This window comes from Roseovarius aestuarii, assembly GCF_019966515.1.
Lineage (GTDB): Bacteria > Pseudomonadota > Alphaproteobacteria > Rhodobacterales > Rhodobacteraceae > Roseovarius > Roseovarius aestuarii.
The window spans coordinates 1-114,245 of the sequence record NZ_JAIMIB010000007.1 but is presented as its reverse complement, the minus strand read 5'-3'; the positions used below and the strand labels follow the sequence as shown (position 1 = coordinate 114,245).

The following is a 114,245-nucleotide window of genomic DNA, read 5'->3' as shown; positions in this document are numbered from 1 at the left end:
CGCCTCGTACATCGGCAGGCCCAGGAAGCGGAAAGTGGCTTTGCCGCGTATTTCCGCCCCCGGCAAAAGCGATGGGATCGGACTGGCCGCAACCGGGCCGGGCAGTGACAGCAGACTGATGACCAGCACGACCCTAAGCATGGGCCAATTCGACCTGTACGACGTTGGTATGGCCGATGGCGAACGAGGCGGCGCAAATTTCCAGATAATATTGCCAGTTCCGGATGAAGGCTTCGCCATAGCCCATCTCGGAAATACGGCGTTTCTGAGTGTTAAAACGTTCCGTCCAGATACGACAGGTTTTGGCGTAATCCTGACCGAAAGCAAAATTGTCACGAACCTCGAGACCAGCACCGCGCGCCTGCGTCGCGATCACATTGTCAGACAGCAACATACCCCCGGGAAAGACGTATTGGCGGATGAAGTCCGAAGAATTCCGATACCGCTCAAAGAAGCTGTCCTTCACGGTAATTGCCTGAAGCAGGATGTGCCCGCCCTCTGCGAGGTTTTGCTTGAGCGCGGTGAAGTAATCCGGCCAATAGCGGGCGCCGACGGCTTCGACCATCTCGATGGATACGATGTTGTCATACCGCCCGTTGATATCGCGGTAATCTTTTAGCTGGATATCCGCGCTGCCATCGAGGCGGCATTCGGCATAGCTGTGTTGGTTGCGCGATATCGTGACACCGGTCACATCGCGCCCGGCATCGGCGGCGTGCTGGGCAAACCCGCCCCAGCCACAGCCGATTTCCAGAACACGTTCGCCCTGACCCAGCCGCGACAGCGCACGGGCATTCTTGCGATCCTGAGCCCGCGCCAGATCGTCGCCGTCCTGGTCAAACAGCGCCGATGAATAGGTCATGCCTTCGTCCAGCCAGAGCTGGTAAAATTCATTGCCAACATCATAGTGCGCGCGGATGTTCTTGCGTGAGCCCCGTCGCGAATTTGCCCGTAGAATGGTATCCACAATCCGGAACTTGGCACGGTTGAAGGCACTGGCCTTGTCGTAGGCCCCAAGGTGATCACGATTGATCATTGCGAGCGTCACCAGGCCCTCGACTGAGGGTGTGTCCCACAATCCCTGAACATAGGCCTCGCCCAGACCGACCTGACCATGCGCAGCCAGGGCAGAGACAGCCGACCAGTCCCGAATGAACATTTCGGCCTCGGGGCCGCTGTCGCCGAATGAATATCTGTCCCCCTCGGGGGTGCGCAATGTCAGCTGCCCTTCCTGAAGCCTCTCGCACACGGACAGGAATTCCGATCTCAACGCCTTATCAGTGAACCGCAACTTCCGCTCCTTTCAGACTGTTAATTTCGTTCAGCTTGCGAACCACCCGCATCGCGCTGGCGATCCCGTCCTCGTGGAACCCGTGCCGGTTCCAGGCGCCCGCGAACCAGGTACTGTTTTCGCCCTGCATCCGGCGAATGCTTTCCTGCGCGCGCAGCGCTGCAGCGTCGAAAATCGGGTGGGAAAACTCGACCTTGTCGTAGATCTTGTCGGCTGCGATTGCGCACGACGGGTTCAGGCTGACGAATAACGGATCGTCTTCGGGAATGGCCTGCAACTTGTTCATCCAGTAGGTCACGCCAATCGCGCCTTCCTGCGAACGATAGCTCCAGCTTGACCAGCAGGCGCGGCGCAATGGCATCTGGGTCGGATCGCAATGCAACACCGCCTTGTTGGGCTGGTAGCGGACGCTGCTAAGCGCTTCGGTCTCGACCGTTGTTGCATCCTGCCCTAGGATGCGCAGGGCCTGATCCGAATGGCAGGCAAAGATAACATCGTCGAAATTCTGCTTGGCCGCACCTTTGGCCAGAAGGGAGACACCAAACGGACCGCGCTGCACGGTCGTGACCGCTGTGTCAGTGCGGATTTTACATCCGCGGGATACGAGGGCCGTCTGAAGGCGACGCACATATTCTATACTGCCGCCTTTAACCGTCCACCACTGATGCTTGCCGCTGCCTGCTAGTAATGCATGGTTGCGGAAAAATCGCACAAGTGTCTTGGCCGGAAACTGATCGATTTCGCCAGTCGGTGTTGACCAGATCGCGCCACACATCGGCAGCAAGTAATAGTCGCGAAACCAACGACCCAGGCCGAGTTCGTCGACAAGCTCTCCGATACTGATGTCGTCCTGTGCAATCCCTTCGGCATGTTTGCCAAACCGGATGATGTCGGCGATCATCTTGTAATAGGGCGGGCGAACGAAGTTGCGCCTCTGGGCGGTGATGCACCGAAGGGAGTTCAGACCATATTCGATCCGGCCAGCATCAATGCTGGCACCAAAACTCATCTCACTCTTAATAACCGGCACGTCCAGTTCACGGAAAAGGCGTGTCAAGTAAGGGTAGGTGACATAGTTGAAAACGATGAAGCCCGTATCGACGGGCTGATCACCGGCCTTGCCAGCCATTACCGTGCGGGCGTGCCCGCCAAGGCGCGGTGCAGCCTCGAATAACGTGACGTCGTGATCCGGTGCAAGATAATAAGCCGCAGACAGGCCGGAAATGCCCCCGCCTACCACCGCAATTTTCCTCCGGAGCCGCGGTGTTTGATCAAGCATTTAATCCTCGTGAGTTCGGGCGTTTAGTTGCGATACGTCCTGTTCACGGAGATGGATCAAAAAAGGCAACAAAAAGCGGCGGGCTGAATGATCCGATGCGAGCCGGCAACCGTAGTATGATCAACATGATGGAACACATTCAGGGTCAGACATTTCACGCCCGGCGCGGGGAACTGAAAAACGCCTTCAAGTATGGCGTTGATTTCGTGCTATACGATCCGCTGACAGCGACGCCGCCCATGCTTCTGTCCCAAAACCGATTTAATCTTTGGTCGATGTCGGATAGCAGACATGGCGGCACGCGTGGTCGGGGCGACGGGGTGCGTTGGTTTCGCGACGTGCTCGAAGATCGCGGATTTCCGATGGAAGATACGCGCCTGGTTTTGCTGGCTCAACCCAGCTTCCTTTGGTTTCATTTCAATCCCGTAAGCTTCTGGATCGCCCTGCGTGACGGGAAACCTTGCGCGTATGTGGCTGAGGTGAACAACACGTTCGGGCACCGGCATTGCTATTTCTGCGCGCATGAGGACTTTCGCCCGATCGGCAAAGACGACACGATCACGGCAGACAAGCTGATGCATGTCTCGCCTTTTCAGAAAGTTGCCGGGCTGTATAAATTCAATTTCGATATGTCCGACGATGCGATAAATATCCGCATTCTCTATGAAAATGACGGTGAAGGTGTGCTGGCGACGCTGACTGGTTCACGGCGGCCTGCGACAAACGCCTCACTTCTCTGGGCGGCGCTGCGTCGGCCCTTTGGCGCGGTCAGAGTTGTCGCCCTGATCTACATGCAGGCGCTCATCTTGTGGATCAAACGCGCGCCCTTCATGCGCAAGCCGCCGCCACCGCAACCACTCATCTCGGACAGTCACACATTCCGGGGCAAACGGACGTAATGAACCTGGCCGGAAAAACATATTGGTTGGTCGGCGCAAGCGAAGGGCTTGGCCGTGCGCTGGCCAAAGAGTTAAGCGATGCCGGAGCGCATCTGGTTTTGTCGGCGCGCAACAAAGAGCGGCTTGAAGGTCTGGCAACGGAGATTGGTAATGCGCGTAGCGTTCCGCTGGATGTGACCGATCTGAATTTGGTGCGCAGCGCCGCCGCCGCAACTGGTTCGGTTGACGGCGTCATCTACAATGCCGGGGCGTATGAGCCCATGCCCAGCTCTGAATGGGAGACCGAGGCCGTGCTTGTCATGAACGACGTCAATTACGCTGGGGCCGTTCGGGTGGTCGGCGAGATACTTCCTCAATTCCTCAAGGAAGGTCGGGGGGATATAACGCTGATCGGTTCACTCGCAGGGTATAGCGGGTTGCCTGCCGCTATTGGATACGGCGCCGGTAAGGCTGCGTTGATCAGCCTTGCCGAGACCATGCGGCATGATCTGAAAGACACCGGTGTGGTGGTGCGTATTGTCAATCCGGGTTTCATCAAGACCCGCCTGACCCACAAAAACACGTTCAAGATGCCCATGCTCATGTCACCGGAAAAAGCCGCAAAGCGGGTGGTGAAGGCGATGCAATCGCGCCGTTTCCGGACGGACTTTCCTGCACCGTTTTCGTGGTTCATACGTTTCTTGTCGTATCTGCCAGATGTCATTGTTTACCGCGGCAAATAGGTGCTGTGATCACCAGCGAGCTTTCTGCCTCACTGATATCCGCGAAACGCAGCAGCTCAGGGCTTAGATACGGAACAAAGGCTGCAAGAGGCGTGGTAGGATGGAATTGAAACGCAGCGGCGCATCTGTGGCTGCCAAGCAAATACAGGCCACACCATCATCCGCAACAGGCGTGTGTTCCAGGTCTTCGTCGGCAACTTCGACATCCCCCGCACAAAACTGTCCGGTCGCGTCGCTGAAACTGCCCTGAAGGACCAGGGTCAGTTCCATCCCGTTATGGCTATGGTCCGGCACGGCACGGCCGGGTGGAATATAGAGTAACCGGACTGATCCGTCGCTGTCCGATGAAAGTATGTCCTGCCGTACTCCCATACCCAATGATTTCCAGCGCGGCGGCTTACCCTTCAGGGCCTCCATGACAGGACCTGGGAAGACCCCCGACCGTTTATGGGTGGGCGCCGGTGTCACCGGGGCATCCAATTGCGCCAGAATGTTATCCTTCACGTTGTCAGAAAGCGCCACGGCGCCGGAATTTTCCAGAACGATTCCACCAACAACCTGATGAGCCTCGACTGCCGCGCGGCAATCTGGGCACAAGGAGACATGGCTGGCCACGACAACGGAAAAGGCGTGGGGCAGGCTCCCGGCCGCATAGGCCGCCAGTAGGGCGTCGGGGATATGATGGGTGATTGCGGTCATCTAACGCAGTCCCTTTAATTCGTGTCTCAATCTTTCCAGACCTAGCCGGATACGTGATTTCACCGTCCCCATCGGCAAGCCTGTCTGTGTACTGATCTCCTGATGAGTCATTTCACCCAGATAGGCCTTTTCTATCATTTCAAGCTGTTCTCGGTTGAGCCGCGACAGCGCATTCTTCAGTTTTCCCGCTTCTTGTTCGATGGCCAGTATCTGGGGCGCGTCCGGCTCGGCGCCTGGGTCTTCTGCCAGTTCTTCGGGCACCGGACGGTTTTCTTTGCGTACGACGTCAATTTGGCGGTTGCGGGCAATCTGATAAATCCACGAGGAAACCTGCGCGCGATGCGGGTCGAACATTTCGGCTTTGCGCCAGATTGTCAGCATGACGTCCTGCACAATTTCCTCGGCCTGCTGCGCGGATGTTCCCGAGCGCATGACAAACCCTTTCAGGCGCGGCGCGAAGTAATCGAACAGCGCGGCAAAGGCGGCGCGATCTCGTTGATCCCGCACCGCGATCATCCAGGCAGATTGCTGTGAGATTTCGGTCTTCTTCTTGACGGACACCTGATCTTTTCCCTGCCGCGGCATTGGGCGCACAGATTTCGTGATGCGCGGGATATCTAGTTCAAGGGCCAACATAACTTGAATACGCAGGCGATTGTAAACCGGATCACTGGTGGCGCCTTTTTTTTGAGCGTTGGGGCGATCTTGCTATCACCCTAACGTAGCAGGATGACATTCCGCCGCGCACTGCCGGATTTGGTGTCGGCGATGGCCTCGTTGATCTGGTCAAGGCTCCAGCGATTGGAAATCAATTCGTCCAGTTTCAGACGGCCTTGGCTGTAGAGGTCGATCATCCACGGGATATCGCGCCGGATAACCGTATCCCCCATTTTCGAGCCGATCATGCCCTGACCGGAGGCAGCGAAATTGACCGGTTCATAGGACGACGTTGCGCCCGAATGCGGCATGCCTACCATGACAACCCGTCCGCCGCCCGCCAGATAACGCGGCGCTTGATCATAGGCTGGGATCGCCCCCACGGTCACGATCACCGCATCTGCACCACGTCCCATCGCCTTTTTTGCGCTGCGCCAGGGGTGTTCGCCCGTCGCCAGCACACCGTCGGTTGCGCCGAATTCAATCGCGGTATCAAGCTTCTCTTCGCTCATGTCGACAGCCACGATACGCCGCGCGCCAGCGATGCGTGCGCCCTGAATGGCATTGAGACCGACGCCGCCCGCACCGATCACCACAACGTCCTGCCCGGCGCGCAATCCGGCGGCGTTGACGACGGCGCCGACGCCGGTGATCACCCCGCAACTCAGCAGGCTGGCCGTGTCCATTCCCATGCCCTCGGGGATTTTCACGACTTGGCTCTGGTCGACCACGACTTTCTCGGCAAAGGCGCCGCAGGCCATCGCCTGATGCAGCTTGCCGCCATCACTGGTGCTGAGCGGGCCGGTATCGCCGTCATAGGGTGTTTCGCACGTGGTGGGATTGCCCGCACCGCAGCTGGGACAGTGACCGCAGGCGCGGATCAGCGTTACGACAACCGGATCGCCGGTTACGATGCCTGACACGCCCGGCCCAACGGCGCTGACGTGGCCTGCTGCTTCGTGGCCATAGACGGCGGGCAGGGAGCCGCCCCAGCCGCCTTCGGCATAGATGATGTCTGAATGGCAGATCGCCACGGCCTCAAGATCAACCTGGACCTCACCTTGGTCGGGCGCCCGCAGGCGGACCTCTTCGATGACAAGCGGTTCGCCAAATGCGTGGCAGACGGCAGCCTTGATGGTTTGCATATGCTCCCTCCCGGCAGGTGTTAGATGTAGACTGCCTTGAATTTGCAAGCGCCCGCAAGACGTAAAGCGACACCGATCTATCGGGCTTGGCCAAAAGAAAAAGGGCCGGAAGAACCGGCCCTTTGCTGCGATACTGTTTTGAGTTTATGCGAAAGACCAGCGCTCGGCCCAGCGTTCGCCATCCATATCCCAGTTTGATGCCAGCCCGTCCGAGGTTTTCACCTTGGTCGATGTGGCGAAAACGTAGTTGGCGAACATCGGGATGATGACGCCACCCTGGTTCGAGACGATGTCCTGCATTTCCCAGTACATGTCCTTGCGTTTCGCTTCATCCAGCTCGGCGCGTGCTTCGACCATGAGCGCCTCAAACTTCTCGTGACACCAGAAACTGTCGTTCCAGGCTGCGCCACAGGAATAGGCGGTTGCAAACATCTGATCCTGAACCGGACGGCCTGACCAGTAAACGGCCGAGAATGGTTTTTGCATCCAGACATCCGACCAGTAGCCATCGTTCGGCTCGCGCGTGACCTGAAGGTCGATACCCGCATCTTTAGCAGACGCTTGGAACAGCACGCCCGCATCGACCGCACCGGCAAAGGCGGCGTCGGCGGCAGAGAGGTTGACTGACAGGCTGTCCATGCCGGCTTCGTTCAGGTACCATTTGGCCTTGTCGGGGTCATAGGTCTTTTGTTCGAGTTCGGTATTGTAGAACTGCTGGCCCTGGCCGATCGGAATGTCGTTGCCAACTGAACCGTAGCCGAACAGGATCTTCTCGACCAGCTCTTCGCGGTTGATGGCGTATTTCAGCGCCTGACGCACGTTGTTGTCGTCAAACGGTGCCTGATTGGTCGACATCGCGAAGGTGAAGTGCTGCGTACCGGCAACCGAATTGATCTGGATGTTCTGGTTACGCTCCAGAAGACCCACGGTTTTCAGGTCGAGACGGTCGATAACGTCCACATCGCCCGAAACAAGCGCAGTTGTCCGCGCGTTCTGGTCAACCAGTGCCAGCATTTCGATGCTGTCGAAGAAACCCACATCGTCGCGCCAGTGGTTCGGGTTCCGTTCCATCGTGCAGGACACACCGAAGTTCTTGTTCTTGAGGATATAGCTGCCGCAGCCATCGCCGGATTCCCAGTCGATGGTGTCATCTTTGGCGGGGTGGATCGTCAAGTGATAGTCGCTGAGGATGAATGGGAAGTCGGCATTGCCGCCGGACAGTTCGAATACAACCGTGTCGCCGTCGATGCTCATGTTCTCGATAGGGGCCACAAGGGGGCCGGCGGCCGAAGTGGAATCTTCGCCGCGGTGGAACGCGATCGAGGCCATCACGTCTTCGGGGGTCAGGTCCTTGCCCGAATGGAACTTCACGCCTTGACGGACCTTGAAGCGCCAGGTTTTGGCATCTGGCGTTGCTTCCCAGCTTTCGGCGAGTTCGGGCGCCAGCGAGCCGTCGGCTTTCACTTCGGTCAGGCGGCCATGAATGGCAAAGGCCATGCCGATGGTAAAGCCGTTTTCCCAGGTGCCCGGGTTCATCGTATCGGTGGTCTGGCCGTGCGCCTTACCGACACGCAGGTGGCCGCCTCGCTTTGGGGCCGCCATCGCGCCGCCCAAGGGCAGCGTTGCGGCCATGGCCGTCGCTGCGGTGGTTTGCAGAAAGCGGCGTCTGTTCAGGCCGCTATTGGATAGGATCGTCATTCTTGTATCTCCCTGATAGTTTTAAGTTCATGGGGTAACGCCACTGCAGGGCAGCGGGAACCTGATTCCATTTTGTCGATCGCACGGCAGTGTCTGCGGCAACATTCGTCACATAAACGGCTGTTTTCGTCATCTTCACGCATTTACCCGTCGCACACCGACAATAACTGAACGGCCAGAGACTAGGCCGACGCCAACTCGATGTGCAAGTTCAATGTGACAGAAGGGTGGTTTCTGGCCGGTCAAGTGGCACCGTGTTTATATTGATTGACGAGTCAATTAATCATGATTACCACGATTTGGCAATCCGAAATGAAAGGGAGATTCAGTGCCGAAGGTGGGGATGGAGCCGATACGCCGCTCGGCACTGGTGGAGGCGACGATCTACGAGATCGGTGCGCAGGGGACGCTGGATGTCACCGTTAGTCAGATTGCAAAACGCGCAGGCATGTCGAGCGCGCTGGCGCATCATTATTTCGGATCGAAAGAACAGATATTCGCCGCAGCGATGCGCCACATCCTGACGCTCTACGGGGCCGAGGTGCGCGGCGCGATGCTGATGGCGAAGACGCCACGTGACCGGATCGAAGCGATCATCCGTGCCAGTTTTGCCCCAGCACAGTTCCGGCCTGAATTCGTCTCAGCCTGGCTGAATTTCTACGTGCAGGCGCAGAAATCGGATGACGCGCGGCGGCTTCTTCACATCTACCAGCGGCGTGTGCGATCAAACCTGCACCACGCTTTCCGGCAGATCGCCGGGGCGGATGCCCGCATGCTGACCCGCGGATTGGCGGCAATGATCGACGGGCTTTATATCCGTCAAGCGCTGCGCGGTGATCCGATGTCACCCGCCGCCGCGATTGACGTTTTACTGCATTACCTGGACACCAGCCTGGCTGAAGGATCACTTGAATGAGCGCGCCCAACATCCTGATTTTCATGGTCGACCAACTGAATGGCACCCTGTTTCCCGACGGCCCTGCCGACTGGCTGCACGCGCCAAACCTGAAAAAGCTGGCGGCGCGTTCGACCCGTTTTGCCAATGCCTATACCGCCTCGCCCCTCTGCGCGCCGGGACGGGCGAGTTTCATGTCGGGGCTTTTGCCCTCGCGCAGTCGAGTTTATGACAACGCAGCGGAATTTGCCGCTGATATTCCCACTTATGCGCATCACCTTCGCCGCGCGGGCTATCAGACCTGCCTGAGCGGCAAGATGCACTTTGTCGGCCCCGACCAGATGCACGGGTTCGAGGATCGGTTGACCACCGATATCTACCCGGCCGATTTCGGCTGGACGCCGGATTATCGCAAACCCGGCGAACGGATCGACTGGTGGTATCACAACATGGGTTCGGTCACCGGGGCAGGCGTGGCGGAAATCTCTAACCAGATGGAATATGACGACGAGGTGGCCTATCACGCCACCCGCAAGGTCTACGATCTGGCGCGCGGTCACGATGATCGCCCCTGGTGTCTGACTGTCAGTTTCACCCACCCGCATGATCCTTACGTGGCGCGTAAAAAATACTGGGACCTCTACGAGGATTGCGAGCATCTTCTGCCGGAAGTTCCTGCAATGGAGTACGAAGACCACGATCCGCACGCGCAGAGGATATTCGATGCCAATGACTGGCGGTCCTTTGACATCACCGAAGATGATATCCGCAAGTCGCGCCGCGCCTATTTTGCCAATATCTCGTATCTTGATGATAAAATCGGCGAGGTGATGGAGGCGCTGGAAACGACCCGGCAAGAAGCGGTGATCCTGTTTGTCAGCGATCACGGCGATATGTTGGGCGAGCGCGGCCTGTGGTTCAAGATGTGCTTCTATGACGGTTCAGCCCGCGTGCCGTTGATGATTGCGGCGCCGGGGATGGAAGCGGGGCGTATTGATGCCCCCGTCAGCACCCTAGATGTCTGCCCGACACTCTGTGATCTGGCGGGGGTCAGCATGGATGAGGTGGCCCCCTGGGTGGAAGGCCAAAGTCTTGTGCCGTTGGGGCAGGGGGCGGAGCGGGATGCCCCCGTGGCGATGGAATATGCCGCCGAGGCGTCTTATGCGCCGCTGGTGTCGCTGCGCTATGGCAAGTGGAAATACAACCGCTGTGCACTGGATCCAGATCAGCTTTTTGACATGGACGCCGATCCCCATGAACTGACCAATCTGGCCTCGGCACCCGAACATGCGGGGACGCTGGCGCAGCTGCAGGCCAAGGCCGCGGCGCGGTGGGATCTGGATGCCTTCGATGCTCAGGTGCGCGAAAGTCAGGCCCGGCGGTGGGTGGTGTACGAAGCGCTGCGCAAGGGCGGTTACTATCCTTGGGATTATCAGCCACTGCAGAAAGCATCCGAGCGCTATATGCGCAACCATATGGATCTGAACGTCGTTGAGGAAAACCAGCGGTTCCCGCGAGGTGAATAACGGGTTATCCGCAGCATCGGGGCGAGGTCATCCAACCACGAAAGGCAGGACACCACGTTCGTCAGGTGGGATTGACAGGCGGCGCTCCAACGGCGGCACCGAGCGTTGGTGGCAATCGGGGCGTTCGCAGATGCGGCATGAAATGCCGATAGGTTCGAACGCGCGGGCATTGGTCAGGTCCATGTCATCCGCATAAATCAGCGTTTCCGCGTGTTTGACCTCGCAGCCAAGTGCGATCGCAAAGCGTCGTACCGGCGCACCGTATGAGCCGCCGGATTTAGATACGTCGCGCGCCAGGCTGATATAGCGCACCCCGTCGGGCGTCTCGGCCAACTGGCGAAGAAAGCGACCGGGGGTTTCGAACGCGCGGTGAACGTTCCAAAGCGGGCAGGCACCCCCGAAACGGGCGAATTGCAACCGTGTGGCCGAATGCCGTTTGGTAATGGTGCCCGCCTGATCGACACGCACGAAGAAAAACGGCACACCCTTGGCGTCTGGCCGCTGCAGGGTCGATAGCCGATGCGCCACCTGTTCAATCGACGCGCCAAAACGGTTGGCCAGCAGTTCGAGGTCGTGGCGCGTGGTGCGGGCAGCGTCCAGAAACTTGGTGTAGGGCATCAGGGCGGCACCGGCGAAATAGTTCGCAAGGCCGATTTTTGCGATGGACCGGGCCGCGTCTGATTGGAAATTGGCGAAGTTCAAGGTGGCTTCCAGCAGCTTGTTTTGGGTCAGGAGGGCGACTTGCAGCAGAAGTTGAAAGGTTCGTGTCTCAGGCGCCACGCGTGACGAGATATAAAGTGTACCGTTCGCGCGGTCGAAGGCGCGCAGCTTGTCCGTATCGGCGTCTGTCACCGTGATGCCAAGCTCGCCCAGGCGGTCAACGGCGATGTCACGGATGGTTCGTTGTGCGCCAGTGGGTTGGGCAAAGCGTTCAGCGGCGCGATCGACCGCGTCGACGTAATTATCGCAATAGTGAAAGAAGTCACGTACCTCGTCCCAGGGGCTGGACTGTGTTCTGGAATCGTCACGTCCAAGTGCTTCGTCCAGTGAAGCAAGGCGTTCATGGGTTTGTCGATAGGCGCTATGCAGTTCCAGAAAGGCGCGTGCTAAGGCAGGGGCGTTAGAGGCGGTAAGTCGTAAATCTGCAAGTGGTGGCGGGTTGTCGCCAAAGATCGGGTCTGCCAGCGCCTCGCGCATATCGCTGACCATACGCTCGGCATCACCGGTGGACAGCTCGGTCACGTCAAAGCCGAACTCCTGTGCCAGCGCCAGCACGACCGTGGTGCTGACGGGACGGTTATTGTTCTCCATCTGGTTAAGATAGGGCAGGGAAACGCCTAGTTTTGCGGCGAAATCCTTCTGGGTGAGACCAAGCCGTTGACGGGTTTCGCGCAGCTTGGCGCCAGCATAGAGTTTCTGGGTGGCCATATCGAGATCCGGAGTTTGCAGGTTTGCTTGATTGTTAGATTAGTTTTGCAAAGGCCGGTACGCAAGGGCGGCCGACATCCGGAAAACAGCGGAAAGCCGATGTGGGCAGCGCATAGCTTCGCGGGCAACTCGGAAATCCCGTCGTCAATACACCCGCGGCTGAACGGACAAGTCTTGCGGGGTGACCCTTCGAATTATTTCACCGAATCCGGGTCTGCAACGTTACCGATGCAAACCCGGAAAGTGCCGTATCTTAACTGACGACGTTGAATTCGGGTCCGTAGGGATAGCCGGTGATGTTCTCGTTGCCATCCTCGGTGATCACCAGAACGTCATGCTCACGGTAGCCGCCCGCACCCGGTTGCCCGTCGGCGACGGTCAGCATGGGTTCCATCGAGATCACCATGTCGGGCTCCAGCACCGTGTCGATATCCTCGCGCAGTTCCAGCCCCGCCTCACGGCCATAGTAGTGGCTCAGCACCCCGAAGGAGTGGCCATAGCCGAAAGTGCGATACTGCAGCAGGTCACGCTCGGCAAAGAAATCGTTGATCTTATGCGTGACCTCGGCGCAGCTCACCCCCGGTTTCAGCAGGGACATGCCATATTCATGCGCCGCCACGTTGGCTTCCCAGATTTTCAGCGAGGCATCGTCCACCTCACCCACAAACATGGTGCGTTCCAGCGCCACGTAATAGGCACTGACCATCGGGAAAGTGTTGAGGCTCAGGATATCGCCACGCTGCAGATGCCGCCCGGTGACCGGGTTATGCGCGCCATCGGTGTTGATGCCCGACTGGAACCAGACCCAAGTGTCGCGGTATTCCGCATCCGGGAACACGCGGGCGATCTCGGCCTCCATCGCGTCGCGACCGGCCATTGCCACGTCAATCTCGCGGGTACCGATCCGCACGGCATCCTTGATCGCGTAACCGCCCACGTCTGCAATCGCCGTACACTGACGGATCAGCGCGATTTCAGCCGCCGATTTGTGCATCCGCTGCATCATGGTGTGACCGGCGATATCCACGGTTTTCGACGGTTTCAGGAACGCCAGTAACTTCCCTTGCTGCATCAGCGTTAGGTGGTCGCCCTCATAGCCCACGACTTTGCCTTCGCCCGAAACCGACAGAATCGCCCGCCAGTAATTATCGCGCTGCCAGTCGGTATAGGTGATGTTGTCGCAGAAGCACCGTCGCCACGGCTGACCGGCGTCGATCCCGGCGCTGATGGTCACGCAGTCCTGCGCGGTCACGACCAGCCCGTAGGGGCGGCCAAAGGCGCAATAAAGAAAGCCCGAGTAATAGGCGATATTATGCATAGAGGTGAAGACGGCGGCGTCGACCCCAGCTTCGACCATGATCCGGCGCAGGCCGGCGATACGCGCCTCGTATTCGGCAACTTCGAAAGCCAGCGGAGCTTTTTCACCATTGTGAAAACGGTACATTTCGGGGCGCGAAGTGCCGCTGAATTGGTTGGATTCTGGATGTGCAGTCATAGTGACCCTCCTGAAAAGAAAGGTCCCGGCGTTCAGGACTGTTTGGGATATATGGGCCTCAGGGGCGACGCCATCGCCCCGGCCTGAGGCTTTTCTTGCCGATTCCGTGTAATCTGGCAAGATGTTTTGCGACAAACTAAAGGACGTTTTCAAGCCATGAAATCAGAACCGGGGCCATTGAACCTGATCACCGATGTTGCGGGTTTGCGGGTCGGTAATGCGGGTGACGAACGGATCAAGACCGGCGTGACTGTCCTGCTTGGTGATGTTCCCTTTACCGCCGGGGTGCAAGTGATGGGCGGCGCGCCGGGCACGCGCGAAACTGATCTGCTGGCCCCCGATAAAACCGTCGAGCAGGTGGATGCGCTGGTGCTGGCGGGTGGGTCTGCCTTTGGCCTTGATGCCGCGTCGGGTGTGGCAGATGGGTTGCGTGCGATGGGGAGGGGCTTCGCGGTGGGTGATCAAAACGTGCCTATCGTTCCCGGTGCAATCCTCTTTGACCTTGTGAATGGCGGCGACAAGGGCTGGACCGACAACCCCTACAAGCAGCTCGGACTGCAGGCGTTAACCGCCGCCGCCGCCAGCTTTGAGCTTGGAACATCGGGTGCGGGCACCGGTGCGACCACCGCCAATCTGAAAGGAGGGCTGGGGTCGGCCTCGTTGATCCTGCCCTCGGGCCATACGGTCGGCGCGCTGGTCGCGGTCAACGCCCTTGGATCGGCAACAGTCGGGGATGGCCCACATTTCTGGGCCGCCCCGTTCGAGGTCGTAAATGAATTCGGCGGCTTCGGCCCGGCAAACCACTTCCCCGACATTCAGACCCCGCCCACGAAACTTGCGCAGCACGCCAATACCACCATCGGCATCGTCGCCACCGACGCGGCCCTGACCCAGGCGCAATGCACGAGGCTGGCGACCGCCGCCCATGACGGGTTCGCTCGCGCACTCGTCCCGTCCCACACGCCAATGGATGGCGATCTGATCTTTGCCGCCGCTACCGGCGCAGAACCGCTGACCAATCAAGTTGTCGACACGTTGATGCTGGGCCACGCCGCGGCCACCTGCATGTCGCGCGCCATCGCCCGGGCGATATTTTGGGCGACGGCAGCAAAAAACGATACGCTGCCCTGTTGGTCGGGTTTACATCAGTAGCCCCATTCGGGTTTCGGTGGGCGCCATCCAGTCAGTTTCGACCTAGGGTTGTTGCTAGGCCATTTGCCATCATGCAGATATATCTGAAAGGACCGAGCCTAGGTTTTTCCGAACGGTTATGCGCTTGGCAGTAACTCACAGCCGCCGATCGCCGATCCCGAGATAAACAGGCTTTGCATATCGACCTCCTATTGGCGCATCGAGGCCCATGCGGTTTTCATGTGGCCGGACATGATAGTGTGGAAAGGCAGCGAGGCGATATGCTGTTCGCGTTCCTCATCCAGCAAATGCAGCGGTTTCAACTCATCAACTTCGCTGGTTCGTGGTGCCTTGCGCGTCGCTTAAGCGGAATGGCCAGTCTGCGGTTGGACGCGGGTGCCGGGTTAAGGCGATCCGCCATAACTCAGATGGCGCTCGCGGCGCATGACCATGATTATGGCGATAATGGCCAGCAACCCGGTGCTGAGCATGATCCATAAAAGCGGGTAGGCGCCGGTCTGTGGTGTGAGCATCGCGCCTGCCAGGGCTGAAAGTGCCGCGCCAAGGCCGATCATCAGCGCACCGGCCAGGCCGCTGGCGGTACCAGCCAGATGCGGTCGCACCGAAAGCGCCCCGGCGGTGGCGTTGGGAATGGTCATGCCGTTGCCGAGACCCATGAAGGTCATCAGGCCGAAAAAGCTGATCGCGGTGCCGAACCCACCGTAAAAAAGCGCTAGGTTGAGGGCGATGCCCGCGGCGTTGATCATCGTACCCCAATAGACCATCCGGTTGATGCCGATACGCACGGAAAAGCGTCCTGAGATATAATTGCCGAGCATATAGCCGATCGCGGGGGCTCCAAAATAGACGCCCAGAATTTCGGGTGGCAGGCCAAAGACCTGATCGCCGACGAAAGGCGCGCCGCCCAGATAGGCAAAAAATGAACCCGATGAGAGGCCCGAAGCCAACGCGTAGCCCCAGAAGCGCGGCGAGGCAAACAGGTCGGGATATTCCCGGAACTGTTGGGCCATTGTGCGGCCCGTCAGTGGCGCGGTTTCTCCCAGATCGCACCAGGTGATCCATAAGACCAGCGCGCCAAGCGCCAGCAGCAGCCAGAAGTTTGACTGCCAGCCGAAGGCCGCGTCGAGCACGCCGCCGATGGCCGGGCCGATCATCGGTACAACCGCCATGCCCATGGTGACATAGCCGATCATGCTGGCGGCCTGGGCTTCGGGCACCATGTCACGGACGATGGCGCGACTTAGCACCATCGCGGCCACGATCGTGGCCTGCATCATCCGGAAGGTCAGAAATACGTAGACATTTTCCGCCAGCACACACCCCAGCGTCGCCAGCAGAAAGATTGCCACCCCCCAGAGCACCACGGGCCTGCGCCCCCATCGGTCCGAGATCGGGCCGACAATCAGCTGCAGCACCGCATTGACCCCCAGATAAAGCGCGACAGAAAGCTGCATTAGCCGATAGTCCGTCTGAAAGTATGCGGTCATCCCCGGCAGGCTGGGCAGAAAGATATTCATCGCCAGCGCGGATAATCCGGCCAGCAGGATAAGTGTCGTGATATGTGGTGCTGTCCGGCGGTCAAGGAACCGGCTGCTGGATTTCTGATCCATGGGTCATCGGTAAGCCTGCGATTTGGGTAAGTCCACGCTCTGAATGAGAACTTAGCAAATTTTCCGATTAGCCAAATGACATTTCCAAAACTTTGCAAATTTGCTGAATTCTGCTTTCCAGCCCCCCGGTCTATTCTCTATGGTCCGGCAACAGCCGAAAAAGGGGAGCGCAATGAAAGACATTCTTCAGGAACTGGAAGACCGCCGCGCCGAGGCCCGTCTGGGCGGGGGTGAAAAACGCATCACCTCGCAGCATGGCAAGGGCAAGCTGACGGCGCGCGAACGGATTGAGCTTTTGCTGGACGAAGGCAGTTTTGAAGAGTTTGATATGTTCGTAGCGCATCGCTGTACCGACTTCGGCATGGACAAGGTCAAGATGCCCGGCGATGGCGTGGTGACTGGCTGGGGTACGATTAATGGCCGGATGGTCTATGTCTTCAGTCAGGATTTCACCGTGTTTGGTGGGTCGCTTTCCGAGACCCACGCCCAGAAGATCTGCAAGATCATGGATATGGCGATGCAGAACGGCGCGCCGGTGATCGGCATAAACGATTCCGGCGGCGCGCGCATTCAGGAAGGCGTGGCCAGCCTTGCGGGATATGCCGAGGTTTTCCAGCGCAACATCATGGCTTCGGGTGTCATCCCCCAGATCAGCGTGATTATGGGTCCTTGCGCAGGCGGCGCGGTCTACTCCCCGGCGATGACCGATTTCATCTTTATGGTGAAAGACACCGCTTACATGTTCGTGACCGGCCCCGATGTGGTTAAGACCGTCACCAACGAGCAGGTGACGGCCGAAGAACTGGGCGGTGCCTCGACCCATACCCGCAAAAGCTCGGTCGCTGACGGGGCGTTTGAAAACGACGTGGAAGCGCTGGCCGAAGTGCGCCGTCTGGTGGATTTCCTGCCGCTGAACAACCGCGACAAGGCGCCGGTGCGGCCGTTCTTTGACACGCCGGGCCGGGTGGAGGACAGCCTCGACACGCTGATCCCCGACAATGCGAACACGCCTTATGACATGAAGGAACTGATCGAGAAGGTCGCGGATGAGGGTGATTTCTACGAAATTCAGGAAGATTTCGCCAAGAACATCATCACCGGGTTCATCCGGCTGGAAGGCCAGACCGTGGGGGTGGTGGCGAACCAGCCGATGGTGCTGGCGGGGTGTCTGGATATCGACAGCTCCCGCAAGGCGGCGCGGTTTGTGCGGTTCTGCGACGCGTTCGAGATCCCGATCCTGACCTTCGTCGATGTGCCGGGCTTCCTGCCGGGGACATCCCAGGAATATGGGGGGGTCATCAAGCACGGCGCGAAGCTTTTGTTCGCTTATGGAGAGGCCACGGTGCCCAAAGTCACCGTGATCACCCGTAAGGCATATGGCGGCGCTTATGACGTGATGGCCTCAAAACATCTGCGCGGCGATTTCAACTATGCCTGGCCCACCGCCGAGATCGCGGTGATGGGTGCCAAAGGTGCGACCGAGATCATCCACCGCGCCGATCTGGGCGACAGTGACAAGATCGCGGCGCATACGGCCGATTACGAAGACCGCTTCGCCAATCCGTTCGTGGCGGCGGAACGCGGCTTCATCGACGAGGTCATCATGCCGCACAACACCCGCATGCGCGTCAGCCGCGCCTTTGCAAGCCTGCGCAACAAGAAGCTGACCAACCCGTGGAAAAAGCACGATAATATTCCGCTCTGACCGCTAACCTTTCAAGGAAACCCGATGTCCCGTGGCCGCTGGCATATCCTCCGCGATGATACCGTGCTGACTTTGGCGCGGCGGGTGCCTGTGCGGTTTGACCTGAGCGCCAGCACACGCTTGCCTGATGGTTCTCGACTGCAACTGGCGCAGCAGGTGCGGCAGGATATCTGGCGCGCATTGCAGGGCCTTAAAGGGTTTACGCCGGTGGTGCGGGTGGAACGTGTTGCGTCGGGTCTGAAGGTGACCGCGGGCGGGCAGGTGGCGGGGGTGTTCCCGCGCCTGCAGGCCGAAGCGCGCATCGCCGAGGTGCTTGAGGACCCTAAGAACCGCGCCCGTTGGGTTAGGTGGGCGCAGTGACGGGTTTGGCCGCATATCTGGCGTCCGGCATCGTCTTTGCGTCTGCCCTCGCGGCCAGTGAGGCCGAGCAGGTGATGCTGCCCTCGGGACTCAAGACCCATCTGCAGGAAATGTTGTGGGATCGGCCAGGGGGTGGGCTTGTCTATCGGTTCCGCTTTGTCGCGCCGGAGTTTTCGACCGAGAAACTGGATTATGACCTGCTGAGCTCAGATCTTGAGCATCTGTGCAACGAATTTGCCCTGCCTCGGCTGTCGAATGTCGGGCCAGAGCCGGGGCAGGTGATCATTTCTCTGGCGGACCGTGAAAGTGAGTTCGGGGTAATCGACCCTGATCTAAACCAAGTTTTCGAGGCTTATAGTGTCGAAAATGGTGCCTGCATTTGGGAGGTTTTCTGATGCGACCACAATATGTTGCGCGCCACGATGTAAGCCAGCAAAGGTTTGAGGCTTTCGCATCACAGGCTGGCGGCTTCGCCGTGGCCACATATCAAACGAGCCGGTATTTCGATATGCTCGCGTTTGGTTGTCAAAAGGCAACCCAAACATCGAGCAGTTGGCGGACGGGGCGTTTTGCGCCGCGCTATTCCGTCGTGAAATACAGGAGACATATATGTCCAACACACTCAAGACCATCCTGGCCATCGGCCTGGTCGCTACGATCACGGCCTGTGCACAGCAGGATGATGACGATTTTGTCGTGGTCGATCCGGAGCCGATCTCGGTCGAGCCGGAACCGACTGGAAAGTACTGATAAAGCGCTGTCAGCGCGGGCCTTCGGGTCCGCCCTGATACCCGCACGCCCCACATGTCCGGAGGGCGTCTCATGCTGAAGCATCGCGGGTTTCCGGGCCGTCTGCCGGGAACGGACTTTCAATTCACCATTCGTCGCGCCAACCCCAAGGGGATCACGCCGCTGACCCGGCGCGAACGTTACCGCGACCGTAAACCGGCCGATCGTCGGGCCGATACCGCGTTCGTGCAGGCGCTTTGGGAGGCATTTGGCGATCGGCCTTTCGAGCGTGGCAATCTGGATGCCGGGCGGCTGAACTGGCTATTCGGTCGCGAGGTGCTGCCAGCGGAAGACCCGTTCGATTCGCAAAGTTACGAGGCGCTGCTGATATTGGATGTACCGGCTGCCAAGGCCGCTTTCCCCGACGCATTCATCGCGGGAGAGGGGTGTTGAAAATGAAACCAAAAGTTTTAAAATATTTTGCTAGATATTCTTATGGTTGCAAAAGCGGCGCCTTTTTGCCCAAGGGTTGCGCGAATACGCGGAATGCAGCCGATGTGATCAGGGCCGATTTTATCCCCTTGGATCACCCCATGATTGCAGGCAACGTTGGAATCGTAGTGGCGGCCCCCCCCCAATGGGCCGAGACGCATAGTCTAATCCGTTACCCTTCCCCTTACGGGCGGTCTTGCACATTATGGTGCAGACCGCCCTTTTTTCTAGCTATGCAAAAGAAGTGTCGTCATCGGCGGGCCCTTGCCCAAGCAGGTGGTCGCAAAGCGATAGATTTTGACCAAAGCGCCCGAATGGCGTTGAATCTCCGTAACGACAATCAAGAGCAGAAACGAGGCTTTGACCGATGCGGTTCACATTCATACTTATCCTTTCGGTGGTCGCGCTTGCCAGCCTTTCGGCATGTGGGGACACTCTTGGCAAACAGGCGGTCATCGGTGCCGGGGCCGGTGCGGGCACAGCACTTGTGGTCGGAGGCAACGTCGCCGGCGGCGCGCTTGTCGGTGCCGGGGCGAACGTCGCCTATTGCCAGGCCTTCCCAGGCCGCTGCTAACAGTTTCCGCTGTGCCCTGACGGGCGCCGCACACCCAACGAAAGCCATCGGCGTACACTCATGCGCCGGTGGTTTTTTTGTTGCCAATTCCGCGCGCAACGGCGCGCGGCCCAGCACCGAATAGAGGGGACGAGATATGTTCAAGAAGATCCTGATAGCCAACCGGGGCGAGATTGCCTGCCGTGTGATCAAGACGGCCCGCAAGATGGGCATTAAAACGGTCGCGATTTATTCGGATGCGGATCGCAACGCCCTGCATGTGAAGATGGCCGACGAGGCGGTGCGTATCGGTCCACCGCCGGCCAACGAATCCTACATCGTGATCGACAAGGTGATGGAGGCTATCCGCCAAACCGGGGCCGAGGCGGTGCATCCAGGCTACGGTTTCCTAAGTGAAAACAGCAAATTTGCCGAGGCGCTTGAAGCCGAGGGCGTGGCCTTTATCGGGCCACCCAAGGGGGCGATCGAGGCGATGGGTGACAAGATCACCTCGAAAAAGATCGCGCAAGAGGCCGACGTCAGCACCGTACCCGGCTATATGGGGCTGATCGAGGATGCCGAAGAAGCGGTGAAAATATCGAACCAGATCGGTTACCCGGTGATGATCAAGGCCAGTGCCGGGGGCGGCGGCAAGGGCATGCGCATCGCCTGGAACGATGACGAGGCGCGCGAGGGCTTTCAGAGCTCAAAGAACGAGGCGGCGAGCTCATTCGGTGATGATCGGATTTTCATCGAGAAATTCGTCACCCAGCCGCGCCATATCGAAATCCAAGTGCTCTGCGACAGTCACGGCAATGGCATCTATCTGAATGAGCGCGAATGCAGCATTCAGCGCCGTAACCAGAAGGTGGTCGAAGAGGCCCCAAGCCCGTTTCTGGACGAAGCCACCCGCAAGGCGATGGGCGAGCAATCGGTCGCCCTGGCGCAGGCGGTCGATTACGCCAGCGCGGGAACGGTGGAATTCATCGTTGATGGCGACAAGAATTTCTATTTCCTCGAAATGAATACCCGCTTGCAGGTGGAACACCCGGTGACCGAACTGATCACCGGCGTTGATCTGGTCGAGCAGATGATCCGCATCGCCTATGGCGAAAAATTGTCGATCAAGCAAAGCGATGTGGGCATCAACGGATGGGCCATCGAGAACCGGCTCTATGCCGAGGATCCCTATCGCGGCTTCCTGCCGTCGATCGGGCGCCTCAGTCGCTACCGCCCGCCTGCCGAGGTGGCAGAGGACGCACGCGCTGTTCGCAATGATACCGGCGTCTTTGAAGGCGGTGAAATCAGCATGTACTACGATCCGATGATCGCCAAACTCTGTACCTGGGCGCCGACGCGCGAGGCGGCAATCGAAGAGATGCGGGTGGCGCTTGATAGTTTCGAGATTGAAGGCATCGGTCACAATCTGCCCTTCCTGGCGGCGGTGATGGATCACCCCAAATTCATCAGCGGCGATATGACGACGGCCTTTATCGAAGAAGAATATCCAGAAGGGTTCCAAGGGGTTACGCTGGGAGACGAAACCCTGCGCCGCATCGCGGCCAGCGCCGCTGCCATGCACCGCGTGGCGGAAATTCGGCGCACCCGGGTGTCGGGCCGGATGGATAATCACGAACGCCGCATTGGTGAAGATTGGGTGGTGACGCTTCAGGGCGAAAGCTATCCGGTGGTGATCGATGCCGACCGTGGCGGCTCGGTCGTGCGCTTTGCCGATGGTGCGCAGATGCGCGTTGAAAGCGATTGGGTGCCGGGCAATAAGCTGGCGGTGTTAAGCGTCGACGGCACCCCACTGATCCTCAAGGTCGGCAAAGTCAGCGGTGGCTTCCGCATCCGAAATCGCGGGGCGGACATCAAGGTGCATGTCCGTTCACCCCGTCAGGCGGAACTGGCGGCGTTAATGCCCGAGAAACTGCCACCTGATACATCGAAAATGCTGCTTTGCCCGATGCCCGGTCTGATCGTGAAGGTGAATGTCAGTGAAGGCGATGAGGTGCAGGAGGGTCAGGCGCTTTGCACGGTCGAGGCGATGAAGATGGAAAATATTCTGCGGGCCGAGAAAAAGTCCGTGGTGTCGGCGATCAAGGCCGGACCCGGTGACAGCCTTGCAGTTGATGATGTGATTATGGAGTTCGAGTGATCTGATGCAGCAGACAGGCACACAGTTTCAAACCGGCAGGCGGGCGCGTCTGGTGCTGGCTGTGCTGGTGGTGGCTGTCCTGTCTGGCTGTTGGCGCGAGGACGAGGATGAGTTGCGCAGCCGGCTGGACCGGTGGTTTTCGATTGGCGACACTGTGGCATTTCATGCCTCGCCCGATTGCGTTGCCGCGTCCTTCCGGTTGGTGCAGATGCAGGTGAAATCTCCGCTTTCCGTGGCGACGGCCGCGCCGGATGCCTTGCGCACGCTGTCACATCGCGGGGCGGTGGCGTTGGATAATCCCTTGCAGGCCCCGGATGCCGCCTTGATCGAAATCGTGAATGCCGACCGCCTGACCGGCATGACCATGCGTCGCGCTGCGCTTGAGGGGCGCCTGTGCATGAACGAAGAGACCGAGAGCGCATTTCGCTACGCTCTGGATAATCCGCGCTCGATCCTGGCCTTTGATGCCGGGTCGGCCACGCTGATGCTGCTTGATCCCCATACCGGCCTGCTGGTAGTGGCAAAGGGGGCTGCGGAATGGTTGTGAGCCTGCAATCTCAGCTGCCGCCAAGACCGTCACGGATTTCCTGCTGGCGCAACGGCAGCTTGTCAATGACGCGGGTGATTTCGCGCACGTCCCAGGGGAAGGGTTTGCGCAGATACTTTGTGCCGTCCTTGCCGATAAGCACCAGCATGAAGCCACGAGGCCGCAGTTTCTTGCGTAATGTGCCATCGGCTGTCGGATTGGTGTCCACAAGCACGATCACATCGCGCTCGGCCAGCGCGTCCAGCCGGGCGGATAAGTATTCCATCTGCTGGATAAACCGCGGGTCAGCCGGACTGTCGGCGAACACGATAAGGGGCCGATTTAACCATAAAAATTCATTCAAATCTGCCGTTTCCCCGGAAACGATGCGGGGGTGTTCGAAGGTTTCGTCTGACGTTTCGGCGTCCTGCGCAGCAACGCCGACCGCTGAATATATCAGAAAAACAAGGGGTAAGAGTTGTTTCATCGCCTCTCCTGTCTGTTGGAATATAAGTGGGTGCGCCGGGATTGCGAACAGGAATCGCGCGCAGTTCCGCGAAAATTGTAACTTTAATCTCACCGATAGCATTCATTGGCTAGGATGCCGCGCATGACCTGTCCAGTGACCCATATACCAGTGCAGCAGCCAAAGGTGCGCCGACTATGGATGTAATATTGCATTTGGGGGCCCACCGTACGGCCTCAACCAGTTTCCAGCACTATATGCGCGCTAATATCGCCCGGCTGGAACGGCGGGGTGTGGGTTTTTGGGGACCCTTGAGCGCGCGAGATGAAATATTGACCGGTCACATATCCCGAGGGACGCGTGAAAGCCGCGAGGAACAGATTGCCGAAGCACAGGCGCAGATCGTAGCGCATCTGGATCAGATATATGAACGCGGAATAATGCATCTGGTGGTCAGTGATGAAAACGTCATTGGCACCCCGTACGAAAACCTGCATGATCGCCAGCTTTACGGTGCAATTGGCGAGCGGATGGCACGGTATTCGCAGATTTTTGGTGGGCGCATCTCGCGACTGGTGCTGTCAATTCGGTCGCAGGATATCTATTGGAGTTCGGTCGCAGCACTATGCGTTAAGCGTGGCCAACCGGCCATCTGCAGTGCGGCAGTTGCAGCGCTTGCGAACGCCCGGCGTCAATGGCGCGATGTGATCACTGATCTGGCCTGCGCTGTGCCTGAGATAGAAATCCAGGTGCAGCCCTACGAGGTGTTCGGCGGCATGCCCGAGCAGCGGTTGATGGCTATGACGGGGGTGACGGGTCTGCCAGTTACCCATGCGCGCGAAAAGCTGAACCGGGCACCAAGCCTGAGCGAATTGCGCAAGATTCTGAAGGAACGGGGCGAAGACCCCGGTGTTTTGCCAGCGGGCGAAGGACGCTGGTATCCATTCAACAGGGACCAGATCATGGCCCTGCGCGAAGCCTACGCAGATGATCTGTTCTGGCTGCGGGCGGGTGCTGATGGGCTGGCGACATTAATCGATGAAACCGCATCGGCGAAGGCGGGGAGACACCCACCCGTCGATGACGCGACAAGAGGACAAGCTGATGGGAAAGAAAACCGACGACTGGCGTGATCTGGCTGAAAAAGAACTCAGGGGGCGGCCTCTGGATGATCTGACGTGGAAAACCCTCGAAGGCATCGACGTCAAGCCGCTTTATACAGAAGAGGACACTGCCGGGCTTGACCATATGGGCAGCCTGCCCGGTTTCGGGCCGTTCACACGGGGTGTAAAAGCCACGATGTATGCCGGGCGTCCCTGGACGATCCGCCAATATGCGGGTTTTTCGACGGCCGAGGAATCGAACGCTTTCTATCGTCGCAACCTGGCCGCAGGCCAGCAAGGGGTGTCGGTCGCGTTCGATCTGGCGACGCATAGGGGCTATGACAGCGATCATGCGCGTGTCGTCGGCGACGTGGGCAAGGCCGGTGTGGCCATCGACTCGGTCGAAGACATGAAAATCCTGTTTGACGGAATTCCGCTCGATAAGGTCAGTGTCTCCATGACGATGAATGGCGCGGTGATTCCGGTTCTGGCCAGCTTCATCGTCGCAGGCGAGGAGCAGGGCCATGACAAATCGGTCCTGTCGGGCACCATCCAGAACGATATTCTGAAAGAATTCATGGTGCGCAACACCTATATCTACCCGCCCGAACCCAGCATGCGGATCGTCAGTGATATCATTGAATTCACCTCGAACGAGATGCCGAAATTCAATTCGATCTCGATCAGCGGCTATCACATGCAGGAGGCCGGTGCGAACTTGGTGCAAGAGCTTGCCTATACGCTGGCGGATGGTCGTGAATATGTGCGTGCGGCGATTGAGGCCGGAATGGACGTGGACAAGTTCGCCGGGCGGCTGAGTTTCTTCTTCGCCATTGGCATGAATTTCTTCATGGAGGCGGCCAAGCTGCGGGCGGCGCGGCTGCTCTGGCATCGGATCATGACCGAGTTCGACGCCAAAAACGAACGCTCGAAAATGCTGCGGACCCATTGCCAGACATCCGGCGTGTCGTTGCAGGAGCAGGACCCATATAACAACGTGATCCGAACTGCCTATGAGGCGATGAGTGCGGTGCTGGGCGGGACGCAATCGCTGCATACCAATGCTTTGGATGAAGCCATCGCGCTGCCCACGGATTTCAGCGCTCGTATTGCGCGGAATACCCAGTTGATTTTGCAAGAAGAAACCGGGGTTACTAATGTGGTCGACCCGCTGGCGGGCAGCTACTACGTCGAAAAGCTTACCGCCGATCTGGCCGAAGAGGCTTGGAAACTGATCGAAGAGGTCGAGGAGATGGGTGGCATGACCAAAGCCGTGGCCAGCGGCATGCCCAAGCTTCGCATCGAGGAAAGTGCTGCCATGCGGCAGGCGATGATCGACCGGGGTGACGAGGTTGTCGTGGGGGTCAACAAATACCGCAAGGATAATGAAGATCCGATCGATATCCTTGATATCGACAATGCTAAGGTGCGTGACGCACAGATTGCGCGGCTTGAGAAAATCCGCACCAGCCGGGATGAGACGGCCTGTCAGGCAGCACTGGACGAATTGACACGGCAGACGACAGAAGGTGGAAACCTGTTGGCAGCGGCGGTCGCGGCCGCGCGCGCACGGGCCTCAGTAGGAGAAATCAGCATGGCGATGGAAAAGGAATTCGGACGCCACCGCGCCGAGGTTAAAACTCTTGCCGGTGTTTACGGCGCCGCATACGAGGGCGACGAGGGCTTCGCCGCGATCCAGAAATCGGTCGAGGACTTTGCCGAAACCGAGGGTCGTCGCCCGCGCATGCTGGTGGTGAAAATGGGTCAGGACGGGCATGACCGGGGCGCCAAGGTTATTGCCACCGCCTTTGCCGATATCGGGTTCGATGTTGATGTCGGCCCGCTTTTCCAAACCCCTGAAGAGGCCGCGCAGGATGCCATCGACAATGATGTGCATGTGATCGGCATTTCCTCTCAGGCGGCGGGTCATAAGACGCTCGCACCACAACTGATCAAGGTGCTGGAAGAAAAAGACGCAGGCGATATCATCGTAATCTGCGGTGGTGTCATTCCTCAGCAGGACTACGATTTCCTCAAGAAAGCAGGCGTTAAGGCGATCTTCGGGCCGGGCACCAATATCCCGGATGCCGCCCAGAACATCCTGTGCCTGATCCGCGAAGCGCAGGCGTGACATGACCGGCAGGGTCACCGGTATCGGCGGCGTATTCTTTCGCGCCAAGGACCCGGCGGCGCTGGCCGCGTGGTACGCGGAACATCTGGGCGTCACCAGCTTTGGCCCGTGGCCGCAGCAGGAAGGAATGTCGGTGTTTGCGCCGTTTGATGCAGGCACTGATTACTGGCCCGCTGACCGGGAGTGGATGTTGAACCTGCGGGTAGAGGGCCTTGACGATCTCATCAAGACACTTTCGCAGGCGGGCATTGCAGTAGAAACGCGACCCGACGAATGGGACAACCCAGAGATCGGGCGTTTTGCCCGTATCACTGACCCCGAGCGCAACAATATCGAACTGTGGGAGCCGCCCTCGTCATGAGTAAACGCAAATCCATTCTGACCGGAATGATCGTGGGCCTGATATGGTCGGCGGGGTTGCTCTGGTGTGCGGCGAGTTTCGTTTCACTACCTGTCTTCACGCTGATGCCAACGATCATGACAGCGTTTCTGCCGCCGGGCATCGTGATGCTGCTGATGGCGGGGCGATTGGCGCAGCGGCGTTTTTTTGACGATGAGCTCATTGATGGAGAGCGATTTGCGCTGGACAGCGCCGCAGCAATCGACCAGCGCGTGCTGAGCAATACTGTTGAGCAATTGGTGCTAGCTTTATGTATCTGGCCCGCATCGGCGGTCATCCTGGCCGGTGACGGCCCGGGCGTGATCGTGGTGCTGGGTATCAATTTCGCGATCATGCGCCTGCTATTCTGGGGTGGGTATCATGCCTCCCCGCCGTTGCGCGCCTTTGGGTTTGCTGCCAGCTTCTATCCGACAGTTCTGGTGGCGTTGTGGACGCTCTGGGCGCTGATTAACTATGGGCAATAGGGCGATGCTGACGCTGGATCATCTGGCTGTCGCCGCTGAGACACTGGAAAAGGGGCGGGCGCAGGTTGAGGAAGCCTTGGGTGTGATGCTGCAACCCGGCGGACAGCACGCGCATTTCGGAACGCATAACCTGCTGCTTGGGCTGGACGATGGGCTTTATCTTGAGGTGATCGCGATTGATCCTTTGGCCCCGCCGCCGAGTTATCCGCGCTGGTTCGATCTGGATCGCTTTGCCGGGCCGCCCCGGCTGACCAACTGGATTTGCCGCACCGCATCTCTGGGCACCGCGTTGGCAGAGCATCCCGGCGCGGGCGTCCCGGTTGCGTTGGCGCGGGGTGACCTGCACTGGCAAATGGCGGTGCCAGAGGATGGCGTGCTGCCCTTTGATGGCGGCTTTCCCGCATTGATCGAATGGCAAGGGCAGGCGCATCCGGCCAATCGGTTGGCTGCCTCGGGGTGTCGGTTGAAACGGCTGATCGTCAGCCATCCGCACGTTGACGACCTGCGCGCCGCGCTGGCGAAAACGCTGGCCGATGACCGCGTGATTTTTGAAATCGGCAGCCCGGGCCTGTGCGCCGAGATTGAAACACCCGGCGGGCTGAGGGTGCTGTCGTGATCATCCGCGATGCACGGGCCGCCGACGCCCCCGAAATTGCTGCCTACTGGAATCCGCTTATCCGCGAAACCTCCATCACCTTCAATACAAAGGAACGAGATCCCGATCAGCTGGCCCAAGAGATCGGTGCTCGTCAAAAAGAGGGCAAAGCGTATCTTGTTGTGTGTGAGGGAAGCGAGGTGTGCGGACATGCGACCTATACCCAGTTTCGGGCTGGGCCGGGATATGCGCGATGTATGGAGCACACGATTATCTTAACCCCGGCCGTGCAGGGACAAGGGGCAGGGCGGCTGCTTATGCACGCGCTGGAAGATCACGCACGGCAACGCGGAGTCCATTCGTTGATCGCCTGTATTAGCGGCGAAAATACCGGTGCGATCGCTTTCCACGCTCATCTTGGGTTCAGGCAAGTGGCATCAATTCCGGAAACCGGCTACAAGTTTGGACGCTGGATGGATTTGATTTTCATGCAGAAACTGCTGTAAGCGCTGCCTGACAATATGCCTCAAAGCCGATAGGGTGCCTCTCATGTCGATCTGGACACGCATATCCGAGGCGCTTGCGGCGCTGGCCAGCGGCGAAGGGTTAAGCGCGATTTTTGACCGGCTGCGCACCCCGCCCGAGCGCAGCGTGGCCTTCACCATCGCGGTGATTGCGCTGAGCGCCAAGATGGCCAAGGCTGACGGGCTGGTCACGCGCGACGAGGTAACCGCCTTTCGCGAAGTGTTTCAGATCGCCCAGCCGGACGAGGCAGGCGCTGCGAAAGTGTTCAATCTGGCACGGCAGGACGTGGCCGGTTTCGAAGAATACGCCACCCGCATCAGGGGTATGTTCGGCGATGAAACCGCGGCACTTCATGACTTGATGGAAGGGCTTTTTCACATCGCGATGGCGGATGGTGTGTATCATCCGAATGAAGACCTGTTTCTGGAACGCGTCGCCGAGATATTTGAAATCCCGACACCCGAGTTCGCCGGTATTCGCAGTCGTTTTGTGCCTGATGCGACACCTGACCCTTATGTGGTGTTGGGGGTTACGCCAGATACGCTGATCGAAGACATCCGCACTGTCTGGCGTCGTCTGGTTCGTGAAAGCCACCCGGATCGGATGATGGCGCGGGGGGTGCCGGAAGAGGCAATCAAACTGGCCGAGAAACGACTGGTGGATATCAATCGCGCCTGGGAAGAGATTAACGAAAGGGGCTGATATGCGGATTGCCACCTACAATGTGGAGTGGTTCAACGCGCTTTTTGATCCGGACGGCAACCCGTTGGACGATGGCGAATGGTCGCGGCGCCATGATGTTACACGCTCTGATCAACTGGCAGCGCTTGGTATCGTTTTCAATGCGATAGATGCCGATGCGGTCATGATTATCGAAGCACCTGATCACAATGGCAGCCAAGCGACGACCAAGGCGCTGGAAAATTTCGCCCGCCTCATGGGCCTCAGGGCGAATCGCGCGCTGGTGGGTTTTGAGAACGACACCCAGCAGGAAATTGCGCTACTCTATGATCCCGCGATGCTGACCGCGCGGCACGATCCCGTCGGCACCGAGACGGGCAAGAAAGGGTCGCGCGATGCGCCGCGCTTTGACGGGGTGTTCCGGATTGATCTGGATATCGACAATACAGAGGATCTGGTGACCTTCTCGAAGCCGCCCTTCGAGGTTGCGGTGACCACGGCCAAGGGCACCGAACTACGCCTCATCGGGGCCCACCTGAAATCCAAGGCGCCGCATGGCGCGCGCAGCCGGGACGAGATCATGCGCAAGGCCATCGCCAACCGACGCAAGCAGCAGGCGCAGGCGGTCTGGCTGAGGCAACGGATTGAGGCACATCTTGAGGTGGACGAACATCTGATCGTTCTGGGCGATATGAACGACGGGCCGGGGCTGGACGAATATGAAAACCTCTTTGGGCATTCGTCGGTCGAGATTATCATGGGCGAGGGGGCCGCGCCGGGCATGTGCCTTTTTGACCCACATGCGCGCCGTGCGCTGCAACGGCGGATCGGTGCGATCAACACCACATCGCGGTTTTATCTGTCCTCCGAAAAGCGCTATATTCAAGCACTTTTGGATTACATCATGGTCTCTCCCGGATTGCGCGACAAAGCACCGGTCTGGCGCATCTGGCATCCGTTTGACGATCCGAATTGCTGGAAGATGCCCGAGCTGCGCGATGCGCTGATTACCGCCTCCGATCACTTCCCGGTGACGATTGATCTCGATATCTGACTTCATTTTGCCACCTGCACCCCCTATATGAGAGGGATGAGACAGATACACCTGACCCTTGCAGCGGTGGTTATGGCCACCTTGCCGCTTCACGCGCAGGAAGCCGAAAGCGATGGTGGCTTTTCGCTGATGGAAGAGGGTGCGAAGCTGTTTTTTCGCGGCATCATGGAAGAAATGGAGCCGACCCTGGACGACCTTCAGGGGTTCGCGGACGAAATGCAGCCCGCGCTACGCAGCTTTGTGGATGAGATGGGGCCAGCGCTGGCCGAATTGCTGGGCAAAATCGATGATCTGAGCGCCTATCATCCGCCCGAGATGTTGCCCAATGGTGATATCGTCCTGCGCCGCAAGATCCCGCTGGAGCCGTCGGAAGAGTTACCCGACGGTGAAATCGAACTCTAATCGCCGTTATTTGCCCGGTGGCGTGATCAACGTCTGGGCTTTCAGCGATGTGGCCAGAGACATGAACCGCGCTTGCGCCACTTCACCAAAAAGCGGCATGGCCTCGGATGACAGGCGAAGCTCAAGAAGTCTTTTGCGAGGATGCCAGCGCATCTCGCCAAGATCTGCATCCTCGCTCAACCAGAGCATGGCGGCGAACCGCATCGCCTTGCCCAGAATTTCGGCCTGTTGCTGCTTTTCATGACTGAGAAGACCGTAGAGGTTTTCAAACCGTGTGCCCTCGCGTTTGTTGGAATACCGATGCAGCAAGGCCAAACCCAGAAACACCCGTTCGGAATGTTTCAGCCCGCCCAGATTGGCGCGTGTTGCGTTGTCGAAACAAACCTCGGGCCGGTAATCGGGATGGGCACGCCAGCTGACATCGTGCAGAAGGCTTGCGGCCTTGATCAGGCGGCGTTTTTCGGGGCCAACATTTTTGAAAAGCGGCATGATGAAATTATAGACCACCTTGCCGAAGCCGCGCACTCGGGCATCCTTGGATTCGGCAAATCGGCAGGCCTCGATCAGTGGATCACGATCGCGCAGTTGTTGGGGCATCTGCTCATAAAGCAGGCCCTCACGGATGCCATAGCTGGAAATGGCGATATCGCGTGGCTTGAAGGTTTTGACGATCTCGCGCAGCACCTCGGCGGCATGGGGCACCAGCGCCATCCGGGCGGGTGACACCCCGGCGCGCTGGCGCAGTTCTTCGAGATTGGTAAGCTCAAGGTACCGCGCCGTGTCACGCACGGATTTCGCAGACATGCGGTATTCATGAAGGACGTGCAGCGGGTAACCGCGTCGCTCCATGTCGATCTTGGCAATGGCCCGCCATGAGCCGCCGACAAGAAAAAGCCGGTTGTTTTGCGGACCCATTTTGGCATGCATCTCGGCCAGAGTGGCCTCGATATGGGCCTTGCGGGCGCGTTTGCCACCCGCGATGTCGCGCAGCTTCAGCGGGCCGAGCGATGAGGTGACGCGTTTGCCTACATGCCCGCCGTTAATCTCGGCCAGTTCCATTGACGACCCGCCGATGTCACAGACCAAACCGTAAGATCCGGGCCAACCCAGAAGAACGCCCTGCGCCGACAGCCGCGCCTCTTCACGCCCGTCGATCACCCACACCTTGACGCCGGTGGCGGCTTCAACCTCGGCGCAGAATTCGGGGCCGTCCTTGGCCTCGCGCACGGCCGCCGTCGCCACCATTGTCAGCGGGCCGGTGCCCATGCTGTCGCCCAGAAACTGAAACCGGGTGATTGCGGCCAAGGCGCGTTCGCGGCCTTCGGGGTTCAAACGTCCGGTTTCGGACATGCCCGCCCCAAGGGCGCACATGATCTTTTCGTTGAAGAAATAGGCCGGGCTACGTGCTGCGCCATCGAACACAACCAGCCGGACCGAGTTTGACCCGATATCGACCACGCCGACCCGGCTGAGCGCGCGTGCCGAAGGCTTGTCGAAAAGCGGCCTGCCAAACGGACCGCCATCGCCGTGATCGGTATCTTTGCTGCCGTCCATGTTACCCCTCGGAAAATAACCCGCCCTGTATGCGACAGGCACGCAAAGTGGTCAATCTTCGGTATGGGTCAGTTTGGGCACATCTGATGCGCCCGCCGAACCACGGCCCGAAAGTGAAGGGTTTTCCATGAAGAAACGGTGACAGTTGAAGGCAAATTCGCCTTCAGGGATAGGCGTGCGGGTGAAACGGCCATCGCTGGTCATGACCCAGCTTTGCGCCACATCGGCCATATTGGCAGCCATCACCTGACTGACAATCTGTGCTTTGACGGTGGGGTTTTCGATCTCGATCAGCGTCTCGACCCGGCGGTTCAGATTGCGGCCCATCCAGTCCGCCGAGCTGATGAATACGCGCGCTTTTTTGTGCGGCAACCCATGCCCATTACCAAAGCAAACGATCCGGGAATGTTCCAGAAACCGCCCGACGATGGATTTGACGCGGATATTTTCAGACAATCCTCTGATGCCGGGCCTGAGCCCGCAGATGCCGCGGATCACCAGATTGACCTTCACCCCCGCCTGACTGGCCGCATAAAGCGCGTCGATCACATCCGGGTCGATCAGCGAGTTCATCTTGGCCCAGATCTCGGCCGGTTTTCCGGCGCGGGCGTGATCGGCCTCGGCGCCGATCATATCCAGCAGGCTTTGTTTGAGTGACAGCGGCGAGATTGCCAGATTTTCAAGCGTCTCCGGCTGCGCATACCCGGACAGGAAGTTGAACACCTTGGTGGCATCGCGTCCCAGCGTGGCATCGCAGGTGAAAAAGCTGAGATCGGTATATATCTTGGCCGTAATAGGATGGTAGTTGCCGGTCCCGTAATGGGTGTAGGTGACCAGATTGTCGCCTTCGCGGCGCACAACGGTGCTGATCTTGGCATGGGTCTTGAGGTCGAGAAAACCATAAACCACGTGTGCACCGGCGCGTTCCAGCCTTCGGGACTGCCGGATATTCGCAGCTTCGTCGAAACGCGCTTTCAGCTCGACCAAAGCGGTGACGGATTTGCCGTCTTCGGCGGCCTCGCATAGCGCCTCGACAATCGGTGAGAGTTTCGAAGTGCGATAAAGCGTCTGCTTGATCGCCACCACATCGGGATCGCGCGCCGCCTGATTGAGGAAGCGTACGACCATATCGAATGTCTCATACGGGTGGTGCAGCAGCATGTCCTTCTGTCGGATCGCGGCGAACATATCACCGTCATGGTCCTGCACCCGCTCGGGCACGCGGGGGGTGAAGGACGGCCAGAGCAGATCGGGGCGGTCTTCGAGCACCAGTTCACCAAGATCCCGCAAGCCGATCATGCCTTCGACCTCGACCACCTCGTCGGGGTTGACGTGCAACTCTTCCATGATCACATCGCGCAGGTCCTGCGGCGCGCCGGTCGAGATCTTCATCCGCACCACCTCGCCACGGCGGCGGCGTTTCAGGGCAACCTCGAACTCGCGCACCAGATCTTCGGCTTCATCCTCGACCTCAAGGTCGCTGTCGCGAAGGACCCGGAAGGAGCAATGCCCTTTGTATTTGTAACCCGGAAACAGGCTGCCCAGATGCAGGATCAGCAACTCTTCCAGCGGCAGGGTGCGGTGGGCACCCTCGGGCGCGGGCAAGGTGACAAAGCGGTTGATCTGTGCGGGGATCGGCAGCAGCGCCTGCAACGGGCGCTTATCTTTCTTGCGCTCAAGCTGCAGCGCCAGCGAATAACCGAGGTTCGGGATGAACGGGAACGGGTGCGCCGGATCGATGGCCAGCGGCGACAGAACCGGAAACACCTTGTTCAGAAAGACATCGGCCAGCATTTCGCGATCCTCGTCGCCGACATCAGAGCTATCGAGGATCGTGATACGCTCGGCCTCCAGCTCACGGCGGAGGTTTTCATACGTGGATTGCTGGGTCTGCAACAGTTTGCGGGCATCTTCGTTGATCAGCACCAGCTGCTCGGCCGGGGTCAGCCCGTCAAAAGCTGGGGTCGTGTTGCCCGCCCGTGCCAATTCGCGCAGGCCGGCCACGCGCACATTATAGAACTCATCCAGGTTATTGGCCGAAATCGACAAAAACCGTAGCCTCTCCAGCAGAGGTACACGCGCGTTCTGCGCCTCTTCCAGCACCCGCCAGTTAAACCCCAGCCAGCTAAGTTCGCGATTGTAGAACCGCGCCGGGCCGGTGATGTCCATGTCCGGCAAATCGACCGGTTCGGGCAGGGGGAATTTGAGGAAATCGGCGTGTGACATGGATGCCTTTTTGTTCGGTGGCTGTAACAGGAAGATGTCGAGTTTGCCGCTAGACGGCCAACTTGTCCAGCACCTGACGGGCAAGGGTGCGATTGATCGGGCGACCGTGTTCCAGCGCCGCTTCGTCAAGGGCTGTTACAACGGCGCGCGCGGCTGCGAAGGACCGGGGCATGCGCGGGATCAGATAGGGGATAGTTTCGGGCGCGGGGAAAATCTGCCGGTCGGCAAAAAGTTTCATCAGCACGGCAGTCAGCAGGGTGTCATCTGGCGCCTCCAGCGCCACCATTGCGGTGCCCTGCATCCGACTGGTCAGATCGGGCAGGTGCACGCCCCAGTGCTGTGCTGGTTTGCTGGCGGTGATCAGCAGCGCGTGACCTTCGGCAAGGGCAAGATTGTGCAGATGAAACAGCGCTTCTTCCGCGTCACGATCTCCGGCCAGGGTTTGGGCATCTTCGACCGCGATATTGCCCGATGCCAATGCAGGTATATCCGCCTCGGAAAGCGCCTGTGCCGCGACGATTTTCGCGTCTGACAACGCGGCCCAGACATGAACCAGATGGGTTTTGCCCGATCCGGCCGGGCCTGTCAGCACCAGCTTGCGGGCCGCCCATCCCTGCCAGCCTTCGATCATGCCGACAGCCGCCGCATTGGCGGGTGACACAAAGAAATCTTCTCGCCCCAGTGCCTGACGCACTGGCAAATCAAAGCTTAACTGTTGGGCCATCAGGCGTTGTCCTGCTTGTCCAGCCCGCGATAGAGACGGCTGTCCTTGTATTGCCCGATGGCAAACCGCGCCAGAACACCAATGGCTGCTGCCACCGGAACCGCGACCAGCATACCGACAAAACCGAAAAGAGTGCCAAAGACCGACAGTGCAAAAATCAACCAGACCGGATGCAGGCCAACCGAACTGCCCACCAGCTTGGGTGTCAGCACGTTGCCTTCAATCACTTGTCCAAGCATGAAAACGCCAGCCACAAGGCCGATCGAAAGCCAGTCGCCCCAGAACTGAAACAGTGCCAGCCCAATGGCCAAAGCCCCACCCAACAAAGCGCCGACATACGGAATGAAGGTGATTAGCCCGGCAAAGGCGCCGACGACAAGGCCGAATTGAAGCCCAACCACCATGAGCGCAACCGCGTAATATGTGCCCAGGATCAGGCAGACCGTGCCCATGCCGCGGATAAAACTGGCCAATGTCTCATCGATGTCCCGTGCCAGTTGGCGAATGACCGGGGCGTGATCGCGGGGCAGCAACTCATCCACCTTGGCGACCATATTGTCCCAGTCGTAAAGCAGGTAGAAGGCAACCACCGGCACGATCACAAAAAGTACGATGATGTTCAGAATCGAGGCGGCAGAGGTCAGGATCGAGTTCAGCAACTGCCCGCCGCGTTCCTTGATGGTGTCACCCAGAGAGAGCAGCGTTTTGTGCACGGTCGAATCCGCATCGAGCAACTGCGGAAAGTGAGATGTCAGAAATGCCTGCAGATCTTTGGCCAGTTGCGGGGCAACATTAAACAAGGCGATGGATTGTTCCACCAAGGTGGGCAAAACCAGCAAGGCCATGATCACAAAGATCAAAAGGGCGATCAGCGTGATGATGGCGACAGACAGGGCGCGCGAACAGCCCATCGCCTCAAGCCGGTCGGCGACGGGGTCGAGAAAATAGGCAATCGCGCCGCCGAGTACGAAGGGCAGAATCACATCGCCCAAAAACCAAAGGGCAATCAGGAACACCGCCGAAGCGACGCCCCAGTATTTCATTTGTGTTTTGACCGGCAGGGCCATGCGCGCCTCGGGTAGTTACGCCCTAGACATCGCCCATGGGGGCCGAGCTTTCAAGGGGATCGCGGTGAAAACCGTGGTGTGGTGTCTTGTATGCCTTATCGCAAAGCCATAAACGGGTTGAAATGCCAGTTTCCCGAGGTTCACCCATGCGCCTGTCCCGCTATTTTCTGCCCGTGCTCAAAGAAAACCCTGCCGAGGCCCAGATTGTCAGCCACCGGCTAATGCTGCGTGCTGGCATGATTAAACAGGCCAGCGCCGGGATCTATTCCTGGTTGCCCATGGGTTTCAAAGTATTGAGAAAGCTTGAAAATATTGTCCATGAGGAACAGGCTCGGGCGGGTCACATGGCGATGCTGATGCCCACGATCCAATCGGCTGACCTGTGGCGGGAAAGCGGACGCTACGATGCCTACGGGGCCGAGATGCTTCGCATCAAGGACCGGCACGACCGCGACATGCTGTTCACCCCGACCGCGGAAGAGCTGATCACCGACATCTTTCGCGCCCATGTCGGCAGCTACAAGGATCTGCCACTGACGATGTACCAGATTCAGTGGAAATTCCGCGACGAAGTGCGGCCTCGGTTCGGGGTTATGCGGGGTCGCGAGTTCTTCATGAAAGACGGTTACAACTTTGATTTGACGAAAGAAGATGCGCTTCACGCCTATAACCGGCATCTGGTCAGTTACCTGCGCACCTATGAGCGTATGGGCCTTCAGGCGATTCCGATGCGCGCCGATAGCGGGCCCATCGGCGGGGACGATACCCATGAGTTTCTGGTGCTGGCAGATACCGGCGAATCCGAGGTGTTCTATGACAGCGCCGTAACCGATATCAGGCTGGGCGAACGCGATATTGATTACAATGACAAGGATCAGTGCCGCGCCGTCATGGAGGAGTTCACTGCGCTTTATGCGCGTACGGATGAAACCCATAATGAATTGAAGTTCAATGAAATTCCAGAAGAGAGGCGTCGCTCGGCCCGGGGAATCGAAGTGGGTCAGATTTTCTATTTCGGCACCAAATATTCCGAACCTCTGGGCGCGACGGTGCAGGGGCCCGATGGCAAACCGGTGCCGGTACACATGGGCAGCCACGGCATTGGCGTTAGCCGTCTGGTGGGCGCGATTATTGAAGCCAGCCATGACGAAAAGGGCATCATCTGGCCCGAGGGGGTCACGCCCTATCACGCTGGGATCGTCAATCTGAAACAGGGCGATGCTGAGGCTGATGCGGCCTGTGAGAGCCTTTACAACGCCCTGCAAGCACTTGGTTTGGAAGCATTATACGATGATCGGAACGAGCGCGCAGGTGGTAAGTTCGCCACGATGGACCTGATCGGTCTGCCCTGGCGCATCACTGTAGGGCCGCGCGGGCTGAAGAATGGTGTGGTTGAACTGACCAGCCGCCGCAGTGGTGAAAGCGAAGAGCTGCCACCCGAGCAGGCTGTTGAAAAGATTGCGAAAATATACGCCGGGCACCGCGTTTCGGGGCTGTAATATATCTTGCGATCGGTAGGGATTTCTGATCCGCGCTAAAGTCGCTATACTGCCTGCAAAAAAAGAGGCAGGTAAGAGATGGTATTGAGAGCCGTGGCATTGGTCGGCGGGTTGTCGTTGGCCGTGGTGTTGTCGCAATTTCCCGAGTATTCCCAACAATATACGCAGCGGCTTGCGGGGGCGGTCGACGAACTTTCGCGTGTGGTCGAGCGGTTTGACGCGGACGCGTCCGAGCTTAACCTGACCCGCCAGATTGCGCTGTCGGAGATGGCCAAGGCAGGCGGGATGGCAGAGGCGCGCGCGGAATCGATGCAGCGCGTATTTCACCGACATGAAAAACTTTCGAATGATCTAAGAGCGTTACGCGGCAAAGCTTCGGTGGAAAAGGTAACATATTTCTGGCGCATGACCGATCCGGATGTCGCCCGGAAGGCATGGCATGATTTCCGCCCTGCGATGCCGGTCACGATGGAGGGTATCGGGTTTGGACTGGCGGGATTCCTGGCGGGGGCCGGCCTTATAGGGGGCTTGCGTATCCTTCTCTCCGCATTGCCCCGACTCCGCCGTGCCACGGTCTGAAAACGTACAGAACGTACGCCTTGTACGTGGAAAACGTACTTGGTCCTGACGCATTCCGAAAAGAAGCGAATGGGAAGGACGGAAACCTGCCACGCCCGCCTGATTCACTTCGTGATGATCTTGACCTTCCGACGGTCCGCGCGCACTGTCCGCGCCAGACAAAAACCGAGGTTTCATCGTGGCAGCAAGCCCAGCCCCCTTTGCCCCTTTCGAGTGGATGATCGCCTGGCGCTACCTGCGCGCCAAACGCGCCGAGGGTGGTGTGAGCGTGATGACATGGATCAGCCTGATTGGGATCACGCTGGCGGTTTTCGCACTGATCGCGACACTCGCGGTGCGGTCGGGCTTTCGGGCTGAATTTGTCGATACGATCCTGGGCGCGAATGCCCATGTGACGCTCTATAACGCCGGAACGATCAACGAGCAGACAGGCCATATCGACCGTACCCTGCACGACTATGATGCCATGGCCGAGCGGGTCGGCGCGGTGCCGGGCGTCACCCGGGTGGCCCCGCTGGTCAAGGGGCAGGTTATGGCGAATTCGCGGGACCGGAATGCCGGTGTTCAGGTTTTCGGAATTTCGCCGGAAAACCTCAAAACCATCCCGCGGATCAACAATCCTGAGACCGGCATCGGTGACATTGACGCTTTTCGGGTGATACCGGACACGGAGCAGGCCACCGTAGCCATCGGGTCAGGCGTGGCGCGAGAGCTCAGTATTACCGTCGGCGACAAGATCAAGCTGATCCTGCCGGGAGGGGTGAAATCCCCGTTGGGAGCGACGCCCCGCGTCAAGGTTTATGACGTGGCTTATGTCTTTACCGCTGGGCGCTATGACATCGACCGCACGCGCATCTACATGCCGTTCGCCGAGGCGCAGAGTTATTTCAACCGCGAGGGGCGGGCGACCGAGCTTGAGGTAATGGTCGAGCAGCCCGAGGCGGTGGATAACATGACGGCCGATCTGCTGGGCGCGGCGGGTGAACTGTCTCAGGTCTGGACATGGCGCGATGCCAGTGGCGGCTTTCTGCGGGCGCTTGATATCGAGGACAACGTGATGTTCATCATCCTGTCGATCCTTGTGCTGATTGCGGCGATGAACATTACCAGCGGGCTGATCATGTTGGTCAAGAACAAGGGCCGCGATATCGGCATTCTGCGCACCATGGGGCTGACCGAAGGCTCGGTGCTACGGGTGTTCTTTATCTGTGGCGCCTTCACCGGGATGATTGGGACGTTTTTCGGCGTCATTCTGGGATGCCTCTTTGCGATCTATATCGATCCGATCTTCTCGCTGGTGAATGTGCTGTCGGGTGGGCAGGCCTGGGATCCATCGATCCGGGGCATTTACCACTTACCGGCGCAGTTACAGATGGGCGACGTGCTGTCAGCCGTGGCGTTGTCGCTGGGACTGAGTTTTGTCGTTACCATCTTTCCGGCGCGCCGCGCAGCGCGGATGAACCCGGTTGAGGCGTTACGCTATGAGTGAGGTGATGCTGGCGCTTCGCGGCGTGGAAAAGGCCTATAATCGGGGGCAGAGCAACGAGGTTCGAGTGCTGAACGGTGCCGACCTCGAGATCGCGCCGGGCGAGATGGTGGCGCTGGTGGCGCCATCGGGCGCTGGCAAGTCGACATTGCTTCATATAGCCGGGCTGCTGGATACCGCCGACACCGGCGCGGTGCAGATTGGCGGGACCGATATGGCCGGGTTGAGCGACAGGCGTCGGACGGTGGCGCGGCGGCGTGACGTGGGGTTCGTCTATCAGTTTCATCATTTGCTGCCGGAATTCACCGCGCTGGAAAACATCGTCCTGCCACAGCTTGCCAATGGCGTGGCCCGTGATGAGGCCGAGATGCGCGCATATGACCTGCTGGCCCGCGTTGGAGTGGCCGAACGCGCCGGGCACCGGCCCTCGGCCATGTCGGGGGGCGAACAGCAGCGGGTGGCATTTTGCCGGGCGCTGGCCAATCAGCCGCGGTTGCTGTTGGCGGATGAACCCACCGGCAATCTTGATCCCGGGACTTCGGATCAGGTGTTTCAGGCGCTGGTGGAGCTGGTGCGCGGTACCGGTCTGGCGGCATTGATCGCCACGCATAACCTGGAGCTTGCCGCCAAGATGGACCGGGTGCTGCGTCTGGACAATGGCACGCTGGTGCCGGGATGAGAGTGTTGTGACCGACAAAGACTCGATTGACGCGCCGGTTTCCGTCGTGGTGCCCGCTAAGGATGAAGCCCGGACGATTGTCAGGGTGATCGAAACCATGGCGGCGCTGCCGAAGATCGACGAGGTGATCGTGGTCGACAACAATTCGACCGACGAAACCGCATCGGTGGCCGCGGCGGCGGGTGCGCGGGTGGTGGCCGAGGCGCAGCCGGGCATGGGCCATGCGATCCGGGCCGGGTTTATCGCGGCGCGCAATGACTGGGTGATCAAGGTTGACGCCGATCTGGACCGGTTCGACATGTCGCTCTTCTCGCGCATGATCGAGGCGCGTGCGCCAGGGGTCGGGCTGGTCAAGGGAATATGGCAGGATCCGCGCGATCCGATGCCGATGACACGCTATCTGGTGATCCCCGCGTTGCGGCAGATGTATCCCGGGCTTGGCGGGCTGTTGGCCCCGAATTCGGGCATCTACGCCTTTGATCGGTCGCTGATTGCGCTGCCTGAACTCGTGGGTAGCTATGCCGCTGATCTTGACGTGCTGTTGCGGGTTCATGCGTCGGGGGCCGGGGTGGCTGAGGCTGATATCGGCAGGATCGCGAACAATCCCCGTGACCCATCGCATTACGCGTCCATGACCGAAGTGATCATGGGGTTTTTCCTGCGCAAGCGGGATTTGCGGATCACCGAAGAGATCGTGGTGCTGGCAGAAAGTGCGACACAGGTGATCACGGGTTGCCTGGGCAGGCTGGTCGCGCATCTGCGTGCGGGTGGGAGAGTAACTGTCTTCTTGCGCAATCCCGGATCAAGCGCGGGGCGGGTGCTGAACGAGGCGTTGCAGGTTTTCCCCACGGCTGCTGTGCGGCCTTTCGGCGATGCGGCGGGTTTCAGGCCCGCTGATACGTCTTCTTGCCTGCACCTGATCGCGCCGCATCCATCGACAGGGCAGCAGGACGGTGTGCGGACGGCGCTCGCCATGCAGGAAGCGCTTGATGTCGATGCTGATATCCTGCTGCTGTCTGTCGATCCGGATGGATATGAGATAGCGGATTTCCGCGCCGATACCGGCCTTGATATCGCTGAAGGGCTGGCAGTCAAGCAGGCGGCGCTGGCCCGGTTGGATCGCGGCAACTCCGACGCTTTGCCGCGAGAAGTATTCGAAACCTATCTGCCCTCAGGCGATATATCCTAGCGTTGCCGGTCGGCGCCGGATCAAATCCGATGATCTTCGTGCACCGATGACCCATTGTCCGGAAATGCATACCTCAGAACGAGATCGGCGATCGCTGGCTTGTGCCGATCGGTCAGGCGCCCTTGAAGTTGATACGCGACTCATGCGCCAGCGCTTCATCTGTCCGCATGTCCACATCCGTGGCCTGTTTGCGGGCCTCTTCCGCCTCGGCGGCGCGGCGTTCAGTACGCTGGCTGCGGATGCGGCCGAACTGACCCACGGCGATGGCCGCCAGGATGATCAGTCCGCCGGGGATCAGACCCTTGCCGGGATCTTCACCCAGAAGCACCATCGCAATCACCAGTGCCGCCAGCGGTGAGAACGAAGTGGCCAGCGATACGTCGCCCGAGCGCGCGTGTTTCAGCCCGAGGTTCCACGCGAACTGGCCAATGATGATGACGATGATCGCGTAGACCCAAACATATTTCAGCACGATGGGCTGGAACAGGTCCTGAAAGTGATTTGGGCCATACAGGTAGAGCGCCAGGAAGTAATAGATGATCGTGCCCAGAACCGTGCGGTAGATCGAAAAGATACCCAGCGGTATCCCCTGCAAACCGACCCGCGTGACCAGCGTCGAGGCAATGAAGGAGAGCGTGGCGAAGATGGTCGCGACCTCACCTTTGCCAAGGGTGAATGCCGCGCCGTCACCTTTGAGCGCGATGATCACCACCGCGCCGACCAGTGCGATCAGTCCGGCGGCAAAGGCCCAGGGGTCAAGCTTTTCCTTGAGGAAGAAGAACGTGGCGAGCAGAAAGAGCGGTGGCTCGATCCGGCCGATCAGCACCACATTGGTGACGGACGTGTAGTCAAGCGCGATGAAAAACAGCGCCGGGGTCAGCGCAGAGGACAGGAAGGCCGAGAGGGTGAGTACCCCCCAGTCCTTGCGGGAAAGCTTGCGAAGGTTCTCGCGCGTCCAGTCGCCGTAGAACATGAAGACCATCGGCACCAGGGAAATCAGGCTGCCCAGAAACAGAAGGTTGCAAAGCGACACCGCGTTGCGGCCCATGACCGTGTTCTGGCGCCCGATATCGGCCAGAAGCGAGACGATGGAATTGGAAGAGGCGTAGACGATTACCGCCAACCAGACCAATAAGGTACCCATCATCGCCTTGGACATGCCGGTGTTCTGTTGCGTCTCTGCGGTGCTCATGATGTTGGTCCTGTTGCAAGCGTTATACCTGCATAGGGGGGCTGTCGTCGCTGGGTCAAGCATCATGCACCGGTATCGCCGTCACAAATGCATCACGTTGCGGTTAGGCGGCGAAACAATGTTTCAGACGGGTGGTTTGCGTCACGCCCGCGTGCTGATGTGTAACAAATCAAGGAGTTGCGGGAGGATCAGGCGCCTTTGAAATTCAGCTTCCCCTCATGCTCCAGCGCCTCGCCGCTGGCACGACGGCCGGCCTGGCGGCTGTGCCGGCGGCCGATTTGCCCGATGGCGATGCCGGCCAAAATGATCAGCCCGCCAGGAACAAGGCCGGGACCGGGGTCTTCGCCCAGCAGATACATGGCGATGATGATCGCGGCCAGTGGCGAAAACGACGTAGCCAGCGAGACATCACCTGATCGTGCATATTTCAGCCCGAGGTTCCATGAGAACTGCCCGATCACGATCACCACGATGGCGTAAATCCAGATCCATTTCAGCACAACGGGCGCGAAGAGATCCTGAAAATGCCCGGGCCCGAAGAGATACATCGCAAGCAGGAAATAAAGTGCCGTCCCCAGCACCGTGCGATACACCGAGAAGATACCGAGCGGTACGCCCTTCAGGCCAACGCGGGTCACGATGGTCGAGGCGATGAATGAAAGCGTGGCGGCGATGGTCGCCAATTCGCCCGCGCCGAACGTGAACAGCGCACCGTTGCCGCGCATGCCGATCATCACCACGGCGCCGACAAGCGCCACCAGCCCGGCCCACATCGCCCAGGGATTCAGGTCTTCGTTCAGAAAGGCCCATGTGGCGAGCAGGAAGAGCGGCGGTTCGATCCGGCCGATCAGGATCACATTGGTCACCGTGGTATGTTCAAGCGCATAGAAAAACAGCCCCGGCGTCACCGCAGAGGACAGAAAGGCCGAGACGGTCAGAATAGCCCAGTCATGTCGGGACAGCCTGGCAAGTTTCTTGCGTGTCCAGTCCTTGTGAAAGAGCATCACCATGGGCACCACTGAAATGAGCGATCCGAGAAACAGCAGGTTGCAATAGGTGATGGCGTTACGCCCCGAGGCCACCGGATTGGCCTTGCCGATATCCACCAGAAGCGTGACGATGGAGTTCGACGAGGCATATACGATGACCGCCAGCCACGCAAAAATCGCCCCGATGGTGACCAGTGGCAGGTTTTGCCGGACCTTGTCGGTTGGTACCATTCCCTGAAGGCGTTTGCTTTCGGTGAAACTCATCGGCCCTGTCCCTGAAGCGCGAGCGCGCATTGTGAGATTGATGGTAACTATGTGCGTGGTCACACGGGGATCACGTTCGGGTTAGGGCACGAAAACGTGTTTCAATCACGGGTTGTGTTCACATCTGCGCGATTGGCGCGCGCTCATTTGCGCTTGTGCCTATATGCGTGAGGTTGCAGATTTGTCGGGTCAGCCCCGCAGCGAAGAAAGAAAGAATATGATTGAAAATGAGGGACAGCGCGAGCAGAAGATCGTCACTATTTTTGACGATATCTACAATCTGCCGGACTGCAGCACCTATTACCGGGCGATGGATCATGCCGGGTTCCGCACGGCGCATCATGCGGCAGCGGCGTTCCGGGCGGTGCTGGCAGAGCTGAAGCGGGTGCGGGGGGTGTCGGATGCCTGTATCGTGGATTTTGCCAGCGGCTACGGGATTGGCGGCGCGTTGACCCGGCACCGGATTACGCTGAATGACGTGCTGATGCGCTATCGCGACGACTGGTTCGATAACGCTACGCCCGAGGCGGTCATCGCCGCCGACCGGGACTGGTATGCGGGGCATCGGCGACCGGGCGAGGCTGACACTTACGTGGGCATCGACATCGCGGAGAAGGCGCTGGATTATGCCAAGGCCGTTGGCATTTTCGACCAGGTCTTTGCAGAGAACCTGCAGGCCGATGATCCGAGTGCCGGGTTGAGTCAGGCGCTTGCTGTGACCGACCTGGTGATCGAATGCGGCAGTGTCGCCCATATGTTGCCCGCAGCGTTGGCGCGGGTGCTGGACGGTGCGCGGGGCCGTGCCCCTTGGGTAATTACAGCCCCCATACGCGGCAACGATACCGCTGAAGCGCTGAAGGTGATGCAGGAGAACGGACTGGTGGTTGAAAAGCTCGGCGTGCCGCCGTTTCGCCATCGACGCTTTGCCGATGACGACGAACAGGCCCGCGCCATCGCAAATGCCGAAGCGCGGGGTCACGACACGGAAGGCTTTGAAACCGAGGGGTATTTCCACGCGCAGCTATTTCTGGCGCGGCCTGAAGGTGAGGTCACCGAGGTATCGGCCTGGCCGGAGTCTCCGCGTGCCGCCCCGTCGGCGTGATCCACGCCCAAAGCGCCAACACGGCGCATCACATTCGCGCAAGGGGCCTTTCACGGCGGGCGTGGCGATACCATTCTGCTGGCAAGAGTTGCTGACAGAAAAGGAAAAGATATGCTGACTCGCCGCCAATTTATGAGCCTTTCCGCCGCAATACCCACTGTGGCGTTGCTAAGCAGTCCCGTCTTTGCCGCAACACCTGCGGTTTTTGCCAGGGGCGGGGTGGCGATAAACGGCTATGATCCCGTGGCCTATTTCCGCGCGGATGCGCCGGTGAAGGGCAAAGCCGCCCATACCGTAAGTTGGCAAGGTGCCACATGGCAGTTTGCCGATGCCGATAACCGCGCGGCATTTGAAAGCGCGCCTGAAGATTTCGCGCCTCAGTATGGTGGCTATTGCGCTTATGCCTTGTCGAAAAACGCTATCGCCAAGACCGAGCCTGATGCCTGGACGATCAATAACGGTAAGCTCTATCTGAACTACGACACCTCGGTACGCGCATTGTGGCAGCGAGATATTCCGGGCAATGTTGCACGGGCCGATGACAACTGGCCCTCTGTTCTGCACAGCTGACCGGGTCTGGTGCAGCAGGGATGACTTCAGGTGGCCAGTGAAAAGGTTCACCTGACCGCTGAGGCAGGTTAGGTCGGGAAATTCATCCGGATCAGAGCATTTCCTCTCTCCCGTCGCCGGGTACTCTCTCGTATATCTCTGGCAAACCGGGTAAGGCCAATGCCAAGGGAGAGGACGCAATGGACGACGATATTCTGATGGCTATTCATGCCTCGGCACCGCGCCGTGTTTTCGGGGTGAGCGTGCTGGGCCTGCTTGGGACAATGCTGATATTCGTGGCCCTGTCGCAGCCGCCGTCAAACCCGGCCTGGGCTATCTTTCTTCTTGGTTTCGGGGCCGGCGCGGTCTGGATGGCCTACCGGATGTGGGAGGTCACGCGTCACCGGCTGGAACTGACGGAAACCGAGCTTCGTAGCAGCGATGGCACGGTGATCGCACAGACGGGCGACATCCGGTCGATGGACCGAGGCATGTTTGCCTTCAAGCCCTCGAACGGCTTCATGCTGCGGCTGAAAACCAAAGCCCCGCGCCGCTGGCGGCCGGGACTTTGGTGGTCACTGGGTGATCGCATCGGCGTGGGTGGTGTTACCTCAGCCCCGCAGACCAAAGCCATGGCCGAGATGATCTCGGCCATGATTGCAAGCCGCCCTCACTAGGATGGTGCTTGATAGCAGGACTGCGCTTCATAGCAGAGCTGTTCGGTAAAACGCGGTTTGGTGAACAGGCGCGTATCGATTTGTACGTTGCCGCTGAGACCGACATTGAAAACCGGCTGGTAGGTAGATGCCGCTTCGACAAGGATCAGGTCTTCACCGTCATTCATGATCGGCAAGGTATCGAATGAGTTACGCACGTCATTGGTTGTGAGTGCAGTGAAGCCGCCATTGCCGCGCACCTCGGACCAGCGAATCCAATATTCGTTGTCGTTGGCGTCGTCCGGATCATTGGTTTCGAAAACGACGACGGAGATACGGAGCTGATTGTTGCCGTTGTCATTGCTGATCCCGTCAAACAAGGACATCGCATTGTCGATGTAGACGTCTTCGATGCCTTGTTCACGCGAAATCAGGTCCGCGATCGTGTAGGTGGCCTTTTCGCGGGCACTTCTGTAGCGATGTACTTCGAAGAATTCCCAGGTAGCGACAAGGGCCCAAACCAGCAGGGGCAGGGTGATCACGGTTTCCACCATGACCGAGCCATCCCGTTCGCCGCAAAACCTGCGGATCACTCTGTGACAAAAAGACTTTTCCATTTTAAAGAGGCTCCTGAACGAAGGCAGTCGTCGATACGATAAAGGGTTTTCCGTCATCGTCCTTTGTCATCGCACTGCCCATGACTTCGGTCGGGAAAATCGGGTCATACCGATAACAGGCACGCAGAACCATAAGCTCATTTGCGGTGCCGCTTGTGAAGTCGGTGTCGTAGTCCACGGGATCTACCGAGTGGGCATTTTCCACGCATTTCGGCGTTGCATCCAGCGTTGCATAAGCGCGCGGGTCGACGGGCTGCATTTCCAACCGCAACTGGCCGTCACAATCCAGCAGAACCCCGACAGAATTGTCGCAAATGACCTGCTTGATCTGATCGTGGTTGCCGGGATCACCCGTTCCCAGGCGGATTTGGCGGACAGCGATGTCCAGTCCACGCTCCAGCATGGTGTGACGGATGGTCACGAAACCCAGTTCAATCGACATCGTCACCAGCGTAATGAAAAGCGGCGCGATGATGATGAATTCGACCGACGCGTTTCCGTCCTCGCTCCGGCGGAAACGCCTGAGATATTTACCCAACAGATGTCTCATTGCGTCAACCTCAGGTTTTGAATGCTCGACGCGATCGATCCAAAGACGCTTGCAATGGACAGGCCGGAATTGGGGTCGCCATTGCCGAACACGGAGGCACGGTAGTATCTGTCTTTGTTGTCGGCGCCCACGCAATCTTCCAGTTCTTGCTCGGCAGTACCACCTTGGGGAACATCAAAGCCGATTGTGTAGATCACGACATTCTGTCCCAGGGCAGCAGTGCATGAAGCGTCCATCCGCGTGTTTTTCATCGAGCCGGTGACGCGTCCGCTATCTGCATAGTCATTATAGGCACTGTTAACGCCAGTTGCCGATTTATGGTAGTCCGGCGACATCAACCCCCAGGCTTCTTCCCAATCCAGGCGGATGGTTTCCTGGTAGTTGGTCAGGGTGTTTTCCAGATCATCGAACTCGGCTTGGGTAAGGTACTGACTGCTGTGGACATCGTCGATATCCGTGTAGTCATTGTAGACGCTCGAATAGATGAAGTAGGCCGACACCGGGTTACCGTTGTTCTGGTATTTAACCTCGTAGAGATCTGAATTCGGCCCGCGATAGTCGGCCTGAGTGTGGCTGTCCGCAGTGCTGGGGTCCAGCAGATCATTCGGGTCGTCGAAGAAATAGGATGATGTATTCGCACCGTCACCCATCATCACGATGACCTTCTGAGTCTCGGGTTCGGAGTAGCTTGCGGGCACGTTGGTCAAGGTGTTGGCGACATCGCCGTCCGCGATCAGCTGCGTCGTGACGGGGCGAAAGGCGGGATCAAGCAAGCCTGCGGCCCATTTGATGCCCTCGTTGCCCGATGTATTGCCGTCAGCCTGCAGGGCATCGATCTTGTTGTGCAATGCAGTTTCATTGATGGAATAGGGTAAAATCTCATGCGCAGCATCGTTGTAGCATGAGCGCCACGAATCATTCAGCGTGTTGAACCCGCCGCTAACGTCATAGCGCGAAGTGTAGATCTGCTGTACGTAGGGTTGTAACGGATCGATTGCCGTATCTTCGAAATCATCGTCCTGGAAGACGATACAGGTGGCACCTATACTCTTATAAGAATGCCTCTCAATCACATTCAGAGCTTCAAACATATTTATGGTCGGTGTCACGCCAAAGCTGAACGGGACGATCGAAATCACCGCGTCGCCCGGATCGGCACTTTCCAGCATGGTCGTCACGAATTTTTTCGCGGCCTTCTTCAGGTCTGTGAGCTTGTCGCCTGCCATCGAGCCCGACACATCGAGCACCAATGCAATCTCCAGTTTCGGAATGCGTTTTTCAGCAGTGGCGGTTCCTGACGCGCTCAGCGTGTCAACGCCCATGAGTTGCATCAAATATGTATCGACTTCGATCGACGTGTTCACGGTAACCTTGGATGTGTTCAACGTAATGTCGATGTCATCTGGGCCAAAATCTTCCAGGGCATCGGCCATGCCGATCTTTTCGAAGTAGTCACGTACCACCGTTTCCGCCGCTGCGTTATTTGGGGCTGTGGCCCCCGCGAGCGAGGCGGCGTCTGCAATAGCGGCGATACGCGTGCGTTCCATTTCGTGACGCATCGTGTCGATACCGATGCCGCCCATCATCAGGAACACCACAAACATTACGAGCATGAACGCTACAACCGCGCCGTCTTCATCGCGGCAGAAGCGGTTCAGATGTCGGGTCATATACTTTTGCAAAACCCTATTTGTCGGTTTTTGCGTCAGCGAATTAAATTTCGTTTCATTACTCATGTCGATACCTCTTGGGGCTAGCAGACGCCCGGCGGTACACAATGCACCAACTTTTTCCTCGCCTATTTCTGTGGCGAGATTATGGCGATGAGGTCAAAATTAACTGTTAATTAACACCGTATTAGCATCAAATTTAACACAATATAGACGCGGTTTCAGGATTGTGCGCGCTTGGTTAACGATGCGGGGAAACGAGATGGAGCTGACCTTGCGCGCGCGTCCACGAAAACCGTGGGGTGGACAAAACCACCGTAAGGTTTAACGATTGGCATACTTCCGGCGGGATACAGATATGAGCGAACGGGCCCGTCCAACAAATTTCAGGGAGAGATATCATGAACGCACCCATAAACGAGCCAAGTTTCCGCGAAAGCGTCGATCTGATGTTCAACCGCGCGGTGGCGCTGATGGATCTTCCCCCCGGTCTTGAAGAAAAAATCCGCGTCTGTAACGCGACATATGTGGTGCGTTTCGGTGTCCGGCTGCGCGGTCAGATACATACGTTTACCGGCTACCGCTCGGTCCATTCCGAACATATGGAGCCGGTCAAGGGCGGCATCCGCTACTCGATGGCGGTCAATCAGGACGAGGTTGAGGCGCTGGCGGCGTTGATGACCTATAAATGTGCGCTGGTCGAGGCGCCGTTCGGCGGCTCCAAGGGCGGGCTCTGCATCGATCCACGTGAATGGGACGCGCATGAGCTGGAACAGATCACCCGGCGGTTCGCCTACGAGCTGGCCAAGCGCGACCTGATCCACCCCTCCCAGAACGTGCCAGCCCCCGACATGGGCACCGGCGAGCGCGAGATGGCGTGGATCGCCGACCAATACAAGCGCATGAACACCACCGACATCAACAGCCGTGCCTGTGTGACCGGCAAGCCGATCAATGCCGGCGGTATTCAGGGCCGGACCGAGGCGACGGGCAGGGGCGTGCAATACGCGCTGCAGGAATTTTTCCGCCACCCCGAGGATATTGCCAAGGCGGGCCTGTCGGGCACGCTCGATGGCAAGCGGGTAATCGTACAGGGGCTGGGGAACGTGGGCTATCACGGCGCCAAGTTCCTGCAGGAGGAAGACGGCTGCGTTATCACCGGCATCATTGAGCGCGACGGTGCGCTGTTTAATCCCGACGGGATCAATGTCGAAGAGGTCAAGACCTGGATCACCAAACATGGCGGCATCACCGGTTTCCCGGACGCCACCCATACCGCAGAAGGCTCGGCTGTGCTGGAAGAGGAGTGCGATATCCTGATCCCGGCGGCGCTGGAAGGCGTGATCAACATGGGCAATGCCGACCGGATCAAGGCGCCGCTGATCATCGAAGCCGCGAACGGCCCCGTGACTGCTGGCGCCGATGAGGTGCTGCGCAAGAAGGGCTGTGTGATCATCCCCGATATGTACGCCAACGCGGGTGGTGTGACCGTGTCCTATTTTGAGTGGGTCAAGAACCTCAGCCATATCCGTTTCGGCCGTCTGGGACGCCGCCAGGAAGAGGCGCGCCACCAGTTGATCGTGGATGAATTGCAGGGGCTGGATGACCATCTGGAGCATCGCTGGTCGATGTCGCCCGACTTCAAGCAGAAATACCTGCGCGGCGCCGGCGAGCTGGAACTGGTCCGCTCGGGCCTCGATGACACCATGCGCGCGGCGTATCAATCGATGCGTGAGGTCTGGCATGGCCGCGAGGATGTGGATGATCTGCGGGTAGCCGCCTATCTGGTCTCGATCGGCAAAGTGGCTGACAGCTACCGCGCTCTGGGGCTGTGAGGCGTCGCGCCGCGGCGGGGTTGATCGAGAAATCCTGCCGCTGCGGCGCGACCAGACTTAAGATCAATGTGCCCGCCCCGTCGGCGGGCACACGCGTTCGCTGCTACTGCGCCGATTGCCAGACCGCCGCGCGGCTGCATGATGCCGGGCAGGATATTCTGACCCCGGCGGGCGGTACCGATATCTGGCATACCACACCTGACCTGATCACGATCGACGCCGGAGCGGAGACGCTGGAAATCTCGCGCCTGTCTCCGCGTGGCGCTTTCCGTTGGTACGCGGGATGCTGCGGCTCACTGATGTTCAGCACCACGCGCCACCTGAAACTTCCCTTCATCAGTGTGGCCTTCCGGCAGCCGGAGCTGACAGGGGTAGACGCGCTGCTGGGGCCGGTCAGGTGCCACGCCTTCACCGCTTCGGCGCGCCCGCACAGCACGTCCCCCCGTGCCGACAAGGGGATGCCAAGGGCCGGGCTTCTTGCCCTGAAACGCGCCTTACTGGTGTGGATGAGTGGCCGGGCGCGGATCAACCCTCTGTGCCGGTCCGACGGAAGGCCCATCGCCCCGGTCACGGTGATTTCGCTGGACGCGCGAAAGGCAGCACGACCCGATCACCTGTAACCGATGGGTTTTGCTTGCTTGGCAAGCATTCGCCATAGCGACAATGTTAGAGATTTTCCCATTATACGTGGCCTGACATCCCGGATGAGATAAGGTACTGAGACGTAAACCGGGAATACCACGAGGCACATATGCTACGTATCATTGCTCTTTTCGCCTTCCTTGCCACGCCTTTGGTGGCGCAGGATAAAGAGATGCTTTGCAATATTTCGGGTGAGATTGTGCAGGCGGCGGTAGATCAGCGTGTTGGCGGCGTCGACGAAGAGACCGCTGTCAAGAACGTGGTCGAAACGCTGCCTGACGACAAGGCCAGGTTCAAACCGGCTGTCGAGCCGCTGGTGCAGTGGGTCTATACGCTGGAACCTGAGGAACTGACCGAGGAGGTCGCGACCTCTTACGTGCTGGCCTGCCTGTCGCAATAGACTTACCCCCAAGAAATCGGTTTCGCCGGGTGGACTCGGGCGGGCTTGCATCCGATATATGATACATGAGTCTGCCACCCGGTTTTCTGGATGAACTACGCACCCGCACCTCGCTGACCCAAGTGGTGGGCCGCAAAGTCATGTGGGACGCGCGCAAATCCAATCAGGGTAAGGGCGATATGTGGTCGCCATGCCCGTTCCATCAGGAAAAGACCGCCAGCTTTCACGTCGATGACCGCAAGGGGTTTTATTACTGCTTTGGCTGCCACGCCAAGGGTGATGCGATCAGCTTTGTCCGTGAAACCGAGAATGTCGATTTCATGGAAGCGATCAAAATTCTGGCTTCCGAAGCCGGGATGACGATGCCTGAACGCGATCCTCAGGCGCAGGCCAAGGCTGATAAACGCACCGAGCTGGCCGATGTCATGGAAATCGCGGTTCAGCATTTCCGCCTGCAACTCAAGACCGCCGCAGGGTCCGCCGCGCGCGACTATCTCGACCGCCGCGGTCTGAAGGAGGCCACGCAGGAACGGTTCGAGATCGGGTTTGCGCCCGATGCCTGGCAGGGTCTCTGGGATCACCTCAAGGCCAAGAACATCGAGGATGATCTGATCCTGGGCGCGGGGCTGGCCAAACCCTCGACCAAGGGCGGCAAGCCTTATGACACGTTCCGGGGCCGCATCATGTTCCCGATCCGCGACGCGCGCGGGCGCTGTATTGCCTTTGGCGGTCGGGCGATGGACCCGAATGACAACGCCAAATATCTGAACTCGCCGGAAACCGAGCTGTTCGACAAATCCCGCACGCTCTATAACCACGGCCCCGCGCGCGAGGCGGCAGGCAAGGGCCAGCCGCTCATTGTGGCCGAAGGCTACATGGATGTGATCGCGTTGGTCGAAGGTGGTTTTGGTGCGGCGGTGGCGCCCTTGGGCACGGCAGTAACCGAGACGCAGCTTCAGATGATGTGGCGCGTGGCGGATGAGCCGGTAATTGCACTTGATGGCGACACGGCCGGCCTGCGTGCGGCGCATCGGGTGATTGATCTGGCGCTGCCGCTGCTGGAGGCGGGCAAATCGCTGCGGTTTGCCCTGATGCCCGAGGGCAAGGACCCCGACGATCTGATCCGGGCCGAGGGCAAGGCGGCGCTGCAAAAGCTGGTCGATAACGCCTGGCCGATGGTGCAACTGCTCTGGCAGCGCGAGACCGAGGGCCGCAATTTCGACAGCCCCGAACGCAAAGCGGCGCTGGATAAGGCCCTGCGGGAAAAAATCATGCTGATCCGCGATCCGTCGATCCGTAGCCATTATGGTCAGGCGATCAAGGACATGCGGTGGGAGCTGTTTAATCCGCGCCGCTCCTCGGCCAAAGCGCCGCGCCGCGCGGGCGGGAAATGGCAGCCACCGCCTGCCAGCGCCATGCCCTCAACCAAATCCTCTCTGCTGGTCGCGGCAGGGGATGATGCGCAGATGCATCTGCGTATCGGAGTCATTCTGGCCTCTCTGTTGGCGACACCGGAGATCTGCACAGAGTTCGAGACGGCGATCGAAGATCTGGAGTGCCCCAATCCTGATCACGCCCGCCTGCGCGATTTGATCTTGCGTCACGCTGATGCCGGGGCCGACACGCTGGAGGCGCATATTTCCGCAGAATTGGGCGAGGCGACCCTTGAAAAGCTACAGGCACTGCCCCATGTGGCCCTAGCACCCCCCGTTCGCAATCCGGGCAATCTGGAGATCGCCCGCATGACCATCGCCGAAGAGCTTGCCAAGATCGACGCCGAGCGCGGATTGAGCGCCGAGGTCAGCGAGGCAGCGGAAGATATCGCCGGGGTTGCCGACGAAGCCGTCACCTGGCGTCTAAGCCAGGCGGCCGAGGCCCGTAACCGGGCCATCCGCAGTCAGCAGGAGGACCGGGCGGAGTATGATCTGGGTGCCAACGGTGCGCGGGTCAATCGGGGTGAACGGGAGCGATTTGGGGCGCTTCTCGACAAGATCAACTATTCCAAACCGCGCCGCTGAGGTTTTTTGGTGAGGAAAAGGTAAACAAAACAGGGTAAACGGAGTGCGAATCACTCTGATTCGCGTTAATGATTCGCAACCGAATCACCTCGCCGCCCCGCTTGAGCAGGAGACATCAATGGCCGCCAAAGACAACGACGACCAAAAGCCCGACGATCAGGATGGCGAACATTCGCTGGACATGAGCCAGACCGCGGTCAAGAAGATGATCGCCGAGGCACGCGAAAAAGGTTTTATCACCTACGATCAGCTCAATAACGTGCTGCCGCCTGATCAGGTCAGCAGCGAACAGATCGAAGACGTGATGTCGATGCTGTCGGAAATGGGCATCAACATCATCGAGGATGACGAGGCCGAGGAAGAGGAACAGAAATCAACCGCGCTGGCTGAAACTGGCAAACGTGGTGAGATCACGCTCGGCTCGGGCAAGGAAGAGAAGCTAGACCGCACTGATGACCCGGTACGGATGTATCTGCGTGAGATGGGCAGTGTCGAACTGCTGAGCCGCGAAGGCGAGATCGCCATCGCCAAACGCATCGAGGCCGGTCGGAACACCATGATCGCGGGCCTCTGCGAAAGCCCGCTGACCTTCCAGGCGATCACCATCTGGCGCGACGAACTACTGGGTGAAGACATCCTGCTGCGCGATGTGATTGATCTGGAAACCACCTTTGGCAACCAGATGGGGGATGACGAGGATGAAACCCCCGTGGTCGCCAATGTCGCCGCCGCCCCCTCCGAAGGCAAAGAGGACACGCCCGAGCTTGACGCTGATGGCAACCCGATTGTCACGGATGATGACGACGATGAGGACGAACAGGCCAATATGAGCCTTGCGGCGATGGAGGCCGCGCTGAAACCGCGCGTGCTTGAAACGCTTGATCGCATCGCCGACGACTACGTCAAGCTGAGCGAAATGCAGGACAGCCGGATTTCGGCGACCCTGAATGAAGACGGCTCGTTTTCCGAGAAGCAGGAAGGCACCTATCAGAAGCTGCGCTCGGAAATCGTTGAGCTGGTGAACGAGTTGCACCTGCACAACAATCGGATCGAAGCGCTGATCGACCAGCTTTACGGCATCAACCGCCGGATCATGCAGATCGATTCTGCGATGGTCAAACTGGCCGATCAGGCCCGGATCAACCGCCGTGAGTTCATCGAGGCCTATCGCGGCCGCGAGCTGGATCCGAACTGGCTGGATGACATGGCGCAGAAATCCGGCCGGGGCTGGCAGATGTTCATGGAACGCTCACCCGAGAAGGTTGAGGAACTGCGCGCCGATATGGCGCAGGTCGGTCAATATGTCGGCCTCGATATCCCCGAATTCCGCCGCATCGTTCAACAGGTTCAGAAGGGTGAAAAAGAGGCCCGCAGCGCCAAGAAAGAAATGGTGGAAGCCAACCTGCGCCTGGTCATTTCGATTGCCAAGAAATACACGAACCGCGGGTTGCAATTCCTTGACCTTATTCAGGAAGGTAACATCGGCCTGATGAAGGCCGTGGACAAGTTTGAATACCGCCGCGGCTATAAATTCTCGACCTACGCCACCTGGTGGATTCGTCAGGCCATCACCCGCTCGATCGCCGATCAGGCGCGCACCATCCGTATTCCGGTGCACATGATCGAGACGATCAACAAGCTGGTCCGTACCGGCCGCCAGATGCTGCACGAGATTGGTCGTGAGCCCACGCCCGAGGAACTGGCCGAAAAGCTACAGATGCCGCTGGAAAAGGTTCGCAAGGTGATGAAGATCGCCAAGGAACCGATCTCGCTTGAGACGCCGATTGGCGATGAGGAAGACAGTCAGCTTGGCGATTTCATCGAGGACAAGAACGTGGTTCTGCCCCTCGACAGTGCCATTCAGGACAACCTCAAGGAAACCACCACGCGGGTTCTTTCGTCTCTGACGCCGCGCGAGGAACGCGTGCTCCGGATGCGGTTCGGCATCGGCATGAACACCGATCATACGCTCGAAGAGGTCGGCCAGCAGTTCAGCGTGACCCGCGAACGTATTCGTCAGATCGAAGCGAAGGCACTGCGTAAGCTGAAACACCCAAGCCGGTCGCGCAAGCTGCGGTCTTTCCTGGATCAGTAACGCGTTCAGGCGCCCTGCCGGTCAGCCATCGCCACTTTGCTGTCGGTGTTGGCCTGCCAGGGTACCTTGATCGCGAATTCCGTCCTCGGTGCGTTTGGCATCTCGCGCACCCTCAATCCCGCTATCGTCGTGGAAATCACGATCCTGTCGGTGGTTGGGCTATTCTTCGCGCATCGTCGCCACGGCTTCTTGGCACCGTCTGTCGTTGCTGTCATAGGGTGTGCCGCACTGATCGTGACATCATTTTTACCTATCGGCTATCGCCGAGGTGTTGGTGTTCGCACTTCTTGACCTGGCTGTATGGATGAATTGGCGCAGGGTGTTCGCGATCTGAGGAAATCTAAAAATTCAACCTATGAGCGAAAATATGCTCAATATAGTCGCACAGGTTGTTATACTTGGCGGGACGGCGTAGGCGACGGCCATGAAACAGGCAAAACTAACCGAGCTTCGCAGAAATCTTTCCACCATGCTGAACGCAGTGAACAACGATCACGAACCGCTGATCGTGACTCGCAGGCGTGGCAAGCCGGTGGTCATGATCTCTCTTGAAGATTTCGAGGCAATGAGCAGACCCGCCACTCAGGTCATGGCGTCCCGCGATAGCGCACGATTGCTCAGTTCATTGACCGAAGTTGATGAAATAACCTTTGTCGCCAACACGCCAGAAGAACCGGAAAAGCACGGTCAAAAATACTGATTGTGGGCTAAAGCGCGCTGCGTCAATCACCCTCTTGAGGTGTTGGCGGGGTCATGTCATGCCGTTTGCTGACCAAAGATGGCCGGTATGATCAATCGAAATTCGCAACCCGTCAGTGTTCTTCCCGCCGATCTGCGCCGCGACCTGCGCTCGGATTCGATTGTCTTTGATGGCGAATGTGTCCTTTGTTCGGGGTTCTTCCGCTTCATGCTGCGGCGGGACCGGAAACACCGCTTTCGCTTTGTCCTCGCGCAATCCGATCTGGGAACCCGGCTTTACCGTGCGCTTGATTTGCCGACGGACGATTTTGAAACAAACCTGGTGATTGTGGACGGCGTTATCCACCAAAAGTTGGACGCCTTTGCCGTTGCGATGCGCGCCATCTGCTGGCCGTGGCGGGCAATGTCGGCGCTGCGCTTCCTGCCGCGGGTGGTGAAAGACCCGGCTTATCTGGCAATCGCGTGAAACCGCTACAGCCTGTTTGGCCGAACGCAAATCTGCATGATCCCCGACGACGCGATCAAGGCCCGTTTTCTCCCCGGTGGTTGGTGATGAGCGGTGATCCGTTCTGGCATGCGATCAGGGCGCAGCGGCTTGACGTACCGTCCGCGGTGCTGACGCTGCATAGCGGGCAGGGTACGAAGCATTATGTGGGCCAGTGCGACATCACCCGAGGCTCTGGCGTGCTGGCCCGTCTGGCGCTGCGTCTGGCGGGGTTCCCGTCGGCGGGACAGAAGGTGCCCACCCGACTGACGATCAATACCCGCGAGGGCCAAAGCGAGTGGGTGCGTGATTTTGGCGGCCATGTGACCCGCTCACATCTCAGTTTCGATTCTGTCAGGTGCCGGATTATCGAACGTTTCGGCCCGGTGCGGCTGACGTTGAGCCTTGGTGTGATACCCGGAAAATTGTGCATGGAAATCGCGTCGTTGCATCTGTTTGGCGTGCCAGTGCCCTGCAAGCTTGTCCCGCTCAGCCAAACAGTCGAATACGAAGACCCGGATGCCCGGTTTTGTTTTGACGTGTCCGCCCGGGTGCGGGGCGTCGGGTTTCTTATCCGTTACGCTGGTGTGCTTGTGCAGGAGTGAGCAAGGCAACCTGTCGGGATGGGGCGCAGGTGATGGCCGCTTCGTTTTGTCCGTCGCCAACACCGCTTGCGCAACGCCCGGCTTTGCGACAGGGTCGCCGTCAGATGCAGACGATATTTACAATCCAGACCCACGGCCAGGGCCTTTATGAAATCACAGCGCAGGTTTCAGCCTGGCTGCATGAGGCCGGTGCCGATCAGGGGCTGCTCACGCTTTTTATCCGCCACACATCGGCCAGTCTGTTGATCCAGGAAAATGCCGACCCTGAGGTGCAAAGCGACCTTCTGCATTATTTTCAGCGGCTTGTGCCACCTTCCACTGACGCCTCCATGTCCTATTTGACCCATACGTACGAGGGCCCCGATGACATGCCCGCCCATATCAAGGCGGCGATGATGCCGGTTAGTTTGACCATCCCGGTGGGGAACGGGCAAATGATGCTGGGCAGGTGGCAGGGAATTTATGTGTTCGAGCATCGAAATGCGCCTCATAGCCGCCAGATCGCTGCTCATTTAGCGGTGTAATTTCCCCTCTACCCAAAACCTTGCGGCTGTCCTATAGTGGCAGCGATATCTGGGCAAAAGACCCATACGACAGGTGGTAAAGAAGAAAAAAGGGGATGCCCGATGCGCTGTCCGTTTTGCGGAAATATAGATACTCAGGTCAAAGATTCCCGCCCCGCAGAAGATCATGTTTCGATCCGGCGGCGCCGTTTCTGTCCTGCCTGTGGTGGGCGCTTTACGACCTATGAACGGGTTCAGCTGCGCGATCTGGTGGTGGTGAAGACCAATGGACGGCGCGAGGATTTCGACCGCGACAAGCTGGAACGCTCCATTCGCATTGCCCTGCAGAAACGGCCCATCGAACCTGATCGGATCGAGCAGATGATCTCGGGCATCGTGCGGCGGCTTGAAAGCATGGGCGAGACGGATATCCCGTCGAAAACCGTCGGTGAGATCGTGATGGAAAGCCTGGCGCGGATTGATACCGTGGCTTATGTCCGCTTTGCCAGCGTCTACAAGAATTTCCAGGCGGCCGATGATTTTGACAAGTTTGTCAGCGAGTTGCGCCCCGACACTTCTGTCGCCGACGACCCCTCGGACGGGTGAGCAAGCAAGACGAGAGGTATATGTCGCTGGCCCTGATGTTGGGCCGGCGGGGGCAGGGGCGGACCTGGCCTAACCCTTCCGTGGGATGTGTGATCGTGCGAGAGAGCCGGATTATCGGACGTGGCCGCACCGCAGATGGCGGGCGCCCCCATGCCGAGACCGAAGCGCTGAACCAGGCAGGAGCGGCCGCGCGCGGTGCCACTGCTTATGTGGCACTTGAACCTTGTGCGCATCACGGCCAGACCCCGCCCTGTGCCGAGGCGCTGATCGCGGCGGGCGTGGCGCGCGTGGTGGCGCCGATGGCCGATAGCGACCCACGTGTGGCCGGGCAGGGCTTTGCACTATTGCAAAAGGCCGGGATCGAGGTGACGACGGGCGTTCTGGCCAATGAAGCAGCACGCGACCTTGACGGCTTCCTGATGCGCACGGAACACGGCCGCCCGCATCTGACCCTGAAACTTGCCAGCTCTTTTGACGGTCGCATCGCCACAGCGACGGGCCAGAGTCAGTGGATCACTGGCCCCGCCGCCCGCCGCCATGTCCACGCGCTGCGCGCCCGCCATGACGCGGTGATGGTCGGTGCGGGAACGGCCCGGATGGATGATCCATCCCTGACGGTGCGGGATCTGGGCATCGCGCAGCAACCGGTGCGCGTGGTGGTGTCGCGCAGGCTGGATCTGCCGATGATGTCGAAACTCGCGCGCTCCGCCAAGCTGGCACCGCTGTGGCTGTGCCATGGCCCCGATGCCGACCCAAGCCTCGTCGATGCCTGGCAAGGGATAGGTGCCACGCTGATACCCTGTGGGCTGACGGGGCGGCAGTTGGATGTCCGATCGGTGCTGCAGGAATTGGGCGCGCAGGGCTTGACGCGGGTCTTCTGCGAAGGCGGTGGCGGATTGGCGGCATCCTTGCTGGCGGCGGACCTGGTCGATGAGATGGTGGGATATACCGCTGGTCTGGCGATCGGGGCCGAGGGGCTGCCCGCAATTGGTGCCCTAGGTCTGAGCCAGTTGCGGGACGCGCCACGATTTCACCTTGTCGAAAGCCAGACCATTGCGGGTGACATGATGCACCGCTGGGTGCGGGCCTAGCGCCAAAAGCCTGCATATGAAGCGAAACAGCCCTGTAGCTTGGCCAACAGGCGGTTACCCGCGCCGGGATGAGGAATGGCGCCCGAGGCCAGACGGTCCATCGCCACTTCGACCGGGCAAGCCGTGCCGGTGACGGGATCAAAGTAGCGCGGGTAGTCGATCAGCGACGCGTGCACAAGACCGGTCAGATCGGGCCGCGCCGTCCGGCGGCCGGGGATATCACCCAGATCGCGGGTCAGACCCCAGCCAGCATAGAACGGTGCGCCCGTGGTGACGACCGGTACGCCGCGGATCAGCGCTTCGAACCCCATAAGCGAGGTCATGGTCCACACCTCATTGACCTGCTGAAGCAACTGCGCCGGATCGCCTTGCACCACTATCATATCCGCCAGTTCAGCGATTTCAGATTGATCGACATCGCCGGTTCTGAGGCCCGCTTCGACATCCGGATGCGGCTTGTAGAGGATTACTGCATCGGGGTTTTCCTCGCGCACCCTGCGCAACAAGGCCAGATTGGTGGAAATCTCTCCGGCGCCTAGCTGTATCGAGGCGTCATCTTCGACCTGGCCGGGCACAAGGATACGGTGTCCGCGGGGCAACTCGGGCAGTGCGCCGCCCAGATTGTATTTCGTGAGGCCAAGCTCGGTGATCCGGTTGATCAGCCTGGTCGCCCGGATGTCCTGATCTTCGCGCAATTCGGCGCGCTTGATGATCCAGTTTTCAAGTCGCGAGGGGCGGTGGGGGTCGTAGTAGATGCCAAGATCGTCACATACCAGCGACAGGGGCGGCACAAGTTCGGCCCCCAACCCGCGCGAGCGCAGAAAGCCATCTTCCACTCGCACGGCAGTGTCCGGTGCCTGATCGGCCTTTGCGGCCCAGACCATTGCCGGTCTGTCGGGATCAGGTGTCTTGCTATTGCGAAATACGATTCGGCGATGCTGTCCGAAGAAACGCTGCAGTGGTTTGCGCTTCCACAGGCGCATGCCGTGTGCAGCCCAACCGCGTCTGTCCTCACGCCAGCAGCGGGTTTTTGCGTCGAGGATGGCAAGCGTGTCTTCGATCTCGCACAGGCGGTCGCGATGCGGGTCATACCAGGCCGGGTAGAGAATCATGGCCGCCGCAAAAAGTTGCGCACGGCTCAGGTTGCGCCCGCGCCGGGTGAGGTGCACGGGATGGCGGTCGTCGCTCAGACCCCAGCCCGCGTAGAATGGCTGACCGAAAACCTGCGGCCGGTGACCGGCAAAGATCGCCTCGAACCCGAGCTGGGAACTGACTGTGTAGACCGCCACGGCCCCCTCGAAGAGCGCCCAGGGACTGACCGGATCAGAGAGTAGTGTCACCCGGTCCGATGCATCTTCAGGCCCAAAATAGCCAGGCCGGTGGCCTGCGACGGTTTCCGGGTGTGTCTTGATCAGGATCTTTGCGCCGGGGTTGTCCTCCTGAGCATAATACAGCATCTCGCGGAAAGTGTTGGCATCGGCCTGGCCGTGGGTGACGCTGGCATCGCCCCGGGTCTGATCGATCACCAGAACATAACCCGGATCGGGGCAGGGTGCGGCGGGGTCAAACGCATTGTACTTGCTTAGATGCGCCTCTTGCAGATAAGCAATGGCGGCGCGCGCGCGGTTCATCAGCGCGGTGTCATCCAGAGGGTGTGCCGCCAGCAGATGTTCAAGATCCGAGGGCTGACTGCTGTCGAAATGTATCCCGCGTCGATCAATCACCAGCCCCAGCGGCAGATCATTGTCGCGGCCCGGCTTGACTGATCGTAAAAACGCATCCTCGACCCGGATCAGTTCTGCGCCGGTCTGTGCGGCAACGGCTTCGCCTCGTTTGGCATAGGGCGAATGACCCCAGACAGCGATCTGGTCATCTGGGCCGGGTTTGCCCAGTTGCAGCGGATATCCGGCCAAGGCCAGTATCCGCCGGATACGGCGTTGGCGCAGAAAACCTGCGTTGAAATAAAACACCCGCCGGGGCGTGGAAGCCTCGGCGGGCGATGCGTCAGCAGGGGCGGACATCACTGCCCGAGGGTTTCGCCTGCGGTCGAGATTGAGCCGACCGCGCCAAGCGTGCCGGTCAAAGCCGATACCACCTTGCTCCACTGAGCGAAGGGTGCCTCGGTCACGTAGATGGTATCGCCATCACGGACGGAGAAATCGCGGGCTACGAACACGCCATTGGGCTGGGTGAGGTCCAGAACGTAGACAAGGCGTTGCGCCCCTTGCAGATCATCGCGTGCCAGCACCTGATTGGCGATTTCAGCCGGTTCGTTGCGCATGACGAAGACGCCGGTGGGATCGGCCGAGCTGGCGGTCAGCCCGCCGACGGTGGCGATCGCTTCAATCGCGCTGAGGGTTTGGGTTTCGAAGGTTACACGTGCCTGCGCCCCGGTTGCGCCCAAGACGGAGAAGGCGCGGGTATCCTGCTCGACCAGAATACGATCGCCGCCGCGCAGGGCGATGTCGAATTTCGGGTGTTCGAACAGGTCCTGAAACCACACCTTGGATCGGTGCGCGCCGCGGATCACGGTGATCTGGGCCACTTCGGGCGGGATCGAGACACCACCGGCAGCGGCCAGCATCGCCGAAAGCGTACGGGTGGGGCGTTCGATCGGATAGACACCCTGGCCGTTGACCGCACCAACGATTGACACGGTCGCGCCGTTGCCTGCCAGCCTGCGTACTTCAACTTGCGGGTCGGGCGTTTGTTCATCCAGCTTGTTGGTGATGATGCGGCGGATGGCTTCGGGTGAGTTGCCCGCCGCGCGGATACGCCCGGCATAGGGAACGAAGATGAAACCCGCGCCATCGACCTGCACCTCTTGCAGGGTTGTCTGGCTTTGGGCTTCGCCTGTAAGCAACCCATCATCGACATTTTCCCAGATGGTCAGGCCCAGCGTGTCGCCGGGGTTTATGGTATCTGAGCCAAGCGTGGCTGCGTTGAGAAACCCTTGGCTGAAGCCAAGCGCGGGTTGTACCGCTGTCGCGCGCGTCACCCTGTCATTGACGGACACGACAAAGGCATCGCCGGACCGTTGAACCGACCCTTCGTAGATTTCACGCTTGTTCGGGCCCACGCGCGGCAACGTGCTGCACGACGCAATCAGGGCAAAAATCGCCAAAAAAGCGACGGACTTCGCCCATCGTTTGGATTGGGAGTTCACTGCTCGGTCTCCTCGACCTGTTTATACTGCCTCGGTCTTTTTTTGTAAGGTTAGCGGAATCACCCAGCAAAATCCAGTATTTGTAGGTGGTTCTTCTAGCTGACGACGCGCAACTGTTGCCGCGCCGCCGCGGTCCCCAGTTTCAGCGAGTCGTACGGATCATGCGGCGAAAGCATCATGTCTACCACCTGCCGCAGAAGCTGGCGGCGCCCTCGGGCCGAATAAAACCCGCCCGCAACCTGGCTTGTTGCCAACAGAAACCGACGATAATCCGTGTAGGCGCGGTGATCGGGACGTTCGGCGCTGGCAAAAAAGCTGGTCAGCGGTGCGGTCGAGACAAATTCGGGTTTGTCATAAACCGCCTGACCAAAGGTTTTGAGCGGAATGCCGCGCCACAAGACCTGTTGTGCGGCGGTGGAGTTGACGGTGACAGCGCTACGCGCCTCGTCCAGAAGCCGCGCCAGCTTGCCGCCGCGCACGTAATGCACCCGCCTTCCAAGCCCATAGATTTCTTTCAGCCGCTTCAGTTCCTGTCGGATCGGCGCGCGGCCATCTTCCAGTGGATGCGCCTTGAATACCAGATGGTGATGCGGCGGCGCGCCCTTGGCAAAGCCTTCGATCACGGTTTCCAGAAACTGCGTCATGGAGGAAAACGGCGAATGTGCCTGAAACGATGCATCATGTTCCAGCTGTAGCAGGGCAAGATGATAAGGAAAGCCGCCATATTTGATCCGCAAGGTGGCAATGCGCCGGTCAAGTGCCTGTACGGGCATCAGCAACAGACGCCGCAGATAAAGCTTGAATTCCTGCGATACACTGAGCGCCCTGTGAGGTTTGAAATGCCGATAGCGGCGGTTTTTTAGCAAAACAAAGCCGTGATAGACTGCGCCGTAGAAAATGTGCTGGCGCATATCTCCCCAGCTGGCTGGCGGCAGCGGAGCATCCGTATCAGATTGTTCAAGGGCGCCGCGCATATCCGTGATGCTCATCTCCATCAGTCTGGAGTGACCATTGCTGCCCTGCCGCTCGTACGTCACCCAGTAGGGTCGCAGATACCCTTCCTCGAAGACGTGGATACGCAGTCCGGCGCTGCGCGCAACCTCAACCGCTTGCGCATGAATGGCGCGGATGTCGCCGTATAGCACCAGGTCGGTGGCATTTTTTTCAGATATCAGCTGTACAAACCGATCGGGCCAGTCGCGTGGGTCCTCGCAAAAGGGAATGTAGCTGGCCTTGTCGCGCCAGAACGCCTGGTCACCTGCATTGAAACCGACGCGCCAGACCTTCGCGCCCGATTTGCGCAGCATATCGCCCAGCTTGTTGAAAAACGGCCCGTGCGGCCCCTGGAGAAACAGAAAGGTCCGATCTTTTCCGGTCAGGACGTTCATTTACACCTCAACCCTTTAATAACCTCGTTCGTATTTGAGCTAGGTTAGCGCAAATTTTTAATGCAACAGGCCGCATCGCTTGCCACCTGTCGGCTGCAAGTCTAAAGCGGACAAAGTTAATTTGGGATAACCTTGATGTGGCAATACGTCAGGGCTGTGGCCAAAATACAATCGGAGGCAACCATGTTTACGGGTATCATCACCGATGTCGGCAGCGTTCGCGCACTGACCAAGCGCGGCGATCTGCGTGCGCGTATCACCACCGGCTATGTGACCGACAGCATTGATATCGGCGCGTCTATTGCCTGTGACGGTGTCTGTCTGACCGTGGTAGCGCTGGGCGATGACTGGTTTGACGTCGATGTGTCGGCCGAAACCATATCCAAAACCAATCTCGACAGTTGGGCTGAGGGTAGGCGCATCAATCTGGAACGCGCCCTCAAGGTTGGCGATGAACTGGGCGGACATATCGTTTCGGGCCATGTGGATGGGCTGGCCGAGGTTGTGTCCGTGACCGATGAGGGCGACAGCACCCGCGTCACGTTACGGGCGCCGCAGCCATTGTCGCGTTTCATTGCCCCCAAGGGGTCAGTTGCACTGAACGGCACCTCGCTTACAGTAAATGATGTCGAGGGGTGCGATTTTGACATCAACTTCATCCCACATACCAAGCAGGTGACCACCTGGGGCGATGTTGGCGTGGGCGATAAGGTCAACCTTGAGATCGACACGTTGGCGCGTTACGTCGCACGGCTGGCCGACACTGCCTGATCTAGCCCTGAGCCGTATGGTCCATTCGCTGCTGAACCTTTGCCAGCCACTTGGCGGCGTACCAGCACGCTATCGCCACAATCAGGCCCACATAGCCGTCGATAGCATAATGCCAACCAAGATGCACCGAGCTGAGCTGGATGATCACGGCGAAGACAACCATCATCCAGCCGAAGATTTTCCGATACTGGAAGGCCTGAAAGGCAATCAGCCAAGCGAGCGCCAGATGCATGCTGGGCATCGCTGAAATCCCCTTGAGATCGCCGTCATTCTGATATCCGTCAAGCAGTGTAGCCTGCAATTCCAGGGCAGTCAGATGGATGCGTTGACCGATCTCGCGCAGTGCTTCGGTCTGCGGAATGAAATCATCGCCGAACCCGAAAGCGTCATAGTAAACCGGGCCGACGGACGAAAAGATCGTGGCAAGCAAAGAGCCGCCAACCATCCAGCAGAGGAAAAACGCATAGAGGAACGTGTTGCGGCGCTGCGGGTCCTCCTTGTCCATGCAGGCGGTGAAGGCAAAGAAGTATATCAGCGCAAACCAAAGGCTATAGGCGCCATCGGCCAGTTTTGTCATCAGCGGGTTGCCGAATAGCGGATCCAGCAGCACGTATGGATCAGAGCCACCGTGCATCACGCGGTCCAGTTCCGCGAACGCGGGGTCCCATGAAAACGGGTTGAGCAGCGGGATGCAATCCTTGACGAAGGTGAAAGTTGCGGCAAAGACGATGATGCTGGCAAAGGCGATCAGGCCGCCGAAAATTCTTTCGTGGTCCTGGATCATGCAGTCCCGCAGATCTGCGACAAGCCAGGTAATCGGCCGGTCGGGCCTGACGTTCAGGACCATATTCCCAAACCGCCAAACCACCATTGAAATCAGGAAAACCGGGGCTAACGCGCCAATCATCCAGAGCACGATCTCTGGCCTGAGCGTGTCCATGGGTTCCGAAAGCACGATGCCGATTATCGACGCCGCCGCGAGGTAGGACAGCAGCAAACCAAGCAGAATCCTGTGTTTGCCAAGAAGTTGAGAAAATCGCTGCTTGCGGGCCGCGGCAATCTGACTGCCGTCACATGAAACGTCTGTACTCTGCAATGTCATGACGAACTTACCCCGGAAATCTGAAAGCTGACTAGCGGGGGAGTTTGGCGTGACATTGACTGCAAAAAGTCAATAATTTGACGGCCCGTGGAGGGTTTGCACCTGATATCATCATCTTTTTTCCTGTCGGCGGTGGATCAAATTCGGCGACATTACGCAAGTCGTTGCGCCGATATTGGATGATAATATCGTTTAGGATTAGTTTCTTATCGTGGCTTTTCCCGAGATGGGTTGTGGTTCATCAATGATCTATCGCTCGGTCACGCGCGGCACTGCCGCACGATATAAATGCCAGGTGGCATGGCTCAGGATCGGCAGCACCACGATCAGCCCCAGAAAGAACGGGAGTGATCCCAATGCCATCAACACGGCCACGATCAGCCCCCATTTGGCTATCGTCACCGGGTTTTGCCGCGCCACCTTGACCGAGGTCGCAACTGCGACGGGGATGCCTGCGCGCCGGTCGATCAGCATGGGAAACGAAATGACGCTGATCACCAACACGATGGCGGCAAAAACAAATCCGACGCCCATGCCAATCATGATCATCATCCAGCCGGCGCTGGTGGTCAGTACGTCAATTGCGAAAGCCCCCACGGACGCAGGCGGTTCGGGCCCCAGTGTGAAACCATATATCATCATAGCGGCCATGATCCACAGCACGAACATCGCCAGCAGGTATACGCCGAGCGTCATGACCGGCCCGACAATATGCGCCCTGAGGGCCTGCAATCCTGCGCCCCAGCCAACCTCTTCGCCTGCTTCTCGCCTGCGGCTCATTTCATAAAGCCCGATTCCAGCGACCGGGCCCAGCAGCGCGAACCCAGCGGCGAGCGGAAAGAGCAGCGGCAGCAATGCCAGATCAGACGAGACCACCACGAGACAGATGCCGATGATCGGATAGATTGCCACCAGAAACATCACGTCGCTGCGGAACGTCTTGAAATCGTCCACGCCCTTGCGCAGCGCGTCGCGTATGTCGGTCTCGGTGATCGTTCGTGTCGGGGGCGGGGTGGTTTCCTCACTGCCCAAAGCCTCGGCCACCGCGCCCACCGTGCGACCAGTGCCAAACACCGCATCTGCGGCCCAGGTCAGGGGATTTCCGATCGTTTTTACCATGATTTCCTCCTGTATCTTCCGCGCAGGAGGACGTTATTCGCCCATCCTGGGCTCATATCAGTCAGGGCAGCCGTACTTGAAGCGTCGGCCGCTACGACCAACAGTTTAGCAGATTTCGGCGCGTCAGGGTGTCACTATTTGGCGATACGTGATGAGCGGCCCGTAATTTGTTGAAAAGTATATGATATCTGTATCATAACCTGTTCAATCATTATCGGTCAGGCCCGCGCCGGCGCCAGCAAGGCGGCTTTCCGGTGTATCAGGCGCATAGGTCCGATGGGCGAATTTTCCAAGCGTTCCGGCGATATCCTCGGGGATTTCCGCGCGATCGGACCGGGGATGTGGCGTGGTAACCTGCATGGTGCTGGCCTGAATGCGAACCGCATCGGTCTGCTCGGCCCGGCAGGTGCTGTCCTCGGAAAATTCAACCCGTCCGTCGGGGGTCAGTGTGGCGCTTGTTCCCGCCCAGGAAATTTCGATGGGCTGGTCCGCTAGCCGGGCTGCCCCGGCGACGAAAGGCAGGATCAGCATCGGAAAGGAGGTGGCCCCCAGAGCGATGCCACGGCCATCTGCGATATCCGCCGCGCGGTCGCAGATCGCAGCACCGCTGATCAAGGGGCAAAGCTGTCCCTCTCGGGCAGACCAGGTGCTGCCAACTTCCGTCGGGCAGAGGGCGTCGTAAGCCGCGCCGTCATTGCGCGTCAGCAGGCCTGCCAGCATTTCGGGGCCGGGCAGCCCGGCTGACGCCAGCCATCGGACGGCTTTGCCCGCATCTTCGGCCAGGCCCCAGCTGAGCCCCGAGCCGCGCGCCGCCTTGCGCGCCAACCCGTCCACTTCGTTCAATGACCAGGTCATGCGGATTGTCCCGGAAGGTAAGGATAGGTCCAGCCATCCGCGTTGCCGCTGGCCAGTTCATGCGGGAAGGGCGCGTGCTGGAACATATTTATGCGCACCCACCGGTCCGATCGCGGATCGAAATGACAGGCACCGAAAAACGACAGCTTGGCACGCAACAGATCTATTGGCATGACCGTTGAGCTGATCGTGTTATCGCGGATTTCGGCATAGGGATGGCTGGCGGCGATCTGGGCCCGGCGCACCACGTGGCGGTGTTCGGGGTGGCGCAGCAGAAAGGCGGCAATCGGACCCTCTTCGAAATTTTTAAGATCGCTGTACATGCGCGCTGCGTCGCGACCGGGGCAGAGCGGCTGTTCATAGGGCTCGATCGGCTCGTCGAACCGTTCGCCCATGCGCGGTTCAAGTTTCTCTTCCGAGACATACCAGACCCGCGCCTGTGCTTCGCGGCTGGTCCAGTCGATATCCAGCGCCCAGTCGTACAGATCTTCAATCAGCGCTTTGAGGTCAGATACGCGCATGGAGCCGTCGATCTGGTAAAACTGTGTTTCATCTGCGGACATGCAAGAGCTTAACCCATCGACCAGATCGCCATAGGGTTCCATCAGCAATGACGCTAGCTGTTCCTGCCCTTCGAGTGACAACGCTGTTTCGGACCAGTGCCACAGGCGATCCCACGGGCGGTTGCTGATCAGATCGGCGGTTTCAAGGTGGGCGGCCAGGGCGTCCATATCGGCACGCAGATGCTTCAGCTTTTCAACCTGTACCGGGTGTTCCGACGTCCAGTAGTCGGAATGCAGATCCGCGCGGGCGGCGATATCTCGAAAGGCATGTGCCTCATCCTCACTCGCAACCGGCAAAGAGCGGATGCGCGACAGCGCCTCTTCGCGGGCGTGTATCCAGTTGCTGATCAGGGCAGGGTGGTTGAGAAGGAACGGCGCCATGCCCAGCCCGGTCGAGTTGCCGATGCCGAAACGGCGGCGCAGTGCCGGGTCCAGCGGCACCGCAATATCGGGCGCGCGCAGCCTGGCCATGTGTTCAACCAGGTCCATGACAAAGGCGCGGGTCAGAAAGACCGACAGCATTTCAATCTGGAACGGCCCCTGGCATTCGGGCCGGTGCGCCGATTGCTCGCGATCAGCCGCGCCGAACTTACCTGATCCGTAAACTGCCGTGGTGCGCATCAGGTAACCTACCGCTTCGATCTTCTCCAACTCGGGCTGGTTGCCGCTGGCAAGCTGGCCAACGACGTAATCCCATAGCCGGACAGACCGGTTTGCCCGCGACAGGGACAGTTCCTTCTCGCTGACCCGGCCCGCTTCCTGCTTGGGGACGTTTCGGGACAACCGGTCGACGTCATCCTCGGTCGGGATACCGTCAAACAGGGTAAAGGTGGCATCCCACTCGGTCGCGATGACCCGATCCGAGCGTTTTTCCGGCGGCAGATCGTTTGCGAAGGCGACCAGCGAGTAGCTGCGTTCGGGACCGTGGGCAGTATAGACGGCCCGGCCAACGCCGTGTTCGTCGATGTCGAACTTTCGCTGTTCGAACGTCCAGTTTTCGGATTTCAGACGCCGCAGCAACACCCGCATGAACGACAACCGGGACTGGTGGAATGATCCAAGCCGGGCCAACCGCATAACCACATTGGGGTCACGAAGGGCGATGGTGCGGTCTGGGTTGGGTTCATGCATGGTCGTCCTCCTCATCGATGGGGTTTATGTAGGGCGGTTGGGGTCAGATGGTCTTTTCCGGTGTGAAATTCTCGTCGTAGAAGCGCAGCCAGTTATCGCCCATCACGCCGGCAATCTCGTTCTCGCTGAATCCGATCTTGCGCAGGCCGTTTTGGATATTGCCGAAATCGCGGTTGTCCCTGAACCAGTCGGGCTGTGGCGGGAAGCCCGGCGCGCTGGCTGATCCCTCGCCATAGTCGATTTCCTTGGACCAGCGACCCACGCGCATCCATTCCACGATGCTGTCGGGTTGATCCTGACACAGATCAGAGCCGATACCAAAATGTTCGGCCCCGAAGGTTTCGGCCGCGCGGGCGATCATCTCGCAGAAACTCTCGAGAGTGCAGTCGGACTTGTCCTTGAGGTGATGGGGATACATCGAGAACCCCATCATGCCGCCGTTTTCGACCACCGCGCGGACCACATCATCGCGTTTGTTGCGTAACGCGGGCTGCCAGGAATGCAGGTTGGCATGGGTGATCGCAATCGGGCGTTCCGAGATGTCCGCCGCCTCGATGGTCGAGCGATCCGCCGAATGGCTCATGTCCACCACAAGGCCCACACGGTTCATCTCTTTGATGACCTGTTTGCCCATCCGGGTAATGCCGGGATCTTCGGCCTCGTAACAACCGGTCGCCAGCAGCGACTGGTTGTTATAGGTCAGCTGCATAAAGCGTGCGCCGAGCTTATGTACGATCTCGACCAGACCGATATCGTCTTCGATCGGGGCGGGATTCTGGAAGCCAAAGAAGATCGCGGTGCGCCCGGTTTCACGGGCGCGACGAACATCACCGCCCCATTCCCCGTGAAAGATCAGATCGGGGAACTGCTCGAACCAGCGGTTCCATTTTTCGAAATTCAGAACCGTTTCGCGGAAATTCTCGTGATACGAGATGGTGACGTGAACCGCGTCCACGCCGCCCTCGCGCATCTCGCGAAAGATCTTTTCCGACCAGTTCGCATATTGCAGATTGTCGATCACGTAGGTCATTCGGGTGTTCCGGCCGCGATGTAGGCGGTTTTGACCGTGGTGTAGAATTCGGCCGCCGCTTTACCCTGCTCTCGTGGTCCGTATGAGCTGTCGCCCCGGCCACCGAACGGCACGTGATAGTCTGTGCCCGCGGTTGGCAGGTTGACGGTGACAACACCGGTGCGGGCGTTGCGGCGGAAATGCGTCGCGCGCGCCAGGCTTTTGGTCACGATGCCCGAGGTCAGGCCGAAATTGGTGTCGTTGACGGTGGCAAGTGCCTCGTCATACGAGCCGACCTTGATCACCGATGTCAGTGGCGCAAACATCTCTTCGCGGTTGATGCGCATATCATTGGTGGTGTTCAGGAACACACCGGGCGACATATAGTAACCTTCGTGAGGCATATCGAGACGCACGCCGCCGCAGGCCAGCTCGGCGCCTTCGGATTTGCCCAGATCGGCATAGGCGAGGTTTTCATTGAGCTGCTGTTCGCTGACAACCGGGCCCATAGCGATGCCTTCTTCCAGATAATGGCCCACTTTCATGGCCTGCGCACCGGCAACCAGTTTTTCGACAAACGCATCATGCACACCCGCGTGCACGATCAGGCGCGACGAGGCGGTGCATTTCTGCCCTGAGCCGCCAAAGGCGCCGCCCAGAGCCAGCGAAACCGCCAGATCAAGATCGGCGTCATCCATCACCGCCAAGGCGTTCTTGGAGCCCATTTCGGCCTGGATCTTGGTAAAATTCTGAACGGCGGCCATCGCGATGCCCCGGCCAACCGGTACAGAGCCGGTGAACGAGATTGCGTTGATCTTGGGGCTTTCAACCAGACGCTGGCCCACATCACGGCCCGCACCCATCACCAGGTTGAAAAGCCCGGCGGGAATGTCTTGGCGGCTGATGATCTCGGTCAGGGCGACTGCGGACGCAGGGGTTATGTTGGCCGGTTTCCAGATCACGGCGTTGCCGTAGCAAAGCGCCGGGGCAATCTTCCAGCTGGCGGTGGCGGTGGGGAAGTTCCAGGGGCTGATGATTGCGACGGTGCCGACGGGTTCGCGGCGCACATCGACCTCGATGTTCGGGCGCACGCTGTCAGCGTTTTCGCCCAGCTGGCGCAGGCATTCGGCGGCATAATAGGTAAAGAACTGACCGGCGCGGTACACCTCGCCCTTGCCTTCGGCCAAGGGCTTACCTTCTTCGCGGCTCAGGAGCGTGCCTAGCTCTTCGGCGCGGGCCATCATTTCGTTGCCAATCGCGTTCAGTACGGCCTGCTTGCGCTCCATGCCATAGGCAGCCCATTCCTTTTGGGCTGTGGCGGCGGCATCGAGTGCTTGCTCCAACTGATCGCCGCTTGCCTGCGCGTAGACACCGATCAGATCACTCAGGTCAGAAGGATTCCGGTTTTCAACCTCGCCGGTGCCAGCGACCCACTGTCCTGCGATGAAATTGTGCTGAGTTTGGCCCATTGGCTGTTTCCTTTTTGATTCGACGTGTCTGGCAACAAAAAAATCTGCGCCGAACTACGCCACACTCTGTTGATTCAGGCAAACGTAAACTTATTAACTTAAATACAGGAAAATTGAATTTACCCGTGATTGATCGAAATCGGCGCTCGGCGGATTGCATTTGCTAATGCCTGCGCTGCCGGTGGCAGCATATGTCCCGTCGGAGTTACCATCCAGACCTCGCGCCGGGCCGAGCAGTCGGACAGTGGCAGGAATTTGAGGTCAAGAAATTCCGGCAGCACCGCGAGTTCCGGCAGGATCGTAATACCCACGCCCGAACGCACCAGGCTGAGGATCGACGCGGTATTCGGCACCATCAGCTGCGAGCTTTCGAGTATCGGGGCAAAATCATCGTCATGGATGCCGTAGCAAAGCCCGTTGGCGATGAAATTGATGCCTTCCAGATCGGCCCAGCTAAGCTCGGACCAGTTTTGCGCTAGTGGGTGGTTGACGGGGCAGACAACGCCGAACCTGTCGGAAAAGATAAGGTGGCGATCAAAGCCGGGCATGTGGCGCAACGTGGCCATGCCGATATCTGCGCGTTCCGATGTCAGCTCGCGCTGCACCGTCGCGCTGTCGGCATCGCGCATGTCGATCCGGACGCCCGGGTGCTTTTCCAGGAACTCCTTGAGAATACCCGGCAGAATGGCTTGCGCGACGGACGGTGTTACCGCCAGGCGGACATGGCCCAGCTCCGCGCGCGCCAGGCCTTCAATGGCGGCGACGGTCCGGTCAAAATGCTCCAGTTCACGCCGGGCCTCGGTCAGGACCATTTCACCAAGCGGGGTCATGCGTGATTTGCGGGCGCTTTCAAACAGCGGCGCGCCGACGTGATCCTCGAACTGGCGCAGCATCATCGACACCGCAGAGGGCGTCCGCCCCAGCGCCTGCGCCGCCTCTGCCAGGCTGCCGTGATCGGCAACCGTGCGAAAACAACGAAGCATTTCAGTCTTGATTGCCAATTTCAGGTCACCTTAATTTTTTTGGATTTTAAAAAGTATATCTTAACAGCATGGACGAAGCTGTCAATTGGCTTTGGAGCGTTCGCAGGGCGTCAAGAAGGTTGTTCCGGCAGCTATCTGCGGCTATCGCTTTGCCAGATAACAAGGAAGTGGCCACCATGACGCGTGTTTTCATTACCGGTACCGCTGGCTTTATTGGTTTTCACCTTGCCCGCTTGCTTCTGGACGAAGGGTTTACTGTCCACGGGTACGACGGAATGACCGATTACTATGATGTCACGCTCAAGCAGCGCCGCCATCAGGTATTGCATCAGAAACCTGGGTTTGCCGCGACCGAGGCCCTGTTGGAAGACGAGGCCACCATGAACCGGGTGGTTGATGATTTTGCGCCGGACATCATCATCCACCTCGCGGCCCAGGCCGGTGTGCGCTACTCGCTTGAAGAGCCGCGCGATTATGTTCAGGCAAATGTTGTCGGGACCTTCAACGTGATGGAGGCGGCACGGCGCCACAAGGTACAGCATTTGCTGATGGCTTCCACCTCGTCGATATACGGCGCCAATACCCGGATGCCCTACGGCGAAACGGACAAGGCGGATCTGCAGATGACAATCTATGCCGCTACGAAAAAAGCGGCCGAGGCGATGGGGCATTCCTATGCGCATTTGTGGGATATCCCGACGACAATGTTTCGGTTCTTCACCGTCTACGGCCCCTGGGGGCGACCGGATATGGCGCTGTTCAAATTCGTGAACGCCATGCTCGATGGCAAGCCCGTGGACATCTACAATCATGGCGAGATGTATCGCGACTTTACCTATGTCGACGATCTGGTGCGGGGCATTCGCCTGCTGATGGATGCGGTGCCGGTCCGGCCCCAGACCGCTGAGGAGATACCGGACTGGGACAGCCTGTCACCGGTGGCACCCTACCGGATCGTCAATATCGGCAATTCGGACAAGGTACGCCTGCTGGATTTTGTGGATGCGATCGAGGCAGAGCTGGGTGTGACGGCCAAGCGGAATTACATGGACATGCAAAAGGGCGAAGTGATCGCCACATGGGCGGATGCGCGGCTGCTGAAAGAGCTGACAGGCTATGCCCCCAAAACCGATGTGCGCGAGGGCATAGCGCATTTCGTCGACTGGTTCAGGGATTATTATCAGAAGTGATATGCTGGAAACGGCGCCCCGCGAGGAGGGGGGAAGCGGGGCACCGAAACCGATCATAAGTGATCGATGCAAGCAATGCCGTATCTAACCGGCCCCTTTGGTTTTAGGCGGTGAGCGTTACCAAAAACCTAAGAAATATCAGGCCGGTTGGCAGATAAGCTAGGCGCCTTCGAAATCGCAGAGCACATGCACATCCATACCAAGCGCTTCGATCCGTTTGCGCCCCCCCAGATCAGGCAGGTCGATGATGAAGGCGCAGCCGACGATTTCACCCCCAAGGCGTTCGATCAGTCCGATCCCGGCTTCGGCTGTGCCCCCGGTTGCCAGCAAATCATCGATCAGCAGAATTTTTTCGCCTGCTTCGATGGCGTCGTCATGTACCTCAACCACGGCTTCGCCATATTCCAGGTGATAATCCTGACTGATCACCGTTCCGGGTAGTTTGCCTTTCTTGCGAATGGGTACAAAACCCACGCTCAATTGATGCGCTATGGCGCCGCCAAGGATGAAGCCCCGGGCCTCCAACCCAACGACCTTGTCGATCTGAACACCGGCATAAGGATGCAACATCTGGTCAATCGCCATCCGAAACCCGCGCGGATCGGCAAACAGCGTCGTGACATCGCGAAACATGATCCCCTCATGGGGGAAATCAACAATTGTACGAATGTAATCTTTGACCGATTTGCTTTGTGCCATCATGCGTCCCCATGTGTTGTCCGATAAAGGTTTCGCCCAAACCGGGCGTTCGCGCAAGAGGTCCCTACCAGAGGACAGGTTTCGCAATCATGAGCCAGAAGATCGCAACCATCGATCCGAAGGCCGGCCATCCAAGCGCGAACCACATTCGGTAGAGCCGATCAATGGCCTCGGGCAATGCGCCGCCGCGGGCCAGGGCGTCTTGCGCAAGGTTGCGGATGCGGATTTGCATATGCACCACCGGCGCCCAGCAGGCAAAGGCCATGATGTAAAGGCCATAGCTGGCCACCAACCAGGGCTCCCAAAGTGAATAACCAGTCAAATGTACAAGCCAGAGGCCGGTGATCGGCTGGATAATACCGGCGGGTGTCGTGAACACCCAATCGGCCACGACCACGCCCGACGACACCGAGTGGATGGTTTCAACCCGTCCCGTCCGCATCGCCCAGACCATCTGAAACGCGGTGCCCATACCGGTGCCAAAGAGCACGGTCGAGCTGAGGATATGCAGCCATTTTGCGATCAGATAGGGATCCATCCTAGCGTTCATCCTCAAGGATTGCCTGTACGGCGATCAGCGCCAGTAGCGGGATGTTCTTGAGTAACCCGCCAAGCGGCAGTAGCCAAAGGGCGGGGGCGAGCCACGAGAACGCGAGGGTATACCCGGCGATCGTGGCGACCTGAACCCACGCCACCATCCGGGGCCGCCAGCCACGCAGCAGGGCCAGAGCGATGCCAAGATCGACCATGCCGCCAAGACGCGCGAGCCAGATCAATGTGGTATCATCGAACGCGCTGTCGGCCACCAGCGGCAGAAACTGCGCGGCAGGCAGCATCAGACCGATCGCGCCCGAGGCCAGCCATAGAAAGGCCAGAACCAGTCGCAGCAAGGGGCGCATGAGGTAAATCCTCGCATGCCACAAATCCTGCGTCCCTGCCGGGCGCGCGGCGAGGATGTCGGAAAACCCGCGCGGCTGAACCGGCAAGGCCCGAAGCGCGGCATCCGGACGTGCCAGGACGCTGGTCTCAAGCTGCGTCACGGCGGTTGACGAGATCGGCCCAAGGCGCATGAGATCGCCGATACGCGCGATCCCGCTCACCAGCCGTAACGGCAGTTTCAGCAGCGGTGCCTGACCCAGTCCAAGCCAGTTCCGGAGCTTTCGCAGCATGTCCGCAAGAGTCACCTCTTCCGGGCCGCCAACCTCACGCGGGCCGGGGGGCGGCGGGTGTTGCAACAGATGATGGATTAGGTCGGTCAGGTCGCCCGCATGGATCGGGTTGAACACCTGCTGACCCTTGCCGACGACCGGTGTAAGCAACGGTAGTGCTGCCAGCGCGCGCAGCAGGGACGAGCCGCCATATGAGGTATCGCCCAGCACAAGACCCGGACGCAGGATAGTTAGGCCGTAATCGGTGGCAACCTCTTCTCCGGCACGTCGAAAGATGGCGAAATCGGTGTTGGCGTCATCAATACCAACGGCCGAAATCAACAGCCCGGCGGCGCTGTCGGGCAACGCCTGATAAAGCGCTTTTGGGGCCGTGACGTGTACTGCTTCGCACACAATGTCAGAGGCGCTGAGCACGCCCGCCGCATTGACCAGATGGGTAACGCCGGACAGGTGCGGCCGCCAGAATTCCGGGTCCGCCGTGCGGGGCGCTGTCAGGTCGGCTTTCAGCGTTTCAAATCCCATGCGGGACAGCCGTTTCGTGCGCCGGGCCGAGGCGATGACCTTCCAGCCGTGATTGCGCAGGCCATAGGCAAGGTGGCGCCCGATAAATCCATCCGCCCCAAGGATAAGAACGGTGCCGGGCGTCCCGCTCATGACGTACGGCGCAGTGTGGCGGTCATCAGCCCCATGCCGATCAGGGCCGCCCCGCCGCTGCGGGTCAGCCAGGTGATTACGTTCGGGCGCCTGATTGTCATCCGCAGCCTGTCCGCCAGCAGGGCGAAGGCCAGGGCGTTCAGCGCCGCCAGACCCACGAAAGTCGCGATAAGAATGGCGAATTGTGGGGCCAGCGGTGCGTTGACGGATACGAATTGCGGAACAAAAGCGATGAAGAACGCGATTGATTTCGGGTTGAGCGCGGTGACCATCGCCGTGTGACCCAGCACTTTGCGCGGGGTGGTATCAGCGGTGGCGACCGCATCAAGCCCCTCGGACCGTGGTGCGCGTAAGAGCTTTATACCCATCCAGATCAGATAGAGCGCACCGATCCACTTGAGCGCGGTAAACAGCGTGGCGGATGTCAGAACCAATGCGCCCAGACCCAGAAGCGAGGCGGTCATTGCGATGAAATCGCCCAGGGCAACACCCACGGCACTGGCCAGCGCCACCCGGCGCCCCTGGCTCAGCGCATAGCTGAGCACCAATAGCACCGTTGGCCCGGGGATCATCAGGAGTGCGGTTGAGGCCGCGACAAAAGCCAGCCAAAGCTCTATGGGCATATCACGCCCCCTGCGCGGCAAGCACACGACCCGCCACGGCATCAAGTTTTGCCACCAGCGCCGGATCGCGGGCCTCGGGCGCGGTCAGCATCGCAAAATCAAGCGCCCGGTCGCATCCATGCGGGCAGGGCGCACGTTCGCCGCCAAGTAGGTCGGGCAGACGCGCGACCATGTTGCGGGCCTTGTCGGCATTGCCGGTCAGCGTGGCGATGATCTGGGTCACATCGACCGCGCCATGGTCGGGATGCCAGCTGTCGTAATCGGTGATCATCGCGACCGAGGCATAACAAAGCTCTGCCTCGCGGGCGAGCTTTGCCTCTGGCATGTTGGTCATGCCGATTACATCGCAGCCCCAGACCTCGCGATACATTTTTGATTCCGCCAGGGTCGAGAATTGCGGCCCTTCCATGGCCAGGTAAGTGCCGTCCCGATGCACGGTGACGCCGGCCTCACGCGCGGCTGTCTCGCAAGCGTCCCCAAGGCGTCGGCAGGTCGGATGGGCGACGCTGACATGGGCCACGCAGCCCGTGCCGAAAAAGGATTTCTCGCGGGCGAATGTCCGGTCGATGAACTGATCAACGATGACGAAATCCCCCGGCGCCAGCTCCTCGCGGAAGGACCCGCAGGCCGAAACGCTGATCACATCAGTGACACCCAGACGTTTGAGCGCATCGATATTGGCGCGGTAGGGAACCGTGGTCGGCGAATGCACATGGCCACGCCCATGCCGGGGTAGAAAGGCCATCTGCGTGCCACCCAGTGTCCCGGTCAGGATGGCGTCAGACGGCGCGCCCCAGGGACTGTCCTGCTGAACCCATTCAGCCCCTTCCAAACCGTCTATGTCATAAACGCCAGAGCCGCCGATGATGCCGATCATTGTCTGTGCCATTTTCTATCCACTTGTCAGTCTGTTGCCGGGTCATTCATAGCAGGTGGGCAGGTGAAGGGAATAGAAAGAGAGCGTACGCCAGAACCGCTCCGACGATCCGCCTGGACACATTCGTGGCCAGCCTGCCACTCGCGAATAGCACTGGTGCTTTTTAACAGGGTGAAGTATCAGCCGCACAGCGCGCAGCCCCCAAAACAGGACGTTTTTCCTTGAAACACGCAATTCTGGCAGCTTTTGCCAATAAAATCTCTATGCCCGATCTGCGGATCATGGAAGATGAGGCGTTGAGCGTCGGGCGCGTGCGGATAGAACTCTTGGCGGGTCTGACCGTTGCCCTAGCTCTGGTGCCCGAGGCGGTGGCCTTTGCCTTTGTCGCGGGCGTGCATCCGCTGGTGGGGCTTTATGCGGCGTTTCTGGTCGGGCTTATTACCGCGCTGATCGGCGGGCGGCCGGGCATGATTTCTGGCGCGACCGGCGCATTGGCGGTGGTCATGGTGGCATTGGTGGCGCAGCACGGGGTTGAATACCTTTTTGCGACGGTCGTACTTATGGGCGTCTTGCAGATCATCGCCGGGGCGCTGAAATGGGGCAAGTTCATCCGGCTGGTGCCGCACCCGGTAATGCTGGGCTTTGTCAACGGGCTGGCCATCGTGATCTTTCTGGCGCAGCTGGGGCAGTTCAAGGTGCCAGGCAGCATGGAAAATACCGGTCATGGCATGGGCGGCGGCGAATGGCTGTCGGGGATTGAGCTTTATACGATGCTGGGGCTGGTGGCGCTGACAATGGCGATCATCTGGGGAATGCCGCGCCTGACCCGCGTAATCCCCGCGCCGCTGGCCGGGATCGGCGTTGTCGCCGGGCTGGTGATTGCCTTCGGGATCGACGTGCCGCGGGTGGGCGATCTGGCCTCGATCCAGGGTGGGCTGCCCTCGTTTCATAACCCGTTTGGCGAGGGTGTCGGCCTTTATGGTACGCCCCTTGCGCCGTTGAATTGGGAGACGTTCGAGATCATCCTGCCCTATGCGGTGATCCTTGCGGCCATTGGTCTGATCGAAAGCCTGCTGACGCTGAACCTTGTCGGGGAAATGACTGGCAGGCGTGGCGGGGCCAGCCAGGAGTGTATCGCGCAGGGGCTTTCCAACACGGTCACCGGTTTTTTTGGCGGCATGGGGGGCTGTGCGATGATCGGCCAGTCGATGATCAACGTGAAGTCCGGTGGGCGTACGCGGATCGCGGGGCTGATGGCGGCGATTTTTTTGCTGGTGTTTATCCTCTTCGCGGCGCCGCTGATTGAAAAGATCCCGCTGGCGGCGCTGGTTGGTGTGATGTTCATGGTGGTGATCGGGACTTTTGCGTGGAACTCGCTCACGATCCTGCGCAAAGTGCCGCTGACTGATGCGGCGGTTATCGTGCTGGTGACCGTTGTTACCGTGAAATACGACCTCGCAATCGCTGTTGTGGTTGGTGTGATCGTGTCGGCTCTGACCTATGCCTGGAACAACGCCACGCGCATCCACGCGATAGAGCGCGAGTCGGTGACCGAAACCGGCGCGAAGGTTTACGAAATCCAGGGGCCGCTGTTTTTTGGCTCTGCCGAAGGTTTTGCCGAGCTTTTCGATGTGGCGGGCGACCCTGACACGGTAATCGTTGATTTCGCCGGAAGCCGGGTAGTGGACCAATCCGCCTTGCAGGCGATCGAAGCGATCGCGCTGAAATACGAGGCAGCAGGGAAGCGCATTATGCTGCGCCATCTCAGCCCGGATTGCCACCAGTTGCTGACCAAGGCCGGGCATCTGATGGTCGATAGCGATGATGACCCGGATTATGCTCTGGCCGTGGATTACGGGGTGCGTACGGGTATCCTGGGTGCCGGTCACTAATGCGGGTCGAAGGGATGCAATCCTGTCGATTATGGCCTGAAGCCGCCGTTCAATCTTAGTCCCCGCGCGGAATCAAGGCCCGTAGGGCCGCCGCGCGATCGCCAGACCGCCCGCAAGGGCTGGCGATTTGGAGGGCTGGGCGTGACGCTCGGAAGTTCTTCGGATTTGGCTGGGATAAAGCGCATCCAACATCCGTCGGATTGCCACCCCGCGGTCTGGCAATCGCGCGGCTCAGTACTTCAAAGGCGCAAGGTCCGTTCAGGGCCAAGTCCTGACAATTGCTACTCAAACAAGCTTTTTCAGATCACTCGCCGGGTCGTGAAATGCTGAACACCTCGCGGACGGTGGAATAATCCTTGTATCCCAATCGTGCGAGCGGGTTGAAGCGGGTGACGTCAAACATCCCGTCCACCACGCAATCGTCGCGCAGATGCACGCCGGTGACCTCTCCGAAAGCCACGAAATTAGCGGCGCCGGGGAGTTGTACGATCTGGGTCAGCCTACATTCCAACGACGCCGGCGCCGCCGCCACACGGGCGCAGCCGATGGTGGCGCATTCCGCCCTGTCGATGCCGGCATCAGCGAATTCATCAATCTCGCGCCCCCATGGCCCCGAGCTTTGGTTCATCACGTCGCGCATCGCGTATTCTACGATATTCACGCAGAAAACTTCAGTCTCACGAATGTTGGCCATGCTGTCCTTGGTGTCGTCACGATCCGGTTTGGCGCTGGTCGAGGCAAACATCACCTGTGGCGGCTCGTAGGCCACGGCGTTGAAAAAGGAATAGGGCGCCAGATTGTCCGTGCCATCCGCGCCGCGTGTCGAGATCCAGCCAATGGGGCGCGGTGTCACCACGGCGTTGAACGGATTATGGGGCAGGCCGTGGCCGTCCTCGGGTTTGTAGAACATGTGCGCCTCGCATAGCTGTTTGAACCAGACCTAGCGCCGTGCTAGGCGCTGTGCCACCAGAATTCGCAAGGCAATAAGCGTGTTAGTACTGCGGCCCGAGGAAAAAGACGATTGGTGGGAGGTAGAGGCGCTTTACGACCTTTGCTTCGCGCCGGGGCGTGAGGCGCTTTCCTCCTACCGCTTGCGCGACGATATCGACCCGGTCGCCGGATTGAGCCTTGTGGCGCGCGACCCCGAAGGGATTCTGGGCGGCGCTATCCGGTTCTGGCCGGTTCTTATTGCGGACCATCGGGCGCTGTTGCTGGGGCCGGTCGCTGTGCATCCCACGCGGCAGGGTGAGGGACTTGGCGGATCGCTGATCCGTGAAAGCCTGTACCGGGCGGAAAAAAGCGGGTGGGAGAGGGTCATGCTGGTGGGCGATGCGCCATATTACCAACGCTTTGGATTTAGTCGGCTGGAGGGGGTCGAGATGCCGCCACCCACCAATCCCGACCGTGTTCTGGGGGTTGACCTGACGCCAGGTGCCTGGGCGGGCGTCACCGGAAAAGTCACGCGCAGCGCTTGAAACATAAGGGTAAAACACCGATGTTTCAGAGATGGAAGTCTTGGACATAACGCTGACCGACACGGATATCGACAAGCGGCTTGAAGATCTGGCAAAGCGCCACGCCGCCGCCGGGAATGTCGGTATTCAAATCCTCAATGTCATGGGGGGGCAGGCCGAGGGGCTGTTGGACAGGCTGCCGACCGGCATCCGTGACCGGCTGGGCGATGGTGCCGAACAGGCGCTGAAGCTGGCAATGTCGGCGGCGCAACGCTCGCGTGGTGTTGTTGGTGAGCAACCCGGCTGGCTGACACGCGCGGTGACCACCGCGATGGGGGCCGCAGGCGGATTTGGTGGATTGCCAAGCGCCATGGCCGAACTGCCGGTGACCACGACGATCCTCTTGCGGGCGATACAGGATGTTGCTGTTGAAAACGGTTTTGACCCGGAAGAACAAGGGGTCATGTTCGACTGCATTCAGGTGCTGGCCGCGGCCGGCCCACTGGACCATGACGACGGATCGGATATTGCCTTTTTGAGCACGAGGCTGGCGGTCACAGGCGCGACCCTTCAGGCCCTGATTGCTCGTGTCGCCCCACGCCTTGCCACCGTTCTGGGGCAGAAGCTGGCAGCGCAGACCGTGCCCGTATTGGGGGCGGCTGCCGGAGCGGCGACCAACTATGCCTATACCAGCTACTACCAGCAGATGGCGCAGGTGCACTTTGGCCTGAGACGGCTTGTGACTGAAGCCGACCGGGATCATGCCGAATTGCTGGAGAATTTCCGGCAGCGCGTGGCCCGACATCCGCTGCACCGGGCCTGATCCCTGTTCGGGATCGTCCTCAACTGACTGTTTAGCAATAAAATTATTGAGATTATCGTAGCGGCACCGGCGCTTCGAATGGGCAGAGTTGCCGCGTTTTTGTAATCGCGCCTGACGCATTCGCGCAGCTATTCCTGGCTGTGGCTAACTAAGCTGGACCTATTCAACAGATGACGAAGGGAGATTTTGATGCCGGCAATGAAACATATTTCAGGCGATGTTCTGGGTGAAAAACTACCCAACATGGCCGAGTTGGGGCCGCACGCATTTCTGGATGATTTCGCGACATCGGATGATGCCGAAAAGCCGATGACGGCAGGGTTGTTCCGGTTGGAAGCGGGCGAGGCGGTGACCTATGACTATACCTATCACGAGTTCAAATTGATCATCGACGGCGAATTCCACGTCACCGATGACACGGGCCAAACCGTCACGGCGACCAAGGGCGATCTGTTCTATTTCCCCAAAGGCAGCGTGATCACGTTCAGCTCACCCAGCTACGGCGTGGGGTACTTCTGTGGACAGCGCGGGGAAGGCGAAGCCTGATCAGCGTCGTCCTTAAAGCTTGCCTTTGAGGTATTTCATCACCATCTGGCGTACTGATTGGTGGCCTTCGTCCCGGGCCTCGTGAATGACCGTGCGCAGATCGACAAGGTCGATGCGCCGCAGTATGGATTTGACCGGGCCGATCGAGGCCGGACGCATCGACAGGCCGCGCAGGCCGATGGCGGCGAAACAGGCGGCTTCGACCGGGCGCCCCGCGTCTTCGCCGCAAAATGATAGCGGCGTGCGGGTGGCATCACAGCGCGCGACAATGTTTTCCAGAAAACTGAGGAAGCTGACATTGAGCGTGTCATAGCGCCGCCGGACGCGTTCATTTTCACGGTCTGCTGCAAAGAAGAACTGCTTGAGGTCGTTACCGCCGATGGAGAGAAAATCGACCTCCTGATAAAATCGGTGCGGCGCGAAGGCGAGCGATGGGGTTTCCAGCATCGCACCTACCTCAAGCTTCGAAGGAATTGGATGCCCCAGAATACGCTCGCGTTCTAAGGCTTTCTCCATTTCCGCGCGGGCGGATCGGAATTCTTCGCGCTGTGCCACAAACGGGAACATCACGCTTAGCGGGCGCCCTGCTGCGGCCCGGATCAGCGCCTGCAACTGCATCCGCATGACGCCGGGCTTATCCAGTCCGACGCGAATGGCGCGCCAGCCCATGGCCGGGTTTGGCTCGTCCGTGGCGGTCATGTAGGGCAATACCTTGTCCGAGCCGATATCGAGCGTGCGGAAAATCACGCGCTTGTCCCCGGCGGCATTCATGACCTGCGCGTATATCTCGGACAGTTCGGCCCGTCTGGGCATGCGGCTGCGGACCAGAAACTGCAATTCGGTCCGAAAGAGGCCCACGCCCTCGGCGCCCGAACTTTCAAGGCTGGGCAGATCGGCCATGAGGCCCGCATTCATCGTCAGATGTATTCTGGTGCCGCAGAGAGTTTCTGCGGGCTTGTCACGGATCGAGACATAGCGGTCCTGCGCCTGCGCCTGCATCGCCATCTTGTCGCGAAACGCGGCGGCGACCGTCTCATCGGGGCGCAGGTGCACGATGCCCTGATCGCCATCAACCAGGACCATATCGCCATTCAGCGCCTCGGTGGTGATCCGGTCGGCGTGGATCACCAGCGGGATGGCAAGGGCGCGGGCCACGATCGCTGCGTGAGAGCCGACGGAGCCCTCTTCCAGCACGATGCCTTTCAGCTTGCGGCCATAATCCAGCAACTCCGCCGGGCCGATATTGCGCGCGATCAGGATCGGGTCATCAGGCATTTCGGCCCCGGTCTCACCCCCCTGACCGGTGAGAATGCGCAGCAAGCGGTTGCTGAGGTCGTCGAGGTCATGCAAACGCTCGCGCAGATAGGCGTCGTTGACCTGCACCATGCGTGCGCGGGCGGCGGACTGTTCTTTTTCGACGGCGGCTTCAGCCGAGAGGCCGCGCGAAATGTCTTCTTCCATCCGCCGCATCCAGCCCTTGGAATTGGCGAACATGCGGTACGCTTCCAGAACTTCAAGCTGCTCTTTGTCGCCAGTGGCCGCGCGGCTGAGCATGCGGTCCACGCCGACGCGCAGTTCTTCCACAGCCCCATTCAGGCGTTCCATTTCGCGCTCGGGATCGTCGGCGATAGGATTGGTCACCACGACGCGCGGCTCGTGCAGCCAGACATGACCCTGAGACGCCCCTTCCTGACCGGTGGCACCCCGGAACAACACCGGTTGCTGGTGCCGCGCGGACATCGCGGCTCCTTCGCCGATGAACGCACCCAGTTCGGTCATCTCGGCCAGCACCATCGCGACCACTTCGATGGCATAAACTTCTTCTTCTGAATAATGCCGGGCGGCGCGTGACTGGGCGACCAGCACGCCAAGTTTCTCGCCCAGCCGCTGGATCGGCACGCCAAGGAAGGAGGAATACGCTTCCTCGCCGGTTTCGGCCATGTAACGGAAACCCTTGGTGTTCGGGGCATCATCCGTGTTGATCACGTCGCCGGTGCGGGCCACGCGCCCCACCAGACCTTCGCCCATGCGCATGCGGGTCTGGTGCACGGCTTCGGGGTTCAGGCCCTCGGTCGCGCAGAGCTCAAGCGTATCCTCGTCGCGAAACAGATAGATCGAGCACACCTCAGTATGCATCTCATCAGCGATCAGCTGAGTGATCTGGTCAAGCCGCTGCTGTCCTGCCGCGTCTTCGGCCATGACGTCGCGCAGCCGACGCAGCAACTTGCGGCTGTCTGTCCCTGTTTGAGCCTCCATGCCGGTGCATTACCTCCCTAAAGCACGCGCCAGAGTTATATCCGTACAACTTAGAGCACAGTCCGGGCGTTGGTGAAATGCGATTCTGCCCGGTGTCCGGAGCTTGCGCAGGAAAACGTAGCGGCCCAGGTATTATTTTTGCCTGAAATGCAGTAGGTTAAGCCGCTTTTTCCAGCTCGAACGCATCATGAAGGGCCTGTACCGCAAGCTCAAGATATTTGCGGTCAACCAGTACCGAGATCTTGATCTCGGAGGTGGCGATGACCTTGATGTTGACGCCTTCATCGCTGAGCGTCTTGAACATCTTGGCGGCAACGCCCGACTGGCTGCGCATGCCAATGCCGACGGCGGAAATCTTGGCCACGTCAGTGTCGGCGATCAGGTCGTGATAGTTGATCTCACCGCGGGTCTTGGCATCCTGCAACGCCTTTTCAGCGCGTGTCACCTGATCGGTCGGGCACGAGAAGGTCATGTCGGTCCGGCCTTCCTCGGCAATGTTCTGAATGATCATGTCGACATTCACCCCTGCATCTGAAAGCGGCCCGAAGATGGCGGCGGCGATGCCCGGGCGGTCAGCGACCGACACGAGGGTCATTTTCGCTTCATCGCGGGAATAGGCGATGCCTGAGACAACATTGGATTCCATGATTTCCTCCTCGGCGCAGACCAGCGTGCCTGCGTCATCCGATTGTTCTTCGAAACTGCTGAGCACTCGCAGTTTGACATTATAGCGCATCGCCAGTTCGACCGAGCGGGTTTGCAGCACCTTGGCGCCCAGCGAGGCCAGTTCCAGCATTTCCTCAAACGCGATCTTGTCCAGCTTACGGGCCTTGGACGCTATGCGCGGATCAGTGGTATAAACGCCGTCCACATCGGTGTAGATGTCGCATCGCTCGGCCCCGAATGCGGCGGCGAAAGCCACCGCCGAAGTGTCTGATCCGCCCCGGCCCAGCGTGGTGATCCGGCCTTCGGGCGAAATGCCCTGGAAGCCCGCAACCACAGCCACGCGCATGCCTTCGGCGAACTTGGCGTTGATGTTATCCGTCGGGATCTCTTCGATCCGGGCCGCCGAATGGGCGCTGGTGGTGATCAGCGGCACCTGCCAGCCCTGCCAGCTACGCGCTGGCACATCCATTTCCTGCAAGGTCAGCGCCATCAGCCCGGCGGTCACATTCTCGCCTGAACTCACCACTGCATCATATTCGCGAGCATCATATAGAGGCGAAGTTTCGTTTACATAACCCACCAGCTTGTTGGTCTCGCCGGACATGGCGCTGACGATAACGATCACGTCATAGCCCTTGGCCACCTCGACGCCCACCCGTTTGGCGGCGCGGCGAATGCGGTCGAGCGTGGCAACGGACGTGCCACCGAATTTCATCACGAGAACGGGCATATTGGCGTCCTTGGCGGGTAAGTCGCCGGGGGTTTATGCCGAACCGTCGGTCGAGGCAAGAGGGCAGCGCGTCACAAGGCGGTCAATAGGGGTGATCGCGTCCGTCCCAGGTTTGAAAACAACCGCTGGTCTTCGGCGACAGTGCATCAAAACGCTGCGTCAGGCCGTCTGCGGCTTCATCAACTGAAATATCGGCGGCGCCTCCGCCCATGTCCGTTTGCACCCAGCCGGGGTGATAAATGCCCACGGCGATACCGTCGGATGCCAGATCTATCGCCAGGTTACGCCCCAGGTTAAGTGCCGCCGCTTTAGACGCGCGGTAGATGTAACTGCCGCCCGGCGCGTGGGTGTGGCTGGCCATCATACTGGAAATAATTGCGATTTTGGAATTTCCGGCGGATCGCAGATGAGGCAGTAATGCCTGAACGGTCAAAATACACCGGTCACATTCGCCGCGAAACTCTGCTGCCACATATCTGCAGGAAACCCGGTTTCCAGCTCCTGACCCTTATCCAGATAAACACCGGCGTTGCAAATCAACAGATCAACCGGCCGGTCCGCCAGCCCATTTGCGAATGCGGTCTGCTGTTCCGGGTCTGTAACATCCAGCCGCGCCAGCGCATCACCGCTTCGCGCTGTACCGGTGACCTGGTCCCCGCGCGCGGTGTAACGTGCCGCCAAGGCCTGACCGATACCCCGATTGGCACCGGTGATGACGATGTGCATGTGAAAATTCCCTTGCTAGGATCAGTTGGATTTACGTCCGGTGACAAAAGGAAGCGGCGTCACCGGCACACCATCCTCAATCAGTTTCCGGGCCTCATCGGGTTTGGCCTCGCCATAGATCGAGCGCGCGGGTGCCGTGCCGTCATGAATGTCGCGCGCCTCTTGGCTAAAGTTCATACCCACATATTCCGAATTCTGCTCGACCTGCTTTTTCAGCTCTGCCAGCGCCTGTTGGGTCACTTCGGGCGGTTGAGCAGCAACTTTCGATCGGCGGCCCTGCACCTTGGGCGCCATCAGCGCCTTTTCCACCTGAGTCGAGCCGCAGATAATGCAATTGACCATGCCAGCCGCATGCAGCTTGTCGAACGCTTCAGATGATTTGAACCAGCTTTCGAACCGGTGGTCATCTTTACATTTCAGGGCGAATTGTATCATTTTGCGCCGTTTCTGATCCTCTGAACCTCAGCTACACTGAAATCGACATTTTACACCTATTTTGCAAGCGTTCGTTCAAAGGTTTTTTGCATCAAACGCTTTCAGAATATGGGCTAGTTCGGATTCGTTCACACTTTCGGCGGCCTTCTTTGGGCTTAACCACTTGCGTTTGCGCTGCCCTGCTTCGGGGAAATCCCTTGCCAGAGATTTCACTTTGACCGGATAAATCATGGCCACGCAGGGCACCCGAGTTTCCTCGCCAATATCGCGGGTGTAGGAGTATAAACCAAGCGAGGTCCCATAGGCCTTGCCCCTGACGCCTGCTTCTTCCCAGGCTTCGATCAGTGCGGCCTCACAGGGTGTTTTGTTATCCATCGGCCAGCCGCGTGGGATGATCCACCGCCCCGAGCCGCGCGATGTGATCAGCAACAGCTGTGTCTTGCCGTCCTTCTCGCGGAAACAAAGTGCCGCAAACTGTGTTCTGACGTCCGATTTTGACGCAGACTGAAGGTTGATCGGTTCCTGTTTCGATTTATGCAGCATCACGGAAGTCGCTTCGCTGGTTGCGCGTTTCAGCTCTCAATATGGCAACTTTATTGATATTTAACAAATTTTTACACATTTGTTGTGTTTATCGCTGCGATATCTAGCGGCATTGTTGAGAATTTACACCACATCTGCTGTCTTGCGCTGGTCCTGACGCACTGAAATAATCCGCCGAATGAAGGATATTTTCCGCGTTCTGGCAATGATTTGCACCTTGCTGTGCCAACCCTTGCCGGTGTTGGCCGGGCCGGATGTGACCGTTTTCGCTGCGGCATCGCTCAGGGACGCACTCGAGGATGTGGTGGCGGCATATGGCGGCGAGGTCGTTGTGTCTTACGGAGGAAGCGGACAGATCGCGCGACAAGTGGTGCAGGGGGCGCCCGCCGACATCGTGATCCTGGCCAGTGCGGCGTGGATGGACTGGCTTGAAATTAGTAGTTCAGATGCCGTTCATAACAGGCTGAATTTACTTGGGAATCGCCTTGTTCTTATTGCGCCTGCCGGGGCAGCTAGCTTGTCGCAAGTCACAGCAGAAAACCTACTGGAACGGCTTGAAGGAGGGCGGTTGGCAATGGGGCATCGCGCGGGTGTTCCGGCGGGCATTTATGGCCGTCAATGGCTTGAAAACGAGGAACTTTGGCGCGTGCTCGAGCCGCATATTGCCGAAACCGAAAATGTGCGCGCAGCGCTTGCTCTTGTTGCACGCGGCGAGACACCGCTTGGCCTTGTTTATGAAACCGACGCTGCTGCGGAACCTGACGTCGTGATCTTATACCAGATACCCGGCGATCAGCATGATCCGATCATCTATCCGGTCGCGCGTATTGGGGTTAAAGAAAAACCAGAAGCATCTGAATTAATGAAATTTATTCAATCACAAGATGCCTCTGAAATCTTTAGAGCGCATGGTTTCGTGCCCCTTGCGGAGAACCGGTAATGCGGCTCCAGCCAGAAGAATGGGCAGCGCTGGCCCTGTCGCTGAAGGTTTCGGTTGTCGCCACCTTGTTGAGCCTACCCCTGGCGTTGGCGATTGCCTGGCTGCTTGCGCGCCGTGACTTCTGGGGCAAGTCATTGATAAGCGCGCTGGTGCATCTGCCGCTTGTCCTGCCGCCCGTGGTAACCGGATATCTGCTGTTGCTGACCTTCGGCCGTAACGGGGCGGTGGGCGGATTTCTGGAGCAGTTCGGCGTTGTTTTGGCCTTCCGCTGGACCGGAGCGGCGCTGGCGGCGGCGATTATGGGGTTCCCGCTGATGGTGCGCGCAATCCGACTGGCGATTGAAGCGGTCGACCCGCGATTGGAGCAGGCGGCCTCGACACTCGGTGCAGGCCGAGCTGCGGGATTTATCCTTGTGACACTACCCCTTATCGCGCCGGGCATCCTGGCCGGGGCGGTGCTGGGCTTTGCCAAGGCGATGGGGGAATTTGGCGCAACAATTACCTTTGTCGCCAACATTCCCGGCCAGACTCAGACGCTGCCCTCTGCCATTTACGCCTTTCTACAGGTACCGGGTGGCGAAGGTAGCGCACTCAGGCTGGTGGCGCTGTCGCTGGCAGTGGCTTTAGGTGCGGTGCTGATTTCGGAATGGTTGTCGCGGCGGATCGCTCAAAGGATTGGCCGGGGATGAGCCTGTCGGTCAACATCACGCACCGCCTGGGCGATTTCTTGCTGGATGTGGCGTTCGATGCCAGCCCGGGCGTGACGGCGCTTCTTGGGCCTTCAGGATCTGGAAAAACGAGTGTTGCCAATAGTATATCCGGACTTCTTCGACCGTTTTATGGTCATGTGCACCTGCGAGAGCGAGCGCTTCTTGATACGGCTAAGGACATTTTTGTGCCGCCTCATAAGCGTCGGGTCGGCTATGTGTTTCAGGACGGGCGCCTGTTTCCGCATCTGACGGTCGAGGGCAACCTTCGCTTTGGGATGCGTTTTGCCAAAGAGGCTGGAAATCCTGCTGAGGTGATCGATTTACTCGGACTGGGCACCTTGCTGCATCGGCGGCCCGGGACGTTGTCAGGGGGCGAAAAACAGCGAGTGGCAATGGCGCGCGCGTTGATGTCGGATCCGCAGATTTTGGTTATGGATGAACCACTTGCTGCATTGGACGAGCCGCGCAAGGAAGAGATTTTACCCTACCTGGAAGGGCTCAGGGATCAAAGCGATATACCCATCCTCTATGTCAGTCACTCGGTCGCCGAGGTGGCACGGCTGGCGGATGATCTGGTGATTCTGCAGGGCGGCAAGGTTGTCTGTCACGGATCCGCCGAAGAAGTGCTGAGCGACCCCGCGGCGATACCGTTTGTCGGCGTTCGCGAGGCCGGGTCTATCCTGCGGGCGAAGGTGCTAGAACATGGGCCTGACGGGCTAAGCCGTCTGGCGATCAGCGGCGGGGAACTGGTGTTGCCCGGGGTCACGGCGGATGAAGGTTCTAATATAAGAATCAGGGTGTTATCTCAGGACATTCTACTATCTTCGCGGCGGCCGGAGGGGCTTTCGTCGCGCAACATTCTGGCGGTCACGGTAGAGGCGCTGCGGATCGGAGACGGCCCCGGGGCGGCGGTATCGCTGAGGGCGGGAGAGGACCGGCTGCTGGCCCGGATCACGGCGCAGGCGGCGCGGGAGATGGGGCTGGAACCCGGCACCCGTTGTTTTGCCATTCTCAAGGCCACAGCGGTTCCCAAGGGTAGTATCGGACGCTGAGCGGCGCGGTTTGAAACTGTACGGGCCGTACGTTCCGTACGCCTATTCCGTACCGGTCGTACGCTTTGGCGATCGGGTGCAGAACCAGCCAGTGCTATTCGGCGAAATGACAGGCGACCTCGGTGCCGTTGGGCAGCCCGCGTAGCTGCGGACGTTCCTGGCGGCAGCGATCCTGCGCCATGTGGCAGCGGGCGGCGAAGGGGCAGCCCTTGGGCAGGTTCACCGGATCGGGCAACTCACCGGGTTGGCGCGGCTTGTCGAACGATCCACCCTCAAGCTTGGGGATCGCTTCGAGCAGAAGTTGGGTGTAGGGGTGCTTGGGTTCGGCGAAGATGGTTTCGGCCGAGGCCAGTTCCATTACCTGACCCAGATACATCACCGCGACCCGGGTGCCGAAATGCTGCACCACGCTGAGATCGTGGGTGATGAAGAGATAGGTCAGCCCGCGTTCCTGCTGCAATTCGGTGAGCAGGTTGAGAATCTGCGCCTGAATCGAAACATCCAGCGCCGAGATCGGTTCATCCGCGACCACGAAGGCGGGGTTTGTCACCAGCGCGCGGGCGATGGCGATGCGCTGACGCTGGCCGCCGGAAAACTCGTGGGGCAGGCGGCGCTGCCAGCTTGGATCGCAGCCGGTCTCGGACAACACCTGTTCGACGCGGGTGCGGGCTTCGTTGGCGGAGAGCTCGGGCATCAGATGGCGCACCGGCTCGGCCAGGGTTTCGAACACGTTGCGGCGCGGGTTGAGCGAGGCATAGGGGTTCTGGAACACCATCTGCATGTCGCGGCGCACCGGTTTGCGCGTCGCCTCGTCCATCTGGTCGATGCGCTGGCCGCGGAAGTAGATTTCGCCCGCGGTGGGGGAGTTCAGCCCCAGTATGGAGCGGCCAAGGGTAGTCTTGCCGCAGCCGCTTTCACCCACCACGCAGAAGCTTTCGCCCGGCATGATCGAGACATTGACGGTGTTGAGCGCGTGCAGCACCGGCTTTTCACGGGAAAGGAAATGCGTCGGCAGGGGGAAGCGGACCTCGACCCCTTTGGTTTCGACAATCGGCCCGGAATTTACACTGGGGGTGCTCATGTCTCGGCCTCGGTCTTTGTCTCGGTTCGGTTCGCGGAGTCGGATGTCAGCGGGTTGTAGCAAGCGACACCATTAACAAGATCCGGCTCGCCGCCGTGGCACCGCTGGGTCGCGAAATCGCAGCGCGGATGATAGGTGCAGCCCTTGGGCAGGTTGGTGATCGGTGGCATCGAGCCGGGGATCTGGTAGAGCCGGGTACCCCGGCCCGCATGCTGGGGCAGGGCCTTTAGCAGCCCGCTGGCATAGGGGTGTCTAGGGGTGTCGATGATCTGGCGGGTAGGGCCGGTTTCGACACATTTGCCCGCATACATGATCATCAGCTTTTCCGTCACCTCGGCCACGACGCCAAGGTCGTGGGTGATGAGGATCAGCGCCACGTCTTTTTCGCGGCAGAGCTTGAGGATCAGTGCCATGATTTCGGCCTGAATGGTCACGTCGAGCGCGGTGGTGGGCTCGTCGGCGATGATGATCTCGGGATCGGTCAGGAGCGCGATGGCGATGACGACACGTTGGCGCAAGCCGCCGGAAAGTTCGTGTGGATAGGCATCGAGGCGGGATTCAGCGGATGGGATCGCCACCTCTTTCAGTTTGGCGATACAGAGCGCGCGGGCTTCCTTGTCGCTGATCTTGCGGTGGGCACGCAGCGTTTCCATCATCTGCACGCCGATGGAGAGCACCGGGTTGAGGGTCACCATCGGGTCCTGAAAGATCATCGAGATGCGGTTGCCGCGGATGTCGCGGATCTGGCGTTCTTTGAGGTCCAGCAGGTTTTCCCCGTTGAACTTGACCGTGCCGTGGCTGACCCGACCAGGTTCGGCGATCAGGTTGAGGATGGCGAAGGCGAGCATGGATTTACCGGCACCGGATTCGCCCACGACGCCCAGGCGTTCGCCCTTTTCCAGCGTCAGGGAGACGCCGCGCAGGGCCTCGACCTCGTCATGTTTTCCGCGTGGGAAGGCGACGTGCAGATCTTTGACTTCGAGCATGGCCATCAGTCTTCTCCCCGCCGCAGTTTCGGATTGAGCACGTCGCGCAGCCAGTCGCCCAGCAGGTTCAGTGCAAGTACCAGCGCGATCAGCACCAGCGCCGGGTAGAAGGTGATCCAGTACTGGCCCGAAAAGACGAATTCGAAGCCTGAGCGAATGAGCGAGCCGAGCGACGGGCGGTCGACCGGCATGCCGAGGCCGAGGAAGCTGAGTGCCGCTTCGGTCATGATCGCCTCGGCCACCTGAATGGTCGAGATGACCAGCACGGGTGTGAGCGTGTTGGGCAGGATATGGCCCCACATCACTTTGCGGGCGGGCAGGCCGATGACACGGGCGGCATCGACATATTCCTTGTTCTTTTCCCCCAGCACCGACGACCGCACGGTACGAGCGAATTTCGGCCATTCAGCGACGCCGATAATGATGATCAGCATGAAGATCGCGTAATCGGCATAGATATTGGCGTCGAACGCGGCCTGAAACAGCGCCAGCACTATGATTGCGATCATCAGGGTCGAGAGCGACATCTGGATATCGGCGAGGCGCATCAGGAAGCTGTCGATCCAGCCGCCTTTATAGCCCGCGATCAGGCCCAGCGTGATGCCCAGAACCGCCTGGACCACGACGGCGCCGATGCCGATGATCAGCGAGATGCCGGTGCCGTACATGATGGTTGAAAGCACGCCGCGCCCCTGCGCGTCCGTTCCCAGAAGGAAGCGCTCATCGCCGCCCGGTTTCCAGCTGGGGGGCATTTCACTGTCCATGATGTCGAGCTGCAGCAGGTCATAGGGGTTTTGTGGCGCAATCAGTGGCGCGAGAACGGCCATCAGCACGAGGACCAGAAGCACGATACCGGCGCCGATGGCGACCGGATCGCCGAAAAACCGTTTGAGGAAGCCTTGCCATGTGATCATGATTTGGCTCCCGGAAGTTTCACCATCGGATTGATGAGGGTGTAGATGAAATCGACCAGCGTGTTGACCACCACGAAGATCAGGCCGACGACGATGATATAGGCGATGATCAGCGGGGTATCGACGCGGTTCACCGCTTCAAGGAAGAGGAACCCCATGCCGGGCCACTGGAACACCGTCTCGGTCAGGATCGTGTAGGCGATCAGCGTCCCGATCATCAAACCGCCCACGGTCACGACGGGCAAGAGCGTGTTGCGGAACGCGTGCACGTAACGCACACGGGCGGTGGAAAGGCCCTTGGCCTTGGCGAAGCGGACGTAGTCAGTGCCCATCGCCTCCATCATCTCGGCCCGGATCAGTCGGATGAAAAGCGGCAGCATGATCGAGCTGAGCGCAACCGAGGGCAGGATCAGGTGCGCCAGCCCGTCGATGGTGAGAAAGCCGGTATCCCAGCCCCAGGGCATTTCCAGCGTCTCGCCCCGGCCAAAGGCGGGCAGCCATTGCAGTTCCACCCCGAATATCCAGACGAGAAAAATGGCGGTCAGGAAGACCGGCACCGAGATGCCGATGATCGAGCCGGTCATGATGAACTTGGCGATGAATTTCTCGCGGTTGATGGCGCAGTAGATGCCGCCGGGGATCGACAGTGCGAGAAAAATGAAGGTGGCGCCTAGCACCAGCTCGAACGTGGCGGGGAATTTATCCATGATCACGTCAAGCGCGGGGCGTTTGAAGAAATAGGAGGTGCCCAGATCACCCTGCAATGCGTTGCCGAGGAACCGGCCGTATTGGACAAGGAAGGGATCATTGAGACCCAGTTCGTCGCGCAGGGTCTGGCGTTCGGCCTCGGACACCGACTGACCCACAAGTTCGCGCAGCGGATCGCCCAGATTGTCCTGAATGGAGAAGCCAATGATTGAAATCACGAACATCACGATCACGGCCTGAATGGCGCGGCGGATGAGGAAAGCTAGGATATGCATATGAACCTGGCGCTTAAATGGCAGCGGGCCGGAGGTTTCTCCGGCCCGCAGGTTTGTTTATTCGATGACCAGATCGCCCAGATAGGGGAAGTTCATCACGTTGAGCACGGGCTCGATATTGACGCCGCTACGTGCGGCCCAGGCCAGGTCCTGCCAGTGCAGCGGGATAAAGGCCGCTTCATCATGCAGGATCTTTTCGACCATCTGAAGCTGCTCGGCGCGGGTGTCACCCTTGGTTTCGACCAGCGACGCCTCGGTCAGTTCGTCCACTTTGGCGTTCGAGTAGTTGCCCGAGTTGTACTGGCCACGACCGGTGTCCTCGTTCGGGGTCATTGCCAGGAACTCGTAGAAGTTGGCACTGTCCTCGGTATCCGAATGCCAGCCGATCATCATGATGTCGGCGGCGCGCTCATCGAACTTGGGCCAGTATTGCGCCTTGGGCATGGTGGTCAGGTCGATCTTGATGCCGATCTTGGCCAACATCGCTGCCGACGCTTCGCAGATTTTGAAGTCGTTGACGTAGCGGTTGTTGGGGCACATCATTGTCGCCTCGAACCCGTCGGCATAGCCCGCTTCTTCCATCAGCGCCTGCGCTTTGGCCAGGTCGAAACGTGGCGTCAGGTCGGGGTTGTGACCGATATAGCCCTTGGGCGACATCTGTTCACCGGCAGTACCAAAGCCCTTCATGATCTTCTGAACGATGCCTTCGTTGTTGATGGCATAGGCCATCGCCTGACGGACCTTCATGTTGGCCAGCGCCTCGTGCCGCTGCTGGTTCAGCTGCAGCGTGATGATGCGCGTGCCGCTCATGGTGACCAGCTGCGTGTTGGGATCAGACTCGATCCGCTCCAGATCGGTGGGCGGAACCGGCGCGATGAAGTCAACATCGCCGGCCAGCAGAGCGGCCACACGTGTTGGCGCTTCTTTGATCGGAGTCAGGATCGCGGTCTGGACGTTGCCGGGGCTGTCCGTATCCCAGTAATCGGCGTTGCGGGTGAAGACGACTTTGACGCCCTGTTCGCGCTCGGTGATGGTGAAGGGGCCGGTGCCCGACACGGTTTTCGAGGCAAAGCTGTCGCCGTGCTTGACGATATCCGCGCCGCCTTCCTCATAGAACTTGCTGTCCATCGGGAAGACATAGGTCGCCGTGTGCAGCACCAGCGGGTTGGGGCCGTCTGTCTTGATCTCGACGGTAAGGTCATCCACGGCAGTGGCCGAGGCCCAGGACGCGAAGATGCCTTTGAAATCAGGCGATTCCTTCAGGCGGTTGATGGTCCAGACGACATCGGCCGCGGTCATCGGGTTGCCGGAATGGAATTTCACGCCGTCGCGCAGTTTGAACCGCACGGTGGTCTCGTCGATCCGCTCGGAGCTTTCGGCCAGGCGGTTGTCAAAGCCATGCTCGCTGTTCCAGCGCACCAGCGGGTCAAAGATCATATGGCTGAGTTGCAGCGTGCCACCCGACAGCTGCTCATGCGGGTCCAGCGACACCGGATCGGCGTCATAGGCGAAGTTGAGTGTCTGTGCCGGCGCCATGCCGACCGCACCCAGGAATATGGCTGTGGCAGCCGTTAATGTTCTTAGTGTTTTCATCTTATTCTCCCTGATTGGACGGGTGAATGCGGGCGTTGGTCACGCCCGTGCCCTGTCATGATGGTAAGGTTGTCGCGATTCTGGGAAGGAGTAAAGGCTTGTTACCGCCACGTTAGCAATCGCCGTTTGGCTGATAACGCTGGTTTCCTCCTCCGTCGCATGTTTGGTTAGATTTACCTTTGGTATGGAAGTACCATGAACTATAGTAATGGGATAGGGATACCAGTCAACCGGAAAACATTTATTCCTCTAATGAAGAATTCTGGTGGATAAAGCTAATCACGCGGGGGACGCATGCCGCTGAAAATCGAAGATATGATCCGGGACGGCGATGTTGACTTTACAAAGCTGGAACAACGCGTTGCGACATATCTGATTGGCCGCCCCGAGGCGTTGGCGCTGGAGACAAGCGCGGAAATCGCCGAGAAGCTTGAGGTCAGTCCGATGACGGTCAGCCGCTTTTTCAGGAAGCTGGGATTCGAGCGCGCGTCGGAGTTGAGGAATCAGGCACGGCACGAGTTTTCCGGCCCGCGTTCGGCCCGTGTGGGTGACCGGTATCAGAGTTTTGTGCGCGCCAAGACGACTCAGAGCGCGGGCAGGGACGGCGAAATCGCGGAGCTGGGTATAAATGCGGCGCTGCACCTGCGGACGTCGCCGAAATGGCAATCTGCCGTGCGGGCGGTTGCACAATCCGACTTCGTAGCCATCGTGGGATTTCAGCTTTACCAATATCTGGCGACCGGCCTGGCGATGCGGCTGAACTACGTGCGCCCCGGCGTGTCGATGGTGTCGGGCAGCGACGGCGTCTACACCGAAGTTTTTTCACAGGAAACCGATAGCAAATGCCTGCTGATCATCGACATGTTCCGCTATGCCTCGCACGGGCCGGTTCTGGCGGAGCAGGCGAAAAAGAACGGCTATCAGGTCATCCTGATGTGTGACGAGTTTTGCGACTGGGGCAGCCAGCTTGCGGATTTTGTCTTTACCTATCCGAATGAGGGACAGTTTTTCCTGCCGCTACCGGTGGGCCTGCATTTCGGCCTGAACCTGCTTTATCAGGATGTGGTTTATGCGCTGGGCGATCGTGCAACCGAAAAGGTCGAAGCGATGTCACGCAATCAGGAAATTTTCGGCGGCTTCATGTAGGGGGTGTTGATGCTGTTCAGTTCCTGCCGGTTTTGGCGGAACCTCCGTGAGATCTCGCGCCAGAGTGATATGGATAGTGTTAACACGCCGTTGGCGGCTTATTGTAAACGTCTTGTGCGCTTCAGGACGGAAATCCGGTCTTTTTGAGATGCTGCTGTGCCTGTTGCGTTGCTGCTGTGATCGAGCGCATGCAAAAGGCGTTTTTCAACGGGTCGACATGGTTCTGAGCGATTGACCTCTGAAGGTTCAGGTAATACTGATCAAAATACTCGGGTTACTGTCTTAGGGAAATCCATGACCGAACGTTTGCTGCATCGCCTGGCCTGGTTGGTCGTGGTCTGTTGCGTGGCGCCCATCGTGGCCGCCGCGCTGGCGGCGTTTACCGGCGATTTGCAGACTTGGCGCGAGATCCTCGCCTCGGTGCTGCCGCGCTATGTGCGCACCACGCTGACGCTGGCCGTGATCGTCGGTGTGGCGACGGCGGTGATTGGCAGCGTCACGGCTTGGCTGGTGACGGTTTATCGCTTTCCCGGATCCAGATGGCTTGAGGTGGCGCTGGCGCTGCCGCTGGCCTTTCCCGCCTATGTGCTTGCCTATGCCTATACCGACCTGCTGGATCATCCCGGCGCGGTGCAGACGCTCTTGCGCGAGGTGATGGGCTGGGGGCCGCGGGACTACTGGTTCCCCGAAATCCGCTCGCTTGGTGGGGCGGCGATGATGCTGACCGTGGTGCTGTACCCTTATGTCTATCTGCTGGCCCGGGCCTCGTTCCGGCAGCAATCATCGAACGCGTTTCTGGTGGCACGCACCTTGGGGCGCTCGCCGCTCAGGGCGTTCTGGCGGGTGGCGCTGCCAATGGCGCGGCCCGCAATTGCCGGGGGTGCGCTTCTGGCAGTGATGGAGACGATTGCGGATTTCGGCACGGTGGCGTTTTTCAACGTCCAGACCTTTGCCACCGGCATCTATCAGGCGTGGTTTTCACTGGGAGACCGCGCCGCGGCGGCGCAGCTTTCCCTATGTTTGCTGAGCTTCGCGTTATTGCTTGCGGGCCTCGAACGGGCGCAGCGCGGCAAGGCGCGCACGGCGGGACGGGGCGCCCGGTTCGAAGCGATGGAAAAGCCACGCCTGACCGGCGCACCCGGTTGGGTTGCGATGGTGATCTGCTTCCTGCCTGTTTTGTTGGGGTTTGTCATTCCGGTCATCATGCTGGGGGTGATGGCGCAGGGATCAGGCCAGAGCCTGCTATCGGAGCGTTACGCTGACCTGATGTGGAATTCGGTCACGCTGGCGGGGATTGCCTCGGTTCTGACGGTGATCGGCGCGGTGCTGATCGGGTTTCGGGCGCGCACCCGGCCCGGGCGCAGCTCGCGCGGGTTGGTGATTGGAGCCGGGCTGGGATACGCGGTGCCGGGGGGCGTGATAGCCGTGGGGCTGATGGTGCCGCTGGCGGCGCTCGACAACCTGATCGACGGGGTGATGGAGGCGCGGTTCGGCATCTCGACCGGGCTACTGATCACCGGGTCGATCTGGCTGATGGTGCTGGCCTACATGGCGCGGTTCATGGCCGCCGCATTGAACGCCTACGACAGCGGCATGGCGACGGTGCCGGGGCATTTCGATGCCATAGCCCGCTCGTTGGGCCAAAGTACGCCGAAACTCTTGTGGCGCGTGCATCTGCCGGTGTCACGTACATCGGTGTTGACCGCGCTGCTTATCGTCTTTGTCGATGTGATGAAGGAATTGCCGGCCACACTGATCCTGCACCCGTTCAATTTCCAGACCCTGGCCGTGCAGGCCCACCGGCTGGCTGCCGATGAGCGTCTGACCGAAGCGGCTGTACCGTCGCTGGTGCTGGTGGGTTTCGGCCTTGTTCCGGTGCTGATCCTCTGCCGGTCGATTGGTCGCGACGGCTGGGGCTTCCGTGCCGCGCGGGTGGGAACGGCGGTGAAGGCAGGTTAAGGGAAGCGACTGGATAGCGGACTAAGCGTGAACCCGTGGCAACTGAGCAGATGTCAGGTTTTGGGGCAACTTCACGCTTCCTTAAAAGGGAAGCCAAACAGGGTTCTTGGGCTTTTAAGCAGACGCCTTTGTTCGCCTGACACATACGCCTGACGGCGAGGTGTATCCGAAACCGCGGCCGGATATGGTCATCAATGTCTCGGATTACGTGTGTTGGAAAATGTTCACCGAGCAATAGTTTGCACGTTTTCCGGCACGGGTTTTGCGCACTGGCTTTTTGGTCATGCGATACCTCGGGGTATAGTATTTCGGGGATCGAACAAACAGGATTTGCAGACGGTGGCTTGAACAGGCTTTCCGAACAAAAGCACATCGACGACCGAACCAATAACCGCGTGTTCCGGATTTACATAGGCCATTGCAAGGTTGCTGCCCGTGCGATAGCCCCATGCTGCCGAGGTAATCGACCCGACCGAGGTACCGTTCACGAACACACCTTCTCCCGGCTGAGCGGGGGCCTCGCTGGTGTCCAAGACCAGAATGATCCTTTCCTTACGATTGCCCGCGGCCATCTGAGCTTGCAATCCTTTTTTGCCGGGAAACTCCTTGTCCAGATCGACGAAGCGGTGCAGGCCCGCCTCGATAGGGTTGTACTCGGTGACGAAGTCACCTTTCCAGTGGCCATAGCCCTTTTCCAGACGCATGGAATCAATCGCGTACATGCCGAAATGCGTCAGGTTGAACTGCGCGCCAGCGTGGGTCAGGATTTCATAGGCAGCGTAGAGCTGGCTGTTCGGAATGTGCAGCTCAAATGCCTGTTCGCCCGAGTAACTGATCGCGAGGGCGAGGGTTTCAACATGGCCAATGAAAACGCGCTGTGCGGTCAACCAGGGGAAGTCCTGCTGCCCCCACTTTGTGCGGGGCGATACAGAGGTCAGCAAATCACGGGTTTTTGGACCAGCGACGACCAGCATCGTGTGCGTGTTGGTGCAGCTTTCAATGCGGATATCGGCCCCTTCGGGCAACCGTTCCGTCAACCAATCCATGTCGTGGTATTCTGCCGTTGCGGCAGAGCCATAGAAAATGTCGCCGCTGGGCAGCGGCACAATCGTTGCCTCAGCGGCAATATTGCCATTCGGGGTCAGAAAATAGCACAGCGACGCTTTGCCATTCTTGCTAGAGAGGCGTGAGCAGGTCAGGCTGCTGAGCCACTCCAGCGTGCCCGTGCCGCTGATCCGGTAGCGATTAAAGCCCGACAGTTCGGCAAGGCCCACGTTATTTGTCAACGCCTTGACTTCGGCGCCGACAACATCGTGCGAATTCTGGAACCTATAGCCGTGGCTTTCTGTGAAATCGTTACTCGGCTTGTAAAAGTCCGTGCGTTCCCAGCCGTTGACCACTCCGAATTCGGCACCCTTGGCCTTTAGCACCGGGTAAAGGGGCGATGCTTTGGCGGGCCGTCCAGCGGGGCGATGTTCATGCGGCAGGTGCCAACGGAATTCATGCTGATAATCTTCGATCGATTTCAGCGCAGTGTATTCTGTATTGGCAAAGCTGGTGATTCGACGCGGGTCAAGTTGCCAGGTGTCCCACTCGGTTTCGCCATGTACGATCATCTGGGCCAGCATTCTGCCGTAACCGCCGCCCTCGCCGATGCCAACCCTGAGCCCGTTCATTGACCAACAATTACGCAACCCCGGTTGCTTACCGACCAACGGCCCTGCGTCGGAGGCATAGGATATCGGCCCGTTCACCACCGACTTGATCCCAACCTCCTGAAGGCAGGGCAAACGATCAAAGATCGGCTCCATTTTCGGCAACAGACGATCCAGATCATCAGGGCAAAGGGCATTCACAAAATCGGGGTCTATTCCATCCATGCCGAAGGTCCTGCAGTCATGTTCATATATGCCAACCAGCAGGCCCTTTTTCTCTTGGCGCATATAAAACGTATCGCGCGGGCAACGTACCATCGGCACCCGCTCGTCAAGGGCGACCAGATCAGGAATGTCTTCAGTGACGAAATACATGTGTTCCATGGCAATGACCGGGTATTCAATTCCCATCAATGCGCCAACCTCATTCACGCGGTATCCGGCAGCAATGACGATATGTTCGGCCGTGATGGCGCCCTTGTCGTTTGTCACCAGCCATTCGCCATTGGGCAGTTGCTTCAGCCCCGTGACCGGAGAGTTGCGATGGATCGCAGCGCCCGCCTTGCGCGAACGCGCGGCCAGCGCCTGACACAGCTGTGCAGGATCAATGTCACCGTCCTTTTCATCCCAAAGTGCGGCCAGAACCCCCTGCGTTTCCAGCAGAGGATTACGCCGTTTGGCCTCGACCGGATCCAGCAATTCAAAATTGATGCCCAACCCTTTGGCCACCGACATGATGTGATGCACTTCGTCGACATGGTTTGGGTTGGTCAGCAGGCGCATCCCGCCCGTGCCATAGTGATAGTTGATCGGATATGCCGCGTCTTCGGCCAATTCCTTATAAAGATTGATTGTATAATCGCGCAGCAAAAGCAGCAGTTGATTGAATGCCACACTCGGGCATTGGGCCGCTGAATGCCATGTGGTGCCAGACGTCAATTCATTGCGTTCCAGCAAGACGACATCAGTCCAACCCTCTTGGGTCAGGTGATATAATGCTGACAATCCGCCGACACCGCCACCAACGACGACAACGCGCGCATGGCTTTGCATCGCTACCTCCAATTTTCTCAATGCATCTCCCAAATAAGCGCAAATTATATCTTTTGAAAAACGGAAAAAGTTCAATATTAAAGTCATAAAATATGAATTAGGAGAACTATGGATACCAGCCTGAAAGCTCTGCGCTATTTCATGGCTGCCGTGAACAACGGCAGCATTACCGAGGCGTCAAAGGAAATGCATGTCGTGCCCTCTGCCGTACTGGCGGCGGTCAATCAGGTAGAAGACGCATTCGGGTTGAAACTAACAACCCGGCATCGGGCCAAGGGCATCGCGCCGACGGCCACCGGTCAGATATTGATGAGCCGAATTCAGCACCTACTGGATGAGTATGAGACATTGATGGGTGCGGGTGCTGAAATGCGTACCCAGCTGACCGGTACGTTGCGCATCGGCTATTACGCGCCAGTCGCGCCCGCATTCCTGCCCGGCATTGCGCATGCAATGTTAAAAGACAATCCTCGTGTCGACATCAAATTCACTGAATGCGACAACCAAACAGCTCAGGCTGGCTTGGTTTCCGGAAGGTTTGACGTCATTTTATGTGTTGCGGAAAGCATGCAGCCTGACGTTACCTACGAAACCCTTATCGAAGTCCCTGCTTACCTTCTCGTTCCAGAGCAGCACAAATTCGCCGAGCGGGATTGCGTTTCGCTGTCCGATCTGGCTGACGAAAATCTGGTTTTACTCGATCTGCCTGTGGTCAGTGAGTACTATAGCCGGGTATTTGAAATCGCTGACGTCAAACCACTTGTTGCAAGCACAGCAACAACGCTTGAGATGGTGCGCAGCCTGGTTGGTGCAGGCGTTGGTTGTTCGCTCCTGCATATGCGTCCGGAAACTAACATAACATATGCAGGGGATACCGTCATTGAAGTGCCGCTGCGCCCTGCGGTCGATCCGCTGAAAATAGTGCTGGGGCATTTGCCGGACAATCCGCGTCGTATCGTAAAGTACTTTGTAGATGGCTTACGCGATCTGTTTTCGACTAAAGACCCGAGCCGCTATTTAGTTACACTGCGGTCCCGGTGATGATGCCGCCAGTGCTTTACTGCGCTATGCAATAAATCCTTCTTCAGCACTATCTATTGTTTCCGGCAACAAAACGCCCAGACGCAGCCGGTGTGTCAGCTCGGGAAAAGCACCGCTCCGATCATTGCGGAGAGATCGGAGCGGCGGACTGTCAGGCGTCTTCCGCCTGTTTGTCGGTTTGCAGATAAGCCTCGAGACTATCGTCCAGCGCATCTTTCCACGGGGTGTGGTGTGCAGGGGCCTGTTTGCCGGTCATCGGTGAAGTGTAGCCGTGGTTGCGGAACTCCATGATGCCTTTCTTCTTGTGCTTTTTCCACGCGTAGAAGGCCTGATTGGCGGCTTCGACATCAAAGCTGGGGTAATCCGTCTCGTCGATCAGTTCCTGCACATAGGCGCCCTGATAGGCGATGCAGGCGTAATCATCCTCCAGCGCGTCCTCGGCGGCTTCGCGGGCCTTCGGATCGGCCTCCATCGTGGCGGCGTCGGGCAGGGCGATCTTGCCCATGATCTGGTCACGTACCCACCAGGCCTGCGCGTCGAACATGTTGAACGTGTACCACTGGTCCTGCATGCCCAGGTAGAACATCTGCGGGTTCTGGTTCCAGACGACGCCCTTGTAGAGGTCCGCCGCCGCCAGCCGGTTGGCGGTCTTCAGTCGCAGATCATCGGGCAGGAAGTTGAAATGGTGGCGATAGCCGGTGCAGAGGATGACCGCGTCCACCTCTTTGCTGGTGCCGTCCTTGAAATGTGCGGTGTTACCGTCAACCTTGACCAGCGCCGGCACTTCCTGCCAGTTCTCGGGCCAGTCATAGCCCATTGCTGCCGTGCGATGGGCCACGGTGATAGACTTGCAGCCGTATTTCCAGCATTGCGAGCCGATGTCCTCGGCGGAGTAAGACGTGCCGAGGATCAGGATATCCTTGTCCTTGAATTCGCGGGCATCGCGGAAATCATGGGCATGCAATACCCGGCCATTGAAGGACTCAAAACCAGGGTAATAGGGCACGTTCGGGGTTGAGAAGTGGCCCGAGGCAACGATCACGTGGTCATATTCTTCCTCGGTTTCGCTGTCGGCCTTGCTGTCGCGGGCGCGGACGGTGAATTTGCCCGTGCTGTCATCGAAACGCACGTCGCGCACCACGTTGTTGAAGCGGATCCAGTCGCGCACACCGGCCTTTTCGACCCGGCCCTTGATGTAATCAAACAGAACCGCGCGCGGCGGGTAGCTGGCGATTTCCTTGCCGAAATGTTCGTCGAATGTGTAGTCGGCAAACTCCAGACCCTCTTTCGGGCCGTTCGACCAGAGATAGCGATACATCGAACAATGACAGGGCTCGCCATCCTCATCGACGCCGGTGCGCCAGGTGTAGTTCCAGAGCCCGCCCCAGTCGGACTGCTTTTCGTAGCAGACGATATCGGGGATATCCTCGCCCTTTTTGGCGGCGGACTGGAATGCCCGGAGCTGAGCCAGTCCGGATGGACCGGCCCCGATGATTGCAACGCGTTTCTTGGCCATTCAGATGTTCTCCCTGCGATTGGTATGAACCAAAATTTATCATTTGGTACTTTTGGTTCCTTTTAATAAGCCAAATACTGTACCAATATGTCAACCATATTCGGATCGCGCCGGTAAATTGATTGGGCGGGACAGAAGAAGGATGTAGAAGAAATCATGGAATCTTCGAGCTTTGCACAACGACTGGCGATTTCCGGCGCACTGCCCAGGTTATCCGTGGGGATGGCGAAAACCGTCGATATCGGCTTTCTGGCGCCGCTATCGGGCCAGGTCGAATCCTGGGGATTGCCGGGATTGCACGGCTGCCGCATCTGGGAAAGCTGGCTGAATAACGCGGGCGGTCTGCTGATTGGTGGGCGGCGTTATCCGATCCGCATTCACGCCTATGATTGCGGCGATGACCCGGTCGAGGCGCGCGAGGGTGCGATGCAGCTGGTGCAGGAACACGACATCAAGCTGATGATGATGCTGGGCGGCGACAGCTTTGCCGCGGTGGCGGATTTCCTGGGAGAGAGGCGCATCCTGACCTCGACCCTGCTGCCCAGCGACCTCAGCCCCGACACGCCTTATCTGGTTGCGCTCAGCGAAGTGCATCCGATTTACGTGGCGACCGGTGTCGACTGGCTGGCCCGCACCCGGCCCGAATTGAAGACCGTAGCGATGTGCACCCAGGCCGACGGGATGGGGCTGCCGTCGCTCGCCACCTACCGGGCGGCGTTCAAGGCAGCAGGCGTGCGGGTCGTGAAAGAGGTGCAATACCCGGCAGAGGGCGGGGATGTCGCCGGGATCGTGCAGCCGATGTTGGATCTCGATCCCGACATCCTGTGCTGGTGCACCAGCTATACGCCGATGGTACATGCGATGACGGAATATGCCTATGCACAGGGCTATGAAGGCCAGATTGTTTCCTGCACGCTGGATCATTACGAAGTGCTGGTCGAGAAAACCAGCCGTGACTTCATGGAAGGCGTGCTGTTCCAATTCCCCGATTTCGACGATCCGGCACTGCGGGAGAAAGCGTTTTTCTTCAATCAACCCAATGTGTTCTACGAAGAATACAACAACAAGTTTCCGGGCAGTTGGAGCGCGGTGAGTTGGGAATACGCGGCGATTTTGGATATCTGGCATGCTGCCGTTGAGAAGGCCGGCACGGTCAATCCGGTGTCGGTGCTGGCGGCGATGAAACAGCTGGGCCATGTGACCCATGCTTTTGGTCATGCAGAGTGGTGGGGCAGGGATATCTTCGGCATCAATAACGCCCTGATTGGCGACTGGCCGGTGGTCACGGTGCAGAAGGGTAAGGCGCGAATCGTCGAGTTTGGCTCGGTCCCCGACTGGCTGGCGAAACACAGCGAACTTCTGAAGGCCGAGATGCTGGATCTGGGCCAGATGTGGCAGCAGCGCGTGAACCGCCCAGACGCGGGGCCGGAGTTGAGCGCGCGGACGGTGGAGAGTTGATGGGCCTGCCCGTCGTGCCTCTCGTGTAACGACCAATATGATACGAGCCGGAGACCAACATGAACACGATTTCCCAGAACCTGAAATACCGATATGGCGAGGAACTGGACGTCGGTCCGCTGGATCAGGCTCAGTCACCTCTGGCCGGGATGGTCGCCCGGGGGTCCTGCCGGGATTTCATGCCCGAAGAGGTTGACCCGGCTCTTACAAAGCTTCTCTGCGCCACTGCGCTGGCCGCGCCGACGAAAAGTGACCTGCAACAGCGCGATATTATTATCCTGCGGGATCAGTCGGTTAAAAAGAGACTGATTGATCTGGTCGGCCCCGATACATGGCTGGCAGATGCGCCGAATTTCGCGGTGTTCTGTGGCAATAACAGACGGCAACGCAAGCTGCATCAGATGCACGGGCATCGGTTTGCCAATGATCATCTGGATGCGTTTTTCAATGCGGCGGTCGATGCGGGTATCGCGCTTTCCGCTTTTATCACGGCGGCCGAGCATATGGGGCTTGGCTGTTGCCCCGTGAGTGCAATCAGAAACGAGGCTGAAGCCGTCAGCGACCTGCTTGGTTTGCCGGATCACGTGTTTCCCGTGGCGGGGCTGGCATTCGGGTACCCAAGGCACCCAACGGTCAAAATAAGCATGCGTCTGCCGCTGTCGGCGACGGTGCACACGGACAGGTATTCTGAAACCGATATCGAAGCGAAAATCACGGAGTACGACCAGCGACGCGAGGCCGCGCAACCCTATGCCAGCCAGACCGCATCAGATGTTTTCGGTGTTGCCGATGACTATTGCTGGTCCGAAGACAAAAGCCGCCAATATGCCCTGCCGGAACGTCAGGACTTTGGTGATTTCATACGAAGAAAGGGGTTTGATCTGTCCTGACTACCCGGTGAGATGCTGTCGGAGATTTCTTCAGGCGTACCTGACATCCTTCCCCAAGGTTCGGGTTAATCGCCAAACGTGGCACCTGTGTACGGCCGGATTGAGCCGAACCTCGTCATTAGTCAGTGTGCAGCGAATGTCTCGTTCGCCGACTGTCGAATTCGCGATTAGATGCTGTTGAGCAGCGACCCCAGCAACGCCGCCGGTGCGTCTTCATGGACGATGTGCGACGCATCCGGGATGGGCGTGAAGCTCTTTGCCTTGAGCAGCTTCTGTACCTCGCGTCCTTGCTTAGAAGGAATGAACGTGTCGCGCATTCCCCATGTCATGTGGACATCAAAATCGGGTTCCGCATAGAGTTTCTGCGCATCTTCGATATTGGCCAGGTCGGCATGTGCGATCTGACGGTAGAACGCGGCTTTCCCCACCTCGTCCGACCAAGGCTTAAAATACATCTGGATCGAGTCTTCGCGCAGCGGATAATGCGCCGCCGCCTGAATGTAGGCCCGAAAGAGTGCTTCATGAGCGTAGTCCGGCAGCCCTGCGAAAGCAGGCTCATGGTTCGCGACATGGGCATAGAAGGGCGAGCCAGATGGCAACACCGCGACCGCATTCACCAGATGGAGTTTGCCATATTCGATGCCGTTCACAAAGTGACCGCGCAACGCGCACAACCCGCCAAAGTCATGACCGACCACCTGAGGGCGCGTGAGACCCCAGTCGCCGATCAAGTCCTCCAACACATCGCTTTGAACGGACTCAGTCACATTCTGGTCGGAGCCTTTTTCTGACAGGCCCGTGCCGAGCATGTCGAAGAAATAGACCTTGTGGGTCTTCGCTAGCCAAGGTGCGATAGACCGCCATGCTTGCGCGGACCAAGGAAACCCATGAATCAGAACGATCGGATCGCCTTCACCCATCGAGCCCCAGGCGACGGACTGCCCTTGATATGAGAAACGCTCCTTCAGCTCTAGCATCGCTTCGCTTTCATTTATTCATTGACATATAGCTTATTCGCTATTTATCTATGGGTATGCCAAACAGAGAAGATCAAGTCAAGGCACTTGCCAACGAGACCCGCATCGAGGTGCTTCGCTTGCTGGACGATCCAGCGACGCATTTCTCCAAACAGGAATCCGCAGATCCTGTAGAGATCGGTGTATGCGTGCAGCTTCTGGCGGAACATTTCGGAGTAAGTCAGCCAACCATGAGCCGCCATATTGAACTCTTGAAGCGTGCCGGGTTCATCGTAGCAAAGCGCCAGCAGAAATGGACCTATTGCTCCAGAGACGACGCGGCGCTGGCGGACTATACCAGATGGCTAATATCGTCTTTGAACATCAAGACCTTTTGAGAGCGGTCATTCAGCGAATGGCAACAAAGTCCCGCAATGCAGACCTGTGGGGGACGCGTTTAAAACTCCTGCAGCAGTAATTGCTGTTCTTCGACCAGATGCAGTTTGATGAATTCGACCGCCGAGGCGACATCGCGGGAGGATATGGCGTTGAATAGCGTGTTGTAGCGCTTCTGATAGTCCTGAATACGCTTGGGCGTCAGGTTGCGGCGGCGGAGCTTGGTGCGGAAGCTCTGGCGGTAGGTGTCGATCGAAAGCTTGTAGCACGAGGCCAGAAGCGGGTTGCCGGTGCCTTCGGCGATCTGCATGTAGAGCTTTTCCTCGAGCTCGATGAACTGGTCCATATCGGTCTGGATGGTTTCGATCTGCGACAGTGTTTCGCTCAGCTCGGTGATCATTCGGGGTGTCATATTGACGACCGCAAGGCGCACCATCTCGGGCTCCAGAATGCCACGGACCACGAGGTGATCCAGCGGGCTGGTTTCATCGGCAACAGAGTTTTCGGGTGCATTGCGCGGGGTGCCGGACCGGTAGGTGACGAAACTGCCCGACCCGGCACGGCGGCGGATGACCTTCTGGTTTTCCAGCACATCCAGCGCCTCGCGCACGGTGTTGCGCGCCACACCCAGCTCCGAGGCGAGGGTGCGTTCGGAGGGCAGGCGGGTGTCGATCGGGTATTCCTCGGATTTGATGCGGGCAAACAGTGTGTCGACCACGATCTGCACGGTCGCGCCGATGGGTTGCGACGTGACGATGGTCGAGGCGTCTTTGATATTCTTGTTCATCCCGATCCTGTCGGTCCGATTGTCATTGGCGCGCACCATAGCGGCGTGCTTCGCGCGCGGAAAGCGATTTGCGCCGAATTGGCCTACCCGGGATGGCCGTTGCAGCGCTCTGGCCACGCCGGGGAGCCTCGATTTGGCCCAGTATATCGGGTTTCCGGCCGAATTGGTACGTTCGGGCAGATTTTAACACGTCAGAGCATTGATGGGACCACCAGATCGGGGGGGCGGTGGCCGTCATCGAAGGTCTTGATGTTCAGTATAACCTTCTCGCCCATCTCAAGCCGCCCCTCGACGGTGGCCGACCCCATATGCGGCAGCAACACGACATTGCCAAGCGCCCGGAGACGCGGGTTGATCTCGGAGCCGTATTCATAGACATCAAGACCCGCACCAGCGATCTCGCCCGTCCGCAAGGCGCGGGTCAGCGCGTTTTCATCAATTACCTCGCCGCGCGACGTGTTGACGATCACTGCCTCGGGTTTCATCAGTTTCAGCCGCCTTGCGTTCATCAGATGGAAGGTCGACGGTGTGTGCGGGCAGTTGACGCTGACCACATCCATGCGTGCCACCATTTGATCGAGGCTCTCCCAATAGGTGGCGCCGAAATCTTCTTCGGTCTCGGCCCGCAGGCGCTTGCGATTGTGATAATGGATCTGCATACCAAAGGCCGCCGCGCGCCGCGCCACCGCCTGACCAATCCGGCCCATGCCGAGAATGCCCAGACGCCGCCCGGCGATACGTCCGCCCAGTAATGCGGTGGGGGCCCAGCCGTGCCATTCACCCTTCTGCATCACCGCCAGTCCCTCGGGCATCCTGCGCGTTACCGCCAGAATCAGCCCCATCGTCATGTCAGCGGTATCATCAGCCGACACGCCGGGCGTATTCGACACCAGGATGCCGTGCTGGCGGGCGGTATGGACGTCGATATGGTCTACACCCGCGCCGTAATTCGCAATCAGTTTCAGCCGGTCACTGGCCTGTGCGATCATCCCCGCATCGATCCGGTCGCTCAGCGTGGGCACCAGAACATCGGCCGTTCGGACCGCTTGCGCCAGCTCGGAGCGGCTCATCGGGTCGTCGCTGTCTCGCAGGTTGACGTCGAACAGCTCTCCCAGACGTTTCTCGACGGGTTCCGGCAGGCGTCGCGTTACAACAACACTCAGGCGTGCAGATGGCATTCGGGCCCTCCTTGTTCTTTGCAATTTCGGCGCGTTGATGCCAGAGTGACGCAGGAAAGGTCGGGGCACAAGAACCCCGGCAAAATTGTTTGAGCAGATATCGGACGCAGGTCATGAAATCACTCGTCGTATGTGCCGGAGTGCTGGTGCTGATCCTGAGCGGTATGGTCGCGGCACAGGATCGCGGCCCGGTCACAAATCTGCCGTTGCCGCGCTATGTCTCGCTGAAGGCCAGCGAAGGTAATGTCCGGCGCGGCCCCAGCCTGACCCACCAGATCGACTGGGTATTTACCCGCAAGGATGTCCCGCTTGAGATCACCGCGGAACACGGGCACTGGCGGCGCGTGCGGGATCGCGACGGGGTCGGGGGCTGGATTCACTATTCGCTGCTTTCAGGCGTGCGCACGGCGATCATTGAACACGACATGCTGGACATTTTCGCCCGCCCTGACCGGCAGTCGATGGTCGTCGCCCGGCTGGAACTGGGGGTGATCGCCCGGGTCAACGAATGCAACAAGGACTGGTGCCGGTTGTCGGCGGCGGGTTACAAGGGCTGGGCGCCGAAGTCGCGCCTTTGGGGTATTAAACAAGACGAAATACTAGACTGATCCTGCAAGTTGTTTCGCCCGTTCGAGATGATTGACCGTTTTCGGTTATTTTTTCTTTTTCCGCTCTTGAACCAAACCAAAGTCCAGAGTAACTAGCACGTCACAATTGGGGTGTGGCCTAGCGGTAGGGCAACTGTTTTTGGTACAGGAGATCGTAGGTTCGAATCCTACCACCCCAGCCACTCACACACAGACTTCCCTGCTTTCAATAAAGGGAAATTTTGACCGGCGATCAGAGAATTAACAGGGAATTTGCGGATTGAGCGTTTAGCAAGTGCTTTTCCTGCGCCTCCCAATTCAAAGGGATTTTGGTTCGGATAGCCGGCTTTCCGGAAGTCGCCGTTCGTGCTGAGGGCAGCATTCTTTTGATTACGGGCGGCCGTTCAGCGAGACATGCTGGGCTTTCGCTGCAATTGCGCGAGTGGTCCTTTTCGGTTCGAGGTTCCGGAAAAGTTGATCAACGACATAGACAGGAATTGGTGAGTTCGGACTGCGCCATTTCGGATTGAAGGGACTGCATTAGTATCTTCCGGAACGATCCGCGAACAAGGGATTTGCGCGCATATCTCATGTCCGCCTTGGGTTCCAGAATGGGGGCGCCACGTCGTCCTCGGCCCATGATATTCTCGACCGTCAACGTCGTGTTCCTGGATATAGCGATGGACTCGTTGACATGGAGAGGTTCAGTCGCATCGCACCCGAATAAGATCAGACAGCTAATATTGCAGTATCGAGCCAAAAGGCGGTTAATCGGGATACTGATGAAAACAGCCTATCCAGTTCCATCGGCTTTTGAAGATATGCGTTCGCACCCGCACGATAACAAGCGTTAATGTCGCGCTGATCTGTCGACGATGTCATCACGACTACCGGTGTCATCTGCAACCGGCCATCGCTTTTGATGCGTTCCAAGACCTCAAGCCCCGTAAGGCCGGGCAAATTCAGATCTAGGATAATCAGGGAGGGTTGCTGGGCGGCAGCAGAGTGCGGGCCGGTTCCGGCTGCTGTCAGGATATCCAGCGCTTCTTGACCGGAGGCACAGCGCTTGATCAGCCCGGCAAAATTGCCTGTGTTCAAAATGGCGCTTTCAACGGCTTCAAAATCATCGATGTTGTCTTCGACAATCAGGATAACCCGGTTTTTAGCTGCGTCTATCATATGCGATTCCCTTCGGCCCAGTCGGAGTTTTTCCCGCAAACGCGGCGTGGCCGGGTTTTTGCCTGAAAAGTCATTCGTGCGCCGATCTTTCACTGAGCTCGGGCGCCGGTACCGCCGACCTCTTGGTGCGTTTGGATAAGGGCATCGAAAAGAAGAATGTCGATCCTTTTCCCGGAGAGGACGTGACGCCAAAATCACCACCCCATTCGTCGACAATCCGTTTGACGAAAGCCAGACCAGCCCCGGTACCCGGGCCGAAGTCGCTTGAACTGTTCAGTCGCGTGAAAATCTCGAAGACCTTATCGTGAAACTTGGCGTCAATGCCGATGCCGTTGTCACGCACGTAAAATGCATCAGCTATCTCTTTGTCACCAATCCTCGCGCAGTCGGTAAATCCAACCTGTATGACTTTTGGGCCCGACTTATTATACTTCAATGCATTCGCGATGAGATTCTGATATACGGTCAACACGCGGGCAGGGTCCGCTTTCACATCGGGAAGCTTGGCATCTATCGTTAGCTGTGCGGACGTCTCGTCGGTGAACTCCTCGAACAGCTTGCGGCTTTTTTCGACGACCATCTCTGTATCGACGATGGCCTCTCTGTGCTTGTCGCGGCCAAGACGAGAGAACCGCAGCAGGTCCGAGATCAGGTTCTCCATGCGCACGCCCAATTCCACAATGCGCTGGCCGCGTTTCTTTACCGCCGCGGAGGGTTTCTCGCGCAGCAGAAAGTTGGCGTTGATGGTGATGCCCCGCAGTGGTTCCTTCAGATCGTGCGAGGCGACATAGGCGAATTCGTCAAGGGCGCGGTTTGAGCGTTCCAGATCGGCAACCAGATGAGCCAGCTTTTCGGTCGCTGTCTAGCCCCCTGTTTCCGTACCACTGATTTGAGGTTTCTCTAATAAGGTTTCAGGTACTGGTGGGCGCATGTTTA

General features: G+C 59.0%; 109 protein-coding genes, 1 tRNA gene and 1 pseudogene (1 of these 111 running past the window's edge). 58 read left to right on the top strand and 53 right to left on the bottom strand.

Features of this window, described 5'->3' with window-relative positions:
• The 3 genes in view from LC334_RS10685 to LC334_RS10675 are tightly spaced (each overlapping or abutting the next) and all read right to left on the bottom strand, a layout consistent with a single transcriptional unit that may run on beyond the window.
• Positions 1-141 carry the beginning of a hypothetical protein gene (locus tag LC334_RS10685; protein WP_085800498.1) on the bottom strand. Its footprint begins 354 nt before the window's first position, so only the first 141 of its 495 coding nucleotides appear in the window; it begins with the start codon at positions 139-141; its stop codon lies beyond the left edge, outside the window.
• Complete coding sequence (locus LC334_RS10680; RefSeq protein WP_085800499.1) at positions 134-1,291, bottom strand: SAM-dependent methyltransferase; 1,158 nt, start codon at positions 1,289-1,291, stop codon at positions 134-136. The genes LC334_RS10685 and LC334_RS10680 overlap by 8 nt, the downstream gene beginning before the upstream one ends.
• Complete coding sequence (locus LC334_RS10675; protein WP_085800500.1) at positions 1,278-2,570, bottom strand: NAD(P)/FAD-dependent oxidoreductase; 1,293 nt, start codon at positions 2,568-2,570, stop codon at positions 1,278-1,280. Before LC334_RS10675 ends, LC334_RS10680 begins: the two co-directional genes overlap by 14 nt.
• Positions 2,571-2,686: 116 nt before the next feature.
• Between LC334_RS10675 and LC334_RS10670 the strand changes: the two genes are divergently transcribed.
• The gene (locus tag LC334_RS10670; RefSeq protein ID WP_317850392.1) at positions 2,687-3,469 is read left to right on the top strand and encodes a DUF1365 domain-containing protein; all 783 of its coding nucleotides are present in this window, start codon (positions 2,687-2,689) and stop codon (positions 3,467-3,469) included.
• Positions 3,469-4,191, top strand: a complete 723-nt coding sequence (locus tag LC334_RS10665; protein WP_085800501.1) for an SDR family NAD(P)-dependent oxidoreductase — start codon at positions 3,469-3,471, stop codon at positions 4,189-4,191. The genes LC334_RS10670 and LC334_RS10665 overlap by 1 nt, the downstream gene beginning before the upstream one ends.
• 63 nt (positions 4,192-4,254) lie before the next feature.
• Here LC334_RS10665 and LC334_RS10660 read toward each other — a convergent pair whose 3' ends face one another.
• From LC334_RS10660 to LC334_RS10645, 4 genes are all read right to left on the bottom strand, one after another.
• On the bottom strand, positions 4,255-4,890 hold the full coding sequence (locus LC334_RS10660; protein WP_085800502.1) for a ChrR family anti-sigma-E factor: 636 nt from the start codon (positions 4,888-4,890) through the stop codon (positions 4,255-4,257).
• A complete protein-coding gene (locus tag LC334_RS10655; RefSeq protein WP_223412951.1) occupies positions 4,891-5,475 on the bottom strand; it encodes a sigma-70 family RNA polymerase sigma factor in 585 nt (194 codons plus the stop codon).
• 131 nt (positions 5,476-5,606) lie between these two features.
• A complete protein-coding gene (locus LC334_RS10650; RefSeq protein WP_085800504.1) occupies positions 5,607-6,692 on the bottom strand; it encodes a Zn-dependent alcohol dehydrogenase in 1,086 nt (361 codons plus the stop codon).
• 144 nt (positions 6,693-6,836) lie between these two features.
• Positions 6,837-8,390 carry an ABC transporter substrate-binding protein gene (locus tag LC334_RS10645; protein WP_085800505.1) on the bottom strand — a complete coding sequence of 518 codons (1,554 nt, stop codon included), beginning with the start codon at positions 8,388-8,390 and terminating at the stop codon, positions 6,837-6,839.
• Between the two features lie 328 nt (positions 8,391-8,718).
• Here LC334_RS10645 and betI point away from each other — a divergent pair, with 328 nt between their 5' ends.
• Positions 8,719-9,306, top strand: coding sequence for a transcriptional regulator BetI (betI, locus tag LC334_RS10640; RefSeq protein WP_085800506.1), 588 nt, complete (start codon positions 8,719-8,721; stop codon positions 9,304-9,306).
• The gene (betC, locus tag LC334_RS10635; RefSeq protein WP_085800507.1) at positions 9,303-10,811 is read left to right on the top strand and encodes a choline-sulfatase; all 1,509 of its coding nucleotides are present in this window, start codon (positions 9,303-9,305) and stop codon (positions 10,809-10,811) included. The genes betI and betC overlap by 4 nt, the downstream gene beginning before the upstream one ends.
• Positions 10,812-10,838: 27 nt before the next feature.
• On the opposite strand, the gene LC334_RS10630 is transcribed toward betC, so the two are convergent.
• Together LC334_RS10630 and LC334_RS10625 are read right to left on the bottom strand one after the other, a co-directional pair.
• On the bottom strand, positions 10,839-12,239 hold the full coding sequence (locus tag LC334_RS10630; protein ID WP_085800508.1) for a helix-turn-helix domain-containing protein: 1,401 nt from the start codon (positions 12,237-12,239) through the stop codon (positions 10,839-10,841).
• Between the two features lie 253 nt (positions 12,240-12,492).
• Positions 12,493-13,734 (bottom strand): aminopeptidase P family protein, encoded by a 1,242-nt coding sequence (locus tag LC334_RS10625; protein ID WP_085800509.1) that lies wholly within the window; start codon positions 13,732-13,734, stop codon positions 12,493-12,495.
• 156 nt (positions 13,735-13,890) lie between these two features.
• Between LC334_RS10625 and LC334_RS10620 the strand changes: the two genes are divergently transcribed.
• On the top strand, positions 13,891-14,886 hold the full coding sequence (locus LC334_RS10620) for a P1 family peptidase (RefSeq protein ID WP_085800510.1): 996 nt from the start codon (positions 13,891-13,893) through the stop codon (positions 14,884-14,886).
• A 383-nt stretch (positions 14,887-15,269) separates the two neighbouring features.
• Here the strand turns inward: LC334_RS10620 and LC334_RS10615 are convergent, their stop codons facing one another.
• Positions 15,270-16,496, bottom strand: coding sequence for a multidrug effflux MFS transporter (locus LC334_RS10615; RefSeq protein WP_085800511.1), 1,227 nt, complete (start codon positions 16,494-16,496; stop codon positions 15,270-15,272).
• Between the two features lie 172 nt (positions 16,497-16,668).
• Between LC334_RS10615 and LC334_RS10610 the strand changes: the two genes are divergently transcribed.
• The 8 genes from LC334_RS10610 (at position 16,669) to LC334_RS10575 (ending at position 23,040) form a co-directional block, all read left to right on the top strand.
• Positions 16,669-18,201, top strand: a complete 1,533-nt coding sequence (locus tag LC334_RS10610) for an acyl-CoA carboxylase subunit beta (RefSeq protein WP_085800599.1) — start codon at positions 16,669-16,671, stop codon at positions 18,199-18,201.
• 24 nt (positions 18,202-18,225) lie between these two features.
• Complete coding sequence (locus LC334_RS10605; RefSeq protein WP_085800512.1) at positions 18,226-18,561, top strand: hypothetical protein; 336 nt, start codon at positions 18,226-18,228, stop codon at positions 18,559-18,561.
• Positions 18,558-18,956: a DUF6497 family protein gene (locus tag LC334_RS10600; protein WP_223412950.1), complete on the top strand. Its 399-nt coding sequence runs from the start codon at positions 18,558-18,560 to the stop codon at positions 18,954-18,956. Before LC334_RS10605 ends, LC334_RS10600 begins: the two co-directional genes overlap by 4 nt.
• A gap of 214 nt (positions 18,957-19,170) precedes the next feature.
• Positions 19,171-19,311, top strand: a complete 141-nt coding sequence (locus LC334_RS10595) for a hypothetical protein (protein WP_176237689.1) — start codon at positions 19,171-19,173, stop codon at positions 19,309-19,311.
• Between the two features lie 72 nt (positions 19,312-19,383).
• Complete coding sequence (locus LC334_RS10590; RefSeq protein ID WP_085800515.1) at positions 19,384-19,743, top strand: hypothetical protein; 360 nt, start codon at positions 19,384-19,386, stop codon at positions 19,741-19,743.
• A gap of 406 nt (positions 19,744-20,149) precedes the next feature.
• Complete coding sequence (locus tag LC334_RS10585) at positions 20,150-20,356, top strand: hypothetical protein (RefSeq protein ID WP_085800516.1); 207 nt, start codon at positions 20,150-20,152, stop codon at positions 20,354-20,356.
• A gap of 136 nt (positions 20,357-20,492) precedes the next feature.
• Complete coding sequence (locus tag LC334_RS10580) at positions 20,493-22,493, top strand: acetyl-CoA carboxylase biotin carboxylase subunit (protein WP_085800517.1); 2,001 nt, start codon at positions 20,493-20,495, stop codon at positions 22,491-22,493.
• Between the two features lie 4 nt (positions 22,494-22,497).
• Entirely contained in the window at positions 22,498-23,040 is a 543-nt protein-coding gene (locus LC334_RS10575; RefSeq protein ID WP_085800518.1) for a hypothetical protein, read from the top strand.
• Positions 23,041-23,050: 10 nt separating this feature from the next.
• Here LC334_RS10575 and LC334_RS10570 read toward each other — a convergent pair whose 3' ends face one another.
• Positions 23,051-23,506, bottom strand: a complete 456-nt coding sequence (locus LC334_RS10570; RefSeq protein ID WP_085800519.1) for a DUF4174 domain-containing protein — start codon at positions 23,504-23,506, stop codon at positions 23,051-23,053.
• Positions 23,507-23,682: 176 nt separating this feature from the next.
• Here LC334_RS10570 and LC334_RS10565 point away from each other — a divergent pair, with 176 nt between their 5' ends.
• Genes LC334_RS10565 through LC334_RS10525 form a run of 9 tightly spaced genes read left to right on the top strand, consistent with a single transcriptional unit; the run spans position 23,683 to position 30,840 of the window.
• Positions 23,683-24,618 carry a hypothetical protein gene (locus LC334_RS10565; protein WP_085800520.1) on the top strand — a complete coding sequence of 312 codons (936 nt, stop codon included), beginning with the start codon at positions 23,683-23,685 and terminating at the stop codon, positions 24,616-24,618.
• Positions 24,590-26,719 carry a methylmalonyl-CoA mutase gene (gene scpA / locus LC334_RS10560; RefSeq protein WP_085800521.1) on the top strand — a complete coding sequence of 710 codons (2,130 nt, stop codon included), beginning with the start codon at positions 24,590-24,592 and terminating at the stop codon, positions 26,717-26,719. Before LC334_RS10565 ends, scpA begins: the two co-directional genes overlap by 29 nt.
• A 1-nt stretch (position 26,720) precedes the next feature.
• Entirely contained in the window at positions 26,721-27,080 is a 360-nt protein-coding gene (locus tag LC334_RS10555) for a VOC family protein (RefSeq protein ID WP_085800522.1), read from the top strand.
• On the top strand, positions 27,077-27,583 hold the full coding sequence (locus tag LC334_RS10550; protein ID WP_085800523.1) for an MAPEG family protein: 507 nt from the start codon (positions 27,077-27,079) through the stop codon (positions 27,581-27,583). Before LC334_RS10555 ends, LC334_RS10550 begins: the two co-directional genes overlap by 4 nt.
• Before the next feature lie 4 nt (positions 27,584-27,587).
• Positions 27,588-28,199, top strand: coding sequence for a VOC family protein (locus LC334_RS10545; protein WP_085800600.1), 612 nt, complete (start codon positions 27,588-27,590; stop codon positions 28,197-28,199).
• Positions 28,196-28,684, top strand: a complete 489-nt coding sequence (locus tag LC334_RS10540; protein ID WP_085800524.1) for a GNAT family N-acetyltransferase — start codon at positions 28,196-28,198, stop codon at positions 28,682-28,684. The genes LC334_RS10545 and LC334_RS10540 overlap by 4 nt, the downstream gene beginning before the upstream one ends.
• Positions 28,685-28,727: 43 nt before the next feature.
• The gene (locus LC334_RS10535; RefSeq protein WP_085800525.1) at positions 28,728-29,405 is read left to right on the top strand and encodes a TerB family tellurite resistance protein; all 678 of its coding nucleotides are present in this window, start codon (positions 28,728-28,730) and stop codon (positions 29,403-29,405) included.
• 1 nt (position 29,406) lies between these two features.
• Positions 29,407-30,438: an endonuclease/exonuclease/phosphatase family protein gene (locus LC334_RS10530; protein ID WP_085800526.1), complete on the top strand. Its 1,032-nt coding sequence runs from the start codon at positions 29,407-29,409 to the stop codon at positions 30,436-30,438.
• Between the two features lie 36 nt (positions 30,439-30,474).
• Positions 30,475-30,840 (top strand): hypothetical protein, encoded by a 366-nt coding sequence (locus LC334_RS10525; protein WP_085800527.1) that lies wholly within the window; start codon positions 30,475-30,477, stop codon positions 30,838-30,840.
• Between the two features lie 6 nt (positions 30,841-30,846).
• Here the strand turns inward: LC334_RS10525 and LC334_RS10520 are convergent, their stop codons facing one another.
• Genes LC334_RS10520 through LC334_RS10505 form a run of 4 tightly spaced genes read right to left on the bottom strand, consistent with a single transcriptional unit; the run spans position 30,847 to position 36,411 of the window.
• The gene (locus LC334_RS10520; protein WP_085800528.1) at positions 30,847-32,394 is read right to left on the bottom strand and encodes a Ppx/GppA family phosphatase; all 1,548 of its coding nucleotides are present in this window, start codon (positions 32,392-32,394) and stop codon (positions 30,847-30,849) included.
• A 51-nt stretch (positions 32,395-32,445) separates the two neighbouring features.
• Entirely contained in the window at positions 32,446-34,620 is a 2,175-nt protein-coding gene (locus LC334_RS10515) for an RNA degradosome polyphosphate kinase (protein ID WP_085800529.1), read from the bottom strand.
• Between the two features lie 49 nt (positions 34,621-34,669).
• Positions 34,670-35,344, bottom strand: coding sequence for a P-loop NTPase family protein (locus LC334_RS10510; protein WP_085800530.1), 675 nt, complete (start codon positions 35,342-35,344; stop codon positions 34,670-34,672).
• Entirely contained in the window at positions 35,344-36,411 is a 1,068-nt protein-coding gene (locus LC334_RS10505) for an AI-2E family transporter (RefSeq protein WP_085800531.1), read from the bottom strand. Before LC334_RS10505 ends, LC334_RS10510 begins: the two co-directional genes overlap by 1 nt.
• Before the next feature lie 146 nt (positions 36,412-36,557).
• On the opposite strand from LC334_RS10505, the gene proS reads away from it, so the two are divergent.
• From proS to LC334_RS10480, 5 genes are all read left to right on the top strand, one after another.
• Complete coding sequence (gene proS / locus LC334_RS10500; RefSeq protein WP_085800532.1) at positions 36,558-37,910, top strand: proline--tRNA ligase; 1,353 nt, start codon at positions 36,558-36,560, stop codon at positions 37,908-37,910.
• A 78-nt stretch (positions 37,911-37,988) separates the two neighbouring features.
• The gene (locus LC334_RS10495) at positions 37,989-38,489 is read left to right on the top strand and encodes a DUF2937 family protein (RefSeq protein ID WP_085800533.1); all 501 of its coding nucleotides are present in this window, start codon (positions 37,989-37,991) and stop codon (positions 38,487-38,489) included.
• 178 nt (positions 38,490-38,667) lie between these two features.
• Positions 38,668-39,978 carry a lipoprotein-releasing ABC transporter permease subunit gene (locus tag LC334_RS10490; RefSeq protein ID WP_085800534.1) on the top strand — a complete coding sequence of 437 codons (1,311 nt, stop codon included), beginning with the start codon at positions 38,668-38,670 and terminating at the stop codon, positions 39,976-39,978.
• On the top strand, positions 39,971-40,654 hold the full coding sequence (locus LC334_RS10485; RefSeq protein ID WP_085800535.1) for an ABC transporter ATP-binding protein: 684 nt from the start codon (positions 39,971-39,973) through the stop codon (positions 40,652-40,654). Before LC334_RS10490 ends, LC334_RS10485 begins: the two co-directional genes overlap by 8 nt.
• Positions 40,655-40,661: 7 nt before the next feature.
• Entirely contained in the window at positions 40,662-41,843 is a 1,182-nt protein-coding gene (locus LC334_RS10480; RefSeq protein ID WP_176237690.1) for a glycosyltransferase family 2 protein, read from the top strand.
• Positions 41,844-41,955: 112 nt separating this feature from the next.
• Here LC334_RS10480 and LC334_RS10475 read toward each other — a convergent pair whose 3' ends face one another.
• Together LC334_RS10475 and LC334_RS10470 are read right to left on the bottom strand one after the other, a co-directional pair.
• Positions 41,956-43,035, bottom strand: a complete 1,080-nt coding sequence (locus LC334_RS10475; protein WP_085800537.1) for a DMT family transporter — start codon at positions 43,033-43,035, stop codon at positions 41,956-41,958.
• 188 nt (positions 43,036-43,223) lie between these two features.
• The gene (locus LC334_RS10470; protein ID WP_223412949.1) at positions 43,224-44,288 is read right to left on the bottom strand and encodes a DMT family transporter; all 1,065 of its coding nucleotides are present in this window, start codon (positions 44,286-44,288) and stop codon (positions 43,224-43,226) included.
• 217 nt (positions 44,289-44,505) lie between these two features.
• Here LC334_RS10470 and LC334_RS10465 point away from each other — a divergent pair, with 217 nt between their 5' ends.
• The 3 genes from LC334_RS10465 (at position 44,506) to LC334_RS10455 (ending at position 46,616) form a co-directional block, all read left to right on the top strand.
• Positions 44,506-45,390 carry a hypothetical protein gene (locus LC334_RS10465; protein WP_085800602.1) on the top strand — a complete coding sequence of 295 codons (885 nt, stop codon included), beginning with the start codon at positions 44,506-44,508 and terminating at the stop codon, positions 45,388-45,390.
• 132 nt (positions 45,391-45,522) lie between these two features.
• Positions 45,523-45,960 carry a YHS domain-containing (seleno)protein gene (locus LC334_RS10460; protein WP_223412948.1) on the top strand — a complete coding sequence of 146 codons (438 nt, stop codon included), beginning with the start codon at positions 45,523-45,525 and terminating at the stop codon, positions 45,958-45,960.
• A 179-nt stretch (positions 45,961-46,139) separates the two neighbouring features.
• The gene (locus tag LC334_RS10455) at positions 46,140-46,616 is read left to right on the top strand and encodes a hypothetical protein (RefSeq protein ID WP_085800539.1); all 477 of its coding nucleotides are present in this window, start codon (positions 46,140-46,142) and stop codon (positions 46,614-46,616) included.
• On the opposite strand, the gene LC334_RS10450 is transcribed toward LC334_RS10455, so the two are convergent.
• Genes LC334_RS10450 through LC334_RS10440 form a run of 3 tightly spaced genes read right to left on the bottom strand, consistent with a single transcriptional unit; the run spans position 46,613 to position 49,432 of the window.
• Positions 46,613-47,212, bottom strand: coding sequence for a TadE/TadG family type IV pilus assembly protein (locus tag LC334_RS10450; protein ID WP_085800540.1), 600 nt, complete (start codon positions 47,210-47,212; stop codon positions 46,613-46,615). The genes LC334_RS10455 and LC334_RS10450 overlap by 4 nt on opposite strands.
• A 1-nt stretch (position 47,213) precedes the next feature.
• A complete protein-coding gene (locus tag LC334_RS10445; RefSeq protein WP_085800541.1) occupies positions 47,214-47,762 on the bottom strand; it encodes a TadE/TadG family type IV pilus assembly protein in 549 nt (182 codons plus the stop codon).
• Entirely contained in the window at positions 47,759-49,432 is a 1,674-nt protein-coding gene (locus LC334_RS10440) for a pilus assembly protein TadG-related protein (RefSeq protein ID WP_085800542.1), read from the bottom strand. The genes LC334_RS10445 and LC334_RS10440 overlap by 4 nt, the downstream gene beginning before the upstream one ends.
• 401 nt (positions 49,433-49,833) lie before the next feature.
• Between LC334_RS10440 and LC334_RS10435 the strand changes: the two genes are divergently transcribed.
• From LC334_RS10435 to ribD, 11 genes are all read left to right on the top strand, one after another.
• On the top strand, positions 49,834-51,267 hold the full coding sequence (locus LC334_RS10435) for a Glu/Leu/Phe/Val family dehydrogenase (RefSeq protein WP_085800543.1): 1,434 nt from the start codon (positions 49,834-49,836) through the stop codon (positions 51,265-51,267).
• Positions 51,264-51,887: a DUF6151 family protein gene (locus LC334_RS10430; protein ID WP_085800544.1), complete on the top strand. Its 624-nt coding sequence runs from the start codon at positions 51,264-51,266 to the stop codon at positions 51,885-51,887. Before LC334_RS10435 ends, LC334_RS10430 begins: the two co-directional genes overlap by 4 nt.
• 131 nt (positions 51,888-52,018) lie before the next feature.
• Positions 52,019-52,309 (top strand): hypothetical protein, encoded by a 291-nt coding sequence (locus LC334_RS10425; RefSeq protein ID WP_085800545.1) that lies wholly within the window; start codon positions 52,019-52,021, stop codon positions 52,307-52,309.
• Between the two features lie 65 nt (positions 52,310-52,374).
• Complete coding sequence (gene dnaG, locus LC334_RS10420) at positions 52,375-54,327, top strand: DNA primase (RefSeq protein ID WP_085800546.1); 1,953 nt, start codon at positions 52,375-52,377, stop codon at positions 54,325-54,327.
• A gap of 118 nt (positions 54,328-54,445) precedes the next feature.
• Positions 54,446-56,422, top strand: coding sequence for an RNA polymerase sigma factor RpoD (rpoD, locus tag LC334_RS10415; protein WP_085800547.1), 1,977 nt, complete (start codon positions 54,446-54,448; stop codon positions 56,420-56,422).
• A 424-nt stretch (positions 56,423-56,846) separates the two neighbouring features.
• The gene (locus tag LC334_RS10410) at positions 56,847-57,122 is read left to right on the top strand and encodes a type II toxin-antitoxin system Phd/YefM family antitoxin (RefSeq protein ID WP_085800548.1); all 276 of its coding nucleotides are present in this window, start codon (positions 56,847-56,849) and stop codon (positions 57,120-57,122) included.
• 87 nt (positions 57,123-57,209) lie between these two features.
• Entirely contained in the window at positions 57,210-57,587 is a 378-nt protein-coding gene (locus LC334_RS10405; RefSeq protein WP_306372160.1) for a thiol-disulfide oxidoreductase DCC family protein, read from the top strand.
• An 86-nt stretch (positions 57,588-57,673) separates the two neighbouring features.
• Positions 57,674-58,210: a DUF4166 domain-containing protein gene (locus LC334_RS10400; RefSeq protein WP_085800549.1), complete on the top strand. Its 537-nt coding sequence runs from the start codon at positions 57,674-57,676 to the stop codon at positions 58,208-58,210.
• Positions 58,211-58,314: 104 nt separating this feature from the next.
• The gene (locus tag LC334_RS10395; RefSeq protein WP_085800550.1) at positions 58,315-58,734 is read left to right on the top strand and encodes a secondary thiamine-phosphate synthase enzyme YjbQ; all 420 of its coding nucleotides are present in this window, start codon (positions 58,315-58,317) and stop codon (positions 58,732-58,734) included.
• 102 nt (positions 58,735-58,836) lie between these two features.
• Positions 58,837-59,319 (top strand): transcriptional regulator NrdR, encoded by a 483-nt coding sequence (gene nrdR, locus LC334_RS10390; RefSeq protein ID WP_085800551.1) that lies wholly within the window; start codon positions 58,837-58,839, stop codon positions 59,317-59,319.
• A complete protein-coding gene (gene ribD / locus LC334_RS10385) occupies positions 59,316-60,410 on the top strand; it encodes a bifunctional diaminohydroxyphosphoribosylaminopyrimidine deaminase/5-amino-6-(5-phosphoribosylamino)uracil reductase RibD (RefSeq protein WP_085800552.1) in 1,095 nt (364 codons plus the stop codon). The genes nrdR and ribD overlap by 4 nt, the downstream gene beginning before the upstream one ends.
• Here the strand turns inward: ribD and LC334_RS10380 are convergent.
• The 3 genes from LC334_RS10380 to LC334_RS10370 all read right to left on the bottom strand — a co-directional run bounded on the left by LC334_RS10380 (position 60,407) and on the right by LC334_RS10370 (position 64,964).
• Positions 60,407-62,431: a capsular polysaccharide biosynthesis protein gene (locus tag LC334_RS10380; RefSeq protein WP_085800553.1), complete on the bottom strand. Its 2,025-nt coding sequence runs from the start codon at positions 62,429-62,431 to the stop codon at positions 60,407-60,409. The genes ribD and LC334_RS10380 overlap by 4 nt on opposite strands.
• Positions 62,431-63,576, bottom strand: a complete 1,146-nt coding sequence (locus LC334_RS10375; RefSeq protein ID WP_139836381.1) for a polysaccharide biosynthesis/export family protein — start codon at positions 63,574-63,576, stop codon at positions 62,431-62,433. Before LC334_RS10375 ends, LC334_RS10380 begins: the two co-directional genes overlap by 1 nt.
• A gap of 95 nt (positions 63,577-63,671) precedes the next feature.
• Positions 63,672-64,964, bottom strand: coding sequence for a capsule biosynthesis protein (locus LC334_RS10370; protein ID WP_085800554.1), 1,293 nt, complete (start codon positions 64,962-64,964; stop codon positions 63,672-63,674).
• 183 nt (positions 64,965-65,147) lie between these two features.
• On the opposite strand from LC334_RS10370, the gene LC334_RS10365 reads away from it, so the two are divergent.
• Positions 65,148-65,735, top strand: a complete 588-nt coding sequence (locus LC334_RS10365; RefSeq protein WP_085800604.1) for a riboflavin synthase — start codon at positions 65,148-65,150, stop codon at positions 65,733-65,735.
• Between the two features lies 1 nt (position 65,736).
• On the opposite strand, the gene LC334_RS10360 is transcribed toward LC334_RS10365, so the two are convergent.
• From LC334_RS10360 to LC334_RS10330, 7 genes are all read right to left on the bottom strand, one after another.
• Positions 65,737-66,837, bottom strand: coding sequence for a phosphatase PAP2 family protein (locus LC334_RS10360; RefSeq protein WP_085800555.1), 1,101 nt, complete (start codon positions 66,835-66,837; stop codon positions 65,737-65,739).
• Positions 66,838-67,086: 249 nt separating this feature from the next.
• Entirely contained in the window at positions 67,087-67,956 is an 870-nt protein-coding gene (locus tag LC334_RS10355; protein WP_085800556.1) for a DUF2189 domain-containing protein, read from the bottom strand.
• Positions 67,957-68,160: 204 nt separating this feature from the next.
• On the bottom strand, positions 68,161-68,811 hold the full coding sequence (locus tag LC334_RS10350) for a DUF3726 domain-containing protein (protein ID WP_085800557.1): 651 nt from the start codon (positions 68,809-68,811) through the stop codon (positions 68,161-68,163).
• On the bottom strand, positions 68,808-70,505 hold the full coding sequence (locus LC334_RS10345; RefSeq protein WP_085800558.1) for a hypothetical protein: 1,698 nt from the start codon (positions 70,503-70,505) through the stop codon (positions 68,808-68,810). Before LC334_RS10345 ends, LC334_RS10350 begins: the two co-directional genes overlap by 4 nt.
• A gap of 43 nt (positions 70,506-70,548) precedes the next feature.
• Positions 70,549-71,535, bottom strand: a complete 987-nt coding sequence (locus LC334_RS10340; RefSeq protein WP_085800559.1) for a membrane dipeptidase — start codon at positions 71,533-71,535, stop codon at positions 70,549-70,551.
• Positions 71,532-72,983 carry an aldehyde dehydrogenase family protein gene (locus LC334_RS10335; RefSeq protein ID WP_085800560.1) on the bottom strand — a complete coding sequence of 484 codons (1,452 nt, stop codon included), beginning with the start codon at positions 72,981-72,983 and terminating at the stop codon, positions 71,532-71,534. The genes LC334_RS10340 and LC334_RS10335 overlap by 4 nt, the downstream gene beginning before the upstream one ends.
• A gap of 119 nt (positions 72,984-73,102) precedes the next feature.
• On the bottom strand, positions 73,103-73,966 hold the full coding sequence (locus tag LC334_RS10330) for a LysR family transcriptional regulator (RefSeq protein ID WP_223412947.1): 864 nt from the start codon (positions 73,964-73,966) through the stop codon (positions 73,103-73,105).
• A gap of 176 nt (positions 73,967-74,142) precedes the next feature.
• Here LC334_RS10330 and LC334_RS10325 point away from each other — a divergent pair, with 176 nt between their 5' ends.
• The gene (locus tag LC334_RS10325) at positions 74,143-75,156 is read left to right on the top strand and encodes an SDR family NAD(P)-dependent oxidoreductase (protein ID WP_085800562.1); all 1,014 of its coding nucleotides are present in this window, start codon (positions 74,143-74,145) and stop codon (positions 75,154-75,156) included.
• A 159-nt stretch (positions 75,157-75,315) separates the two neighbouring features.
• On the opposite strand, the gene LC334_RS10320 is transcribed toward LC334_RS10325, so the two are convergent.
• From LC334_RS10320 to LC334_RS10300, 5 genes are all read right to left on the bottom strand, one after another.
• Positions 75,316-75,855: an adenine phosphoribosyltransferase gene (locus tag LC334_RS10320; protein WP_085800605.1), complete on the bottom strand. Its 540-nt coding sequence runs from the start codon at positions 75,853-75,855 to the stop codon at positions 75,316-75,318.
• Positions 75,856-75,919: 64 nt separating this feature from the next.
• Positions 75,920-76,393: a DUF2269 family protein gene (locus LC334_RS10315; protein WP_085800563.1), complete on the bottom strand. Its 474-nt coding sequence runs from the start codon at positions 76,391-76,393 to the stop codon at positions 75,920-75,922.
• A 1-nt stretch (position 76,394) separates the two neighbouring features.
• Positions 76,395-77,678 (bottom strand): SDR family oxidoreductase, encoded by a 1,284-nt coding sequence (locus LC334_RS10310; RefSeq protein WP_085800564.1) that lies wholly within the window; start codon positions 77,676-77,678, stop codon positions 76,395-76,397.
• Entirely contained in the window at positions 77,675-78,301 is a 627-nt protein-coding gene (locus tag LC334_RS10305) for a LysE family translocator (protein WP_085800565.1), read from the bottom strand. Before LC334_RS10305 ends, LC334_RS10310 begins: the two co-directional genes overlap by 4 nt.
• A 1-nt stretch (position 78,302) precedes the next feature.
• Positions 78,303-79,190 (bottom strand): S-methyl-5'-thioadenosine phosphorylase, encoded by an 888-nt coding sequence (locus tag LC334_RS10300; RefSeq protein ID WP_085800566.1) that lies wholly within the window; start codon positions 79,188-79,190, stop codon positions 78,303-78,305.
• Between the two features lie 251 nt (positions 79,191-79,441).
• On the opposite strand from LC334_RS10300, the gene LC334_RS10295 reads away from it, so the two are divergent.
• Positions 79,442-81,070 carry a SulP family inorganic anion transporter gene (locus LC334_RS10295; RefSeq protein WP_085800567.1) on the top strand — a complete coding sequence of 543 codons (1,629 nt, stop codon included), beginning with the start codon at positions 79,442-79,444 and terminating at the stop codon, positions 81,068-81,070.
• 304 nt (positions 81,071-81,374) lie between these two features.
• On the opposite strand, the gene LC334_RS10290 is transcribed toward LC334_RS10295, so the two are convergent.
• On the bottom strand, positions 81,375-81,980 hold the full coding sequence (locus LC334_RS10290) for a flavin reductase family protein (RefSeq protein ID WP_085800568.1): 606 nt from the start codon (positions 81,978-81,980) through the stop codon (positions 81,375-81,377).
• Positions 81,981-82,059: 79 nt separating this feature from the next.
• On the opposite strand from LC334_RS10290, the gene LC334_RS10285 reads away from it, so the two are divergent.
• The 3 genes from LC334_RS10285 (at position 82,060) to LC334_RS10275 (ending at position 83,893) form a co-directional block, all read left to right on the top strand.
• Positions 82,060-82,545, top strand: a complete 486-nt coding sequence (locus tag LC334_RS10285) for a GNAT family N-acetyltransferase (RefSeq protein WP_085800569.1) — start codon at positions 82,060-82,062, stop codon at positions 82,543-82,545.
• Positions 82,546-82,576: 31 nt separating this feature from the next.
• Positions 82,577-83,347 (top strand): EcsC family protein, encoded by a 771-nt coding sequence (locus LC334_RS10280; RefSeq protein ID WP_085800570.1) that lies wholly within the window; start codon positions 82,577-82,579, stop codon positions 83,345-83,347.
• Positions 83,348-83,545: 198 nt separating this feature from the next.
• Entirely contained in the window at positions 83,546-83,893 is a 348-nt protein-coding gene (locus LC334_RS10275; protein ID WP_217809111.1) for a cupin domain-containing protein, read from the top strand.
• Between the two features lie 12 nt (positions 83,894-83,905).
• Here LC334_RS10275 and ptsP read toward each other — a convergent pair whose 3' ends face one another.
• The 5 genes and pseudogenes from ptsP to LC334_RS10250 form a co-directional block, all read right to left on the bottom strand.
• Positions 83,906-86,149 carry a phosphoenolpyruvate--protein phosphotransferase gene (ptsP, locus tag LC334_RS10270; protein WP_085800572.1) on the bottom strand — a complete coding sequence of 748 codons (2,244 nt, stop codon included), beginning with the start codon at positions 86,147-86,149 and terminating at the stop codon, positions 83,906-83,908.
• A 157-nt stretch (positions 86,150-86,306) separates the two neighbouring features.
• Entirely contained in the window at positions 86,307-87,545 is a 1,239-nt protein-coding gene (locus tag LC334_RS10265; RefSeq protein WP_085800573.1) for an aspartate kinase, read from the bottom strand.
• An 82-nt stretch (positions 87,546-87,627) separates the two neighbouring features.
• Positions 87,628-88,271, bottom strand: a pseudogene (locus tag LC334_RS10260) (SDR family oxidoreductase).
• A 21-nt stretch (positions 88,272-88,292) separates the two neighbouring features.
• A complete protein-coding gene (locus LC334_RS10255) occupies positions 88,293-88,706 on the bottom strand; it encodes a DUF1178 family protein (protein WP_085800574.1) in 414 nt (137 codons plus the stop codon).
• A 75-nt stretch (positions 88,707-88,781) separates the two neighbouring features.
• Positions 88,782-89,249 (bottom strand): NUDIX hydrolase, encoded by a 468-nt coding sequence (locus LC334_RS10250; RefSeq protein WP_085800606.1) that lies wholly within the window; start codon positions 89,247-89,249, stop codon positions 88,782-88,784.
• Positions 89,250-89,505: 256 nt separating this feature from the next.
• On the opposite strand from LC334_RS10250, the gene modA reads away from it, so the two are divergent.
• The 3 genes from modA to modC are packed head-to-tail and all read left to right on the top strand — an operon-like array spanning position 89,506 to position 91,951.
• A complete protein-coding gene (gene modA / locus LC334_RS10245; RefSeq protein WP_223412946.1) occupies positions 89,506-90,189 on the top strand; it encodes a molybdate ABC transporter substrate-binding protein in 684 nt (227 codons plus the stop codon).
• The gene (gene modB, locus LC334_RS10240; RefSeq protein WP_085800575.1) at positions 90,189-90,878 is read left to right on the top strand and encodes a molybdate ABC transporter permease subunit; all 690 of its coding nucleotides are present in this window, start codon (positions 90,189-90,191) and stop codon (positions 90,876-90,878) included. Before modA ends, modB begins: the two co-directional genes overlap by 1 nt.
• Complete coding sequence (gene modC, locus LC334_RS10235) at positions 90,875-91,951, top strand: molybdenum ABC transporter ATP-binding protein (protein WP_085800576.1); 1,077 nt, start codon at positions 90,875-90,877, stop codon at positions 91,949-91,951. The genes modB and modC overlap by 4 nt, the downstream gene beginning before the upstream one ends.
• Before the next feature lie 94 nt (positions 91,952-92,045).
• Here modC and LC334_RS10230 read toward each other — a convergent pair whose 3' ends face one another.
• From LC334_RS10230 to LC334_RS10210, 5 genes are read right to left on the bottom strand one after another with little or no spacing between them, the layout of a single operon-like run.
• Positions 92,046-93,032: an ABC transporter ATP-binding protein gene (locus LC334_RS10230; RefSeq protein ID WP_085800577.1), complete on the bottom strand. Its 987-nt coding sequence runs from the start codon at positions 93,030-93,032 to the stop codon at positions 92,046-92,048.
• A complete protein-coding gene (locus LC334_RS10225) occupies positions 93,029-94,024 on the bottom strand; it encodes an ABC transporter ATP-binding protein (protein ID WP_085800578.1) in 996 nt (331 codons plus the stop codon). The genes LC334_RS10230 and LC334_RS10225 overlap by 4 nt, the downstream gene beginning before the upstream one ends.
• Positions 94,024-94,932 carry an ABC transporter permease gene (locus tag LC334_RS10220; protein WP_085800579.1) on the bottom strand — a complete coding sequence of 303 codons (909 nt, stop codon included), beginning with the start codon at positions 94,930-94,932 and terminating at the stop codon, positions 94,024-94,026. The genes LC334_RS10225 and LC334_RS10220 overlap by 1 nt, the downstream gene beginning before the upstream one ends.
• Positions 94,929-95,915 carry an ABC transporter permease gene (locus tag LC334_RS10215; RefSeq protein ID WP_223412945.1) on the bottom strand — a complete coding sequence of 329 codons (987 nt, stop codon included), beginning with the start codon at positions 95,913-95,915 and terminating at the stop codon, positions 94,929-94,931. Before LC334_RS10215 ends, LC334_RS10220 begins: the two co-directional genes overlap by 4 nt.
• Positions 95,916-95,972: 57 nt before the next feature.
• Positions 95,973-97,508 (bottom strand): ABC transporter substrate-binding protein, encoded by a 1,536-nt coding sequence (locus LC334_RS10210; RefSeq protein ID WP_085800580.1) that lies wholly within the window; start codon positions 97,506-97,508, stop codon positions 95,973-95,975.
• A 294-nt stretch (positions 97,509-97,802) separates the two neighbouring features.
• Here LC334_RS10210 and LC334_RS10205 point away from each other — a divergent pair, with 294 nt between their 5' ends.
• Both LC334_RS10205 and LC334_RS10200 read left to right on the top strand, forming a co-directional pair.
• Positions 97,803-98,654, top strand: coding sequence for a MurR/RpiR family transcriptional regulator (locus LC334_RS10205; protein WP_085800581.1), 852 nt, complete (start codon positions 97,803-97,805; stop codon positions 98,652-98,654).
• Positions 98,655-98,948: 294 nt separating this feature from the next.
• On the top strand, positions 98,949-100,613 hold the full coding sequence (locus tag LC334_RS10200) for an ABC transporter permease (protein WP_085800582.1): 1,665 nt from the start codon (positions 98,949-98,951) through the stop codon (positions 100,611-100,613).
• A gap of 281 nt (positions 100,614-100,894) precedes the next feature.
• Here LC334_RS10200 and LC334_RS10195 read toward each other — a convergent pair whose 3' ends face one another.
• Entirely contained in the window at positions 100,895-103,321 is a 2,427-nt protein-coding gene (locus tag LC334_RS10195) for a GcvT family protein (RefSeq protein ID WP_085800583.1), read from the bottom strand.
• Positions 103,322-103,429: 108 nt separating this feature from the next.
• On the opposite strand from LC334_RS10195, the gene LC334_RS10190 reads away from it, so the two are divergent.
• A complete protein-coding gene (locus LC334_RS10190) occupies positions 103,430-104,362 on the top strand; it encodes a LysR family transcriptional regulator (RefSeq protein WP_085800584.1) in 933 nt (310 codons plus the stop codon).
• 151 nt (positions 104,363-104,513) lie between these two features.
• Here LC334_RS10190 and LC334_RS10185 read toward each other — a convergent pair whose 3' ends face one another.
• Positions 104,514-105,878, bottom strand: a complete 1,365-nt coding sequence (locus LC334_RS10185) for a flavin-containing monooxygenase (protein WP_085800585.1) — start codon at positions 105,876-105,878, stop codon at positions 104,514-104,516.
• Positions 105,879-106,034: 156 nt separating this feature from the next.
• Between LC334_RS10185 and LC334_RS10180 the strand changes: the two genes are divergently transcribed.
• Entirely contained in the window at positions 106,035-107,336 is a 1,302-nt protein-coding gene (locus LC334_RS10180; RefSeq protein WP_085800586.1) for an ABC transporter substrate-binding protein, read from the top strand.
• Between the two features lie 59 nt (positions 107,337-107,395).
• Positions 107,396-108,226: a nitroreductase family protein gene (locus LC334_RS10175; RefSeq protein ID WP_223412944.1), complete on the top strand. Its 831-nt coding sequence runs from the start codon at positions 107,396-107,398 to the stop codon at positions 108,224-108,226.
• Between the two features lie 167 nt (positions 108,227-108,393).
• Here the strand turns inward: LC334_RS10175 and LC334_RS10170 are convergent, their stop codons facing one another.
• On the bottom strand, positions 108,394-109,203 hold the full coding sequence (locus LC334_RS10170) for an alpha/beta fold hydrolase (RefSeq protein WP_085800587.1): 810 nt from the start codon (positions 109,201-109,203) through the stop codon (positions 108,394-108,396).
• 56 nt (positions 109,204-109,259) lie between these two features.
• On the opposite strand from LC334_RS10170, the gene LC334_RS10165 reads away from it, so the two are divergent.
• On the top strand, positions 109,260-109,580 hold the full coding sequence (locus LC334_RS10165; protein WP_085800610.1) for an ArsR/SmtB family transcription factor: 321 nt from the start codon (positions 109,260-109,262) through the stop codon (positions 109,578-109,580).
• Between the two features lie 59 nt (positions 109,581-109,639).
• On the opposite strand, the gene LC334_RS10160 is transcribed toward LC334_RS10165, so the two are convergent.
• Both LC334_RS10160 and LC334_RS10155 read right to left on the bottom strand, forming a co-directional pair.
• On the bottom strand, positions 109,640-110,365 hold the full coding sequence (locus LC334_RS10160; protein ID WP_085800611.1) for a FadR/GntR family transcriptional regulator: 726 nt from the start codon (positions 110,363-110,365) through the stop codon (positions 109,640-109,642).
• 191 nt (positions 110,366-110,556) lie between these two features.
• Positions 110,557-111,543: a 2-hydroxyacid dehydrogenase gene (locus tag LC334_RS10155; RefSeq protein ID WP_085800588.1), complete on the bottom strand. Its 987-nt coding sequence runs from the start codon at positions 111,541-111,543 to the stop codon at positions 110,557-110,559.
• A 113-nt stretch (positions 111,544-111,656) separates the two neighbouring features.
• Here LC334_RS10155 and LC334_RS10150 point away from each other — a divergent pair, with 113 nt between their 5' ends.
• A complete protein-coding gene (locus LC334_RS10150; protein WP_085800589.1) occupies positions 111,657-112,151 on the top strand; it encodes an SH3 domain-containing protein in 495 nt (164 codons plus the stop codon).
• A gap of 107 nt (positions 112,152-112,258) precedes the next feature.
• A tRNA-Gln gene (locus tag LC334_RS10145) sits at positions 112,259-112,333 on the top strand.
• Positions 112,334-112,859: 526 nt separating this feature from the next.
• Here the strand turns inward: LC334_RS10145 and LC334_RS10140 are convergent.
• Positions 112,860-113,309 carry a response regulator gene (locus tag LC334_RS10140; RefSeq protein WP_085800590.1) on the bottom strand — a complete coding sequence of 150 codons (450 nt, stop codon included), beginning with the start codon at positions 113,307-113,309 and terminating at the stop codon, positions 112,860-112,862.
• A 70-nt stretch (positions 113,310-113,379) separates the two neighbouring features.
• Entirely contained in the window at positions 113,380-114,135 is a 756-nt protein-coding gene (locus LC334_RS10135; RefSeq protein WP_223412954.1) for a sensor histidine kinase, read from the bottom strand.
• Between the last annotated feature and the right edge of the window lie 110 nt (positions 114,136-114,245).

Bases quoted from the DNA above. Each gene is read 5' to 3' on its own strand.
- LC334_RS10675 (WP_085800500.1), bottom strand. From the start codon at position 2,570: ATGCTTGATCAAACACCGCGGCTCCGGAGGAAAATTGCGGTGGTAGGC.
- LC334_RS10670 (WP_317850392.1), top strand. From the start codon at position 2,687: ATGATCAACATGATGGAACACATTCAGGGTCAGACATTTCACGCCCGG.
- LC334_RS10665 (WP_085800501.1), top strand. From the start codon at position 3,469: ATGAACCTGGCCGGAAAAACATATTGGTTGGTCGGCGCAAGCGAAGGG.
- LC334_RS10660 (WP_085800502.1), bottom strand. From the start codon at position 4,890: ATGACCGCAATCACCCATCATATCCCCGACGCCCTACTGGCGGCCTAT.
- LC334_RS10655 (WP_223412951.1), bottom strand. From the start codon at position 5,475: ATGCCGCGGCAGGGAAAAGATCAGGTGTCCGTCAAGAAGAAGACCGAA.
- LC334_RS10650 (WP_085800504.1), bottom strand. From the start codon at position 6,692: ATGCAAACCATCAAGGCTGCCGTCTGCCACGCATTTGGCGAACCGCTT.
- LC334_RS10645 (WP_085800505.1), bottom strand. From the start codon at position 8,390: ATGACGATCCTATCCAATAGCGGCCTGAACAGACGCCGCTTTCTGCAA.
- betC (WP_085800507.1), top strand. From the start codon at position 9,303: ATGAGCGCGCCCAACATCCTGATTTTCATGGTCGACCAACTGAATGGC.
- LC334_RS10630 (WP_085800508.1), bottom strand. From the start codon at position 12,239: ATGGCCACCCAGAAACTCTATGCTGGCGCCAAGCTGCGCGAAACCCGT.
- LC334_RS10625 (WP_085800509.1), bottom strand. From the start codon at position 13,734: ATGACTGCACATCCAGAATCCAACCAATTCAGCGGCACTTCGCGCCCC.
- LC334_RS10620 (WP_085800510.1), top strand. From the start codon at position 13,891: ATGAAATCAGAACCGGGGCCATTGAACCTGATCACCGATGTTGCGGGT.
- LC334_RS10615 (WP_085800511.1), bottom strand. From the start codon at position 16,496: ATGGATCAGAAATCCAGCAGCCGGTTCCTTGACCGCCGGACAGCACCA.
- LC334_RS10610 (WP_085800599.1), top strand. From the start codon at position 16,669: ATGAAAGACATTCTTCAGGAACTGGAAGACCGCCGCGCCGAGGCCCGT.
- LC334_RS10605 (WP_085800512.1), top strand. From the start codon at position 18,226: ATGTCCCGTGGCCGCTGGCATATCCTCCGCGATGATACCGTGCTGACT.
- LC334_RS10595 (WP_176237689.1), top strand. From the start codon at position 19,171: ATGTCCAACACACTCAAGACCATCCTGGCCATCGGCCTGGTCGCTACG.
- LC334_RS10590 (WP_085800515.1), top strand. From the start codon at position 19,384: ATGCTGAAGCATCGCGGGTTTCCGGGCCGTCTGCCGGGAACGGACTTT.
- LC334_RS10585 (WP_085800516.1), top strand. From the start codon at position 20,150: ATGCGGTTCACATTCATACTTATCCTTTCGGTGGTCGCGCTTGCCAGC.
- LC334_RS10580 (WP_085800517.1), top strand. From the start codon at position 20,493: ATGTTCAAGAAGATCCTGATAGCCAACCGGGGCGAGATTGCCTGCCGT.
- LC334_RS10575 (WP_085800518.1), top strand. From the start codon at position 22,498: ATGCAGCAGACAGGCACACAGTTTCAAACCGGCAGGCGGGCGCGTCTG.
- LC334_RS10570 (WP_085800519.1), bottom strand. From the start codon at position 23,506: ATGAAACAACTCTTACCCCTTGTTTTTCTGATATATTCAGCGGTCGGC.
- LC334_RS10565 (WP_085800520.1), top strand. From the start codon at position 23,683: ATGGATGTAATATTGCATTTGGGGGCCCACCGTACGGCCTCAACCAGT.
- scpA (WP_085800521.1), top strand. From the start codon at position 24,590: ATGGGAAAGAAAACCGACGACTGGCGTGATCTGGCTGAAAAAGAACTC.
- LC334_RS10555 (WP_085800522.1), top strand. From the start codon at position 26,721: ATGACCGGCAGGGTCACCGGTATCGGCGGCGTATTCTTTCGCGCCAAG.
- LC334_RS10550 (WP_085800523.1), top strand. From the start codon at position 27,077: ATGAGTAAACGCAAATCCATTCTGACCGGAATGATCGTGGGCCTGATA.
- LC334_RS10545 (WP_085800600.1), top strand. From the start codon at position 27,588: ATGCTGACGCTGGATCATCTGGCTGTCGCCGCTGAGACACTGGAAAAG.
- LC334_RS10535 (WP_085800525.1), top strand. From the start codon at position 28,728: ATGTCGATCTGGACACGCATATCCGAGGCGCTTGCGGCGCTGGCCAGC.
- LC334_RS10530 (WP_085800526.1), top strand. From the start codon at position 29,407: ATGCGGATTGCCACCTACAATGTGGAGTGGTTCAACGCGCTTTTTGAT.
- LC334_RS10525 (WP_085800527.1), top strand. From the start codon at position 30,475: ATGAGACAGATACACCTGACCCTTGCAGCGGTGGTTATGGCCACCTTG.
- LC334_RS10520 (WP_085800528.1), bottom strand. From the start codon at position 32,394: ATGGACGGCAGCAAAGATACCGATCACGGCGATGGCGGTCCGTTTGGC.
- LC334_RS10515 (WP_085800529.1), bottom strand. From the start codon at position 34,620: ATGTCACACGCCGATTTCCTCAAATTCCCCCTGCCCGAACCGGTCGAT.
- LC334_RS10510 (WP_085800530.1), bottom strand. From the start codon at position 35,344: ATGGCCCAACAGTTAAGCTTTGATTTGCCAGTGCGTCAGGCACTGGGG.
- LC334_RS10505 (WP_085800531.1), bottom strand. From the start codon at position 36,411: ATGGCCCTGCCGGTCAAAACACAAATGAAATACTGGGGCGTCGCTTCG.
- proS (WP_085800532.1), top strand. From the start codon at position 36,558: ATGCGCCTGTCCCGCTATTTTCTGCCCGTGCTCAAAGAAAACCCTGCC.
- LC334_RS10495 (WP_085800533.1), top strand. From the start codon at position 37,989: ATGGTATTGAGAGCCGTGGCATTGGTCGGCGGGTTGTCGTTGGCCGTG.
- LC334_RS10485 (WP_085800535.1), top strand. From the start codon at position 39,971: ATGAGTGAGGTGATGCTGGCGCTTCGCGGCGTGGAAAAGGCCTATAAT.
- LC334_RS10475 (WP_085800537.1), bottom strand. From the start codon at position 43,035: ATGAGCACCGCAGAGACGCAACAGAACACCGGCATGTCCAAGGCGATG.
- LC334_RS10470 (WP_223412949.1), bottom strand. From the start codon at position 44,288: ATGAGTTTCACCGAAAGCAAACGCCTTCAGGGAATGGTACCAACCGAC.
- LC334_RS10465 (WP_085800602.1), top strand. From the start codon at position 44,506: ATGATTGAAAATGAGGGACAGCGCGAGCAGAAGATCGTCACTATTTTT.
- LC334_RS10460 (WP_223412948.1), top strand. From the start codon at position 45,523: ATGAGCCTTTCCGCCGCAATACCCACTGTGGCGTTGCTAAGCAGTCCC.
- LC334_RS10455 (WP_085800539.1), top strand. From the start codon at position 46,140: ATGGACGACGATATTCTGATGGCTATTCATGCCTCGGCACCGCGCCGT.
- LC334_RS10450 (WP_085800540.1), bottom strand. From the start codon at position 47,212: ATGGAAAAGTCTTTTTGTCACAGAGTGATCCGCAGGTTTTGCGGCGAA.
- LC334_RS10445 (WP_085800541.1), bottom strand. From the start codon at position 47,762: ATGAGACATCTGTTGGGTAAATATCTCAGGCGTTTCCGCCGGAGCGAG.
- LC334_RS10440 (WP_085800542.1), bottom strand. From the start codon at position 49,432: ATGACCCGACATCTGAACCGCTTCTGCCGCGATGAAGACGGCGCGGTT.
- LC334_RS10435 (WP_085800543.1), top strand. From the start codon at position 49,834: ATGAACGCACCCATAAACGAGCCAAGTTTCCGCGAAAGCGTCGATCTG.
- LC334_RS10425 (WP_085800545.1), top strand. From the start codon at position 52,019: ATGCTACGTATCATTGCTCTTTTCGCCTTCCTTGCCACGCCTTTGGTG.
- dnaG (WP_085800546.1), top strand. From the start codon at position 52,375: ATGAGTCTGCCACCCGGTTTTCTGGATGAACTACGCACCCGCACCTCG.
- rpoD (WP_085800547.1), top strand. From the start codon at position 54,446: ATGGCCGCCAAAGACAACGACGACCAAAAGCCCGACGATCAGGATGGC.
- LC334_RS10410 (WP_085800548.1), top strand. From the start codon at position 56,847: ATGAAACAGGCAAAACTAACCGAGCTTCGCAGAAATCTTTCCACCATG.
- LC334_RS10405 (WP_306372160.1), top strand. From the start codon at position 57,210: ATGATCAATCGAAATTCGCAACCCGTCAGTGTTCTTCCCGCCGATCTG.
- LC334_RS10400 (WP_085800549.1), top strand. From the start codon at position 57,674: ATGAGCGGTGATCCGTTCTGGCATGCGATCAGGGCGCAGCGGCTTGAC.
- LC334_RS10395 (WP_085800550.1), top strand. From the start codon at position 58,315: ATGCAGACGATATTTACAATCCAGACCCACGGCCAGGGCCTTTATGAA.
- nrdR (WP_085800551.1), top strand. From the start codon at position 58,837: ATGCGCTGTCCGTTTTGCGGAAATATAGATACTCAGGTCAAAGATTCC.
- LC334_RS10380 (WP_085800553.1), bottom strand. From the start codon at position 62,431: ATGTCCGCCCCTGCTGACGCATCGCCCGCCGAGGCTTCCACGCCCCGG.
- LC334_RS10370 (WP_085800554.1), bottom strand. From the start codon at position 64,964: ATGAACGTCCTGACCGGAAAAGATCGGACCTTTCTGTTTCTCCAGGGG.
- LC334_RS10365 (WP_085800604.1), top strand. From the start codon at position 65,148: ATGTTTACGGGTATCATCACCGATGTCGGCAGCGTTCGCGCACTGACC.
- LC334_RS10360 (WP_085800555.1), bottom strand. From the start codon at position 66,837: ATGACATTGCAGAGTACAGACGTTTCATGTGACGGCAGTCAGATTGCC.
- LC334_RS10355 (WP_085800556.1), bottom strand. From the start codon at position 67,956: ATGGTAAAAACGATCGGAAATCCCCTGACCTGGGCCGCAGATGCGGTG.
- LC334_RS10350 (WP_085800557.1), bottom strand. From the start codon at position 68,811: ATGACCTGGTCATTGAACGAAGTGGACGGGTTGGCGCGCAAGGCGGCG.
- LC334_RS10345 (WP_085800558.1), bottom strand. From the start codon at position 70,505: ATGCATGAACCCAACCCAGACCGCACCATCGCCCTTCGTGACCCCAAT.
- LC334_RS10340 (WP_085800559.1), bottom strand. From the start codon at position 71,535: ATGACCTACGTGATCGACAATCTGCAATATGCGAACTGGTCGGAAAAG.
- LC334_RS10335 (WP_085800560.1), bottom strand. From the start codon at position 72,983: ATGGGCCAAACTCAGCACAATTTCATCGCAGGACAGTGGGTCGCTGGC.
- LC334_RS10330 (WP_223412947.1), bottom strand. From the start codon at position 73,966: ATGCTTCGTTGTTTTCGCACGGTTGCCGATCACGGCAGCCTGGCAGAG.
- LC334_RS10325 (WP_085800562.1), top strand. From the start codon at position 74,143: ATGACGCGTGTTTTCATTACCGGTACCGCTGGCTTTATTGGTTTTCAC.
- LC334_RS10320 (WP_085800605.1), bottom strand. From the start codon at position 75,855: ATGGCACAAAGCAAATCGGTCAAAGATTACATTCGTACAATTGTTGAT.
- LC334_RS10315 (WP_085800563.1), bottom strand. From the start codon at position 76,393: ATGGATCCCTATCTGATCGCAAAATGGCTGCATATCCTCAGCTCGACC.
- LC334_RS10310 (WP_085800564.1), bottom strand. From the start codon at position 77,678: ATGAGCGGGACGCCCGGCACCGTTCTTATCCTTGGGGCGGATGGATTT.
- LC334_RS10305 (WP_085800565.1), bottom strand. From the start codon at position 78,301: ATGCCCATAGAGCTTTGGCTGGCTTTTGTCGCGGCCTCAACCGCACTC.
- LC334_RS10300 (WP_085800566.1), bottom strand. From the start codon at position 79,190: ATGGCACAGACAATGATCGGCATCATCGGCGGCTCTGGCGTTTATGAC.
- LC334_RS10295 (WP_085800567.1), top strand. From the start codon at position 79,442: ATGCCCGATCTGCGGATCATGGAAGATGAGGCGTTGAGCGTCGGGCGC.
- LC334_RS10290 (WP_085800568.1), bottom strand. From the start codon at position 81,980: ATGTTCTACAAACCCGAGGACGGCCACGGCCTGCCCCATAATCCGTTC.
- LC334_RS10280 (WP_085800570.1), top strand. From the start codon at position 82,577: ATGGAAGTCTTGGACATAACGCTGACCGACACGGATATCGACAAGCGG.
- LC334_RS10275 (WP_217809111.1), top strand. From the start codon at position 83,546: ATGAAACATATTTCAGGCGATGTTCTGGGTGAAAAACTACCCAACATG.
- ptsP (WP_085800572.1), bottom strand. From the start codon at position 86,149: ATGGAGGCTCAAACAGGGACAGACAGCCGCAAGTTGCTGCGTCGGCTG.
- LC334_RS10265 (WP_085800573.1), bottom strand. From the start codon at position 87,545: ATGCCCGTTCTCGTGATGAAATTCGGTGGCACGTCCGTTGCCACGCTC.
- LC334_RS10255 (WP_085800574.1), bottom strand. From the start codon at position 88,706: ATGATACAATTCGCCCTGAAATGTAAAGATGACCACCGGTTCGAAAGC.
- LC334_RS10250 (WP_085800606.1), bottom strand. From the start codon at position 89,249: ATGCTGCATAAATCGAAACAGGAACCGATCAACCTTCAGTCTGCGTCA.
- modB (WP_085800575.1), top strand. From the start codon at position 90,189: ATGCGGCTCCAGCCAGAAGAATGGGCAGCGCTGGCCCTGTCGCTGAAG.
- modC (WP_085800576.1), top strand. From the start codon at position 90,875: ATGAGCCTGTCGGTCAACATCACGCACCGCCTGGGCGATTTCTTGCTG.
- LC334_RS10230 (WP_085800577.1), bottom strand. From the start codon at position 93,032: ATGAGCACCCCCAGTGTAAATTCCGGGCCGATTGTCGAAACCAAAGGG.
- LC334_RS10225 (WP_085800578.1), bottom strand. From the start codon at position 94,024: ATGGCCATGCTCGAAGTCAAAGATCTGCACGTCGCCTTCCCACGCGGA.
- LC334_RS10220 (WP_085800579.1), bottom strand. From the start codon at position 94,932: ATGATCACATGGCAAGGCTTCCTCAAACGGTTTTTCGGCGATCCGGTC.
- LC334_RS10215 (WP_223412945.1), bottom strand. From the start codon at position 95,915: ATGCATATCCTAGCTTTCCTCATCCGCCGCGCCATTCAGGCCGTGATC.
- LC334_RS10210 (WP_085800580.1), bottom strand. From the start codon at position 97,508: ATGAAAACACTAAGAACATTAACGGCTGCCACAGCCATATTCCTGGGT.
- LC334_RS10205 (WP_085800581.1), top strand. From the start codon at position 97,803: ATGCCGCTGAAAATCGAAGATATGATCCGGGACGGCGATGTTGACTTT.
- LC334_RS10200 (WP_085800582.1), top strand. From the start codon at position 98,949: ATGACCGAACGTTTGCTGCATCGCCTGGCCTGGTTGGTCGTGGTCTGT.
- LC334_RS10195 (WP_085800583.1), bottom strand. From the start codon at position 103,321: ATGCAAAGCCATGCGCGCGTTGTCGTCGTTGGTGGCGGTGTCGGCGGA.
- LC334_RS10190 (WP_085800584.1), top strand. From the start codon at position 103,430: ATGGATACCAGCCTGAAAGCTCTGCGCTATTTCATGGCTGCCGTGAAC.
- LC334_RS10185 (WP_085800585.1), bottom strand. From the start codon at position 105,878: ATGGCCAAGAAACGCGTTGCAATCATCGGGGCCGGTCCATCCGGACTG.
- LC334_RS10180 (WP_085800586.1), top strand. From the start codon at position 106,035: ATGGAATCTTCGAGCTTTGCACAACGACTGGCGATTTCCGGCGCACTG.
- LC334_RS10175 (WP_223412944.1), top strand. From the start codon at position 107,396: ATGAACACGATTTCCCAGAACCTGAAATACCGATATGGCGAGGAACTG.
- LC334_RS10170 (WP_085800587.1), bottom strand. From the start codon at position 109,203: ATGCTAGAGCTGAAGGAGCGTTTCTCATATCAAGGGCAGTCCGTCGCC.
- LC334_RS10165 (WP_085800610.1), top strand. From the start codon at position 109,260: ATGCCAAACAGAGAAGATCAAGTCAAGGCACTTGCCAACGAGACCCGC.
- LC334_RS10160 (WP_085800611.1), bottom strand. From the start codon at position 110,365: ATGAACAAGAATATCAAAGACGCCTCGACCATCGTCACGTCGCAACCC.
- LC334_RS10155 (WP_085800588.1), bottom strand. From the start codon at position 111,543: ATGCCATCTGCACGCCTGAGTGTTGTTGTAACGCGACGCCTGCCGGAA.
- LC334_RS10150 (WP_085800589.1), top strand. From the start codon at position 111,657: ATGAAATCACTCGTCGTATGTGCCGGAGTGCTGGTGCTGATCCTGAGC.
- LC334_RS10140 (WP_085800590.1), bottom strand. From the start codon at position 113,309: ATGATAGACGCAGCTAAAAACCGGGTTATCCTGATTGTCGAAGACAAC.